Here is a 115,343-nt window from a genome sequence, read left to right on the forward strand (position 1 = left end):
TTAAAAGACTGCATTTATTCTTCGACGGCCAGCAGCTCATCGAGATCAACAGCAGTGAAGGGCAGGGGACGGCGGTGCTGTTCCGGCTACCCTTCCAGACCTCGGCCTAGAGGCACTCATCCGAAGTGAAGGGGGAAACGATAACGATGTACAAGCTGCTGATCGCAGATGATGAAGCACTGGAGCGGGAGGGGCTGGAGCTGATGATCCGGCATCTGATCCCGGACAAATTCGAATTCCTGCATGCGGGGAACGGGCGGAAGGCGATTCAGCTGGCGGAGGAGCACCGGCCGGATATGATTTTCATGGATATTAAGATGCCCGGGATTCAGGGACTGGAGGCGGTGCGGCAGATCCGGGAGAAGCTTCCGGCGGCGCAGATTGTGATGATTACGGCCCATGACTACTTCGCGTATGCCAAGGAAGGGCTGCTGCTGGGTGTGCGCGACTATCTGCTGAAGCCGGCCCGGCGGGAAGAGGTTGCGGAGGTGCTGAGGAAGCTGATGGCGGTCATAGAGGAGGCGCGGGCGCGCAGGAATGAGCAGCTGGAGCTGCAGGAAAAGCTGGCCCATCTGCTGCCGCTGGCCGAGAATGAGCTGACCCTGATGCTGATGCTGGAGCATGTGCAGGATCTGGAGCCGGAGCAGCTGGCCGGGCTGCTGGAGCTGCACTTCAGCAAGGGCTACGCGATGGTCCTGTCATTCCCCCGGCATGGGGAGACGGGCTGGGAGACATTCCGGCAGTCCAAGCGGGAGATCTATGAGGCGGTCAAGCAGTTTGCCAAAACAGGACTGGGCTGCCTCGCCGGACCGCTGATCGGGCATCAGCTGGCGCTGTTCATTCCCTTGCCGCCGGGGAGGACCGGATATTCCCAGCGTGTCAGCTCGCTGGACTGGGGAGAGCGGCTCCGCACCTATGCCCGGGAACGCTTCGGCCTGCCCCTCGGCATCGGGATCGGCTCGATCCGTGAAGGCTGGGACGGGCTTAGCCGTTCCTACCGCGAAGCCGTCCGGGTATGTGCGGACCACCAGCATTCATTGGGTGTGCACCATTACGATGATATGATCCAGAGCTCGGGGCAGACGGCGGTCTCGCTGGATGAAGAGAAGAAGCTGCTTACCGCCCTGCTCCAGCGCAGCAAGCAGGAGGCCGCCCAGCGCTTCAGCCTGCTGTATGACTCCTTCGAGCAGGGAGGGGAGCAGCCGCTGTCCGCCGTGCGCGGGGAGGTAACCGGCCTGCTGCTGTTCCTGGCCAGAGGCGTTCACTCCACGGCCGGTGCGGAGCTGCTGGCTTCGCTGAATGCAGCGGAAGATCCGCATGCTCTGCGGTTAAGCGCGGAGGCCTGGCTGGAGCGGCTGATCGATGGCCTGGAGGAGGAGCAGGAGCATCACCGGTCCCATGTGCATCAGCGGGCGCTGCTCTATATCAGCCAGAAGTACAAAGAGGATATCTCGATGGAGCAGACGGCTGAATACGTGAACCTGAGCCCGCACTATTTCAGCAAATTATTCCGGCAGCATGAAGGAGAGACCTTCATCGACTATGTCACACGGCTGCGGATGAATGAAGCGAAACGCCTGATCTCTGAGGATCAGCTGAACCTGAAGGAAATCTGCTATGAAGTAGGCTATAAGGACCCGAATTATTTCAGCCGGGTCTTCAAGAAGGCTGCGGGGATGACGCCAAGCGAATTCCGCCAGCAGCAGGAGAAGCCGGGTCCTTGCTGAGCGCAGCAAGGACTTTTTTGTGCTGTTGCCCCGGTTTATCCTATGAAAGCCGGGGCGGAGAATTACATTACAGCAGGCAAGACCAAGAATGCGGGTGGAGGGCAAATAAGTGCAGGGAATCGCTGCTCCCGGGGCGGTTTTTCCATGCTACACTTTTTTTGTAAGCGCAATCAAATATAGGGCTGACGAAAAGGGGCGTAGCAATCGTGAGAAAATACGGAAGAATAGTTTCCCTCGGGCTGGCGGCGATGGTGCTGGCGGCATCGGTGGCGGGCTGCGGTGTGGTCTCAAACGGTGACAACGAGAAGAAGGAGTCTGCGGGAGCGGCCAAGGACGGGGACAAAATTGTCATCGGCATGTCCATGGATACCTTGAAGGAGGAGCGCTGGCAGAAGGACCGGGATATTTTCACAGCAAAAGTACAGGAGCTTGGCGGTGAAGTGAAGGTGCTGGCGGCGAATGGAGATGATGCAACCCAGCTAAGCCAGGCGGAGCAACTGATCTCCCAGGGTGTGGATGTGCTCGTGGTCATTGCCCATAATGCGGAGGCTACGGCTCCCATCGTGGATAAGGCGCATAAGGAAGGCATCAAGGTCATTGCCTATGACCGGCTGATTAACAATTCTGAGGTGGATTATTACATCTCCTTCGATAATGTGCGTGTTGGTGAATTCCAGGCTCAGGCGGTCATCGACAAGGCTCCGAAGGGCAATATCGTTTACATCGGCGGCGCGGATACCGACAACAACGCCCACATGTTCAAGGAAGGTGCGATGAATATTCTGAAGCCGCTGGAAGAGAAGGGCGATATCAAAATCGTCTACGACCAGTTCTCCAAGGACTGGAAGCCCGAAGAAGCGCTGAAGAATATGGAGAATGCGCTGACCGCGAACAATAATGATGTACAGGGCGTGGTGGCTGCGAATGACGGGACAGCAGGCGGCTCCATCCAGGCATTGACGGCACAGGGCATGGCGGGCAAAATTCCGGTATCCGGCCAGGATGCTGACCTTGCCGCTGTACAGCGCATCGCCGAAGGCACACAGCTGATGACGGTCTACAAGCCGATCAACGCAATCGCCACCAAGGCGGCGGAAATGGCGGTGGCGGCTGCCAAGGGCGAGAGCATTTCGACAGATAAGACCGTTAACAACGGTAAAATTGATGTTCCATCCGTGCTGCTTGATCCGCTTGCCGTCAACAAGGATAACCTGGATGTGCTGATCAAGGACGGCTTCCACAAGCTGGAGGATGTGTACAAGAACGTTCCGAAGGACCAGTGGCCGAAACAATAAGGGCAGCCTGTACGGCAAGCAGATGCGGCGCCAGTGGCGAACCCGCATCTGCTTGCTGCTTGAGGGCAGGAAGGAGGAACGGCAGGCATGGATGTACTTGAAATGGTAGAGATCAGCAAGAGCTTCCCCGGTGTGAAGGCGCTGGACCATGTGAACTTCAAGGTGAAGCAAGGAGAGATTCACGCCTTGTGCGGAGAGAACGGCGCAGGCAAATCCACGCTGATGAAGGTGCTGAGCGGGCTGTACCCTGCGGGGACCTATGAAGGCGAAATCCGCATCGGCGGGGAGAAGAAGGCATTCCACCAAATTACCGATGCCGAGCAGGCCGGTATTGCGATTATCCATCAGGAGCTGGCGCTCGTGAAGGAGATGACCGTCGGCGAGAATATTTTCCTGGGGGCAGAGCCGGTGAAGCGCGGGGCCATCCAGTGGAATGAGCTGTACCATCAGGCTTCGCTGTGGCTGAAGAAGGTGGGGCTGAACCTGTCGCCGGATACGAAGATCGGCAATCTGGGCATCGGCCAGCAGCAGCTCGTAGAGATCGCCAAGGCGCTCTCCAAGCATACCCGGATTCTCATTCTGGATGAACCGACAGCGGCGCTGACCGAGAGCGAGGTGTCCATCCTGATGGGCATCCTGAACCAGCTGCGGCGCGAAGGGGTTACCTGTGTCTATATCTCCCACAAAATGCCCGAGGTGTTCGCGCTGGCCGATTCCATCACCGTGCTGCGGGACGGGAAGACAGTGGCGACGCTGGACCGCCAGGCGACGAACGACGACCAGGTGGTATCGCTGATGGTCGGCCGTGAGCTGACCGAGCGCTATCCGCGCGTCCCGCATTCCCCCGGGGACAAGGTGCTTGAAGTCGCAGACTATAATGTCTGGCACCCGGAGAAGCGTCAGCAGAAGGTGCTTAGAGATATTGGATTTACGCTCCGCCAGGGCGAAATTCTGGGTATTGCCGGGCTGATGGGGGCCGGACGGACAGAGCTGGTCAGCAGCCTGTTCGGCGCATATGGCGGAAGAAGCGAAGGCACGGTGCTGATCGAAGGCAAGGCCGTTAAGATCCGTTCCATTGCCGAAGCGATCAAGGCCGGGATTGCCCTGGTCACGGAAGACCGCAAGCGCCAGGGGCTGGTTATGGGAATGGATGTCAAGCGCAATACGACGCTGGCCACACTCGGCAAGGTCTCAAGGCTCGGAGTGATCAATGAGAATGAGGAGATCAAGTGGTCTGAGCAGTACGTAAAGGATCTGAAGACGAAGACAGCTTCGCTGGAGACGCTGGTAGGCACACTCTCCGGGGGGAACCAGCAGAAGGTGGTTATCGGCAAATGGCTGATGAGTGACCCCAAGATTCTGATTATGGACGAACCCACCCGGGGCATCGATGTCGGGGCAAAGTACGAAATCTATAATCTGATGAACAAGCTGGTAGAGCAGGGAGTAGCTATTATAATGATCTCCTCGGAGCTTCCGGAGGTGCTCGGGATGAGCGACCGGATTCTGGTGATGTGCGAAGGACAACTGGTACGGGAATATGACTGGCGCGAGGCAACGCAGGAGAATATTATGCTGGCCGCCACAGGAGGCAGATAGAGATGCAGCTGCAAAAAGAGCTTAAGGAACCTGAAACGGTTCCGGCCGCCGGAGGATCGCGCTTGCGTACCCTGTTCGGCAAAATGGATATGCGTGCTTATACGATGATTGGCGCATTAATTCTGATCTGGGTCCTGTTCGGCGCGTTGAATCCAACCTTCCTGACCTCGCGGAACCTGTCCAATCTGTTCACGCAGATGTCGGTGACCTCTATACTCGCCATTGGCATGGTGCTGGTTATCGTAGCGGGCCATATCGATCTGTCCGTCGGCTCCATCGTCGGCTTGACCGGCGGGATGGCGGCGATTCTCAGCAACTGGCTGGAGCTGCCCGCTATCGTGGTCATTCTTGGTACCGTGGCCGCAGGTGCGGTGTTGGGTCTGGTGCAGGGCTGGCTGGTCGCCTATAAAATGATTCCCGCCTTCATCGTCACCCTCGGCGGGATGATGGTGTTCCGCGGGGTGCTGATGGGCGTGACTGAATCAATGACCATTCCGGTATCTGATCCGGTGCTGGCGCTGCTCGGCAATGCCTATTTTGCCTCAGGCTTCGGAATCATTCTGGGCGTACTCGCAGTGGCTCTGCTGCTGTATAGCGCGTTCACGAAGCGGCGCTCCCGCAAGAAATACGGGTTCACTGTCGCCCCGCTCGGCATGGATATCGCGAGGGTAACAGGACTGTCCCTGCTCGTGGTAGTCTTCGTGGCCTTGATGAACAACTACAAAGGGATTCCGTTCCCGATCATCTTCGTCATTGTGCTGGCGGCCATCTTCTACTTCCTGTCCACCAAGACGACCTTCGGCCGCCATATCTATGCCATAGGCGGTAATATTGAGGCAGCGCGGCTCTCCGGGATCAACATCAAGCGCAAGACGATGATGGTCTTCATCCTCAGCGGCCTGCTCGGCTCCATCGCCGCCATCGTGCTGACCTCCCGCCTGGCCTCGGCGACCATTACCGCAGGCAATATGGCCGAGATGGACGCCATTGCCGCCTGTGTCATCGGCGGCACCTCCCTGATGGGCGGAGCCGGAACGGTCATCGGCGCTCTGATCGGAGCGCTGGTCATGACCTCGCTCGATAACGGCATGTCGCTGATGGGACTGGAGTCGTTCTGGCAGTATGTGGTCAAGGGCTCGATCCTGGTCATCGCCGTCTGGCTGGACATTTCAGGCCGCAGCAAGGGTGTGAAGTAAGAGCAATTAACATGAATAAGCCGGCCGGGACGATGTCCCTGCCGGTTTATTTGTTGTAGTAGAAAACTATAGTATGTGACGGACGGAAAACCGAACACAATGTACACGTGCTAGGTGAGTGAGCCGGATGTATGCGGAAAACCGAATATAATGTGCACGTGCGAGGGTGAGTGGGCCGGATGTATGCAAAAAAACTAATATAATATGCCAGTGCGTAGGTGAAAGAGCCACGTGCAGGCCAAGCGAACCCAATGAGACGCATTAGTACACCTGAATTCCTCAGATGAGGGCCGAATGAGCCCAATGAGGCGCACTAGTGCACCTGAATTCCTCGGATGAGGGCAGAACGAGCCAATGAGGTGCACTAGTACACCTGAATTCCTCAGATGAGGGCCGAACGAGCCAATGAGGTGCACTAGTACACCTGAATTCCTCAGATGAGGGCAGAACGAGCCAATGAGGTGCACTAGTGCACCTGAATTGCTCAGATGAGGGCCAGACGAGCCAATGAGGTGCACTAGTGCTGCACAATTGCCCATGAGGCCCTGGAAAGTTGGCTAAACGAGCGAATGAAGGAAATGAAAGGGATAAATCCCTCTGAATCCGCCGAAAGTGGGCGGACGGAGTAAATGAAAGGGATAAATCCCTCTGAATCCGCCGAAAGTGGGCGGACGGATCAAATAAAAGGGATAAATCCCTCTGAATCCGCCGAAAGTGGGCGGACGGATCAAACGAAAGGGATAAATCCCTCTGAATCCGCCGAATGCGGGTGGACGGATCAAATGAAAGGGATAAATCCTTCAGAGCCCGCCGGAAGCTGGGTTATTCCACTCTGTTAATCCCCCCTTTATTCCACAATAATCTTGGCGGTCATTGCGCTGTGGCCGGAGCCGCACATGATGGCACAGGTCATCTCGAAGGTTCCGGCTTCCTCGGGCAGCACCACCTGCGAGGAATTCTTGGCATCCAGCCGCAGCTTCATCTCCGGGATCAGAATGCCGTGATTGCCGCTCTCATTTTCAAAGATGATTTTGACAGGGACGCCCTTCTTCAAATGGTACTCCGGCTGGTCAAAGCTATAATTGCTGGCCGTAATGACGAGTTCTTCCTCCGCCGTCAGATTGCTCCCGGCAGCTGCGTTGTTTGCGCTATCAGAATTGCTGCTGTTCCCTCCGCAGGCCGTTAGCAGAAGCACAAAAAGAATAGAACAAAGAATAGCCGACTTCCTGATCATATGCATCCTCCTCATCTACTTGGACAGTTGACCTTAGCATAGCCTAAATCGGTCAAGTTGTCTTGATCAATCTATGAAAAATACTCTATCCACCGTTATTCAACGTATCTGCAAACTTTGTCGAAATTTGCAAAAATATGATGCAAAATAGTTTAAAATTAATTATAATTAAGCCTAATATAATTAAAGCTTCATATTATTCCACTAGAAGCAGGGGAGTCATATCATTATAGATTACGCGTTGCAAAGTGCAGAGAGATGGCACCGGAGAATATTGTATGGCTACTGGATCATCGTACTCTGTCTGCTGCTCGCCCAGTTCCTGTATATGCTGTACTCCCGTTCTGCCCAGATGCAGACGATTTTTAGTCCCGGCAAAGGCCATGTGTTCATAGTCTGCAACCTGATGATTGTCCTGACAATGGCTTCTGCCGAGGTCTGGCTGCGGCGCTCGTTCCGTTATCATAAGCAGGCGGTTGTAGTCTGCAGCTTTATGGTTTCCTATCTGATGTATTTTGTGCTTGAGCCTTATGTAGACGGTGCCCAGATGACGCTGATGATGCCGATTATGCTGGCCCTCATCTATTTCGACCAGCGGTTGCTGTATTCGCTTGGAGCGTTTAGCATTGTATTCTACGGGGGGATCTATTTCGGGCTTGAACGGCCGCTGCTTGGTAAGCCGCTGCTGGAGTTTGTGCTGGTGGAGTGTGTGTATGTTGTTTTTGCCCTGATGGCGCAGGCGGTGATCCTCCGTGGCCGCGAGACGCGCGAATATCTGGAGCAGCTCACCAAGTCGGAGCAGGAGCTGATGGTAGAGCGGGCGATTTCGGACAAGCTGCTGAAGATGGATGCGTTAACCGGCCTATATAATCACAAGACGTTCCATGAGTATCTGGATTCGCTGCTGGAGCAGTGTGAGAGCAACGGACTGAGGCTGCAGCTTGCGCTGCTGGACATCGATAATTTCAAGCAGGTCAATGACAGATACGGACACTGGGTGGGCGATCTTGTGCTGAAAGAGGTGGCGGCCAAGATGGGCAGCCTGATCGGGTTGAATGACTTCGCGGCAAGGTATGGCGGGGAAGAATTCGCAGTGATTTTTACGGATAAAAGCTTCCAGGAAGCCTACGCTGCTGTCGAACAAATGCGTATCAGCATTGCCGCCATGTGCCATCCGTATGCCGGGAACAAGCCCATTACTGTCAGTATCGGACTATGTCACTACCAGCTTGGAGACGGCAAGGAGCTGTTGTTCCGCAAGACGGACGATTCGCTCTATACAGCCAAGCGCAGCGGGAAAAATGCTGTGGTGACCTCTGCGGTTACTTCCGGTGAAGAACATAAATTTACAGAAAACCCCCAAGTTCCGATATAAACCGGGAGCTGGGGGTTTCATTGTCTGCACGGGCCTGGCGTAAGTTATTTGCCTGCTTCGAACGGAGTGGATACCGGCAGAAAGAGGTCGATGATCCCGATGACCAGTGCGGCAAGTAAGGCACCAAGCACCGAGACACTGACTCCGCTGACGACAAACTGGGCAATCCAGATAACCAGAGCGCTGACCAGGAAGCCGACGATACCGCGGCCGAAGGGCGTTGTTTTTTTGCCGAAAATGCCTTCAACGACCCAGCCGAGCAGCGCGATCACCAGAGCAAGCATGAATGCGCTCCAGAATCCCCCGACCGTGAACTGCGGAACAATCCAGCCGACCACCATCAGCACGATTGCAGCGACTATGAACCGTACTACATGAGCTAAGAATCTCAATGAACTAACCTCCTTTGGCGTTCGCTTAAGGATATGTGCGTTGTTATTGTGGCCCGAAGCCGGTTTTCTATGCCCAGAAATCATACCCAAATAGCGAAAATGGGCTAAATTAGGTATAATGGTTCCATCTATGAAGGGAGCTGTGACAGTAATTGGACGACAAAATTTTGCATACGCTTGAATATCGCAAGATTTTAAATAAATTGATGCAGTATACGCAGACGCCGATGGGACGGCTGACCGCCGAGCTCCTGAAGCCTTCCGGTGATTTCGAAGGGGTGAAGAAGCTCCTGCAGGCTACGGATGAGGCGGTAAATGTTGACCGGTTGAAGGGAATTCCCTCCTTCGGCGGCGTGACCGATATCCGTCCTGCGCTGAAGCGTGCATCAATTGGCGGGATGCTCGGCACAGCAGAGCTGCTTGCGGTAGGCAACACGATTGGCGGGGCCCGCCGGGTCAAGCGGTTCCTGAATGCCATGCATGACGATGAGAGCATTCCTGCCCTCTTCGCACAGAGTGATCTGCTGTCGGAGCAGAAGCCTGTTGAGGATGCTATCCGCATGTGTATTGACGAGAATGCCGATGTAATGGATTCGGCGAGCCCGGAGCTTGCCTCCCTCCGCCGCGAGCTGCGCGGGGGAGAGACACGCATCCGTGAGAAGCTGGATTCGATGATCCGCTCGTCTTCGGTCTCGAAGATGCTGCAGGATCAGCTCGTGACGATCCGTGGTGACCGGTTCGTCATTCCGGTCAAGGCAGAGTACCGCGCGCACTTCGGCGGAATTGTGCATGACCAGTCGGGCTCAGGAGCCACGCTGTTCATCGAGCCGGAATCCATTGTAGCGATGAACAACAAGCTGCGGGAGACGCGGCTGCGCGAAGAACGCGAGATTGAGATCATCCTGCACCGGCTGACTGCGCTGGTTGGTGATATTGCCGAGGAGATGGCGTATGATATCGACATTCTCGGCGAGCTGGACTTCATCTTCGCCAAGGCGCGGCTTGCACGCGACCTGAAGGCTACCCAGCCGCGGATGAATGACCGCGGATACCTGCGCCTGCGCAAGGGCCGCCATCCGCTAATTCCGGCGGAGCAGGTTGTGCCTCTGGATGTGGAACTGGGCAATGATTACCGCTCCATCATCGTGACTGGACCGAATACGGGCGGAAAGACGGTGACCCTGAAGACGATCGGCCTGCTCAGCCTGATGGCCATGTCCGGTCTATTCATTCCGGCCGAGGAAGGCAGCCAGCTGTGTGTCTTCGATGCGATCTACGCTGACATCGGCGATGAGCAGAGCATAGAGCAGAGCCTCAGTACCTTCTCCAGCCATATGACGAATATTATATCCATTCTGAAGCGGATGACACCGAAGAGTCTGATTCTGCTCGATGAGGTCGGGGCAGGAACAGATCCGGCTGAAGGCTCTGCGCTCGCGATAGCGATTCTGGAGAATATTCACCGGACGGAATCCCGGATGGTTGCTACTACACATTACAGTGAATTGAAGGCATATGCTTATGAACGGGCAGGGGTTATTAACGCCAGTATGGAATTCGATGTGCAGAGCCTGAGTCCTACTTACCGGCTGCTGGTTGGGGTTCCGGGACGAAGCAATGCGTTCGCCATCGCTGAACGCCTCGGGATGCCGGGTGCGATCCTTGAGCATGCGCGCGGTGAAGTGAAGGAAGAAGATATGCGCGTTGAGCATATGATTGCGTCCCTTGAGGAGAACCGCCTCACCGCAGAGAACGAACGCATACGGGCGGAAGAGATTCGCCGCGAAGCGGAGGAATTCCGCAAGCGGCAGCAGCAGGAGCTGGAGAAGCTGGAAGGCTCACGCGACAAACGCCTCGAGAAGGCAGAGAAGGATGCCAGCGATCTTCTGGCCAAGGCGCGCAAGGAAGCTGAGGAGATTATCAGTGACCTCCGCCGCCTGGCGCTGGAGGAAGGCGCGTCCGTCAAGGAGCATAAGCTGATCGAAGCGCGCCGCCGGCTGGATGAAGCAGAGCCTGCCCCGCGTAAGAAGGCTGTGCCGCGCAGCACGGTCAAGGCGCCGCGCAAGATTCAGCCAGGGGATGAAGTTAAGGTAGCGAATGTGAATCAGAAGGGCCTTGTGGTTGAGCTGAGCGGCACCAAAGAAGCTGTTGTACAATTCGGCATCATGAAGATGAAGGTCAATCTGAGTGATCTGGAGTTCCTGGCTTCCGCACCGGATGCTCCTCCGCCGGCTCTGCGCAGGGCGACAACGGTCAAGCGTACACGCGATGAGAATATCCGTAATGAGCTTGATTTGCGCGGAGCGAACCTGGAGGAGGCGATAATGGAGACCGACCGCTTCATCGACGAAGCTTTTCTCGGCAATTTGGGGCAGATCTCCATTATCCACGGCAAGGGGACGGGAGTCCTGCGGACAGGAATACAGGAATACCTCCGCAAGCACAAGCATGTCAAAAGCTATCGGCTCGGGAACTACAATGAAGGCGGCGCGGGTGTGACGGTAGCTGAACTGGAGTAGCGCCCATAGTCCGGCAGGGAAGAGGGAAAAGTGTGCAGGATAATATTGATCTTTTGCTGGAACATCCGCTGGGGGCGCTGCTAGGCTACTTCACTGTCGCCATATTGGGGCTGGTCGTATTCCTGTCCTTCTTCGAAATGGTGACGAAATACAACTGCTGGGAAGAGATCCGCAAGGGGAATGTGGCCGTAGCCATGGCAACCGGAGGCAAAATCTTCGGAATCTGCAATATCTTACGCTTCAGCATTGAAGCGGGGGCATCAATCTATGAGACGATGAAATGGTCGGTTGTAGGCTTTTTGCTGCTGCTGCTGGCTTACTTCCTGTTCGAGTTTTTTACTCCGGTCTTTTCAATTGATGAAGAGATTGCTGCGGATAACCGGGCCGTAGGACTGACAGCTATGCTGCTCTCCATATCCTTGTCCTATGTTATCGGCGCGGCCATATTCTGAATAGGGGGCAGGAATGATGAAGATTCTGGTTCGGATTTTGTTTATTTCCGCCCTGGCTTTTCTAGCGGCCGGCATTATATATTTAACGGTAAATTGAACCGAATGTGAGGAACGAAGGAGATTATACAGATGGAGACAACAGTTTGCCCATGGTGCCATACCGAGATAGTATGGGATGAGGAGTTTGGACCCGAAGATACCTGTCCGCATTGCAACAACGAGCTGAGCGGCTACCGCACAGTGACGATAGGTGCAGAGGATCTGGAGGATGAAGAGCCGGATACACAGGAAGCTTCCGGGGAGGAAGAGATCAGCGACGATAATTTGTGGGATGACGACGACAAGGATAGCGTGGTGCCTGTATGGGGTACGCTGGGTCAGTTCGGCGATGACTATGATCTGAAACGTTATGAGGACAAGGTCTCCGCTATTCTGGCTGCCCAGCTGGAAGCGCCGGAATGTCCGCAATGCCATGAGCTGATGCTTCACTCCGGTACGCAGCAGGTGGACAGGTTCACCCCGGCAACGCCGGAAGCGCTGGGCGGTGCAGCTGTGCTGAAGCCTCCTTTTGCGCTGAATCTGTACGTCTGTCCTTCCTGCTTCCATGTGCAGCACAGCCTGGCGCAGGAAGACCGCATCCAGCTTGTCCGCAATCTCAGCACCTCAGCCGAATAAAGATCGGATTCATGCTTTCCCTGCCGTCTGGACATGATATGGATAGATGAAGTGTCTAAGGACGAGCAGGGAGGGCTAAGCATGAGAGGTTCAGAACGGGGACAGGCGGCGCTGCTGCTGGCTGTAGGCGGGCTATACCTTCTGGCTACAGTGCTTGCAGGAACGTTCCTCAACGTATATCTGTGGAAAAGCCGGCAGAACTTCGCCATGATCGGCTGGTTCACCGTGGCCCAGCAGCTTGCCGTGGGTCTCAGCTTTTGGCTGGGCGGCAAGTGGGTGAAAGAGCGTAACACAATGAATGCCCTACGGCTGGGAATTGCCGTATCGGGCTTTTTTTATTTGCTGGTGCTGTGGCTGCGGGGCGACGCGATTCATTACATTTGGCCGCTGGGCGGGGTCCTCGGGCTATCCATCGGGCTGTACTGGCTGGCGTTCAATATTGTTTTCTTCGAGATTACGGATGCCAAGAACCGCGATTACTATAACGGGTGGATGGGCCTGCTGGGTTCCCTGACGGGAATAGCCGGACCCTGGGTGTCCGGCTGGATGATCTCCCGTTGGCATGGCGGGCAGGGATACCGCATGGTATTCATACTGTCGCTCTGTATTTATGGGGTTGCTGCTGTACTCAGCTTCGGCCTGCGCAAGCGGCCGCGCGGCGAAGCCTATCTCTGGCTGGAGCCCTGGCGCGAGCTTACTCGCAGACGCAGCTCTTGGCGTCCAGTGGCGGCAGCGCTAGTGTTCCAGGGCATCCGGGAAGGCGTATTCTCCTTCCTCATCGGTCTGCTCGTCTACATTGCAGCACAGGAGGAGAGCAAGCTGGGACAGTTCGCCCTGATCACCTCCGCTGTCTCTCTGATCAGCTATTATGCGGCCGGCAGATGGTTCAAACCCCGTGCCCGGCTCGGCGGTATGCTGGCAGGCAGTCTGCTGCTCATCGCCTTCCTTCTTCCGCTGATGTGGAAGGTGAACTTTACCACCCTCCTAATCATGGGAATCGGGACCTCGCTCTGCCTGCCGCTCTATATGCTGCCGATGCTGTCCACCAGCTTCGACCTGATGGGCGTGTCCGAGGAGAGCGCCGGCAAACGTGTGGAGCTGGTAGTGCTCAGGGAGCTTAGCCTGATGAGCGGCCGCCTCCTCGGCCTGCTGATCTTCATCGCCGTACTGTCGCTGGACCAGTCCCCGCAGACGATTACTCTGCTCATGTTGCTGTTGGGTGCCGCGCCGCTTGGGAGCTGGGTGGCGGTGCGGGGGTTGCTGGGGCAAAGGGGGAGGGTTTGATAGTTTTCATCAAATATCTAGGAAGCGGGTGAGAAGATGTACGAGTTTCATGGCTGGGCTACGATCCGGGAGACGTTTGAAGAAGATTCTGGAAATTTAGAATTGGTGTTCAAAAATATACAAAACTTTATCTTAGAGTTGGGTTGGAGTGCTGGACTCCTAAAAGTCTATCCCGCAAATGGGACGTATCATCTTGCTGTAGGAGGATTTTTGAATCACAAAAGTTTCGAGGCCGGGGAGATTATTGAGCTATATCAATTCATCGCAGACCAAGCACCGGGTTCTTATGGCTTACTCTATACAAGAGATGATGAGGATATCGAAGGCTACGATAACAAGTTCAAAGTATTCGTACTAGCCCGCGGAACTTTAAGGCGGCAAGAGGATACGTGGTTATCGCCGTTTGTTCCGGTCGTGGAGGATGGCATATTACAGTGACCAAACAGGAGAGGATTCAAATGTTTGCAATGAGTACATAAGAAGTTTTACTTTTTACCTAAATGCTATTCCCTTTAATTAAACACGTCGATTATGAAAAAATGAAGATCAACAAGAAATCCCAAACAAAATACAATATAACTTTATTTCGGATGTGGATTACGATAATTATCATGGAAGTATTGATGCAGAAGATTTATATTGGCCAACAAGGATTGTTAGATGCAAGGCACTGGAGTGCTTCTTAAAGAAGAGAGGGCTTAAATGAAAAACTCTTTTAGCGACATCAAGCAGGGGGATTATGGTAAGTCAGTGGGCAACAAGTAATACATAAGGAGTGTGAATGGAATTATAATTTACAGCATAGCAAATGAACCCATACAGCTAAATGTTGATTCTCTTGAACAATCAAACTTGGATAATCTAAACCTGCATAGAGCTATACTAAATAAAGAGAATTTATGCGGAGCAAGTTTAATCGGAACAAATTTACGTGGTGCTGAGTTAAGAGAGGCAAATTTAAGCAGAGCGAATCTAACAAGTGCTTTATTAATGGTGGCGATACTTGAAAATTCTAATTTGGAGTCTTCAAACCTTACAAACGCAAAGCTAACAGGAGCTATCTTAAGTAATGCTAACTTAAATAACGCTATTTTAGTCGGAACTGATGTATGGAAGACTGATTTTAAAGGTGCAAAATTAATGGGAGCTAATATGATGTGTGAAAGGATGCAAGATTGCCTTTTAGAAGGTGCGCTATTCAATGATAACACCGTATGGCCATTAGGGTTTGACCCTTTGGAATACGGAGCAATTAAGGCGCAGAATTAAACCCCAAGGCCATTGCTATAAATGATTAGTACACTTTGGTTAATACTACCTCTCAAGGTTTTCTTCAGAACAGGAGTGATCCGATGGCAAAATTCCAATGTAAATGTGGTGCTACACTTTCAAATTCACACGCACCTAATGACGTAGAGTTGATAGTTTATGATGATAGAGAATGGGATGATATTATTAATTCAGGAGACTTAATTGCCCCCTTTACCATGCCGTCTCCTCGCTACGATGTTTGGAGATGTAATGAATGTGAAAGAGTTTATGTATTTGAAGAGAACGTTGTAATAAAAACCTATGCGGTTGAAGACGATACTTAATCTCTAGTCTGATGAACTGTGAGGGGCTGCTTCTTGCAACAGCCTAAATTCATTTCTATAAAATTCAATCAAGCCGTCCCGCTTCATCCATGCCAGCTCTCTGGATAGGGCGCTGCGGTCTACGTCCAGATACTCGGCCATGGCTTCCCGGTCAAAGGGAATCTTAAAAGTCTCCGTTCCGCTTTCGCGCATCACTCTTGTTAAATAAGTTAAAACCTTATCCCGGATCGTCGGCATAATCAGACAATCATTCCGGTCATGTAGTTCTAAAGCCCGTTCTGCAATACTATCGAAAAGATTTCCAAGTAACTGTTCGTGTGCCATACATAACTTTGTGCACGGGCTCAATATGTTTTGGATAGGTATAAACAGAACCTCAAGCGGTTCTATGGCCTGTACTGACATCGGGCATCTTCTTCCACGGCTGGCTGCTGTGAGAACAGCGGTATATCCACCTGGATGATGGAGGGATACAATAATTTGTTTTCCTTTAACGTTCAATTTTGTACTTTGAGCGGTACCCTGTACTATGATGCCGACATCATCAACGAAATCGCCCTCCCGGACTACCATCTCGTCTTTTGCATATTCTTTTCGTGTGGCTGACAGACATTCTAGCATTTGGAGAATATCATCTGGAGAAATCCCTGAAAATAAACGTGATTGACACAGGGAATCTAAGTTATTCATGAGCGGCTTCGCGTTGCATGTGCAACATCCTTTTTCTTTTTACTATACTATATTAATTATACATACACACGAAGTTTAGCCACCTTGTCTAACGTCAGAACGGAGGAAGAACCATGCAAGCGAAAGAAGATTCAATCAAAGCGAGAAATAGGCTGTTAGCTACCAAGGTTATTAAGAATCTGCAAAACAGAAAGTTTGAGGCTTATTACTGTGATAACGCCATAGAAGCTGCGGACAAGGCACTATCCTTAATTCCGGAACATTCTTCGGTATCTTGGGGCGGGTCAGTCACGCTGGAGGACATCGGGCTTCTTGATCGGGTCCGCCAAGGCAGCTATACAGTCATTGATCGTGATACAGCGCAAACGATGGAGGAACGTTATGATCTCATGCGCCACTCTCTTTTGTGCGACACCTATTTAACCAGCTTCAACGCGGTTAGCGAAGATGGGATATTGGTCAATATCGACAGTGTGGGCAATCGGGCGGCAGCAATTACTTTTGGACCGAGAAGTGTGGTTGCTGTCGTGGGGATGAATAAGGTGTGCAAGACCGCTGAAGACGCAGTAATTAGAGCCAGAACCTACGCCGCCCCCATTAATGCAAGCCGTTGTTCGAGTTCGTCCAGCCCATTTTTACATTCGCCGCAAAAAACGCCCTGCCTGATCAATGGTGCTTGCGCAGATTGTAAATCAGAGGATTGTATCTGTTCTTACATCGTCGAAACAAGGATGTGTAAAACAGCGGGGAGAATAAAGGTTATCCTCATTGGTGAATCTTTGGGATTTTAATTTTTTCGGCACCGTTCGGGTAATTTCTCGAATTGGTGTCTTTTTGTTAGTTTTGATTCTATGTCTCAGCACACCTCCCTCCAAAATTCCCCGCCGCAATGTTATATTAGTTGTAGTTATAGTTGCACAAAAGACAAGGAGAACCCATGAACATTAAAGTATTAATCGTAGAGGATGACCCGATGGTGGCGAAGTTCAACCGGCATTATCTGGAGCAGGTTCCGGGCTTTGAGTATGCGGGCTGGGCGGCGACAGGGGATGAAGCGAGAACTATGCTGGAGGAGCAGCAGGTAGATCTGGTGCTGCTGGATATTTATATGCCGCGTGTCAGCGGGCTGCAGCTGCTCTCTGCGCTGCGGGAGCAGGGGAGCAAGGTGGATATCATTGTGATCTCCGCCGCCAGTGACAATGCCAGCATCCGCAAGGCGCTGCAGAACGGGGCCGTGGATTATTTGATCAAGCCGTTTGAGTTTGCCCGCTTTCAGGCGGCCTTGTCGGCGTATCGTGAGGATTATAAGCTGATGCACAAGGAGCATCTCAGCCAGGAGCAGCTTGATAAGCTGCTGCGGCATTCGCTGGGAACGGAAGAGGAGAAGTCCGCTGCCCTGCCGCTGCCCAAGGGACTTGCCGAGGGCACCCTGGAGAGCATCTGGAGCACGATTAACCGGCTGGAGAGCCCGGTGTTCTCCACGGAGGATATCAGCAGCCATGCACCCATCTCGCGGATCTCGGTCCGCAAATATCTGGCTTTTCTGACGGAGGCAGGGATTCTGGAAATGGAGCTTAGCTACGGGGCGGTAGGCAGGCCGGTGTATATGTATAAGGTGAGACCCGAAGGGCATGAACTTATCCGTAAATATCTATGAGTGTTCTCTTTAAATAAAACGGAGTCACGGTTGCCTCAAGGCTGCCCCGGGCGTTCCATGACTCCATATAGCCGTCACAGTAGCTGTGAAGGTTAATTAAGCTATTAAGCTATGCCATACATAAGCGTACGCAGCATCACTCGAAGGCCTGCTGCAGAGCCAGCGGACTGAACTCGTTAATGATTTTATAGGCTACCAGGTGCGGGTTGTTCATGTCATTGTCATAGATAATCATGTGATGCTTGCCCTTCAAAATAATGTCGAACCGCTGCTTCCGGTCGGCCTGGACAATGGTAATGTAATAGCTGTACTTGTTGTCTGTGCTCACATTGCGGGCGGATTTCATCAGGCGGACGCCGGAGAAATCATCGTAGATCTGCTTAATCGCTTCCGGCTCAGTGAGCACAACGTCCTTCTGTTCACCGGGAACAGAAGACAGGCGGGTAATTTCCAGAGCGGCGATATCTTCCAGACGGACGGTTCGGGTAACTACTCTTTTGAATGAAGTATAGCGGCTCGCGGTGTAGCTCATCAGGGAGACACCGGCTGCTGCCAGAACAGCACCGGCCAGCCAATATTTTTCGCTTTTTTCCATAGTTTCTGCTCCTCCTAGTGATACGGTTGTATAAGCTCCAATTATAAATCTATAAACACATTCAAGCAAATTCACTACCTTTATTTACTTTATCATTTCTTTAATTACTAAATATTCTTGTCAGGGCTCCTTCAGGTTATGATGATTGTGAAAATATGCACAATTACAATTGGAGGAGAACAGAATGAACAGAAAGAGATGGGGAAGCCTGCTGGGCAAGGGGCTGCTGCTGGCAAGTCTGGTGGTATTGCCTGCATGTAACAGCACCAAAGGGGAGTCTACGGACATCGTAATTATCGGCGGCGGCGGCGCGGGAATGACTGCTGCCATTGAAGCGCATAATCAGGGAGCCAAGGTGATACTAGTCGAAAAAATGCCGATGCTTGGCGGCAACACCGTCCGCGCGGAAGGCGGGTTGAATGCGGCAGGAACACCCTATCAGGCAGCGGCTGGCATCAAAGACAGTCCGGAGCTGCATTTCGAAGATACCATGAAGGGCGGCAAGAATCTCAATAACCCGGATCTGGTCAGAACGCTTACGAACGGCGCGGCGGCTTCGGTGGAGTGGCTGAAGGAGAATGGAGCCGAGCTGTCTGAGGTGGGACGCGCAGGCGGGGCAAGCGTGAACCGGATTCACCGTCCGGCAGGCGGAGAAGCGGCAGGGAATTTCATCGTAGTCGCGCTGAAGAAGAAGCTGGAGGAGTACAAAATTGATGTGCGCCTGCGGACGACTGCCGATGAGATCGTCAAGAATAAGGACGGCGTGGTTACCGGAGTGAAGGTGACGGATAAGGATGGCAAGCAGTACACGATCAGTGCGAATTCCGTTATTCTGGCGGCCGGCGGTTTTGGAGCCAATATGGACATGATCAAGGGGTACCAGCCGAAGCTGGAAGGGTTCTCCACCACTAACCATCCGGGCGCAACCGGCGATGGTACAACGATGGCAGAGAAGATCGGTGCCAAGCTGGTAGATATGAAGGAGATTCAGATTCATCCGACCACCATTCCGAATCAAGGCGTGCTGATCACAGAAGGGGTACGCGGAGACGGTGCAATTCTGGTCAATAGCGAAGGCAAGCGCTTCACGAATGAACTGCTGACCCGCGATGTTGTATCCCAGAATATTCTGGCCCAGTCCGGTAAAGTAGCTTACCTGATCTTCAATGATGAGCTGCGTGCGAACCTGAAGGCAACCGAGGTTTATTTTGGAATGGATCTGGTCAAAGAAGCGGCAACACCTGAAGAATTGGCGGCACAGATCGGTGTAGACGGCCAAGCACTGGCAGATACACTGAATACGTATAATGGCTTTGTTGCTTCCGGTAAGGATACAGAGTTTGAACGGCCGGATCTTAAGTTGTCTTTTGAAAAGGGTAAATATTACGCAATTCAGGTAACACCGGGAATCCACCATACCATGGGCGGAGTAGCGATTAACACTCAGGCTCAGGTACTGGATACCAAGGATCAGGTCATTGCCGGGCTGTATGCTGCGGGCGAAGTAACCGGCGGAGTACACGGCGCGAACCGTCTGGGCGGTAATGCTCTGGCAGACATCACTACCTTCGGGCGGATTGCAGCGGATGAAGCTGTGAAGGCACTTAAGAAATAGGAACTTTCAGAAGGAGGAATTACTCATGCACAAGTGGACAAAAACCTTGCTGTTCTCTGCCCTCGCGGCTGCAACAGTACTAACGGCGGGCTGCTCTTCATCTTCCGGCAAGTATGTGGACGGGACATATGATGGTACAGGCAAAGGGGTCAAGAGTGATATTAAAGTGGCGGTAGAGATCAAGGATGAGAAGATCGACGCTATTACCGTAGAGGAGCATAAGGAGACGCAGGCGATGATCGATGCGGCCGTGGAGAATACGATTCCTGAAATTATTGAAAAGCAAACCACAGAAGGCGTAGACGCCCTCTCCGGTGCTTCCGGCTCCAGCGGCGGAATTATTGAAGCGGTGACCCAGGCGCTGGAACAGGCCAAGAAGCAGTAAGTCATCATTCAATTGCTTATAAAAGAGTTGTGGTCATATCACCCGAGCAAGCCCAGCCCTCCTGTCTCCGGCAGAACGGCTGGGCTTGCTGCATAGTTCCATCCCCAGGAAGCGATTCCCGGGAGTAGCTTTACAAATTCAGGTTCAACTAATATAGTTCGAATGGTATAGGAACATGGGACATGAAGGGAGGTCTTCGCACCAGTGGCCAGGAAAAAAAGCTACAGTCTGCGCACAATGATTGCCGTCATGGTGTCTGCCGTTGTTCTGCTGGTATTGCTGATTTTATATTTTATTTTCCGCAATCAGATTATTCCGCAGACCCGGCAGGCACTGGAGGATAAGGCGATTACGATTGCCCGTACCATCGCCCTGATTCCGCTGGTCTCGGAGGGACTCAGTGAAGGCAACAGCAAGGAGATTCAGGACTACACCTCAAGAATCGCCCGCCGTAATGATATTATGTTCGTGGTAGTGACAGATATGAAGGGTATCCGCTATTCCCATCCGGATGCCTCGCTGGTCGGTCTGCCCTTTGCGGGAGGCGGTCAGGAGATATCGCTGCGCGGAGGGGAGAGTATCTCCGAAGGGGCCGGGCCGCTCGGCAGATCCCTGCGCGGCTTCGTGCCGGTCTATAACAACCGGGGGCATCAGGTGGGAGTGGTCATTGCCGGTCTGTCCCTGGAGCGGGTCGAGCGGCTGGTCCTGATGAATGAGTGGACGATTATTGCGATTCTGGTCTCGGGAGCCTTGCTTGGAGCGGGAGGAGCATTCATCCTCGCAGCCCGGATCAAGCGGATGGTGTTCGGGATGGAGCCGGAGGACATCTCCAAGCTGCTCCAGGAACGCAGTGCGATGCTGGAATCCACGCGCGAGGGAATTATTGCCGTAGATCAGGAGGCGCGGATCACCATCCTGAATATGGAGGCGCAGCGGCTTCTGAGGGCAGCGGGGATTGGCGGGAGCGCCATGAACCGGCAGATTGCCGAGTATTGGCCGGAGCTGGGTCTGGAGCGGGTATTGGCTGAGGGAGAAGGAATACAGGACCGGGAGCTGGAGCTGGGAGACAGCTCTCTATTGGTGAACAGCCTTCCTGTCCGTGTTAACGGTAATATTGTTGGCGCGATTGCCACCTTCCGGGATGAGACCGAGCTGGCTGTGCTGGCGGAGAAGCTGTCGGGAGTCTCGGTCTATGCAGAAGCGCTGCGCTCCGGTGCCCATGAGTTCATGAACAAGCTGCATGTGATTATGGGTATGACACATATGGGCCTGTATGATGAGCTGCAGCAATATATTCTGGGAACGGTAACCAACTACCAGAAGGAGATCGGGTCGATCACGAGACAGATCAAGGACCCGGTGATGGCCGGATTTCTGCTGGGGAAGCTGAGCCGGGCGCGCGAAGCGGGAATCGAGCTGCTGTTGACCGGGGACAGCTATCTGCCGGAGCCGGCCGATCCGCAGGTGATTCATGAGCTGATTACGATTGCCGGCAATCTGCTGGATAATGCTCTGGAGGCGCTGGGGGAGCTCCGCGAGCAATCCGTGAAGCGCGTGGAGCTTGCTTTTCAATATGAAGAGGGGCGGCTGCTATGCGAGGTTAGCGATAACGGTCCGGGAATTCCGGCAGGCCTGAAGGAGAAGATCTTCGTTCAGGGCTACTCCTCCAAGGGTGAACAGCGGGGGATCGGCCTATATCTGGTGAAGAAAAGTGTGGACAAACTCAAGGGCCATCTTGAGCTTGCCGCCGGCTGCGGGCCGGGAGCGCATTTTATCGCGGATGTGCCTTATGAGGTGAAGGAGGAGGAGGGGATGTGAACATTTAAGGTCCATATGCCCGCTTACTTTAGTTACAAAACTCTTTAATAATTTACGGAAGGTTCCACAAACCGCTTCTTTGACGCTATGATAATTGTGAAAATATGCACAAGGGGGCACAACTCACATGAATAAGAGATTAACAGCGGCACTTATCCTCATTCTCTCTGTGATGCTGGTGATTGCAGGCTGCGGAAACAACAATGCGGGCAGCAGCAAGAATGAGAGCAAGGGAACAAACAGCGCGACCACAGAGCCTGCAGCAACGGCTGCACCTAAAGAGACAGCAGAGGCCGTATCGGGGGCATCCGAAGCGAGCTATACTCCGTATGATCAGTTAAAAGATAAATATGATATCGTCATCGTCGGCGCGGGCGGTGCGGGAATGTCTGCTGCACTGGAAGCCAAAGCGGCCGGCATGAACCCGGTCATTCTGGAGAAGATGCCGGTAGCTGGCGGCAATACTACGAAATCCTCCTCGGGAATGAATGCATCGCAGACCAAGTTCCAGAAGGAGCAGGGCATCGAAGACAGCAACGAACTGTTCTATGAAGAGACCCTTAAGGGCGGACATGATACGAACAATAAGGAGCTGCTGCACTTCTTCGTGGATCAATCCGCAGGGGCCATTGACTGGCTCGATTCCATCGGAATCCGCTTGAACAATATTACGATTACCGGCGGAATGAAGGAGAAGCGTACGCACCGTCCTGAAGACGGCTCGGCAGTGGGACAATATCTTGTAGCAGGCCTCGTCCGCAATGTTCAGGAGCAGGGAATTCCGCTATTCGTCAATGCGGATGTGAAGGAGCTTACGGTACAGGACGGTAAGGTGAACGGCGTGAAGGTGCTGTTCAACCAGGCCGACGACAAAACGATCAGCGCAGCAGCAGTTATCGTAACCACCGGCGGTTTCGGTGCCAACAAGGAGCTGATCTCCAAAGTCAGACCGGACCTGGAAGGCCTGGTCACCACTAATCAGATTGGCAGCACGGGCGACGGTATCGCCATGATCGAGAAGGTCGGCGGAACTACCGTAGACCTGGATCAAATTCAGGTTCACCCGACCGTACAGCAGGAGAAATCCTACCTGATCGGTGAAGCGGTCCGGGGAGAAGGGGCTATTCTCGTATCTGCTGAGGGCAAGCGCTTCGGCAACGAGATGGACACCCGGGACAAGGTAACAGCTTCAATTAATACGCTTCCTGAGAAATCCGCTTATCTCGTGTTCGACGCCGGAGTGAAATCCCGTGTCAAAGCAGTGGATCAATACATCAAGATGGGTGTGGTCAAGACCGCAGATACCATCGAGGCACTGGCGGATCAGATGAAGGTTCCGGCTGCTGCACTTAAGACCACCGTGGATACTTGGAACGGTGCGGTGAAAAGTAAGTCGGATGCCGAGTTCGGCAGAGCTACGGGTATGGATAATGATCTGTCCGGTGCTCCGTATTATGCCATCCAGATCGGCCCTGGTATTCACTATACGATGGGCGGAGTGGTGATCAACACCAACACAGAAGTCTTGAACAAAGAGGGCAAGGCGATTACCGGCCTGTTCGCGGCTGGGGAAGTGGTTGGCGGGCTGCACGGCGAGAACCGTATCGGCGGCAACTCGGTAGCCGAGATTATTATCTTCGGACGTCAGGCCGGGATCAAGTCAGCTGAATTTGTAAAAGCGAAATAAGCTATTATTTCATATTGTTGTCATGTAAAAGGGATGCCCCGCAGCCGTCATAGACTGTTGCAGGCATCCCTTTTTGATCCTCTTGCCGCACTATACCGTTTAAGCCTCTATAGCCGGGGAGGGCGCAGGCTTCGCCGAACGGGTCAGCGAGAACAGCTCCAGCTCCGGGCGGCTTTTGCCGGACAGTGTATCTGCAAGCAGCTCGGCGGCAATCATGCTGTAGACCGTACCGTTTCCGCCATAGCCTTCAATGAAGTAGCAATGCGGGAACTCCGGGTGCGGTCCCATATAAGGCAGTCCGTCATGGGTGGAGCCGAAGACCGCTCCCCAGGAATATTCGGCCTTGATTCCTTGCAGTTCCGGGAACAGGGCCGTAAGCTCCTCGACCAGACGCTCACACTGGGAGAGGACCCTTACCTCACGCCGCTCCACGCTGGTAAGCTGCTCATCCTTGCCGCCGGCGATAATCCGGCCTTCAGGAGTAGTCCGGAAATACAGATAAGGCCGGGCCGTTTCCCAGAGCAGGCTCTGCTCATGCCATTTTGGAAGATGTGGCAGAGGTTCGGTCATAATAGCATAGGTGTTGATCAGCTCTGCCCCCCGGTCCTTCTTCATCTCCTGGGTCTCATACCCCATAGCAAACACCACCTTCTTGGCGAAGATACGGCCGTTTGCAGTATGACAGATGACTCCGTCGGCATTGTAATCATAATGAAGGGCTTCGGTCTGCTCATACACCCGGACTCCGCCGGAGTGCGCTTTATGAATCAGGCTGTGTACGGTGCGCAGCGGATTAGTCTCCGCATCTCCCTTAGCATACAGCGCACCTGGTTTGGAGAAGGCGTAATGGGCACGGATATTCTCCTCCTCCCAGAATTCCGAATCGAAGCCGTGCTTGATCAGATTCTCATTCTCCAGCTTCAGCATAGCTACATCTTCCGGCGTACTGGCATATAGCAGACTGCTGCGCTCAATAATCTGCGGATCGATATCCAGCTTGCCGGGCAGGGCAAGAATCGCACGCATGGCCTGCTGGCACAGCTTGTAGAACAACACGCCATTCTCTTCCCCGAAAGTATTCATGCAGGCTGTCAGCGACTTGTCATTGGCGATCTGCAGCAGTCCCGTATTGGCGTGGGAGCTTCCGGTGCCGATGGTTCTTTTATCGATGAGGACAGTATCTGCTCCGCTAAGAGACATGCGGTACGACATCATTGCTCCGCCCATCCCGCCGCCTACAATGAGACATTCGCAGGTTATATCTTCCTCAAGCACCGGATATGCCGGAGGCTCAGGCAGTGTGTGTTCCCAGGGCAGTTGCCCGCTGACGAGTTTCATAGATCTGTTCGCTCCTTTATGTCATTCAGAGTAGTATTATTTGCACTATTGAAGAGTCTCATGCGTCAAGACCTTAAGGATTATTCATCAAGTGTGAGCTTGCTTAATGTACCTTCCGGCACATAAACAGCCTTCCCCGGAAGCATACTAAGGAACGCTTGAACAACCAGAAGGAGGGAATACCGAACATGCAATCTAACCAAATGCAGGCACTAAGCGGAAAAGAATTGGAGTATATCGCCGATTCTATTTCCAATGAGGATTTGCTGATTAAGCAGCTCGCGGCTACAGCCGGAACCACTCAGAACTCGGCCGTGCAGGGGATCTGCATCCAGCAGATTCAGAGTCATACCCATCATATGGATATGCTGGTCCAGCTGCTCCATCAGCATCAGCAGTACGCACCATCGCAGCCGCAATAACAGGGATAACCCACAAATTCTAAAGGAGGTTTTACTGTGTACGCACAGAATGGAACGCCGTTTATGGCGGATGAAGATTTACTCTACACGATTTTGGCCGATCTGAAGCGGACAGTCCGCGAGTACACCACAGCAGCAACAGAATCGAACTGTCCCGCTGTAAGACGGGTATTCAATGATTTGACCATGGATACCCTCAGAATTCAGGGGGAATTGTACATGAAGATGTCGCAAATGAACATGTACACCGTTCCGGGCAAGGCACTGCGCCAGGATGTGGACAAGCAGATTCAGAGTGCCCAGCAGACCCAGCAGAAGCTGCAGCAGTTCGTGCGTGAGAAAACAGGCGGGGCAGGAGCCTATAACCAGGCTTCGAATGTTCAGCAGCACCAGCCGAACGTCCAGCAGCATCATAACGGTTCCTATTATATGTAACCCTGGCGATGGTCCTGTGAAGCATTAGAGCGCTTCCCCGGCCATGCAAGAGAAAATACAAAGGGAATGAAGTCATATAGCCCCGCCTCGGCGGGGTTATTTTGTTTGCAGAACGGTACTTTTCATGTCATATTAATACTAAACTCTTTTTTGCAGGAGGCCCTAAGAATGAATGAATTGAAGAGGAAAGTGCTGGAACTGCTCAAGGAGGACGCGCGAAGCTCAACGGCATTAATGGCGACCCTGCTTGGTGCGGAGGAAGAAGATGTCAAGACCGTGATCGCCGAAATGGAGCAGGATCATGTCATTGTGAAATACGCGACGGTTGTCAATTGGGACAAAGTCGATGATGAACGGGTGACTGCCCTGATCGAGGTACAGATCACCCCGGAACGGGGCCGCGGCTTCGAGGGCATCGCCGAACGCATCTATCTGTATCCGCAGGTTAAATCCGTCTATCTGATGTCCGGCGCTTACGATCTGCTGGTGGAAGTGGAAGGCCGCAATCTGCGCGAGGTTGCTAATTTTGTGTCCGAGAAGCTGTCACCGATTGATGCTGTGCTCTCTACCAAGACCAACTTTACGCTCAAAAAATACAAACAGGACGGTATCATCTTTGAAGAGCATGAGGAAGACAACCGTCTGATGATATCTCCGTGAAGGATGTAATGTCATGATCATTAATAACGCTCAGCATACAGGAGATAAAGGCAAGTCGATGAACTCTTATTTGGCCCCGCTGGTCCGGCAGATTCAGCCTTCGGGCATCCGCAAGTTTTTTGATCTGGCGGCAGGCAGCAAGGATATTATCTCGCTCGGTGTCGGCGAGCCGGACTTCAAGACACCTTGGCATGTCAGAGAGGCCTGCGTCTATTCACTCGAACGCGGCTTCACCGGTTACACCTCCAATGCCGGAATGCCTGAGCTGCGCGAGGGCATTGCCCAGTACCTGGAGACCCGCTTCGCTGTGAAGTATGATCCGGCGAACCAGATTATTGCCACGGTCGGCGGCAGCGAAGCCATTGATTTGGCCCTGCGTGCCCTGATCTCTCCGGGAGACGAGATTCTGATTCCCGAGCCTTGTTACATCTCTTATTCTCCGATTACGGCCATCGGCGGCGGTATTCCGGTGGGCATTGAGACCTTCGGGAAGAATAACTTCAAGCTGACTGCCGAAGATCTGGAAGCTAAGATTACCCCCCGTTCCAAGATTCTGATTCTCTGCTATCCAAGCAATCCGACCGGCGCAATCATGAGCCGTGAAGATTGGGAGCCGATTGCCAAGGTGGTCGAGAAGCATGATCTTATTGTCATTTCGGATGAGATATACGCCGAGCTTACGTATGGAAGCAATCATGTCAGCTTCGCTTCGCTGCCGGGGATGCTTGACCGGACGATCCTGGTCAGCGGGTTCTCCAAGGCCTTCGCCATGACCGGCTGGCGGATGGGCTATGCCTGCGGACACCCGGACCTGATCTCTGCCATGCTGAAGATTCACCAGTATACCGTCATGTGCGCGCCTTCGATGGGCCAGGTGGCTGCGCTGGAGGCACTTACCAACGGAATGGAAGAGAAGGACCGCATGACAGACTCGTATAACCAGCGCCGCCGGCTGATTGTCAAAGGATTGCGGGAGGCGGGACTTGAGTGTCATGAGCCGCAGGGTGCTTTCTATGCATTTCCGAGTATCCAGGCCACCGGCCTGACCTCCGACCAGTTCGCCCAGCGTCTGCTGCTTGAATATAAGGTCGCTGCTGTTCCGGGAAGTGTCTTCGGTCTGGGCGGGGAAGGCTATCTGCGCTGCTCCTATGCCACCTCGGTGTCCCAGTTGAATGAAGCGGTGGAGCGAATTGGGGCATTGGTCTCACAGCTGGCCCGGGAAGGGGCCTGACAAGGCTCGACAAAGAAGTAAATAGAACTATAGCCGATCACCTTCTGATATGGTATTATTTTACTCTAAGGACAAGAAACACCTGTAATACACTTACAAGGCCCTCTTATTCCGGGAATAAAGGCGCTTCATATCTGGTCGCATAGAACTGCACGGTTCTAATCCGGATGATGCGCGATACTTTTATCAGGAAGGGTGATTGTGCTGAGCGCAGATTATTACTTATCCTCCTATGGCGGGAAATGTGGTTCCGGAAGCGGGCAACCTCCTGCCAGAGGAGATGCGAATGCACGCAGGCTCTCGCTGGAAGATGAAATCCAGATGCTCCGCAGCAGAATGGAACAGCTCTTTATGCAGGAGAATTCCTTTACCTCGGATAATGTAATAGCAATCAGCAGCTTGCTGGATCTCAAGATTAATGAGTATATGAGAGGCCGCCACCGCAAGAGCAATTAATACGGCAGATGTATATGAAGCGGATGTCTTCCTTTGGGGAGGATGTCCGTTTTTTTTTGAAAATAATTATAAGCTTTACGCTATAAAATTATCGATCTATTTCTATTTGAGGGCTTACCGTGCCCCGATCAGTGTGCAAGGGGGAGGTTTATTAGGCTTAACTGCAATTTGTACAACTAAATCGCCGGATGTGCCGCCGAATCTCTGTTTAGATGTATCTCATACAATTAAAATGCCTTTATAACTGGTTTTTCGCTCATTAGGGGATTTTTAGTTGTACAGATTACAGTTAGAAGTGAAAAACCTTACGTTTCACTCTTTTTAGTTGTACAGATTACACTTATCTCTGGTGATTTACTACGAACGAAGCTTTACACCTTGCTGCATTTATGGAATGAAATCACTTGTTTAGTTCTGATAGTTTATTAAAGGGGAAGTCTGAAATGATCAAGGTATTTAAAAGCGTGTCCGGCAAAGAACAGGTACTAAGGTCCTATAACGAGCTACTTGACGCGTGGGGGACGGAATATCAGGAGCTTGATGTGGAGACTCCTTATGGGACAACCCATTGCATAACAGCGGGAGAGCCGGAGTTACCTCCGTTGCTCCTTTTCCATGGGGTAGGCGATAATTCGGCCGTGATGTGGCTGCTGAATATGAAGGAGCTGTCCCGGCACTTCTACTGCATTGCAGTAGATACGCTGGGCGGACCGGGGAAGAGTGTTCCAGGTGAGCTGTTCGATAAACGGACCTTTAACCAAGTGGATTGGATTAACAAGGTTGCTGACGGGCTGAAGCTTGAACAATTCTACGTGGCAGGTGTGTCGAACGGAGCGTATATGGCCTTCAATTACACGGTGAACGGTCCGGGACGAGTGCTTAGGGCTGTCTGTATGGAGGGAGGAATGGTCACTGCTCCAATTAAAAGCATGATACATACGCTGATGATGATGTTCCCGGAGATTCTTATCCCTACACGCAGCAATCTGCTCAGAGCAGCCCGCAAGCTCAGCTCGCCGGCCTCAGGCCTGTTCGACAAGCATCCTGAAGTCGGGGAGCATCTGGTGCTGTTAATGCAGAATCATAACCAGCAGGCGATGTTCATCCATAAGCTTCAGCCCTACGAACAAGATAGAGCGGTTACGTTCCGGGATCAGCTATACTTCCTGCTGGGAGATTATAAGCTGAAGCAGAAGCGGGAGCTCACTAATATATTGGACGCTGGCGGGTTCCGCTACACGGTTATCCCGGACGCCGGTCACGGCGTGAATCATGAGCAGCCGGAGCGGGTGAACCGGGAGCTGGTGGCTTTTTTTGAAGGGGAGTGAGGGGAGTGAATCTATATAAATAACCCCCTGTGCTGGTCCGGAGACCTATCAGGGGGTTGTTAGAACTGCCTCTCTGTTAGCTTACCTTGAACGTGGCCACTGCCTGCTGCAGCCCATCGGCCATTTTCGCCAGCTCGGTAGAGGCTGCGGCTACCTCCTCCATGGAGGCGAGCTGCTCCTCAGAGGCCGCGGCAGCGCTCTGTGAACGCTCTGCGGCCTGTTTCGCCACTTCTGCCATTTCCGCCACCGAAGAGGTCAGCTCCTCGGTTCCGGCCAGCAGCTGCTCGGAGGAAGCAGACATCTCATGAACCTGGGTGTTAATCTCGCCGATGCCGCCGAGAATATCCGTGAACAGACGTCCGGCCTCGCCTACCATCCGCGAGCCTTCCTGAACGGCGCCGGCATTCGCCAGCACCGCATCTGAGGCTGCCCGGTTGCCTTGCTGGATCTCGAGAATCAGGGTGCTGATAGACCCGGCGGCTTCGGCCGTCTGCTCGGACAGCTTCTTCACCTCACCGGCCACCACGGAGAAGCCCCGCCCGTATTCGCCTGCTCTGGCGGCCTCAATCGCCGCGTTTAAGGCCAGCATGCCGGTCTGATCGCTGATGCCTTTGATCAGACCAATGATGTTACCGATCTGCTGGGACTGTGCGCTAAGAGAGGTAATCATGCTTGAAGCATCTGCGGCGGTCCGCTCCATCTCTTCCATCCGGTCCACCGCCTCCGTAATGACGGAATACCCGTTCTGCGCCTGGCCTGCCGCCCGCCCGGCAGCTGCGGCAGTGTCCATCGAGGCCTCCGCGATCCGCTGCACACCGGCGGCCATCTCCTCCATCGCCCTTGCAGACTCGCGGGTGGACTGCATCTGCTGATCCGCTCCGGCTGAGAGATCCTGAATATTCTCCACAATGGCCTCTGTGGTGTGATTGGTCTGAGTGGCGCTAGACATTAATTCTTCTGAGGTCGAGGCGACTTGCAGGGAGTGATCGGCAATCGTCCCCAGGAGTCTGCTCAGATTGGTAATCATCTGGTTCAGATGCCCGGCCATTTTGCCGAATTCATCCTCACTGTCCACCTCCAGCTTCCCGGTGAAGTCTCCGGCGGCCATCTGCCGGGACATCTCATTGACACGATTCAGCTTACGGGTAATATAGCGGCTGTATAGATATACGGCTGCTACCGTCAGGATAAGACCCGCTAAGCTTACCAGCAGAATAGACCTTAGCAGCCCTTTAAGCGGCGCGTACAGCTCTTGCTCCGGCATGGCGAGACCAACGGTCCAGCCGGTATCCGGCAGCTTTTCATAATACATCTGAATGGTCCCGCCCGAATCGGCATAGGTGACCATGCCCTGATTCTGCTGAAGCATTTCCGCTCCTGCTGCGGCCAGGCTTGCGTTTGGTTCGTCGTTTATTTTCAGCTGCATATTCTTCTCGGCATCCGGTCCGGCAATGTAATTCCCCTGCTTGTCCAGCAGGAACGCCCAGCCTGTATTCCCCACCTTGGTCTGTTCGATCCTGCTCTGCAGCGTCTTGAGATCGATATCGCCGGCCATGACACCCAGCAAGGTATTCGTGGTATCCCGGAAAGGAACAGTAAACGTAGCCATCGTTGTCCCTGTAATTGTGTCATAGAATGGATCTGTAAACGCTGCATGCTCCCTGCCAATGGTGTACCAGCTCTGCCCGTGATAATTATAATCGGGGTCATTGTACTGCTCGGTTGTCACAATTTTGTCGCCGTCTCGGTGGGCATAGGTGGAGAAGTACTTCAGCTTGCTGTCATACCGTCCGGGTTCAAAATAAATACCCACCCCATAGGTATCCGGATTGGCCTTCAGCGCACTGGACAGCATGGTACGGTATTGATCCAGTGTGAATTCAGCAGCGTGGCTCTCCAGCGTACGTGCCAGAACCTCGGGAACCTTGCTGTGCACACTTAAGTTCGCATTAATTTCGTTAGAAATATCCGATATCTGCACATTCATTTTTTGTGTAACCTCGCGCTGGATGATGCTTTTGGAATACATGTACGATAACAGAGCGACCAGCACCAGCGTGATCAGAAAGATGGGCAGGATGAATGCAAATGTTCTCATACGTATGCTTTTGAACCGGAGCCTGGAAATTGCCTTGTGAACAACATTAGCCATGTGAATCCCCCCATTATATAGTGAAGCTATTTATACTTATATTGAATATCATCGGCTGGAGAGCTGATTTTGTTGTTACTTTTTGTCGAAAAAAATAAAAAAATGTCGTGTATCTAAGACTGCGGGGTACGACCAAAGGCGGAGACGGCGGCAGACCCGGGACTGATGTCCGCTTCCAATTGTAGGCATATAATGAATATTCACGAACATCACAAAGTATGGGCTTGAACCGTACTGCGTCAGGAGAGGAAGATATTCATGCTGCATGATCAGCTGTTGAGGGACCCGAATACATATGAAGAGCTTAAGCTGGAGGGAACGGGGGCGGTCAATCCGGCGAATGGACGGCAGTATCCGTGGAAGCACGGGTATTTGGCTTTTATGGAGGAAGCGGATGCCGCAGGCAGTAACCGGAAGTACCTGGAGCTGTACAACCGGATTGCCCGTTTCTACCGGCTGGCTAACAAGCTGTATTTCGCGCTAAAGTTCGGCGGAGAACGCAACTATAGAGCGCAGTTCCTGTCTTCGCTTGAGCTGGGCGGCGGTCAGCGTGTGCTGGAGACCTCGGTGGGCAGCGGCGATAATTTCCCGTACCTTAACCTGAAGGCCAACAACGCGCAGGCCGAGCTGTACGGGCTGGATATTTCCAGCGGAATGCTAAAGCAGGCGGTGCGCAATCTGCGGCGGTGGAAGCTGGAGGCACATCTGTTCCAGGGGACTGCTGAGAGGCTGCCTTTTCAGGACAACAGCTTTGACTGCGTGTACCATGTCGGCGGAATCAACTGTTTCAGTGATCCGCATGCTGCGGTACTGGAGATGATCCGGGTGGCGAAGCCGGGCACAAGGCTGATGATTGCCGATGAGACGCAGAAGCTGGTGAAGGGAACGTACGGGAAGGTGCCGGTGGTTAAGGGGTATTTTGCAGAGGGAGAGGACTTGCCGGAGATGCTTGGACTGATTCCGCAGGAGATGCTGGAGGTAGAGTACAAGGAGGTGTGCAAGGGCCTGATGTATTGCATTACTTTTCGTAAGCCATGAGGCAGGTTGAGCAGGGAGACAATTAAGGCTTCCTCTTAAGGGAGTTATTTACATATCGAAAATGCTGATCTTTGTTTGCCACCCTACCTAAGAACGATTACACTATTATTATGTGATTTGCAACTTAGGAGGGAAGTATCGTGGCGATCTATACGCGTACGGGGGATAAGGGCGAGACCTCGGTGATTGGAGGCCGGGTAGGCAAGGACGATGTCCGCGTCGAGGCTTACGGCACCATTGACGAGCTGAACTGCTTCGTGGGCCAGGCACGGAGCCTGATGGAGGACGAGCGGTTTCTAGATGTCCGCGAGCAGCTGCTGGAGATTCAGCATGAGCTGTTCGACTGCGGATCGGATCTGGCGTTCGTGAAGCTGAGTGAGAACCGCTATAAGGTAAAAAGCGAGATGGCCACCCGCCTGGAAGGCTGGATCGATGCGCTTCAGGCCGAGAATCCGGTGCTGGAGCGCTTCATTCTGCCGGGCGGAAGCCAGCTGTCCTCGGTGCTGCATGTCTGCCGGACAGTCTGCCGCCGGGCCGAGCGCCGGGCAGTGACGCTGGGCCGCAGTGCGGAGATTAACCCGGAGGCGGTAATCTATCTGAACCGGCTGTCCGACTATTTCTTCGCTCTGGCCCGTGCCGCCAACACCCGGCTGGAGATTGCTGAAGTAGAATATCTGCGCAGCAAAAAGGTGTTCCGGAACAAATGACCAGCTATTATCCGCCCATCTCCTATACAGTGCCGCCGCTTGAAGACGGCTGGCTGCTCAAAACCATCCTGCAGAAGCGGATGGATGTCTCCCGCAAGCTGCTCTCCCGGCTCAAAATGACGGACCTCGGCATTACACTGAACGGAGAGCGTGTCTATATCAGCGTTAAGGTTAGCACCGGCGATCTAGTGCAGATCCGGATGGAGGAGGAGACCTCAGAGGATATTTTGCCGCAGCCTATTCCCTTCGAGATTCTGTATGAGGACGGGCATCTGCTTGTGGTAAGCAAGGCCGCAGGAATGATTGTCCATCCGACCCACGGCCATTATACCGAGACCCTGGCGAACGGAGTGGTCCATTACTGGGCAGAGAAGGGCGAGCGGGTCCGCTTCCGCCCCGTCCATCGGCTGGACCAGGAGACCTCCGGGGTGCTGGTGATTGCCAAGAACCCGTACAGCCATCAGCACATCTCCGAGCAGATGATCGCCGGAACGGTGGACAAGCGGTATACCGCGTTCGTGCACGGTGTGCCTGCTCTGCCAAGCGGCGATATCGACGGCCCGATCGACCGCGACCCGCTGGAGCCGCACCGGCGGATTGTGACGCCGGACGGCTATCCCTCCTTGACCCGTTATGAGGTCAAGGAGGTCTATGGCAGCGCCGCTTCACGCGTCGAGCTGAAGCTGGAGAGCGGGCGCACCCACCAGATCCGGGTGCATATGGGGTCGGTCGGCTGCCCGCTGATCGGTGACGGGATGTACCGTCACCCGCTGTATGGGCAGGCAGCGGCTGCGCCGGGCGAAGCGGCGCATACGCGAGAGCAGGCGCTGCCGGGCGGGCCGCCGGAGGCGAACGCAGGCGGAGCAGCGCTGACGCCTGCCGAAGCCGCGCAGCTCGCGCAGGTCGCGGAGCTGGACGCGGCCATTCCGCGCCAGGCGCTGCATGCGGTGCGGCTGGCCTTCCGGCATCCGGTGACACATGCCGAGCTGGTGTTCGAGGCTCCGCTGCCGCCGGATATGGCGCTGCTGCAGGAGAAGCTCCGGCAGTCAGCGCGGTAAGTCAGCGCCGGGCATGTCCAGGGCACTGCCATCTGCAGCAGTATGCAGCTTGGCTGCTACAGCCGGAGGAATGTGCTAAGCAGCATGCAGCATTTTACATGCTCCGCCCGCTCATACAGTAACCTTCTTGACGACGCTGGAGCACAACAGCAGGCGAATAAGTGCCAGGGTGCACTTATTTTCAGCTATATGACGGCTCCGCAGCAAGCAAGTGGAAAAAGTACAACTAAAATTGCCCCATATTCCGAAAAGTAACAATTTTTCCCGATTTAAATGCCGGAAATCCAACTATTTCCGCCCGCGATGCGAATTTGGGAGGAATAGTTGTACAATTTCCACCTATTGAGGTAGGTCGTGAAGTAGGTCGTAATGTCAATCGTAATGCCGGTCGGGTATTAGCCGCTGTTATGCAGACGACCCAGTCAACAAAATAAACAGCAGTGACGATCTGTAAGACTAGCATAACTGCTGCACTTTATAATAGAAGGAGAAACCAATGAGTGACTTGAAAGTATATCAATATCCGAAATGCAGCACCTGCCGTAGCGCAGTGAAATGGCTGAAGGAAGCAGGGCATGGGCTGGAGCTGCAGCATATCGCCGAGCAGCCGCCAACTGTGGAGGAGCTGCGCGAATTGGTGAAGCACAGCGGCCTGCCGCTGAAGAAGTTTTTTAATACAAGTGGTGAGGTCTACCGGGAGCTTGGCCTGAAGGATAAGCTTGCAGACTTAAGCGAAGACGAGCAGCTTGCGCTGCTGTCCGCACATGGGATGCTGATCAAGCGTCCGGTAGTCACTGACGGCAAGAAGGTTACCGTAGGCTACAAGGAAGACCAGTACGCCGAAGCTTGGGGCAACGCCTAAATTATGGAATACAAGGAGAGGTTACACATGAGCACAGCAACAGAAATGAAGGGCCGGGTCATGATCGTCGATGGAATGGCTCTGCTGTTCCGCGCTTTTTATGCTACCTCTTATGGTGGATATATCCGCAAGACCCGCGCCGGGCTGCCGACGAATGCGGTGTATGGATTTTTGCAGTATTTTTTCGACGCGGTGAGTACGTTTGAGCCTTCACATGTGGTCTGCTGCTGGGATATGGGCAAGGGAACGTTCCGCTCCGAGAAGTACGAAGGCTACAAATCGAACCGCATGGACGCGCCGCTGGAGCTGATCCCGCAGTTCGATCTTGTGAAGGAGGTTGTGGCGGAGCTGGGCGTGCCGAATATCGGGCTGGCCGGGTACGAGGCAGATGATTGCATCGGTACACTGGCTTCATGCTACAGCGGGGAGTCGGAGGTCTATATTCTTACCGGGGACCACGACATGCTCCAGCTGGTCAATGACAGCGTCAAGGTCGTGATTATGAAAAAAGGCCGCTCCAACTATAAAGTGTATGATCCGGCAGAGCTTCTGGCAGAACGGGGCCTCACTCCTGCGCAGGTGATCGACCTGAAGGGCTTCATGGGCGACACCAGCGATAATTATCCCGGCGTGAAGGGCATCGGCGAGAAGACGGCCACCAAGCTGCTGACGGAATACGGTACTGTGGAAGGGGTAATCGAGAACCTGCATCTGCTGCCTAAGGGCGTGCGGGCTAAGATTGAAGCGGACCTCGACATGTTGCATCTCTCACGGGAGCTGGCGGAAATCCGCTGTGATGTGCCGGTGGTCTGCGAGCTGGCCGAATGTCTCTGGGAACTGCAGCGGGATAACGCCGCACGCAAGTTCAATGAGCTGGAGTTCGGCAGCCTGATGCATCTGATCGGCGGGATCGCTGAGGAACGGGATGACCGGGGAATCGTGCAGATTGAGCTGGGAGATCTGGGCTGAGGCCGGAATAGACAGCTAACCAAACAAGACAGCAAAACAAACAAGACAGTAGATACTCACCTATCGTGAGCGTGTACTGTCTTGTTTGCGTGTGAAGAGATAGACCGCATTATCCTTGGAGGGCGGTACAAGCAGGCGGGATAATTCCTCATTCAGCTCCATGCTGAAATGCTTAGCTTGATCATACGCGTCGAAGTCACCGGTGATCGCCGGATCTCTTGTGCCGATTACAATATACAACTCTACAGATTCCGTATTAAAAACATGCTTCTCGTACGGGTTGCCGGGCACCGGCCAGGAACAAAGTACAACCTTAGGAGCGTATTTGCTCAGAGCGGCTTTGGCATCGGCTTTTTCCACAAAATCCGGGTAGGTGATATAATGCGCCCAGCTATAATCATCGGTTGCCCGGCAGGCTGTGCCGTTCTCGTTAAGGAATCTCGTCAAGGTACCGTCACCGGCACCGATCTCCAGGCACGCCTTATCTCCGATCAGAGCGGACAAGCGCTTGATTAACGAACGGGAGTAGAAGCAGTAGATCCCTTGTTTATTGACAAGCGGCATCAGCACTTTGGGGCGGATAATCAGCTTCCAGCATACCCGGAACAGAGGGAGCGATACGGGCTTGCGCACAAGCTTTTCCTTGAACAGGAGCTTCTGCAGAATATAACCGTCCCAGAAATTGAACCGCACAGGCCCGGAGGCTGATTCGGCGGACACCGCTAATTGCAGCTGTTCGATCAGATAAATGGCGAAGCGGGCTTTAATAATATTAGGAAGAAAAGCGTTAATGGTAGTTTGATTAAAGCCGCTTTTGACAATTTTGCTTTTCGCTATTTTGGCGCTGCTTGTATAGCTGGCGAGCAAATTTTGGATCAGGTTGGCACGCTTGTGGCTCGATAGGGCATTGATCTCAAGCAGCACCTCTTCTTTGTACTCCGGATATTCTGAAAAAAGCGTGCGCGTATCGGTCTCATTCCTCAGAATCTGCTCGGCGGCCGTCTTGCTGAAGGTTAGCGCTCTCAGGTCCCGGCTCAAATGACAATACCCTCGCAGTGATCCACCTCATGCTGGATAACCTGCGCTGTAAATCCGGTAAAGCTATCCCGGTGCTTTTTAAAATTATAATCGAGGTATTCTACCTCAATGTAGTCGTACCGTTTCGTTGGGCGTACGCCTTCAAGCGACAGGCAGCCTTCCTCAGTGTCATAAGGACGGGCGCGCTTGACGATCACCGGATTGATCATCGAAATGGTCAGCTGCTGCTCTACACGGACGGCAATGATGCGTTTGTTGACACCAATCATGTCCGCAGCCATGCCGACGCACCGGTCGGAGTTGGCGTTCAGAGTCTCCACAAGATCCATTAACACGGGCAGATCCTTTTCCGTGGCCGGAGCAGATTTCTGGCTAAGAAGCGATATATCTTTATTGATAGGTCTAATCATCATACTCTCCAATTATGCTGTATTTGTGTGTCCATAATATCATTTTTGGCGGGGAAGTGAAATGCGGGAATACGAGAGATATGCGGTTAAGATAAAGATTGACGAACCGGAGGAAGCTTGATTATAATGTTAATATAAGTATTAAATGATTAACAAATATATTAACCTAAAGAGGAGCGTTAACTTCCCATGGCAGAACGCATTGTACTGAACACCGACATCCGCAAAGGTAAGATTGACCGCAACATCTACGGACATTTCGCTGAGCATCTTGGACGCTGTATCTATGAAGGCATCTGGGTGGGCGAAGATTCCCCTATTCCGAACACTAAGGGTATCCGCAACGACGTAGTGGAAGCGCTTAAGGAAATGAAGATTCCGGTACTGCGCTGGCCGGGCGGCTGCTTCGCCGATGAATACCACTGGAAGGACGGTATCGGCCCGAGCGAAGAGCGCAAACGGATGATCAACACACACTGGGGCGGCGCGGTAGAGAACAACCATTTCGGTACACATGAATTCATGCTCCTCTGCGAGATGCTGGGCTGCGAGCCGTACATCAACGGTAACGTAGGTAGCGGAACTGTTCAGGAGATGTCCGAGTGGGTTGAGTATTTGACCTTCAACGGAGTCTCGCCAATGGCTGAGCTGCGTCAGAAGAACGGCCAGGAAGATGCCTGGAGTGTCAAGTATTTCGGCGTGGGCAACGAGAACTGGGGCTGCGGCGGTAACATGCGTCCTGAATTTTATGCTGACCTGTACCGCCAATATCAGACGTATGTACGTAACTATGGAGACAACAAGATCCACCGGATCGCCTGCGGGGCGAATGCGGATGACTATAACTGGACGGAAGTACTGATGCGTGAAGCTACCCGCTTCATGGATTCGATTACCCTGCACTACTACACCCTGCCTACTTCGGATTGGAATCATAAAGGCGCGGCTACAGGCTTCGGAACAGACGAATACTTCACAACGTTGAAGAAGGCACTGTTCATGGATGAGCTGGTTACCCGTCATATCGCTATCATGGACAAATACGATCCTGAGAAAAGAGTGGGCCTGATCGTTGACGAGTGGGGCACCTGGTATGATGTTGAGCCGGGTACAAACCCAGGCTTCCTGTACCAGCAGAACACGATTCGCGATGCGCTGGTGGCCGGCTTGACGTTGAATATTTTCCACAAGCATAGTGACCGTGTACGGATGGCGAACATTGCCCAGACCGTGAACGTGCTGCAGGCAGTTATCCTGACTGAAGGCGAGAAAATGCTCCTGACTCCTACTTACCATGTATTCAACATGTACAAAGTGCATCAGGATGCAGAACTGCTGGAGCTCACTGTGGACAGTCCGGTATACAGCTATGATGGCGTAGAGATTCCTGAAGTATCGGCTTCGGCTTCGGTCAATGCTGAGGGCATCATTCATGTCAGCCTGTGTAACCTGAATCACGCGTCATCGGCAGTGTTGCCGCTTGCCCTGCGCGGTTTGGCTGGTCAAGCATCCGTAAGCGGAACGACGCTGGCCGGAGCTTCCATCGATGCCCACAATAGCTTTGAGCAGCCGGAAGCTGTAACACCACAGGCATTCAGCGCCTTCAAGCTTGAAGGGGATACGCTGACTGTAGAGCTGCCGCCAATGTCGGTAACGGTACTGGCTATCACTCCACAAGCCTAAGGAGAGAACCGCATGACAACCACTTCAGCCTGCAAAGGATGCCGGGAGGAGTACAAGGTCACGGAAGCACAGATTGCCCGTATTCTGGCCTCCTCCATGTTCAATCCCGGCAATTCGGCTTCCGATGAGGTCTATGCCGAGCGGCTTGCGCTTTGCGGGGCTTGCCCCAAGCTGCAGGATGGTGTGACCTGTACCGCCTGCGGCTGTATCATCCCTGTCGTGGCCCGGCTGAAGGCCCGCAGCTGTCCGCTGCCGGGCGGCGGAAAGTGGCAGCCGGTGGCGGAATGACGGCCCACGCCTAACGGCAAGGGGCCAGGCGAAATAGATAGGCTAAAAGCCGTTCTTGCCATAAGAGACGGACCGATCACCGATAGCCCCTCCAACCTGCACAATGCGGCGGTTGGAGGGGGCTTTTTTGCGTTGTGGAGGAGAGGGGTGGGAAGAGAAAAGAGAGGGATAAATCCCTCTAATGCGGCGGAAAGTGGGCTGGATGAGGAAAAGAGAGGGATAAATCCCTCTAATGCGGCGGAAAGTGGGTTGGAGGAGGAAAAGAGAGGGATAAATCCCTCTAATGCAGCGGGAAGCGGGCTGGATGAGGAAAAGAGATGTATAAATCCCTCAAATGCGGCGGAAAGTGGGTTGGGTGAGGAAAAGAGAGGGATAAATCCCTCTGGTGCGGCGGAAAGTGGGCTTGAAGAAGAAATGAGATGTATAAATCCCTCAAATGCGGCGGAAAGTGGGCAGCTGAGCGGAAATGAGGAGCATTAGTGCACCTGAGTCGGCGGAAAGTGAGCTATGAGCGGAAATGAGGAGCATTAATGCACCTGAGTCGGCGGAAAGTGGGCAGCTGAGCGGAAATGAGGAGCATTAGTGCCAATGTCATTAAGTTAAGATATAGAGCCAAAAACAAGAAAAAGGCAGGTTATCGAAAAGATAGCCTGCTCTTTTTTTGCACAAAAAATCTTGACAATCCGTAGAAAACGTGTGGCGAAGCCCCTTGAAAAAACGAGGAGGTTACGCCAATGAATGCTTATGCAAATTCGCTGAAAGACAGACTGACATCTCTCATCCGTGAGATGGCGGCTGCCCCCGCGCCTTACGTCAGAAACCCGGGAAAGGATTTTACCCGAACGAAAAAACTACCCTTTGAAATGGTTATGCAAACCCTGATCTTTATGGGCGGCAACAGCCTCTATAAGGAACTGTTGGAATCGCAGGGCTATGACGTTAACACCGCAACTTCTTCTGCTTTTGTTCAGCAAAGAAATAAAATTTTGCCGTCTGCGGTCGAATCTTTGTTTCACACCTTTACCGCGTCCCATACGGAATTCAAGGATTATCGAGGCTATCGATTATTGGCCATTGACGGTTCCGATCTGCATATTGCAACAGATCCTGCGGACCCGTTGACCTATTCTCAAAGTCAGCCCCACTCGAAAGGCTTTAACCTTCTGCACTTGAACGCTGCTTATGACCTCTGTAACCGGCTTTACGTAGACGCCATCCTTCAACCTCGAAAGCTACGCAACGAAGGAAGGGCGCTGTCCACGATGGTGGATCGGTCCCCTATTCAGGGGAACGTCATTGTGTTGGCGGATCGAGGATTGGAAAGCTACAATACGTTCGCGCATCTGGAACGGAAAGGATGGAAGTACGTCATACGGGTCAAGGATTTGCATTCGAATGGCATTCTTTCGGGCTTGCACTTGACCTTTGAAGGGGCGTTTGATCAGGAGATTCACCTGACGCTGACTAAAAAACGAACGAAAGCGTTCAGGGATCACCCCGAAATCTATAAAATTCTTCCGGCCACCTCTAGCTTTGATTTTCTGGACATGCAAAAGAACCTGTTTTACCCGATTTCCTTTCGGGTGGTTCGTTTCCTCCTGCCCAGTGGCGATTATGAAACCGTCATTACCAATCTACCGGCTGCTGAATTCTCACCGGATGAACTCCGGGAACTGTATCACCTGCGATGGGGGATTGAGACCTCTTTCCGGGCCTTAAAATACACCATCGGTCTGACCCATTTTCACGCAAAGAAGCAAGAGTCCATTACCCAAGAGATATTCGCAAGAATGATCCTCTACAATTTCGCTGAAATGATTACCTCGCACGTAGTCATTTCCCAAAAGGATAAACGGCACCTCTACCAAGTCAACTTCACGGTGGCCGTTCACGTCTGTAGACATTTCCTGCGCTCCAAGGGCGATGGACCCCCGCCTGATGTGGAAGCTTTGATTCGCAAAAATATGTTGCCGATTCGTCTCACCCGTCCTGGGCAAAGGAATACACGCAGAATACGTAGCAAATCCGCCATTAGCTTCGTCTACAGAGTAGCATAATTCGGTTCGCATGAACATTTTTTTAAGTGGATCTTCCATCCGCTTTGTTTGCTATGCGCTTTTTTCCTTCCTTACACCAAAAACAAACGGCATAGGACGTTTCCCCATACCGTTTTGGATTCTCTTTATTAATTCCAAACTTATCTTTGAACTTATCTTAATGACATTGGCATTTGTGCACCTGAGTCGGCGGAAAGTGGGCGATGAGCAGAAATGAGGAGCATTAGCTCCAAAAGTAGCTGAATCGAAAACTAACCTAATTAGTCTAACTAATCTATCTCCACTACCTACCTACCTACCTACCTACCTACCTACCTACCTACCTACCTACCTACCTACCTACCTACCTACCTACCTACCTACCTACCTACCTACCTACCTACCTACCTTCTACACACCCTAATCTGGCTTTCATATAGAACCCGGCAAATCTGCCACGCCATCTGTATAAAACAACTCAAACACAAGATCCTCGTTGTAATTGCCGAAGCCTTTGCCGAACAGGGTGAGGCCGCCGATGTGCTCGGCATCCTCCTCGACAGAGAGCCGGAAGGTCCATTGTTTGTTGCGGATGCCTACCTGATCCAGGGTGACCTCCGACAGCTTTTGCCCATCCATGAAGGTGCCTGACTGCGTAATCCGCAGCTGCTTGAGCAGGCCGTATTGATTGGTGAGTGCAGGCCACCAGGCCGGGGTGTATTTTCCCGGATTATCTCCGTAGTCACCGGGGCTGGTCCAGAAGCCGAGCGATTGTCCGTTCAGCGTGAAGGTAATATCCGACGGCCAGTTGTTGTTGACCGACGGGGCTTCGGAGGCGATCTCCATCGTGATGGCAAGCTCCTCCGGCTGCTGGCTCGACAGCAGGAAATTCGGGATTTTATACTCGACGAACCCCTTGCCGAACCAGAGAATCCCGGCGTTCACCCGCTCCTGGTCCCAGAAATAACGGGGATCGTCAAAGTGTCCGATGACCCTCTCCGTCGTAGACAGTCCACAGGTAGGCTCAATCTGGAAGTCGGAATAATGCCCCACCGGAATGTCCTTGCGGTACCCCCTGCGCGGAGTCCGGGCTTGTCCCGGAAAAACAATCTCAGCCCCGTCGGCGGCCAGTGTACAGATCTTCTGCAGACCGCTTTTGCCGGGAGCCATATGGCTGCGGATCAGCCCGGCGGCTTCGAGCTTGCGCACATGCATGGTCATAATCGCACTGCTGAGCTTGAGGGCTGCGGCCAGCTCCTTCACGTTCATGGGCTTCTCGGACAGCAGCCGCAGCATATGCAGGCGCACGGTACTGGACAGGGCCTCGTACACGGGCAGGGATTGTTCGGTTAGATCAAGTTTCATCGGATGCCTCCACGTTCAGGTTATATAGTTAATAATTATATTACTCAAATAAAATTTCTACAAGCCATGATTGGCTTCAGGACAGCTTTTCCAATTTATATCACAGACACGCTAAGCCCGGTCCGCTATGATGTGAGATGAATTAGCGATGAAACAAGGTGCTCTTGCCGGAAGCGGCAAGGGATAACAGGGAATCGGGTGCAACTCCCGAGCGGTCCCGCCACTGTATGGAAGAGCTGCACTTCATGAGGTCACTCGGGAAGCCCCGGGGAAGACGAAGTCTGCGGCGCCTGTATTCCAAGCCAGGAGACCTACCTTGTCGATGCACACCACGACTCTACGCGGATAGGAGCGGTGTACGGATAGGTTAATGAGAAGAGGCGTTCTGCCCTGATGGACCGGAGGAATCTTGGAATCTTAGAGATGACCCCCGGCTTACAGCTGCGGGATACAAGGACACGGCCCATAGTGATGGGACGATGAGAAGCACCTTGTTTCGCTTGGCTGCGTGCAGCGCGCTCTATCGAACTTGCCTGCGTACATACACTCCCACCCTTTAGGGTGGGTTTTTTGGAATATAAGGATTTTTATGCTTCACGCTATAAATCATCCTTATATTCCTCGCTGAAACGTACCGTCCTATAAAAGGACGGCAAAGATGTTTCCACTTGGGCTTTAAGATCTGTAATGGGAAAACAACAAACATGGAGGGTGACAAATGAAAAAGCACAGATGGTGGAGCTTTGCGGCACTGGTTGCCGGATTTACGGTGTACTTTATGCTGAATGAACCGGGGACGGCCCGGGCAATGCACATTATGGAAGGATTCCTGCCGGTAGGCTGGGCGGTGTTCTGGTGGACGGCGTTTATCCCGTTTTTTGTGCTCGGAATCTTCAAGCTGAAATCCATGACAAGGGAGAATCCGGAACTGAAGCTGCTGCTGGGCCTGGCCGGGGCGTTTACCTTCGTACTGTCTGCGCTCAAAATGCCTTCCGTGACCGGAAGCAGCTCCCACCCCACGGGTACCGGACTTGGTGCGGTTATGCTGGGGCCGCTGCCTATGAGCGTAATCGGCTCGATTGTCCTGCTGTTTCAAGCGCTGCTGCTGGCGCACGGAGGGATTACTACGCTCGGGGCCAATGCGTTCTCGATGGCGGTGGCGGGTCCTTTTGCCGGCTATGCAGTGTATAAGCTGATGATGAAGCGGCCGGACCGTGAGAAGCTGGCGTTGTTCTGTGCGGCTGCGGTAGCGGATCTGAGTACGTATGTAGTGACTTCCTTTCAGCTGGCGGTGGCTTTTCCGGCGGCGGATGGCGGCGTGCTGGCTTCTTTTCTCAAATTCGGGGGCATCTTTGCCGTGACGCAAATCCCGCTGGCCATCAGTGAAGGGCTGTTGACGGTACTGCTCTGGAACTGGCTGAAATCGTATAGTCCGAATGAATTGTCGCTTCTGAAACGCAAGGTGAACGGAGGAAGAGCCTAATGAGCAATAAATGGAAAAATGGGTTGATGCTGCTGGTTGTTATTCTGCTGGTTATTCTGCCGCTGCTGCTGGTCAATGGGGAATTCGGCGGGGCCGATGATGCGGCTGAAGGTGTGATTACCGAGATGAATCCTGACTATAAGCCGTGGTTCAAGCCGCTGACCGAGCTGCCGGGTGAGACGGAGAGTATGCTGTTTGCATTGCAGGCAGCGATTGGTGCCGGTGTGATCGGTTATACCTTGGGGCTGCTCAAGGGCAAGCAGGGCGGGACGAAGCAGCATAGCAGCAAGTGATTCGGCGGATTGACGTTCTCTCCTACAATAATGCTCTGCGCCAGTTATCCCCGATGTGGAAAAGCTCGTTCGCAGCCCTGATGTTCCTGCTCTCTTACACTGTACATCCGGTACTACAGGCTGCAATCACCCTATGGATGATGTCCTGGTGTGTATTGCAGGCCCGTATTCCCTTGCGTGCTTATGGCATGCTGTTCGGCACAGCGCTGCTGTTCTATGCGCTTAGCGTACCGGCGCTGCTCGTGGAATTCGGGCATCCGGCTGCGGGAGAGGCAGGGATATTCCCGCTTCCGGGACTGAATCTGCCCGTATATGTCACAGCGGCGGGACTTCAGCGGGCAGGGGAGCTGCTGGCCAGAATCTCTGCCTGTATGAGTTGTTTCTTTTTCCTGATGTTCACTACTCCGTTCAGTGAGCTTTTGCAGGTGCTGCGCAGGCTGCGGATGCCGCAGATTGTTCTGGAGCTGATGCTGATTATGTACCGCTTCTTATTCCTGCTGAGTGATGCAGCGCATGGGCTGCTGCTGGCCCGCAGGCTGCGCGGAGGCCGTAGAGGCTATAAGGCGAAGCTGCGTGAGACTGCGGCTATGGCAGGAGCGCTGTTCGGCAACACGATGCACCGGTATAACGGACTATCGCAGGGGCTGCTGGCCCGCGGATTCACCGATGAGATTATTCTGCCGCCTTATACGGCGCGTCCTGTGCCGCGGCGCTATGCTGTCCAGGCGTATTCCGGGATAGCAGTGCTGGTGCTGGCGCAGCTCTGGCTGTGGACGCGGGGGTGAAATCATGCGCAAAGTACAACAACTTCCGATCGTCCAAATCACATTAGAGGAGCAAGTGATAGATATGGAATATAGTCTGGCTTGTGACGGAGTGGTGTTCCATTACCCGGATACGAAGGAGCCTGCACTGCATGAACTGACGTTCTCCATCCCCTCAGGCAGCAAGACGGCGGTGCTCGGTCATAACGGTTCGGGCAAATCGACGCTGTTCCTGCATGCCGTCGGCATTCTGCGCCCGCAGCAGGGGACGGTTATGCAAGGAGGGAAGGCGTTATCCTACTCCAAAAAAGAGCTGGCCGCTCTGCGGCGGAAAGTGGGCCTGGTCTTCCAGGACCCCGAGCAGCAGCTGATCCTCAGCACTCCGCTGGAGGATGTGTCTTTCGGGCTGCGCGGCAGCGGCATGGCTGAACCGGCTATCGCTGCGCGCTGCCGGGAGGTCATGGAGCTGCTGAATCTGACTGATCTGGGCGATAAACCGATTCACCAGCTTAGTCTGGGCCAGAAGAAACGCACGGCACTCGCCGGTGTACTGGCTATGGAGCCGGAGCTGATTCTGCTGGATGAGCCGACCTCGTATCTGGACCCGTTATCGGAGCAGCAGATGCTGAAGGGGCTTGAAGCCATACATGATAAAGGGACAACCGTAGTTATGGCTACGCATGATATGGACCTGGCCTACCGCTGGGCGGACTGGATTATTGTGCTGGAGCATGGAAGATGCCGGGCGGCGGGGACGCCGGAGGAGATTTTTGCGGGACGGGAGGAGCTATTGTCCATCGGGCTGGGATTGCCGCTGCTGGCTGATCTATGGTTCAGCCTGCCAGCCAGCCTGACCGCAGGGCAGAGCGCTCCCCGCACCGCCGGAGAATTCCAGGTGCAGCTGCGTAAGCTGCTTGCGCTTGACCACAGCTATTCATGAACGGGGGAAGAAGAATGAAGAAACAAGGAAAGCTGCTCATTATCGGCTTCGGCCCCGGAGCGCTGGAGCATATTACCGGCCGCGCACTGGCTGCGCTGGATGAGAGTGAGGCGGTCATCGGCTATACCACTTATGTAGATCTGATCAGGCCGCTGCTGCGGCACCAGGAGATCGTCGGCACGGGGATGACCGAGGAGGTCAGCCGGGCCCAGGAGGCCGTCCGCAGAGCTGAAGAAGGACAGAGCATTGCGGTAATCTCCAGCGGCGATGCCGGTGTCTACGGAATGGCCGGGCTGGTCTACGAGGTGCTGATCGAACGCGGCTGGAGCCGCTCAGAGGGGGTACAAGTGGAGGTGATCCCGGGAATATCGGCGATCCAGTCCTGTTCCTCACTGCTGGGGGCCCCGATTATGCACGATTCCTGCACGATCAGCCTGAGCGATCATCTAACACCTTGGGAGAGCATCGCTGCGCGTGTGGATGCGGCGGGGGCGGCAGATTTCGTCATTGCGTTCTACAATCCGCGCAGCGGCAGACGGACGCGGCAGATCGAAGAAGCGCGGGGCATTCTGTTGCGTTACCGTGACCCGGCTACACCGGTAGGCATTGTCAAAAGCGCCTATCGTGACCGTCAGCAGACGATCGTAACAACGCTGCAGGATATGCTGGAGCATGAGATCGGCATGCTCTCCACCGTGGTAGTAGGCAACTCTGCTACCGTTGTCTATGAGGACCTTATGATTACGCCGCGCGGATATGAGCGCAAGTACAATCTCGGATCACAGGCGCAGACGCTGAAGCCGCACGAGCGGCTGCGCACGGCAGCAGAGCCTTGGTCGCTGGCTGCGGCGGAGTCCGGGCAGGCAGAGGGCGCAGCTGGAGCAAGAGCGGCACAAGCTGTGGCTGCGGGGAGAGAAGCTGCTATCGCAGGAAGAGAAGCGGAATCAGGGCGGGCGGAAGAAGCGGCTGTGCAGAGTCTGGCTGCTGCTCCGCAGGTGGAGCGGCTACGTAGCTTGTCCGATCGCCTGACGGCATCGACCGAGACTTCCTTCGAGTTGGAGATTGCTCCGGCAGCCGGCAGCCGCAGCTTCAGCGGTGAGCAGATGAAGCTGCTGGCTGAGCTTGCAGGCAGCGATGGGCAATTGGTCTATACGAAGGACGGGTATTTCCTGCTGCGCGGCAGCCGGAGTGAAGAGGCAGAGGCAGGAGCAGGAGCAAGGCTGCTGGAGGCCGGACTGAATGTAAGTACGCCTGGAGATTACGTGAAGGTGAAGACCTGCGGATTCTGTGAGCTGCGCAGAAGCGGAGCGTTAAGTACGGCTGTCCGCCTGCATGAGCTGTTGCACGGGCTTGCCGTGCCGAGAGAGCTGCACATCAGCGTAGCGGGCTGCGGAATGGCTTGCAGCTCGGCCGTGCTGGATGACATCGGGCTGGTATGCTCGCGCGGCAGCTATGAGCTGTATCTCGGCGGCAAGAAGTCCGGGCGGGGCGCACATGCAGGGATTTTGGTGTGTGAAGGGATGGACGAGGAGCAAGCGGTAGCCGCGGTAGCTGCGGCAGTTGAGGATTACAGGGCCCATGGCCGGGAGCAGGAGCGTTATCATGCGTTCCGGGAACGGATGGACAGCACCAAAGGTGGTGCAGCCCTTACATCCGACAACAATAACAGCATAGAAGGAGTGCAGACGATGAGAACGGTATTACTGGTGGGACACGGGAGCCGGGTTCAAGCGGGCAATGAGGAGCTGTTGGAATTCACCCGCCTGCTCGCGGCCCGGAAGCCGGAGCTGAAGGTCGAGACCTGCTTCATAGAGCTGGCCTCGCCTTCCATCGCTGGCGGAATTGCCAGATGTATCGAGGGCGGTGCGGCGGAGATATACGTTGTGCCGATTATTTTGTTCGCGGCGGGGCATTCCAAGCTCGATATTCCACTGGCCATTGATGAAGCTAAGCGGAGATATCCCGGGGTGAAGTTCATCTATGGACGTCCGCTGGGGGTGCAGGACCGTGCCATCGATATTCTGCTGGAGCGGATTCAGGCAGCAGAACGACTTCCACTCCTGCAGGTGAAGGCGGCTGGCGGAATGGACCTGGACCTGCGCGGGAACGGTGCATCCACCATAGAGGATAAGGACACCATCGTGCTGCTGATGGGACGCGGGGGCAGTGACCCGGATGCCAACAGCGATCTGTATAAAATAAGCCGGCTGCTCTGGGAGAGAACAGGCTACCGCAGCGTGGAAAGCTGCTTCATTGCCATCGCCAAGCCTTCGCTGCCGGACGGGCTTGAACGCTGCCTTGCACTGGGGGCACGCAGAATTATCGTTCTCCCGTACCTGCTGTTCACCGGAGTGCTGATGCAGCAGTTCACTGAGAGAGTTGCACAATTTGCAGCCGCACATCCAGAGCTTGAAGTGGAGATCGGCGGCACACTGGGCGCACATCCGCTGCTGGTGGATATGCTGACAGAGCGGATCGAGGAGACGCTGGAAGGCCGTGCCTTCAGCAACTGCGATAACTGCAAATACCGCGATGCAGCCTCTGTGCATCATCACCATCATCATGGTGAGGAGGGGCACGGGGAGCATGGGCATGGACATCACGGGCATGGGGAACATGGACATTGCAGCCACGGGGAACATGGGCAACACAGCCACGGGGAGCGTGGACATCACAGCCACTGCCAGCATGGACATCACAGCCATGGGGAGCGTGGACATCACAGCCATGGGGAGCATGGACATCACAGCCACTGCCAGCACGGGCATCACAGTCAAGGTGAACATGAGCACCGAAAGCATGAACATCACAGCCATGTCCATCATGGGCAGCATGGGCGGCATGATGTAACGGAGGCGGCGGCAGACGATCAGGAGCTTCGCCAGCCGCGATGATCTTCATGTTATGCGGCACCAGCGACGCCCGGGAGTTGGCACAGAGTCTGCTGCGCCAAGGCCTGCCGCTGCAGGCTAGCGTGGTGACGCCCAGCGGGGCTGAACGCCTTATGGCTGCTGGCATCCGCACCCGCACCGGCAGACTGGACCGCGCGGCGATGATCGCTTTGCTGCAAGCGGGCGGGTACCGTGCCGTGGTGGACGGCAGCCATCCTTTTGCGCTGGAGGCTCATGTCAATGCGATGGAAGCTGCTGCTGCGCTGGGATTGCCGTACTTCCGCTACGAGCGGCAGAGTCTCATCTATAACAGCCATCCCCGGCTGTTGCTTGTGCATTCTTATGAAGAGGCTGCGCGCAAGGCCAAGGAGCTGAAGGGCTCTGTGATGCTGACCACCGGCGGCAAGACGCTGGAGATTTTTGCGGAGGAGCTGCTGGGAGATCCAGATATTAGGCTGACCGTAAGGCTGCTGCCTTGTCTGGAGAATCTGGAGAAGTGCCTGGCTCTTGGGATAGAGCAGCGGAATATCATTGCGCTTCAGGGCCCTTTTAGCAGAGAGATGAATGAGGCCTTGTACCGGCAGTACGGCACCCGGGTGATGATTACCAAAGAGAGCGGGGCCGAGGGCTCGGTGGATGAGAAGCTGCATGCTGCGCTGGATATGGGATTATATGTGATTTTGATTATGCGGCCGGGGCTGTCCTTCGGGGATGGCGGAACGGTGTTTGATTCTTTTGACGAGATTACGGCTGCTGTGAAGCATGCGCTGCTAATGACCAGGGAAGAGGGATGAATGTGGATTTCGGGACAGAGTTCAAGCCGGTGACTGTACAGCCGCAGGAGATAGAGGGTCTAAGCTTTCAGATGATTACGGAGGAGCTGGGTGAACATTCGTTTAGTGCACTCGAGTACCCGATTGTACAGCGGATTATTCATGCTTCGGCTGATTTTGAGCTGGGACGCAGCCTGGTGTTCCATCCCGGGGCGATTGAGGCGGGGATTCACGCGATTCTGCAGGGCAAGCCGATTATAGCGGATGTGCGGATGGTAGAGGCGGGCATTGCCAAGGAGCGGATTCAGCGGTACGGCGGCGAGGTCCGGGTACATATTTCAGATCCTGATGTGGTGGATGAGGCGAAGGCGCTGGGAACCACAAGGGCGATTATCGCAACGCGCAAGGCTTGCGCCCAGGCACCGGGGGGCATCTATGTCATCGGCAACGCGCCGACTGCCCTGCTGGAGCTGATCCGTCTGGTAAAAGAGGGCACAGCGCAGCCGGGCCTTGTCATCGGCATGCCGGTAGGCTTCGTCTCGGCGGCGGAATCCAAGGATGAGCTGCGCAAGCTGGATATTCCCTACATCACCAATATCGGCCGCAAAGGCGGCAGTACAATCGTGGTCGCCGCAGTCAACGCGCTAAGTCTGCTGGCAGTCCGCCGGGCTGCGGGCGAGCCGGGGTAGCGGATTAGAGAAGCAGATGCTTGGAGCTTAGGGCTGTGAGTTGTCATATCCCGATTAAGTTGTAAGCGGTAAGTTTAATCGCTCTCTGTACAACTAAATGCTCTGATGTACGAGTGAATAGCCATTTAGCTGTAAAACGGAGACAATTTCATAATTCAAAACCCTTGCTATACCTGGTTTTTTTGAGCATAGAAAAAGGAGTACCTCCCCAAATTCTCGAAGTTATAGGCGACGAAACCAACACCCGAGAAGAAAAGAGGTAATCCCCATCTATTCTATTCGACAAGAAGAACTGTTTTCCTTCGAGGAATTGCTCCAAATGAGTCCAGAAGATAAATACAGCCAAATCTTTGAACACTTACATTTAGCTCCAGTTCTGTTCGCACTGGGGAAAAAGAACCATCGCGGACGGCCTGAAAAATTAAATGTACCTGCCATGATCTACTCGCTGCTGATTGCAAAAATGGAGAACATCGAGTTTGTCTCTGCCTTGGTTCGGCGACTGAATCATAGCAACGAATTTCGAGTCCAGTGCCGGTTCACCGGCTCGGATAACATTCCAAGTCAGGCCTCCTATTCCCGTTTGATTCATGCGCTGGAGCAAACGGGAATGCTGGAACAACTTCAGGATCGCCTAGTCACGTCTGCCCTAGAAGAAGGCTTTGTGAGCGGAACCCATCTGGCTGTGGATTCCTCCATGGTCGAGGCTTGGGATTGCCAATTTAGCGAATCGGCCTCCAAGCGTCGTGCGGCTCGCCGGGGGCAAAAGAAAGGCGAAGCTTCGGTGGCCGAGCAAATTCAGCTCGAACATCCCGAGCCTGAGCCTAAGGTGGCGAACGAGCCGCTGAAGAAACCCAGATATAGCAAGCCCGGCCGTCCATCCCTGGCGGAAAAGGAACGTCGGCGCGAGGAAATGGAAGCCTATGAACAAAGTCTCGGACCGTTCCAGAAAACCATTGAAGCGATGTTGCCGTACCCGTACGATGAACTACTGACCGCGTTGCCCCGGCATGCTGCGCGTTGTGACAAGAAAAATACGAAGGGCCGAATGACCAGCTATTACGGGTTCAAGGCGAATCTGCTGGTCGACACGGACAGCCAGTATATCCTCAGCGGCCTCTTTAGTTCGGCAAATCCGAATGACCAGCGTATGGCGGTCGTCCTTCTCAAAGGCCTGCTCCTGAAGTTTCCGATGCTAAAGGTCAAGCATATCTTGGGCGACAAGGGGTACGATTGCGCGGCGATCTACCAGTTGATTCATTCGCTCGGCGCCTATCCTGCGATTTCCCTGATTCACCACAAAGACTCGCCTGCGGGAATGAATCTGGATTACACGCCGGTGTGCGCTCAAGGGCATGCGTACCGTTACGACAGTTTTGATGCCAAATATGAGACCCTGAAGTACACCCGGCCTAGTGAATGCAAAGGCTGTGCGCTTTCCGGTACCGAATGCCAAAAAGTGTTTAAAATTCGAATCCAAACGGATTTGCGTTTACACACCTATCCCGCCAGAGGGAGCGAAAGTTTTACAACACTGTACAAGAAGCGTACGGCCGTGGAGCGTGTATTTGCCTATCTCAAAGAGTATTTCGGGATGAAGCGCACACGCCACCGCGGTGTCCGGGCAAGTGTCGATTTCCAGCTCAGTACGCTCGCGTACAATTTGAGTAAGTTTGCGTTAGACAAATTGAACCAGCAGTTGAGGAATTCCCAGCAAATCGCCTGATTTTTTAAAAATGTGACCTTAGATTTTGGCCTAATCTTGCTATTTAACAAATTGAATTATGAAATTGACTCAAACGTGCAATTAAACTTTTCTATAATCGGTGTTCTCCTTGATTTGGGCAGATATAGTTGTACAGATTACAGTTAGATGAGGAAATCCTCCCTTTTTGCGGGTTTTAAATGTACAGAATACAGCTATCTCAAATTATTTACTTCTTTAGTTCTAACAGTCTGGCAGTTGAAGTTTGTGGCTGGAGCATTCTCACCGATGACCGGGTTAATGTGCTTAAGGTGCGGGGTTGCGGTAGCGTGTAGGCTCACTAATTGTATTCTCTGCAACAGAATTCGTATTTTTATAGTTGAAATCCGGTTCTGTTGCAGTTCGTACACTTGATTTTTGAAAAAGGGCTCCACAACAGCTCCCTCACCAAATTCTAATGTACAAAATGCAGCAGATTCACTTTTTTGGCGGATATGGGGTTTAACTAATGTACAAAGTGCAATGGAGCTAGAAAGACTAGAAAAATTTGTATAAAAATCTCCTGATTTGCTTAGAAGCAGCAGTATAATCAGGTTATATAGAGAGTAAGACAGGTTACCTGCCAAGGACGAACGCTCAGAGGATAAGCTTCAGCTATGTGCAGATTGTGCAGATTGTGAGGATTCATTCTTAGACCATCAGCAAAAGCAAAGAGGGATTGCCATGACCAAGGAAATACCCGGTCACGCCATCAGGCAGAACCGGAGCCAAGAAAGCGGGGAGGCAGGGGCGGGGAAAGCCAAACAGCCTGCCAGACCCGCATTCGAGCGGTTACCGGAGCAGTCGGCGCAAGCGACCGGACCCGCATTCGAGCAGTTACCGGAGCAGTCGGCACAAGCGGATGGTACTGCATTCGAGCAGTTACCGGAGCAGTCGTCACAAGCGGATAGTACTGCATTCGAGCGGTTACCGGAGCAGTCGGTGCAAGCAGCCGTTCCTGCAAGGCCCGATCCCTCCGGAGAGGTAATCCCTGCTCCCCCGCTGCGCAGGGGCTACACGACAGGGGCTTGTGCCGCAGCGGCAGCCGCAGGTGCGGCCACCCTGCTCATTACAGGGGAGAGCCTGCCCGTGGTAGAGATTGATCTGCCGGCCGGCTTCCGTCATACCTTTGAGCTGACCGGCTGGCAGCGTACAGGATCACACACGGCAAGCTGTGCCACCGTCAAGGACGCCGGAGACGACCCGGATGCGACACATCTGGCGCGGATCGAGGCGGTGGTGAGCTGGCGGGATCAGCCGGGCGTGGAGATTGACGGGGGCCGCGGTGTCGGCCGGGTGACGAAGCCTGGACTGCCGGTAGGTGTGGGAGAGGCGGCAATTAACCCGGTGCCCCGGCGGATGATTCAAGAGGCGGTAACCGCCGTACTGGAGGAGCACGGTGCAGCACGGGGCCTTAGGGTAGTCATCAGCGTGCCGGAGGGCGAGAGCATCGCTCTTAAGACGCTGAATCCCCGGCTGGGTATTCTGGGCGGCATTTCGATCCTGGGCACGCGGGGCGTGGTGACGCCGTTCTCCACCGAGGCCTATAAGGCCAGCGTGGTTCAGGCCATCTCGGTGGCGGCTGCGGCGGGGAACCGGCAGATCGTGCTTACCACAGGCGGCAGCAGCGAGAAATACGCTATCGCGATGTTCGCGGAGCTTCCGGAGGAAGCTTTTGTGCAGATGGGGGAATATGTAGGCTTCTCGCTGGAGCATGCGAAGGCTTACGGGATTGGGAAGGTTACCTTCGTCGGGATGGCCGGTAAATTCTCCAAGGTAGCTCAGGGGGCCATGCTGATTCACTCCAAGAACGCGCCCGTAGATTTCGGATTTCTGGCCTCCGTTGCGGCTGGTGCGGGAGCAACCCCGGAGCAGGTGCAGGAGATTGCTGCCGCCAACACAGCCTCACAGGTCGTGGACATGATGACTGAGGCGGGGAATCACGTTTTTTTCGAGCAGCTGTGCAGGCATGCCTGTGAACAGAGTCTGGCGCATATGAACGGAGGCATGATTGTGGAGATGGTGCTCATTACAATGAAGGGCCGGGTGCTGGGAAGGGCGGAGATTCATGGATAACCTGATTTATGTGATCGGGATCGGTGAGGATGGCGCCGGCGGCCTGACACCGGATAGCTTAAGCATAGTGAACAACAGCGAGGTGCTGCTGGGCGGCGAGCGGCAATTGAATTTTTTCAGCAGGTACAGAGGGGAGAAAATCGTCCTGCAAGGCGGCCTGAAGCCTTTTACAGATAAGCTGGAGAAGGTGTGGCGTGAGCGGCGGACGGTGGTGCTGGCCTCGGGGGACCCGTTCTTTTTTGGGATTGCCGGGTATCTCGTCCGTAGGTTCGGGCCGGAGCATGTGGAGGTGATCCCCCATTATAGCAGTGTGCAGCTTGCGTTTGCACGGCTTGGGGACAGCTGGCAGGATGCGGAGCTGATCAGTCTGCACGGGCGCCCCATCCAGGGACTGGCCCAGCGTATCGACGGCAAGCATAAAATCGCCCTGCTGACAGACGAGAACAACACCCCTGCGGTCATCGCCGCTTATCTGCAGGAGTTTGGGATGATGGAATATGAGGCGTTTATCTGTGAACGGCTTGGCGGGGCGGAGGAAGTCTGCCGGTTCTGGACGCTGGAGGAGATGGTGACCAGGGAGTTCGCAGCGCTTAATGTCGTGATCCTGCGCCGTAAGCAGGAGGTCACTGCTCCTGTGCGGCGCGGCTTCGCCTATCCGGATGAGGAGTTCCGGCAGCGCAAGCCGGAGAAAGGCCTGATTACGAAGCGCGAGGTCCGCGCTCTGGTGCTGTCGGAGCTGAACCTGTCCGAGGATGCAGTCGTGTGGGACATCGGCTCCGGTTCGGGTGCGGTGGCTGCGGAATGCGCGCGGATCGCCAGACTCGGGAAGGTCTACGCGCTGGAGAAAAGTGCCGAGAACCTGCCGAACATGGCTGCGAACCGTCTGAAGTTCCGGGCGGATTTCCAGATCATTCAGGAGAAGGCGCCGCAGGGCCTGGCCGCTCTGCCTGACCCGGATGCCGTCTTCATCGGCGGCAGCGGGGGGGAGCTGGCGAACATTATTGCGCACAGCGCCGCCAGACTGCGCCCGGAGGGCCGGATTGTGGTTGGGGCGATCACGGTGGAGACGCTGCATGGCAGCATGGAGGCGCTTAAGGCCGCAGGACTGGCCTGCGAGGTGACGATGCTACAGGCGTCACGCGGCAAGCCGATTCTCGGCATGACCCGGTTCGACGGAATGAATCCCGTCTACGTGGTCAGCGGCCGGAGGCTTCATTAATCATCAGACAATAACGAAGGAGGAACCCGCAATGAAGACCAATGTAACTTCGCCGCGTGAGCAGGCTGCGGACGGACAGGAAATATCGTCAGGAGAAGCGGCCGGAACGCTGTGGACAGAAGCAGCGATGCAGGCGGCCAGTGCGTTATTTGACCCGCTGGATGCAGAAGAGCCGGAGCTGGAGGAACGGCTGACTCCCCGGGCGATCGGAACGTTATACGGCGTAGGCGTTGGCCCCGGCGACCCGGAGCTGATTACGCTTAAGGCTTGCCGTCTGCTGCGGGAATGTCCGGTGATTGCCTACCCGGCTACCAAGAAGGGCGGCAAATCCTATGCCTATGAAATCATCGAGCTGCACGTAGACCCGCAGGACAAAATCATGCTCGGACTGGTCTTTCCCATGACGAAGGACCCGGAGCTGCTGGCCAGCGGCTGGACCCGTACGGTAGAGCTGTGCTGGGGAGAGCTGAGACAGGGCCGGGATGTGGCTTTTGTGACGGAAGGCGATCCTAATCTCTACAGCACCTTCATTCATCTGGCCCGGCTGATGCAGGAGCTGCATCCCGGTGTGCCGGTCATCTCGGTTCCGGGAATATCCTCGGTGCTGGGCGCGGCGGCTGCGCTGGAGCAGCCCCTGGCGGACGGCAATCAGCGGGTGGGGATCATCCCGGCTACGGACGACAGGGAGGCGCTTAGAGAAGCGCTGCTGCATCATGATACGGTGGTGTTCCTTAAGGTGGCCAAGGTGCTGGATGTGGTGCTGGATGTGGTGGAGGAGCTGGGCTTGTCCGGCCGCGCCTCGGTGGTGACCAAGGTCACCTCCCCCTATGAGACTGTCTGGCGCGATGCACGGGACCTGCGGGGCAAGGAAGTGGAGTACCTGAGTCTGATGGTGGTGAGCAAATGACGAATAAGCTGTTGGAGCCAAAAGTATATATTGTCGGTGCCGGACCCGGCGATCCCGAGCTAATTACGGTAAAAGGCAGCCGCATCCTGCGCTCCGCTGATCTGGTGCTCTATGCGGATTCGCTGGTCAGCGAGGAGCTGATCCGCAGCGCTAAGCCCGGTGCGCAGGTGCTTCAGAGCTCGGGCATGGATCTGGAGCAGCAGGTGGAGCTGATGACGCTTGCCGTGCAGTCCGGTCAAAGCGTAGCCCGCGTCCACACCGGAGACCCCGCCATGTACGGCGCGATTCTGGAGCAGATGTCGCTGCTGAAGCTACGCGGCGTCCGCTATGAGATTGTGCCGGGCGTAAGCTCGGTTTTTGCCTCGGCGGCGGCGGTTGGCGCAGAGCTGACCGTGCCGGAGCTGACGCAGACGGTCATTCTGACCCGTGCGGAAGGGCGCACACCCGTGCCGGAGCGCGAGCAGCTGCGCAAGCTGGCGGAGCATCACTGCACGGTGGCGCTGTTTCTGAGTGCATCACTGGCCGGTCATGTGAGCAGTGAATTCCTGGCCGCAGGCTGGAGCCCGGAGACCCCGGTGGCGGTCGTGAAGCGGGCCACTTGGCCGGATCAGCAGATTCTGCGGACCACGGTTGAGAAGCTGGAGGCGGACCTGCAAGGTGCTGGCATCACCATGCATGCCATGATCCTGGCCGGCTGGGCGCTGGACCCCGGGCTGACGGACCGCGATCAGCACCGCTCCAAGCTGTATGACAAGACCTTCACCCACGGCTGCCGGGAAGGAATCGGCTCCGGTGAGTAAGCGGTATGCGGCTGTTGCCATTACGCGCAGCGGGATAGAGCTGGCTGTGAAGCTTGGCGGGCGGCTTGGCGGGACTGAGGTCTTTGTCTATGCCAAGTATAGCGGCGGGCTGGAGGCGCGGAGCGGGGAGATCACTGTTTTTGACGGACCGGTCAGAGGGTTGCTGCCCAGGCTCTTCGGGAGCTATGAGGCGGTCATTCTATTCTTCTCGCTGGGGGCGGCAGTCCGGCTGACGGCTCCGCTGCTGGGGGATAAAAGAACCGATCCTGCTGTCATCGTCATCGATGAGCGCGGGGAGCATGTCATCAGCATGCTCTCCGGCCATCTCGGCGGAGCGAATAAGCTGACACTGGAGATTGCGGAGCTGCTGGGCAGCCATCCGGTGATCACCACGGCTTCGGATGTGCAGGGCACCTTCGCTGTTGACCTGCTGGGCCGGGAGTACGGCTGGCACGCGGACAGCTTCACCCCCATGAAGGGGGTTAGTGCTGCGCTCGTTAACGGGGAGCCGGTGGCCTGGGTGCAGGAGAGCGGGGAACGTGACTGGCTGCCGCCGGGTGCTGAGGTGCCGGAGCATGTCTCTATGTTCGCAAGCAGAGCTGAGCTTCGGCATAGTGGACGCCGCTTCAGCGCAGCGATTGTGGTAAGCGACCGGCTGGCGGAGGAACCGGAGGAGGACGCACCGGCAGGTACTACTCTGGCCGAGCACACTGTAGTGTATCGCCCGCGCAGTCTGGTGCTTGGACTCGGCTGTAACCGCGGGACGTCTGCGGAAGAGCTGGAAGCCGTGGTCCTGAACACGCTGAATGAGCTTCATCTGTCGCTCCATAGTGTGCGGAATGTGGCGACGGCCGGAATCAAGGGGGATGAAGCGGGGCTCTTGGCCTTGTGCGCCAAATACAGCTGGGAGCTGGTTCTGTACACCCCGGAGCAGCTCAATACAGTAGAACTGGACCATCCGTCTGAGGTGGTATTCAGGGCAACGGGGGCTTACGGTGTCTGTGAACCTGCTGCGCTGCTGTCTTCAGGTGCGCATTCGCTTCTGCAGCCTAAGCTCAAGAGCGGTAATGTCACCATTGCTGTAGCCCGGATTGTCTATCCCGGAGAGAAGGAGGGGAAGAGCAGTGAATGAGCCGGGGAATGCAGCCGGATATGAAAAAGAGCCTGGATCAGCCCCCCGTGAGCCGCAGGCGCGTCCCCGCCTGGTCATCGCAGGCACGGGCAGCGGCTCGGGCAAAACAACGGTCACGCTGGGGCTGATGCGTGCTTTTGCCCGGCGGGGCCTCAAGGTCCAGGGCTTCAAATGCGGCCCTGACTACATCGATCCCGCCTATCACACTGCGGTTACAGGCCGTCCCTCACGAAATCTGGACTCCTGGATGACTTCAAGCGCTTATCTGCAGGAGTATTTTCTGCAGGCTTCGGCAGAGGCCGACTTGTCCGTCATTGAGGGCGTCATGGGTCTGTATGACGGCAAGGAGGATACGGCGCTGACCGGATCAACGGCGGAAATCGCCATACTGACCGCCAGCCCTGTACTCCTGGTGGTCGATGTCCGCAGCATGGGGCGCAGTGCGGCGGCGATAGTGCTGGGCTTCCGGCAGCTGGAGCCGCAGGTGCGGATTGCCGCCGTTCTGGTGAACCGCTGCGGAAGCGAGGGTCACTACCGGTTAGTTAAGGCGGCCATTGAAGCAGCCTGCGGGATTCCCGTGGTCGGCTGGCTCCCCCGCGACAGCGGGCTGGACATCCCGGAGCGGCATCTGGGCCTGCTGCCCGCTGTAGAGCGCGGGGAGCTTGCGCCCTTGTTTGACCGTGCTGCCGACCTGCTGGAGCAAGGCACGGATCTGGAACAGCTGCTGGAGCTTGCCGCGGCCGCTCCTGCTGTGAGGGCACAGCTTGTGGCGGCGGAGCCAGAAGCTGTGACTGCCTGCGAGCAGACGCCGGACCAGCAAGTTCACCCAGTTCCATATAAGGCTGAACTTTGTAAATCCGCTGCGCCGATGATACATAAGACACAGGCAGGCCCGGCGGAGCCTGCCCCGGTCATTGCCGTAGCCCGGGACGCGGCGTTCAATTTCTACTACGCCGATAATCTGGAGCTGCTTGCATGTGAAGGTGCGAGGCTGGTGTACTTCAGTCCGCTCAGCGGTGAAGGCATTCCGCCGGAAGCTGACGGCATCTATATCGGCGGCGGATTCCCTGAAGAATTCGCGGCGGTGATTGCCGCGAACCAGCTGTTCCTCGGCGGCCTGAGGACTGCCGCAGCCGCCGGAATGCCGCTGTATGCGGAGTGCGGCGGCTACATGGTGCTGGCCCGCAGTCTGACCGACCGCACCGGCACGGTGCATGAGATGGCCGGAATCATTCCGGCGCATACCGTGATGCAGGAACGCCGGGCGGCACTCGGGTATCGTGAAGTTACGGCACTTCACGACTGTCTGCTGCTGAAGCAGGGCGAGCGTCTGCGCGGCCATGAATTTCATTACTCCGTCATGAGCTATCCTGAGGGGGCAGCCCGGACCTATGCCTACGAGAGTATGGGCAGAGGGGGCTGCCAGCCTGAAGGCTACATCAGAGGCAGCATTATGGCTGCTTATGCGCATATCCATCTGGCCTCCCATCTCCCGGCAGCAGCCCGGCTTGTAGCAGCCTGCCGGGCCTATCGTGGCCGCAAACAGGCTGTGCAGCAGCATGTTCCCGGCTCCCGCAACCAACAAGTGGAATAACGTATCTTAAATTATTAATTCTAATGAAATGTGTGGCGATAAGTGGAAAAACAACATCAATTCATGTTGCTTTTAGCTACTTGGGCTAAAATGGGCAACATTAAGTGTTGTTTTTCCAACTGTTGTCCCAGCATCGGCCATTCGTTCATTAGCAGGTGTACAAATCCAACGATCTCCCGTTCCCATTCAATCCAGCCTAAGCCTCGTCAGCAAATCACTTGTTTAACCTGTATGTCAACCGCTTGTCATACATATAAGAGCCACGTATAATAGGATAAGAGAACGCTTTATCATTGCGCTGTGCCGGTCAACCGGCATATTTGTATCACGGAAATCTGTCGCTGTGCTAGAGAAATCTATCGCCGCCGTACTTAGAGAAATCTATCGTATCCGTGAGAGCGATCATCGTGTTAGGCAAATCTATTGAAGTTATGAGAAGCAACAGCATATGGATGCATCAGGAGAAGGGGGAACGCTGCAGTGAAATTGTTGGGAGCGATTGAAGCAGGGGGAACGAAGTTTGTATGCGGTATCGGGAATGAGGACGGGACGATTATCGACCGGGTGAGCTTTCCGACAGCCACTCCTCAGGAGACTATGGGCCAGGTAATGGATTATTTCAGCGGAAAATCAGTGGAGGCTATCGGGATCGGTTCCTTCGGACCGATTGATCCTGTTATCGGCAGCCCCACCTATGGATATATTACAACCACACCTAAGCCGCATTGGGGCGGGTATAATCTGGTGGGAGCCGTGGAGGAGCAATTCCAGGTTCCGATCGGCTTTGATACCGATGTGAACGGTGCAGCGCTGGGCGAGTACACCTGGGGAGCAGCGCAAGGGCTGGACAGTTGCCTCTATATCACGGTGGGCACCGGGATTGGTGCTGGTGCTGTGGTAGGCGGGAAGCTCGTTCACGGGCTGTCCCATCCGGAGATGGGCCATATTCTGGTCCGTCGTCATCCCGAGGACCACTACGAAGGCTTCTGCCCTTATCACGGCGATTGTCTGGAGGGTCTGGCGGCAGGTCCGGCTATCGGCAAGCGCTGGGGTAAGCCGGCGGGCGAGCTGCCTGCGGATCATCCGGCCTGGGCGATGGAGGCCCACTATCTGGCCCATGCTCTTATGAATTATGTGCTGATCCTCTCGCCGCAGAAGATCGTAATGGGCGGCGGTGTGATGAAGCAGAGCCAGCTCTTCCCGCTGATCCATGCCAAGCTGCAGGAGCTGCTCGGCGGATATGTGCAGCATCCGGCGCTTAATGAACAGATTGGCAGCTATATTGTGCCTCCGCAGCTTGGAGATAACGCCGGTCTGTCGGGCGCATTGGGTCTGGCCAAGCTGGCTTTGGACCGCAAGTAGGATCTTCTGTCAAAAAGACATTGACTGTTACGTAATATATGGTATTCTAGTTTCTAACAGTATAGCATTTAAGAGGAAGCACCTCTTTCACGAATGTCGTGGGAGAGGTGCTTTTTTGCGTTCAAATATGTCATGCGTACTGTAAGACGACGAAAGTAGGGATTTATATGCAAATCGTATTTATGAACCGTTTGTGCAAAAGATCAGGAGTGGACGAAGAGATTTTTGCTCAGCTATGGATTGGAGAGGAAGAGGGGCAGTGGCGTCTGGGCTGGCGCGATTTCTCCGGGGAACAGGAGACGGGCGACAGCCTGTGGTATGAAGGCGGATCATGGAATGAGATGCTGTGTGTATACCGGCACGAGCTTGCCGTGAAGATGGGGGAAGGCTACCGCCCGCTGATTGACGGGGTATTTCATGACGAGGATAACCTCAGCAGCCGCAGCCAGGAGCAGCTTAAGCTGCAGTATTTCAGTGAGCAATACGGGAATGAAGCCATCTTCGAGGAGCTGTGCTCCTGGCGCAGGGGGAAGGCCTCCAGTGAACGGAAGGCGCCTTATATCCTGGCCAGCAACCGTCTGCTGCGCATGATCAGCGCATTTCTTCCCCGTACGGAGGAGGAGCTGCTGCAGCTTCCGGGTGTGGGTGAAGGCAAAGTTTCACAGTATGGTGCAGACTGGCTTAGCATCACCGCGGCGGCTGAGCGTGAGCATGATTTTCCGCTAAGCTGGGTGAATCATGCAATAGACGAAGAGAGCTTCGTATCCTGGCACTATAAGCAGAAGGAGCTTAAGTACAAGAAGCAGCTGGAGCGGCTGAGACTGCGGCGCGTTCTGTTACAGGGGATCGAAGAGGGGCAAGGGATGGAGCAGCTCAGGGCACTTAGCGGAGTTTCCCGCCGTGAAGTGCTTGAAGTATTGGAAGAGCTGGAGAAGGACGGCTATTCGGCCGAGAAGCTCATTGCCCTGGAGCTGAGTGAAGTGAGCTCCGAAGAGCAGAACAATATTTGGACAGCCTATGAACTGATCGGCGACAACTTCCTGAAGCCTGTCCTCTACAAAGCCTACGGCGACAACTTCGTACCTGCTGACGGACTTGATCTGTATTATGAACGCCTGCGGCTGATCCGCATCCGCTTCCGGCGGGAGCATCCGGCGGCGCTTGGAATGGCTGCCCCTTTGTAAGAGGGTGACTGACGGCCTGCATCACTCCCAATCTGCGGTCCTGGTAACCGGAGCTCCTGATCGGCGCAGACGCATTACATACTGGTGACATACCAAAAAGACGAAGGCTCTCCGGGTCCCGGTAGCCGGGTATACGGTGCCTTCGTCCTTCGTATTCGTCCGCTCTGCTTCATAGCCACTCCTTTTTACGGAAGATAATGAGCATTCCGCAGCCTAGCGTCACCATGACGGCAATGACGCCATAGTAGCCGTACTCGGTGTGGATCTCCGGGATATTGTCAAAGTTCATGCCGTAGATCCCGGTAATCACGGTCAGCGGCATGAATATAGTGGTAATTGCCGTAAATACACGCATGATTTCATTGGCGCGGTTCGCAATACTGGACTGATAAGCTTCGCGCAAGTTGCCCATGAGATCGCGGTATGTTTCGAAGGTCTCAGAGATCTTGACCGCATTCTCATAGATATCGCTGAAGTACTTCTGCAGCTGATCGTCGATCAGGCGAAGATCCTTTTTGTTGAGCGTGTTGATAACTTCCTTCTGCGGGCCGAGCATTTTCTTCAGCCAGAGAATCTCACTGCGCAGACCGATGATCTCGCTCAGATGCGATTTCTTGGTATGCATGAGGATGTCTTCCTCGAGCTTCTCGATCCGCGCTTCAATCCGGTCACCGACCGAGAAGAAGTTGTCGACAACGAGGTCAATCAGCAGATACAGGAAGCGGTCAGGTGTACTGACCTCTTGCTCCCACAGTACGGGCTTCAGGACACGCAGCTCATGGATCTTCTGCTTCGTAACGGTAATAATATAATGTCTGCCAAGGAATACGTTGAGCGCACGGAGGAAGATTTCCTCATCATCGAACCGGATGCTGTTCACCACGATGAAATAATGACTCTCATAAATCTCCAGCTTCGGACGCTGATCCTCTTCACTCAGACAGTCTTCCACAGCCAGATCATGCAGGCCGTATATAGGCTGAAGCTCTACAAGGTCCTCCACATCCGCATCAATCCAGTAGAACCCCTCGGCAGGGGCGGTTAAAGTTTCTTCAATATTGTCAATAGGCGTAAAAACCCCTGCATTCACCAACCGGATTTTCATCTGATTCACTCCTTATGTCCCTGGTCTTCTCCAGGGGTATGCTAATTTCAGCACACGGAAAAAATCAGCTTGGCCGGTGGTACAATCATGGATGAAGGCCAAAAGACGGTCCGAGAGCATGAAGAAAAAGGGCTCCCGCCGCCGGCAAGCTGATGTTAATCCTGTGTGGTTGTTCATTCTGCACGCTTATTCGCGAGCCCGGGTCGCCTTCCATTGTTCTCTCACCTCTTCTTTTCGCCGTTTTTGGGTTTGAAACACTTGTCTAGTATAACGCCGGGATATGGCTCTTACAAGAGAAATTGTTTTCTGTCATAAGGCCCCTTCAGCATTGTATGGACTTGACGAAAAGGAGGTTCATGATTTAAAGTGAAATTTAAGAAAAAGCATCGTTCAGATGCTTAAGGTTATTCAACTGAATACAGCTAAATCTTATCAAGAGCAGGTGGAGGGACTAGCCCGATGAAACCCGGCAACCGGCGTGTGAACGCACGGTGCTAATTCTTGCGGAAGCTTTGCAGGGCGTTATTCGTCCGGCGGAAGTTCTCTGGCAGATGAGAGAGGCGCATATGACTGCATGATATGACCTTTCTCGCCCGGGAAAGGTCTTTTTTCGCTACCCTGCCTCAGGTTGAACCACCAAGTGGAACCCCATTTCAGTTAAGGAGTGAACAGCAATGCCTATCAAAATTCCCGACAGCCTGCCGGCCAAAGAAGTGTTATCCGGTGAGAATATTTTTGTAATGGATGAAAGCCAGGCCTTCCATCAGGATATCCGTCCTCTGCGGATCGCCATCCTGAATCTGATGCCTACCAAAGAAACTACTGAGACCCAGCTGCTGCGCCTTATCGGGAATTCCCCGCTTCAGGTGGATGTTGTTCTGCTTCATCCCAGCTCCCATACGTCGAAGAATACTTCGGCTGAGCATTTGAAGAGCTTTTACAAAACCTTTGATGAGATCAGCCACCGCCGGTTCGACGGCTTGATTGTAACAGGCGCTCCCGTAGAACAGCTGGAGTTCGAGGATGTGAACTACTGGGAGGAGCTGAAAGTGATTTTTGAGTGGAGCAAGCAGAATGTAACCTCGACCATGCACATCTGTTGGGCGGCACAGGCAGGACTGTACCATCACTTCGGCGTGCGCAAGGTGAGTCTGCCGGACAAATGCTTCGGAGTGTTTCCGCATACAATGAGCCATAATAATGTCAAGCTGCTGCGCGGCTTCGATGAAGTGTTCCATGTTCCGCATTCCCGCCATACCGACGTCTCCCGTGAAGATATTGAGCAGAACCCGGAGCTGCAGATTCTGGCAGAATCCGAGGAAGCCGGGGTGTACCTGGTGGCTACGCATGACGGGAAGCAGATTTTTGTCACCGGACATTCAGAATATGATCCCTTCTCATTGAAATGGGAGTATGACCGGGATATCGCCAAGGGGATGGAGGTTGCCTTGCCGAAGCACTATTATCCCAAGGATGATCCGACGCGTACTCCGCCGGCAGTCTGGCGCGCCCATGCCAACTTATTATTCGCTAATTGGCTCAATTACTATGTATACCAGGAGACTCCTTACGATATCGGGGCATTTATCTGAGAGGTTGACTTATTCTTAATAGAAGTAATTAATCAGGAGGCAATGGAGATGGATGAGAAACTGAGAATTGAGAGCAGACTGGCACAGATTGGTTCGATGGAGGACCCCGCCACCGGGGCCATTAATTACCCGATTTATCATGCGACGGCTTTCCGTCACCCTAGACTTGGGCAGAGTACAGGCTTTGACTACATCCGCACTAAAAATCCTACCCGCTCTGTCCTCGAAGAAGCGGCAGCGGCCCTGGAATCCGGGGATGCCGGCTTCGCCTGCGCTTCCGGTATGGCTGCACTGTCCACGGTGTTCACCTTGTTTGGACAAGGGGACCATCTCATTGTATCGCTGGACTTGTACGGCGGTACTTACCGGCTGCTGGAACGGATTCTCTCCAAATACGGCATCAGCGCCTCCTATGTAGATACGAATGATCTGGATGGACTGGAAGCGGCCCGCCAGCCGGGCACGAAGGCTGTATTCATTGAGACGCCGACCAACCCGCTGATGATGATAACGGATGTCGAAGCCGTATGTACCTGGGCCCGCCGTCACGGGCTGCTCACGATTGTAGACAATACGCTGCTGACTCCGTTCTTCCAGCGCCCGCTGGAGCTTGGAGCAGATATCGTGGTTCACAGTGCGACTAAGTACCTGGGCGGGCATAACGATGTGCTGGCGGGTCTGATCGTGACCAAGGGGGCAGAATTGTCGGCTGAAATGGCCGTCCTGCATAACTCCCTGGGAGCGGTTCTCGCGCCGAATGACAGCTACCAGCTGATGAAGGGTATGAAGACCCTCGCGCTGCGCATGGAGCGGCATGAGAGCAACGCTCTGGCTATTGCCCGTTATCTGCAGGAGCATCCGGCGATTGCCGAGGTCTTCCACCCGGGCCTGCCTGATCATCCGGGCTATGCCATCCAGAACCGCCAGTCCTCCGGCAACACGGGAATCTTCTCCTTCAAGGTAAAAGAGGCCAGCTATGTGGAGCCGCTGCTCCGCCATATCCGGCTGATCGCCTTCGCCGAGAGTCTGGGCGGTGTTGAATCGCTGATGACCTATCCGGCGATACAGACCCACGCCGATATTCCGGCTGAAATCCGCGATGCTGTAGGTGTGGATGACCGGCTGCTGCGCTTCTCTGTCGGCATAGAGCATGTAGATGATCTGATCGCTGATCTGGGACAGGCTCTGGAGGCCGCCCGGAGCGAGCTGGAATAAGGCACCGCCGGACCCGCCAGGCTGTGCAGCAACCGCAGAACGTACAAGCAGCAGTGCCTTCGGGCGCTGCTGTTTAATTTTGTATGGGACAAGGGAAATTATCCGTCCTGCGCTGCGAAACATTTCTCAAGAACAGCCGATTGTGATACGATGGGAGAACGGACTATTTTTATTTCAAATTGTATTTATCTCATAGACTTCATAGATGAAGAGGAGGCCGTCAACAGTGAGTGCAGTCGATCTTATACTGGGTAAGGCACTGAAGGGTGAACGTCTTCAGTTGGAAGATACGGTCACATTGTTCGAGAGCAATGAAATTGAGAAAATGGGCGCTGCCGCAGATATTATTATGAAGCGCTGGCACCCGGAGCCTATAACGACATTCGTTATCGGCCGCAACATTAACTACACCAATGTATGTGATGTCTATTGCCGCTTCTGCGCCTTCTACCGCAGACCCGGTTCGGAGGAAGGCTATGTGCTTCCCGATGAGACAATCTATCAGAAGATTGCTGAGACCATGAGCGTTAACGGAACTGAGATTCTGATGCAGGGCGGTACGAATCCTAATCTGCCGTTCAGCTACTATACGGATATTCTGCGCGGTATCAAGCAACGGTTCCCGGAGATTACCATGCATTCCTTCTCACCAGCTGAGATTATGAAAATGGTTGAGGTCTCCGGCCTGCCGCTGGAACAGGTCATGCGTGAGATTCATGCTGCGGGCCTCGATTCCCTGCCCGGCGGTGGCGCAGAGATTCTCGATGACCGCACCCGCCGCAAGATCAGCCGGCTCAAGGGCTCCTGGCGCGAGTGGATGGACGTCATGCAGACCGCACACCGGATCGGTATGAATACAACGGCCACGATGGTCATTGGTCTGGGTGAGACTATGGAAGAACGGGCGCTGCATCTGCTTCGTGTCCGTGAAGCCCAGGACGAATGCATTGCGAACAAATATGATTCCGAAGGCTTCCTGGCGTTCATCTCCTGGACCTTCCAGCCGGATAATACGAACCTGAAGCTGGACCGCCAGACCCCGGAGGAATACCTGAAGACTGTAGCCATCAGCCGCCTGGTGCTGGACAATATCAAGAATTTCCAGTCCTCTTGGGTAACGATGGGTCCTGAAGTAGGCAAGCTCTCCCTGCAATACGGCTGCAATGACTTCGGCAGCACGATGATTGAGGAGAACGTAGTCTCCTCGGCGGGCGCGACCTACAAGGTCAACATCGAGTCGATCACCCAGCTCATCCGCGAGGCTGGCAAGATCCCGGCGCAGCGCAACACGCGCTATGACATCCTGCGGACGTTCGAGGATGCGAATGCCAAGATTGATAATGATTTTGTGATGCAGAACTAGAATATAGCTATACATCAACAGATCAATAACGGGGCTGTGCTACCTATAGGTAGCACAGCCCCGTTATGTTTTTTGGAAACTATTGTTTCCTCCAGTTCCGAACAAGAAGTATATCAATGCTAAAACTACGCGAAAACCGAATAGCAATCGTTACAGCGTCATGTAGCTAATGTATACGAAAAACAGCATACATTGTGTTCACTTGCAGGCATATGGCCGAATGTATGCGGAAAACAACATACATTGTGCTTGCTCACAGGCATATGGCCCGAATGTATGCGGAAAACAGCATACATTGTGCTCGCACGCAGGCGCATAACCCGAATGTATATGAAAAACAGCATATATTGAGCTGTATTTCCAGATAATCCCATTGTATTGGATTTTCGTTGTTTTTGTCATAGAGTTGTAAAATTTAATCGTTATATTTTACAAAAATAGCTGAAATAATGTGAGATTTTACACAACAATTTATAAGAGTTAATGGAATTTGATAGATTCATAGGGAAGGCTATGATACAATTTTTCGGACAGTGGTAGAATAATCTAGCAATCACAGGGAGGAAATTAGATTTATGGGAGAGAGAAGATGGAACAAGCCGATAGCTTCTTTATTGGCTACCACAGTTCTGGCAGCACAGATGCTGGGCGGAGTATTCAATGTTCCTGTGCTGGCGGCAGGAAAGGCTGAGGCTTCTCCGGTGATTAATCCGGGAACCATTAATTTACGCTTGATGAGCACCACTGATGTTCATACGAATGTATATGGATGGGACTATTTCAAGGGTGCCGCCTCCGCGACTGTAGGTCTGGACCGTACTTCAACCTTGGTAAAGACTGCACGCAGTGAAGCAGAGGGCGAGTACAACCTTTTGCTGGATAATGGCGATTTAATTCAAGGAACACCGCTGGGAACGTATATGGCCCAAGTGTCTGATTTCAGGGAAAGTGAAGACCAGATTCATCCGATCATCGCAGCTATGAACCTGATGGGTTATGATGCAGCAACCTTTGGCAATCATGAATTCAATTATGGTTTGGATTATCTGGACCGGACCGTTAAAGGCAATGTAAACAGCGCAACTTATAAGGAGTCTACGGGAGCGAAGTTCCCTTATGTGAATGCAAATATTTATAATGTGTCCGATAATAATAATACATTTGAACCTTATAAAATCATCGATAAAGAGGTAAAGGACAGCAACGGCAACACCGTTACCATTAAAGTCGGCCTCCTGGGTCTGGTTACTCCTCAGATCATGGAGTGGGACAAGGTGAACCTGGAGCAAAAGGTTATTGCCAAAGATATTGTGGAAACGGCGAAGAAGTTTGTTCCTGAAATGAAGACGGCTGGTGCGGACGTTATCGTCGCCATGACTCATTCCGGGTTCGACGCTGCTGCCGCAGAAGGAACCGGAGCAGAGAATGTCATTAACCTGCTGAGCAAGGTTCCCGGCATTGATGCCATTACTTTCTCGCATACCCACAAGGTATTCCCGACGAACGGCGTTGACAGCGCGCTGGATGCGTCCTTCAAAGATCCGTCCACCAAGAAACCTTACAATAATGGTGTAGCTAAGGTAGATAACGTTAACGGACACATCAATGGGACTCCGGCAGTACAAGCAGGCTATGGCGGTGGTTACCTGGGCCTTATCGATCTGAAAATCGCCCAGAACAGCAGCGGCAAGTGGACAGTAGACAAAGCAGTCTCCAAGGCTTCTACGCGCTCTATTGCTGGCGCAGCCATTGACACTGCTATTGACGATCTTGCCGGAGCAGCACATCAAGCTACGATTGATTATGTGAATCAACCGCTTGGTGTAACAACTACGCCGATGAACAGCTACTTTGCATTGGTTCAGGATGATCCGACAGTCCAGCTCGTAACCTATGCCCAGCAGCAGTATGTATCTAACTTGATTCATACGAACGAGAATCTGGCCGACTATAGAAACCTGCCGATCCTGAGCGTTGGTGCGCCATTCAAGGCTGGACGCAACGGCCCTGAGGAGTATACAGACATTAAGAAAGGCAGTCTTACGATTGCCAGCGCAAGCGATTTGTACTTGTATGACAACACACTCAAGGCGATTGTTGTTAACGGTGAAACCGTCAAGAATTGGGTAGAGATGAGCGCAGGAGCGTTCAACCGTATCAAGCCATCCATCTCCACCCCCCAGCCGCTTTTGAATTCAGCATTTGCTGTATTCAATTTCGATGTGATTGACGGGATCAAATATACAATTGATGTTACCCGTCCTGCTAAATACATGCCTGATGGAACGCTTGTCGATAAGTCTTACAGCCGGGTAACCTCCATTACTTACAACGACCAGCCGCTGAACCTAGAGGATAAGTTCGTGGTCGTTACCAACAACTACCGTGCAAGCGGCGGCGGGAACTTCCCGGGTGTCAAAGGCGCTAACATGATCATTGATTCCCAGATGGAGAACCGCCAGGTGCTGATGGATTACATCAAGGAAGCGGGAACCGTTGATCCTACCGCAGACAACAACTGGTCGATTGCACCTATTGAAGGCAATGTTACTGTAACATTCCCGTCTTCACCCAAAGCAGCAGCAGTCGCTCCTGCAAACATTACTGCTACGGGAACTCAAGATGTCAATAAATTTGAAATCTACAACCTTGATTTGAAAAAAGCTCCTCCAGTCCCAACGGGAGATGTTGAAGTCCATCTGCTGGGCATTAATGACTTCCACGGCCAACTGGACACTACCTCGGTGGTGAACGGAGAAGCTGTAGGAACGGCGGCTACACTTGCAGCTTATTTGAAGGAAGCCCGTGCCAAATATGAGCATTCGCTGCTGTTCCATAACGGCGATTCTGTGGGCGCATCCGCTCCGGTATCTTCGCTGGAACGCGACAAGCCTACAATGGAATGGATGAACCTCATGAAGTTCGACGTCGGCACCCTGGGCAACCATGAATTTGACCAAGGTGTTGAGGCGATGAAGGCTCAAATCTATGGCGGTAAAGACCCTAAGAATGAGAAAGTCGTCCATAACGGCGCGGATTTCGATTATATCAATGCCAACGCAGTAGACAGTACTACTGGCAAACCTATTATCACTCCTTATGTAGTAAAAGAAGTTGGCGGCGTGAAAATTGGCTTCATCGGAGTGGTGACCAAAGCAACGCCAAGCAAAGTATCGCCAGCCGGTACAGCCGGTGTGAAATTCCTGAGTGCCGAGGAAGAGGTCGCGGCGATTGAGAAATATGCGGCCGAGCTGAATGCTCAAGGCGTCAAGACGATCGTAGTGCTTGCCCATGATCCGGCAACAACCAAGGTTGATCCGGTTACCAAAAAGAATGTATCCACCGGCGAAGCTGTAGATCTGGCTAATGCGCTTCCTGCCAATTCCCCGGTTGATGTCATCGTAGCCGGAGACAACCATGGCTATGCCAATGATACGGTGAACGGTAAGCTGATCGTTCAGGCTTACTCTTACGGAACGGCTTTCGAAGACATCAAGCTGGTGATTGACGGAGCTACAGGTACAGTGAAGAGTAAAACAGCTACTGTAACGAACACGGTTCAGAGTAAAATCACACCGGATGCCGAAACCAAGGCGTTGGTGGACTACTATCTGAGTCGGCACCCTGAGCTGACTCAGCCTGTAGGAACTACTGACGGTACAATTACCCGTACAGATGCCTACACTAAGGAATCAGCATTGGGTAATCTGATTGCAGATGCGATGCGCAGCGCTGATTTCGAAGACGGTTCTACGGTTCCTGCTGATTTCGCCTTCATGAACCCGGGCGGTATCCGTGCGGATCTTCCGAAGGGTAATGTAGCGTTCGGCGATCTGGCGAAGATTCAGCCATTCGGCAACACGCTGGTGAAGCTGACGCTTACCGGTCAGCAGATCAAGACTCTGCTGCAGCAGCAATGGGCGGTTAAGGCTGACGGCACCGCAGACACGAAGACACTGCAAATCTCAGGTCTGAAATATACAGCCAACATGTATCTGCCGGTTGCAGAGCGTGTGGCTAACCTGACCAAGACAGACGGAACACCTATTGAAATGTCGAAGAGCTACACGGCTGTAGTCAATAATTTCATGGCTGCGGGCGGCGATAATTACAAGGTATTGACTGAGGCGAGCGCCTCGCTGGCCGGACCGATTGACCTGAATGTATTCTATGAATATATCGTCAAAACATTCAACGGCGGTGCGATCACGGCTGCCATTGAAGGCCGGATCACTAATGTGGAGAAAGACCCTGGAACAGCTACTCCTAGTCCTAGCTCTACCCCTGGTACTGGATATAACCCGGGACCGGTTGTAACAGCAACGCCTAAGCCGACAGCTACACCATCGGCTACGCCAGCAGCCTCTGCTACACCAGCTCCTGTGGCTACACCGGCACCTACAGCAACTCCTGCTGTACCTGTTGTAGCCTTCAAGGATCTGGGCAAGGTAGCCTGGGCCGCAGATGCCATTAATGTATTGGCAGCCAAAGGCATTATCAAAGGAATGGACGGCACAAACTTTGCACCCATGAAAAGTGTAACCCGTGCAGAATTCGTAACCATGCTGGTTCGTTCACTTGATTTGAGCAATTCGGCTTCACCTGCGAAATTCAGCGATGTGAAGCAGGGAGTCTGGTACTCGGGTACGATTGCTGCGGCTGTCAATGCAGGTCTTGTAAAAGGCTCCGGCAACGGTAAATTCGAGCCGGGCCGTGAGATTACCCGCGAGGAAATGGCGATTATGATCGCGAATGCCCTTAAGGGTCAGCTGCAGCCGGTTGATGCTGCAACGTTGAACAAATTCACGGATAAGGGCAAGATTGCCCCTTACGCTCAGCAGGCAGTGGCACAGCTGACTCAGATGGGTATCGTCAACGGTGTGGATGCCAAGCAGTTCGCACCGAAGAGTATGGCTAACCGTGCCCAGGCTGCGGTCATTATCTTCCGTATGCTGGAGAACAAAGCTTCATAAGTTAAAGTTTCATGATCATGTGATCATGAAATGATTCAGAGGAAGGCCCGTGCTGAAATAGCACGGGCCCTTTTCTGGCCTGAGGACGGGCAGCTGTTTTGCGCTTGACGGAAGATAAGCTGAGATTTATAATTGCCTTAATTCATGTTATCAGCGTTGACAAAGATATGAACCGTTTGCTTTGGACCGTTTCAGAGAGAGGAAGCCTCAGGCTGCAACTTCCTCCGGTACCGGTATTGGTTTACCCCTTTGTAGCTGCGGTTATGAACTCCTGAAAGTTTCCGTACTCCGGAATCTTAATGGATAGTAAGAACCGCCGGTTCATGGCCGTTATCCCCATGCTAACGAAGGATTATATTCTGCAGTGAAGCTGAAGCATAAGCAGCAATTGCAAGGATAGATCGAATTTGGGTGGAATCACGGGTGCAATCACTCGTCCCTTTGCGGGACGGGTGTTTTTTGTGTGAAGAGTTCAGCGAAGTATAGCCCAACAAACCTTAGGAGGAAGTAATCATGTCAGTAAATATTAAGCTTCCGGACGGATCGGTCCGGGAATACGCAGACGGCAGCAGCATTGATGATGTAGCCGCCTCTATCAGCAGCGGACTGCGCAAGAACGCCGCAGCAGGCAAGCTCAACGGGATTGTCGTAGACCTGTCAACACCGCTGCAGGAAGGCGATCTGGTAGAGATCGTAACTCTGGATTCGCCGGAAGGTCTCGAAGTGATGCGCCACAGTACAGCTCACCTGATGGCGCAGGCAGTAAGACGCCTGTTCGGCACCAAGGAAGTGAAGCTTGGAGTAGGTCCTGTGATCGAAGACGGCTTCTATTATGATATGGACCTGGAGCATCCGCTCAATCCCGAGGATCTGCTGAAGATCGAGAAGGAAATGGACCGCATCGTCTCGGAGAATCTGCCGATTGTCCGCCATGAGGTCAGCCGGGGGGAAGCACTGGAGCGCTTCGGCGAGCTGGGTGATCCTTACAAGCTGGAGCTGATTGAAGCTCTGCCGGAAGACAGTGTCATCACCATCTATGAGCAGGGCGAATTCTTCGACCTTTGCCGTGGCCCGCATTTGCCGTCTACTGCCAAGATCAAGGTATTCAAGCTGATGAATGTGGCCGGGGCTTACTGGCGCGGGGACAGCAAGAACAAGATGCTGCAGCGTGTCTACGGCACAGCCTGGATCAAGAAGGCACAGCTGGATGAGCATCTGCGCCTGCTGGAGGAAGCGAAGAAGCGCGACCACCGGAAGCTGGGCAAGGAGCTGGAGATTTTCACCTTCAACCAGTTAGTTGGACAAGGCCTGCCAATCTGGCTGCCTAAGGGCGCGAAGCTGCGCAGTATTCTGGAGCGTTATATTGTGGATCTGGAAGCAAGCCTCGGATACCAGCATGTCTACACTCCTGTACTCGGGAACGTAGAGCTGTACAAGACTTCCGGCCACTGGGAGCACTACCAGGAAGATATGTTCCCTAAGATGACTATCGATAACGAAGAGTTCGTGCTCCGCCCGATGAACTGCCCGCATCATATGATGATCTACAAGAGCTCGATGCACAGCTACCGCGATCTGCCGATCCGTATTGCCGAGCTCGGGATTCAGCACCGTTATGAAATGTCGGGAGCCTTGACAGGTTTGCACCGTGTGCGTTCCATGACGCTGAATGATTCGCATATTTTCTGCCGTCTGGACCAGATCAAGAGCGAGTTCATCCGCGTGCTGGAATTAATTAAGCAGGTATACAGTGACTTCGGGATTGAAGATTACCGGTTCCGCCTCTCTTACCGTGATCCTAAGGATACTGAGAAATATTATGCCAACGACGAGATGTGGGAGACTGCACAGCGTATGCTGCGTGAGGTAGTCGAAGAAGCCGGTCTGCCGTTCTACGAAGCTGAAGGCGAAGCGGCCTTCTATGGTCCGAAGCTTGATGTGCAGATTAAGACTGTACTCGGTAAAGAAGAGACACTCTCGACCGTACAGATTGACTTCCTGCTGCCGGAGCGCTTTGAGCTGGAATATGTCGGCGACGACGGCCAGAAGCACCGCCCGGTGGTCCTGCACCGCGGGATTCTGGGAACGATGGAACGGTTCGTAGCCTTCCTGCTGGAGAACTTTGCCGGTTCACTGCCGCTGTGGCTGTCCCCGCAGCAGGTGAAGATTATCCCGGTCTCGTCAGCCTTCGACGAATATGCGAAGGAAGTAGAAGCGAAGCTGCTGAAGAGCGGCATCCGTGCGGAAGTGGACTTACGCAATGAGAAGATGGGCTACAAGATCCGTGAAGCTCAGCTTGAGAAGCTGCCATACATGTTCGTTGTCGGCGAGAACGAGATGAATGCGGGCAGCGTATCGATCCGCAAACGCGGCGAAGGCGACATCGGCGCCCGTCCGCTGCAAGAAGCCATTGATTCGCTTGCCCAGGAAATTGCCGGACGTGTAATCTAATTCATTCTGCTCACTGAACCTCTGTTATAAGCCTTATGAGACCGCTATGGCGCGGTGTCATGTATAAAGTTTTGTGAATCGGGAAACCCTCGTACTATGGGGAGGGTTTAACTAATGAACAAAATGGGCTTATACCAGAGGTTTTGGTGTCTTTTCGTCACGATCGTCCTTATGCTGACCGCTGCCGGGATCTTCCCGGACTACGCGCGGAAGTCAGTCCAGGCGAGAGGGATGGAGGACACTGCAGGGCAGCATGGAAGTAGCATACAGAAGCAGTCACCCGTTGATCGTCAGCAGGCAGGCTCAGCATCCCGTCTTGGAGGCTCTTCAAGAGCCGTACAGCCGGATGCCGCAGACAAAGCTGCTAAGCCAGAGGTACAGGCAGCTAAGCCTAAGAATGCTGTCAAAGCACCCGGCTCGGTACCGGTAGCCGCTCCGGCTCCAGAGCAGATTATCACCTCGCTGAAAGTAATGGCGACCGGCTATACAGCCGGATACGAATCCACAGGCAAGACCGCGAAGCATCCGGAGTACGGGATTACGTATTCAGGAGTGAAGGTACGGCGGGACAAGAATGCGGTATCCACGATTGCAGCGGACCCGAAGGTGCTGCCGCTGGGAAGTATTTTATATATACCGGGTTACGGATATGGCATTGTGGCCGATACCGGATCGGCAATCAAAGGGCGCAAGATCGATCTCTACTTCAGCACCACCAAGCAGGTCTACAAAGAATGGGGCAAGAAGTCAGTCGTGGTTCAAGTGATTAAGCGCGGCGACGGCAAATGCACAGAAAGTATGCTGAAGAGCCTTGGCCACGCCATTCAGACTTATAATGCGGTTCCGCAATATTTGCTGGAAGAAGCTATTTAGAGGTTGCTCACGCCGGTCAAACCGGAGTTTGAATTTATTTTCACGTGAGCATGCATAATACAGCGGTCTGCTTCCCATAATATCGACTGGAGCAAATACTTGCTTCTTCCGATACAATAGGGAGGTGATTCTCGTGGCTAATTCCAAGAAACCAAAGGTACAAGAAAATTTCAAAACACCAAATGAAAAATACAATGCAGAGTTCGCTGTTGAAAATGACGGTGCTACTAAGCAAAGCAGCAATTCTATGACCAAACCGGCTCAGAAACCGCAGCAGTAATGCTGGGTTCCCGGTAAGCTCCTGAAGCAACAAGCTGTCCTGCCATGTCCGGATTACGGGCTGGAGGGCAGCTTTTTTAATAGAATTTATATATTTTGGGTTATTTTATACAGCTATAATCTTACTTAATATTCCAGCTCTCTCGGTCTGGAGACGGAGATACGGTTCCTTCTTACGCCGCTGTTCTCCGCCGCAATCTTCCTGTAGACTAAGGTTATAAATGTTTACTGAGGAAGAGTTGTATTTACGACAAGGGGGATGACATTATGAAACGAAGGTTCACCAGCCAGGTACTCGGAGGCCTGCTCCTCATCGGTCTTGGGGGAATGTTCCTGCTCCGGCAGATGGGCTACACGGATTTCAGTCTGGGTTCACTGATCTCCACCTATTGGCCGGTTATTCTGATCGTGATGGGAATCAAACGGTTTTTGGCTCCGGATGAGGAGCACTCCAGATTCTCGGCAACACTCGGCGGGTTCATCTATTTGGCCATCGGGGTGTTTTTCCTGGGAAGGAATTTAGACTGGTTCTACTACTCGGCAAGCGATTTCTTCAAAATGCTCATTCCGCTCATGCTGATCGGCGGCGGATTGTCCGTCATCTTCAGGCCGCGGCGCAATACTCCGCCTATACCTCCGGCACCGCCTTCACCGCCGGGCTACTACCCGCCTGGACCCGGCAAGAGTCCGCTGGATACAGCACCGCCTGCTCCACTGGAATCTACGCTCGATCAGCAGTTCGAGCAAAAATTCGGCAAGCCGGCTGGCAGCGAGGACCGGAACTGGAATGATTATCTGCATAAGGATGAGGAGGACGCAGACGGTAACCCGCTGCATGCCTCGTCAGATACCCGCTGGCAGGAGAAGCAAGAGCGGCAGGGGCGCAGACGCCAGGAGCGTCAGGAACGGCAGGCCCGCCGTCACGGCGAATGGCATGAGGAGTTTCAGGATTCCGGGCATGATAAGGATGCGACGAACCGTTCGGCTTTTATCGGCGATGTGCATATGGGCAAGGAACATTTTCAACTGAAGCGGACCAACATTTCGCAGTTCATCGGGGATACGGTGCTGGATCTGACCAATGCGCAGATTCCTTACGGCGAGACCAAGATTAATATCTCTGCTTTTGTCGGCGATATTAAAGTGTACATTCCAGACGATATGGATCTGGGTGTGGCTGTGACCGGCAGCTCGTTCATCGGTGACATGCAGGTGCTGGAGCAGTCGCGCAGCGGGTTCATGAGCAATGTACAATGCAAGACACCATATTACAAGGAATCCGGCAAGAAGGTCCGTATCAATGTCAGCTGCTTCATCGGCGACGTTAAAGTGAAAACGGTGGGTTAAATGGGGATCTTCAGTAATACCAAGTGGATGCTGCTGGTGTATTTCCTGCTGAGCGGCGGGGTAACGGCGGGGCTGATGTATGCCGGGACATGTCTGGGCTATATTCAGGTGGTGGATACCCGGATGTGGATCTACCTGTGTCTGGGCATTGTATTGTTCACAGTCATCATCGGCTACATCGCCGGTCAGCGGATTCAGCGGCGGATCGATCATCTGGATCTGAATATGCTGCAGGTGGCCAAGGGGAATATGTCGGTGCGGATGCCGGAGAGCGAGGACCAGTCTTTCGCACGTGTCTACCACGAGTTCAACATCATGATGGATACGGTGGAGAAGAAGATGAAGCGGCTCCAGCAGCTCGGGGAGCAGGAAGTGATCGAGAAGGAACAGGCAGCGGAGAGCGCGGTACTGGAAGAGCGCAGGCGTATGGCCCGGGATCTGCATGATACGGTGAGCCAGCAGCTGTTCGCTATTCACATGTCAGCCTCTTCGCTGCCTAAAGTGCTTGAGCGCAGCGCAGAGCACGGGCAGACGGTGATGGATCAGCTGATCAGCATGTCCCAGATGGCACAGAAGCAGATGAGGGCGCTGATCGCACAGCTGCGTCCGGTGGAGCTGGAGGGGCGCAATCTGTTCGAGGCACTGGAGAAGTGGTTCCCGGATTACTGCCGCCAGAACGGGCTCAAAGGGGTGAAGGAGCTTGAGCTTCAGGGTGAGCTGTCCGAAGCGATTGAGCATCAGCTGTTCCTGATTATTCAGGAATCGATGGCGAATATCGTGAAGCATGCCGGTGCACGGGTGGTCAGTCTGTCCCTGCGGGAGGTGCCGCGCCAGGTGGTGCTGAGCATCAGCGATGACGGTCAGGGCTTCGAGCATGTGCAGCACAAGCAAGGCTCCTACGGGCTCACGACCATGCGTGAGCGTGCCGAGAAGCTCGGCGGTCAGGTCGAGATTATCAGCCGCAGGGGAGCGGGAACGACGATCCGTGTACATATTCCAAAGTTTGTCCAAGAGACTGAGGCCGATTCTGAAGAGGCTTGATATGCTCTTGCTGTGATGAAGCCGGGACCGAATCATGCTTACACAATGTTAGGGGGAGTACAAAATGAGTCTCATAAGAGTACTGCTTGTAGATGATCACGATATGGTGAGGATGGGCCTCAAAACCTATCTGATGCTGGAGCCGATGTTTGAAGTGATTGGAGAAGCAGCCAACGGGCATGAAGCGCTGGCGATGCTGCGTGAGCTGGGACAGGAGGCGCTGCCGGATCTGGTGCTGATGGATCTGATGATGCCGGTAATGAACGGGGCTGAGACTACCCGCGCGGTCCTGGCCGAATTCCCCGGGCTCAAAATTGTCATCCTTACCAGCTTCCTGGAGGACGATCTGGTGGTCGATGCAATTGAAGCAGGAGCTGTCAGCTATGTGCTTAAGACCGTCTCGGCGGAAGAGCTGATCTACGCGCTGCAAGGCGCCTATCGCGGCATGCCGGTGATGACCGGTGATGTGTCGCAGGCACTGACACGCGGTATCCGCCAGCGCACGGTCCAGGGCGACTCCTCCGGCTTGACCGAGCGGGAGAAGGAAGTGCTGCTGCTGATCGCTGAGGGCAAGACGAATAAGGATATCGGCGAGGAGCTGCATATCAGCATCAAGACCGTGAAGACCCATGTCAGCAACCTGCTGATGAAATGTGAGCTGGACGACCGCACCCAGCTGGCGATCTACGCCCACCGCAAGGGCTGGGCGCAGGGGTAGCATTTGCAGGCTTTTTGACTAAATCTAATGATCTATATAGATTGAACTAAAAATTTAAGTTAAAGGGAAAGTGGCGGAGGGGAATTTTGGAACTGGAGGAGCGGTAGCGACCGCCTTTGTCTACGGATTTCAACCGTTAACAACGGTATAAAATCATGAAATCTGTAGACAACAGCGGCCGGAAGTCCAAAACTTCTCTGGAGTCACGGCTAATTCCAAAACATAAAAACATTAGTTCAATTTATATAGTGAACCGATAAGGAGGCTATCCGAATAGCAAACGCTAATTTGATGAAGGAAATTAACCTGAATCATGTGCGCCAGGTGATGAAACGTATGGAGACGGCTACAAAACCCCAGCTGGCTGCACGGACCAAGCTAAGTGTAGTAACTGTGAACTCATTAGTTAAGGAGCTGTCCGAGTTAGGGGAGTTGTTTGAAGACCTGGTGGTGCCTTCCAACGGGGGCAGACCCGCACAGACCTATCGCTTTAATTACGATTTCAGCCTCGCGTTGGTGATGTACGTGACAGAAAAAGCGGGAAAGGTACTGATCTCCGCCACAGTTATCAATTTGAAGGACGATATTCTGATGAAGGATGAGCATATTATCCCGGTTTTCGAAAGAGATTTTTGCTATACAATCATTGAACATGCCCTGAGCCAGTACCCTTCCATCAAGGTCATTGGCATAGGTATTCCGGGACAGGCGGTAAACGGTGAAATTAAAGTCAGCAGTCTCCGGGAACTGACGGGCTCCCGGTTGATAGAAGAGATTGAATCCCGGTTTGGACTGCCTATCCTGGTGGAGAATGATGTGAATGCCGCGATCAGCGGATATTGCATGAAGCATAGCGAAGGCGAAGAGCAATATTTACTGGGTCTTTACTTTCCGAACGGGTACCCGCCGGGTATGGGGATCTACCTGCACGGCAGCATCCTGAAAGGAAATCAGGGGATGTCAGGAGAGGTAAAGTTCCTTCCCGATATGCCTGAGTGGAGCCTGGAGATGACCCCGGACATATTCATAGCTGCAACCTGCAGGATCTTACAGACGGTGAATGCTGTTCTGGCCCCGGATAGAATTGTCATCTATCAGGACAGAGTGGAGGATTCCGTCTGGACATCGGCCTGGACAGCCTATCAGCTTCAGCACCCCATGCCTGTTTATCCGGAAGTCGTCTTACAGCATACCTTTCAGGAAGATTTCGAGAACGGTCTGCGCAGGCTGACCCTGAAGGAGCTAGAGCCGGAGCCCGTTTAGACCTAACGTGCGAAGAACCCTTGTTAACTACAGGGGTTTTTTGTTGTTTTCTGGATAAGTAAAACCGCTTCTTGACAAAAAACAAGAGAGAGAACATACTTAGTACATATACTTTATAAAGTTTATTTATTAAGTGGTTTTAGGAGGAGAATCTTTGTCTACGTATTTTTTGATTATTATTTATCTGGCTTTTATTAGTCTGGGACTTCCCGATTCTTTACTTGGCTCTGCGTGGCCTGTGATCTGGCCAGAGATGGGTTCATCGCTTGGATCGGCGGGAATCATCTCGATGATTATTGCCGGAGGGACCATCGTGTCCAGTCTGTTCAGTAATATAATAGTCAAGCGCTTGGGGACAGGACGAATAACTCTTGTCAGTTGCCTCGTAACCGCCGCTTCATTGTTCGGATTCTCCGTGTCGCCATCCGTGTTGTGGTTTATAGTAATGGCCGTTCCGCTAGGCCTTGGGGCAGGAGCAGTGGACGCGGCACTGAATCATTATGTGGCCGAACATTACAAGGCTCATCATATGAGCTGGCTGCACTGCTTCTGGGGCGTAGGCGCGACACTGGGACCCATGATTATGGCAGTCAATCTCGTACACGCCCAGTCCTGGAGAGGGGGATATGCGGTTGTGGCCATCATTCAGTTCGGGTTCGCGTTGATTCTGTTAGTGACGCTTCCGTTATGGAACAAGGTTGCTGCCACGCGGGAGCCTCAGCTTCCTGCAGCGCTTAGCGGCAAGCTTCCAGATGAAGCAGCTGTGAACCTTAAGCCGCAGGCGAACACCATCCGCTTGCGGGGCGTTAAGCCTACCCTGGTGACGTTCTTGTTGTACTGCGGAATAGAAGCAATGGTTGGACTGTGGGGCGCCAGTTATCTGGTAGGCGCAAGGGGAGTGGCGCCAGATACAGCAGCGGCTTGGATCTCCGTATACTACGCGGGCATTACAGTTGGCAGGCTGATTACCGGCTTCATCACGTTAAAAGTCCATAACCGCCTTCTTATCCGTTACGGTCAATTGGTGACCATCGCAGGCGGGGCTGTTCTTGTATTGCCGTTCGATCCGGCCCTCTCACTTGCAGGACTGATATTGATTGGTCTGGGCCTCGCACCGATTTATCCGGGTCTCCTGCATGAGACGCCGGCCCGGTTCGGCAAGGAGAATTCAGCCCGCTTAATCGGGTATCAGATGGCGGTAGCCTACACGGGAACAACGTTAATTCCGCCGTTATTCGGGCTTTTATCCGTGCGCACCAGCATTGCCGTATTCCCCTTTGCTGTACTTGCGCTACTGATCTTCATGTTCTGCAGTGCAGAGCGGGTGAACCGGCTGCTGGGCCAATCCATTTTAGGGAGGGAATAAACTGATGGCTTATATTCTTATATGCGCAATCATCTGGCTGGCCGCCTACTTTCATATGGCAGCATTCAAAGAACCTATGGAAGTGAAGCCTATCCGTACTGTAGAAGATCTGTTTGATTAATCAACTATTTATCATCGTCTGGGTATCTTTTATCTCCGCTTAAATTGTTTTTAATGTGACCTTAAGGTTTACAGTACAAAATAAGGACATCAAAACAAATAACACTTTGCCTGACACGGCAAGGCGCGGGAGGAAAGTAAACATGGACGATAACAAAAACAACTTCAATCGTGAGAACAACTACAATCGTGATCATGAACCGGGACCGGATCGTGAATGGGACAATAATCATAATGATACTGATAACAGCACTAATTCATCCGCAGAAGGCGGCTCCTACTACTATTCTTACGGACCTTTCAAATCGATGAACAATGATGAGATGAACGGCAATGACCCGCAGCATTATAACCGCCGCGAACCCGAACGGGTAGAGGTTACGCCGCCACAGCCGGTGAAGTCCTTACCGTATAACACATCGCTCCGCACTACCGGCAATGACGGGAACGGCGGACGCGGCGGCAATCCTCCAGAGGGGGGCAACGGCTGGCAGTATAACCGTAAGCCGAAGAAGCCGGTGAAAGCGGTACTGGTATCTTTTCTCGCCGGAATGGTGGTCTTATCAGGCTCCATGTTCATGGCAGACCGGGGGAACTGGTTCACCGGAGGCCAGGAGGCAGCCACGGTTGCAACGAATCCGGCAGGGAAGACGGCTAGCGGCAATGCCAACATTACACCTTCCACTTCTGCAGCGGCGCTGGTTACCGGCTCAGGAGATGTATCCGGCGTAGTTGAAGGGGTAGGGCCGGCAGTTGTCAAAATTGAGACACTGGTGAAATCAAATAACTCGCGGAATAGAAGCAGCAGCCCGAATATGAGTGATCCGTTCTCTCAGTTCTTCTTCGGGGATCAATTCGGCGGAGGAGGTTCCGACTCGAATAATTCGGAATCCCAGCAGGGCTCGAATAATTCTTCTCCGCAGCTTACACCTTACGGTATTGGTACAGGCTTCATCTATGATTCGAACGGTTATATACTGACCAACCAGCACGTGGTAGATGGTGCCGATGTCATTCAGGTTACCGTAGACGGCACCTCCAAGACTTATGAAGCGAAGCTGCTGGGCTCCAGCAAGGATCTGGATCTCGCCGTACTGAAGATTGAAGGCTCGGACTTCCCGTCTGTGGCGCTTGGCGATTCCGACAGCATCAAGGTCGGCTCAGAGGTCGTGGCGATCGGGAACCCGCAGGGCTTCGACCATACGGTGACAACCGGAGTGCTTAGCGCCAGAGGCCGCAGCATCGATATCAACGAAGAAGACGGCAGTGGCGTGAAGACCTACAAAAATCTGCTGCAGACTGACGCCTCCATTAACCCGGGGAACTCCGGCGGACCGCTGCTCAACATGAACGGCCAGGTCATTGGTATGAACGTTGCAGTAAGCAGAGACGCTCAGGGTATCGGCTTTGCCATTCCGGTAAATACCATAAAAGGCGTAGTAGATAAGCTTGAAGCCAATCAGGAAATTCCGAAGGAACCGGTACCATTCATTGGGGCTACTCTGATGACAATTACCGATGAAGTTGCCAAGCAAATGGGAACCACGATTAAAGAAGGCTCTGTAGTAGCTGAAATTGTCTTTAAATCTCCTGCTTATACAGCGGATCTGCGTCCTTACGATATCATTACAGGAATTGACGGAAAGAGCTACGCTACCAGCCAGGATCTGATCACTTACATCCAGACGCTTAAGGTAGGCGATAAGGCGACTCTGAATGTGGTCCGTGACGGTAAGAAGCTGGATCTGCCGGTAACGATCGGCAACAAGAATGATTTCGAGACCACGCAGACTCAGAAGCAATAAGCACATCATGCGGTGGGCGTTAGAGCGGAAGGGGCAACCCTTCCGCTCTGTGCTGTTCGTGTACGGATGCGGAGAGACGGGTGCATCTGATACAATAGAGATATATGAATGAGACAATGGGGGCTGCCGGATGCGACCGAATATACTGATAATTGATGATGATGAGAAAATAACCTCTATGCTCCGCCGGGGGCTGGCTTTTGAGGGCTATGATGTCAAGACGGCGTCCAACGGGGCTGACGGGTTGCGTGCCGTTCTGAACAGTGATCCTGATGTGGTCATTCTGGACGTTATGATGCCTCAGGTGGACGGGTTCGAGGTCTGCCGCCGTCTGCGGGAAGGCGGTAGCAGCGTTCCTGTGCTGATGCTGACGGCCAAGGATGAAATCGAGCACCGGGTGAAGGGGCTGGACCTCGGCGCGGATGACTATCTGGTGAAGCCGTTTGCCCTGGAGGAGCTGCTGGCCAGAGTCCGGGCGCTGCTCCGGCGCAAAAGCGAGCAGGGCGGAAGCCCGGATCAGGCGGTCACCTATGAGGATATTACGCTGGATGTGGATTCCCGGGAAGTGACCCGCGCCGGACGGCGTCTGGAGCTGACGGCGAAGGAATTCGAGCTGCTGCATCTGTTCATGCAGAATCCGAAGCGGGTGCTCTCCCGCGATCTCATCATGGATAAGATCTGGGGCTACGATTACAGCGGGGAATCGAATGTCCTGGAGGTATATATTGCCATGCTGCGCCAGAAGACGGAGGAGCATGGCGGCAAACGACTGATTCAGACGATCCGGGGAGCCGGTTACATCCTAAGAGGTGACTAATATGTCCATACGACTGCGGCTGACTGCCTGGTACTCGGGGATTCTTGCCGTTATGCTGCTGGTCTTGTCCGGCGTGATCTACGCGTTTGTCTATATTAATACGTACGGCGATTTGAAAAGCCGGCTCCTGAGCCAGTCTCATCAGGTTGAACTGAAACAGGGATTGACCTCTGACGGTACGCTGCAGCCGATTTTAGGCGGACCTGCGGGCCAAAGCCTGTTCGCCCAGATGTACATCTATGATCTGGACAGACTGATCCCCAGTCCGAACATGACCGAGATCAGCTTGAAGTTCAAGGTTCCCGCCAAGGAGGATCTCCCCGGACAGGAGGGATTCCTGCAAGCCAGCTATGGCGGCAATCCTTTTCTGATTTATCAGAAGGGCTTTGACATTAATCTTAATAACAGCAGTTTCCCTGCTGTCCTTCAGGTTGCTGTGTATACGGGTGAGCAGGTCACCCTGCTGAACCGGCTGAAGAATATTCTGCTGGCCGGCTCCTTCGCTACATTGCTCGCAGCCTTCACCTTCGGCCTCTTCCTGGCCCGTAAGGCGATGAGTCCGATTGGCAAGGTCATTGAAGCTGCGAACGGGATACAGACGGGAACTGACCTCAGCTCGCGGATCGTATATGACGGTCCGCAGGATGAGATCGGGCGGCTGATTGAGACGGTGAACAGTATGCTTGGGCGGATGGAAGGCTTCTATACGGGGCTGGAGGAGGCCTACGCCACGCAGCGCCGCTTTGTCTCGGATGCTTCGCATGAGCTGCGGACACCGCTTACAACCATCCGCGGGAATATCGATCTGCTGCAAAAGGTCTGGGAGATGAAGCCGGATGACAGCCGGATGTCCGAGGCGGATATCCGCCAGCTCTCGCTTGAATCGGTGAAGGATATCGCTGATGAAGCGGCACGCATGAGCCGTCTGGTAGCGGATATGCTCTCCCTGGCCCGGGCGGATACCGGCCGGACCTTCGAGATCGAGCCGGTGGCGCTGGAGCCGATGATGACTGAGGTAGCCCGCCGGGCGTCCTTCCTGACGCGCGAAGCGGAGTGGTCTGTCGGTGAGATGGGCCATCTGAACGGTAAGTATATCCTGGGCAATAAGGATTATCTGCAGCAGATGATGTTCATTTTCATTGACAATGCTTTCAAATACACCCCGGCCGGTGAGGTAGCGCTGGATGCCTTGCTGTATCAGAATCAGGTGGGAATCCGCATTGCCGATACGGGAATCGGGATGGACAAAGATGAGGTGCCGCATATCTTCGACCGCTTCTACCGCGCAGATGAATCCAGAGGAATTACGGAAGGCATCGGGCTCGGACTGTCCATTGCCAAATGGATTATTGAGGAGCACGGAGGCTCTGTTGAGGTGGTTACCCGTCAGGGGGAAGGGACGACCTTTGTGATCTGGCTGCCGCTTCTCTTTGCCCCGCCGCTGGAATAGGGTATAATTGAGTGGCTCCTATTACAGCAGTCATTGACAGCAGAAAGCGGTGAATTCATGGAAGTCATCAAAATCTCTCCCCGGGGTTATTGCTATGGCGTCGTCGATGCTATGGTAATGGCACGGCAGGCTGCGCAGAATCTGGACCTGCCCCGGCCGATTTATATACTGGGCATGATTGTGCATAACAGCCATGTCACGAACTCCTTCGAGGACGACGGAATTATTACGCTGGACGGGCATAACCGTCTGGATATTCTAGATAAGGTGGACAAGGGCACAGTTATTTTCACTGCGCACGGCGTATCTCCCGAGGTACGCAAGATGGCACGGGCCAAAGGGCTGACTACGGTGGATGCCACCTGTCCGGATGTAACGAAGACGCATGACCTCATCAAGGAGAAGGTTGAAGAGGGCTGTGAGATTATTTATATCGGCAAGAAAGGCCATCCCGAGCCGGAGGGTGCGGTGGGCATTGCTCCTGAGCATGTCCATCTGATTGAGAAGGAGGAGGACATTGCCGGCCTGAGAATTCCTCCTTCACGTATTGTCATTACGAACCAGACTACTATGAGCCAGTGGGATATCAAGCATATTATGCGCAAGCTGCTGGAGACCTTCCCCGGAGCCGAGGTCCATAATGAGATTTGTATGGCGACACAGGTCCGCCAGGAGGCTGTGGCTGAGCAGGCGGGCCAGTGTGAGCTGGTGATTGTGGTCGGTGATCCGCGCAGCAATAACTCCAACCGCTTGGCGCAGGTATCAGAGGAGATCGCGGGAGTTACGGCTTACCGGATCGCTGACGTCTCCGAGTTGAATACGGAGTGGCTGAAGGGAATTACCAAGGTAGGCGTGACTTCCGGCGCTTCTACGCCGACGCCGATCACCAAGGAAGTTATTAATTATCTGGAGCAGTATGACGAAACGAAGCCGGAGACCTGGGAGATCAAGCGCACGGTCAATATGGCGAAGCTTCTGCCTCCGGTGAAGAATAAGACGGCCAGCACCAGCTGACAGGTCTGAATAATAATAACGATGAACTCATAGCGGTTACCCGGCAGTGCGGCCTGAGAGGGCTGTGCTGCTTTTTTGTAGTGTGGACTGGATACAATTTACATAAAACGGGGGAATAACGGTTGACGGAAAGGGGAATATGCGTTAAAATCACTTTAGTGCTTAAAAGCGTACACGCGTCGTAGCGAGATAGTATATCAGAGGATTAGCAGTGTGCCGGTCTATCTTACAACACTAATACGGGTCCAAAAGGGGAGCTATAATATGATCGTTATTACATCCAACCAAACACCTCAGGAACAGGTGAATGAGATTATTGCCGTGATTGAGAAGGAAGGCTTGCAGGTCCATCTCTCTGTAGGCGCTGACCATACCGTAATCGGACTGGTCGGGGGCGTCACTCCGAAGCTTGCCGAGCATCTTCGTCAGATGAAGGGCGTGGAGAATGTAGTTAAGATTACCAAATCCTATAAGCTGGCGAGCCGCGACTTCCATCCAGAAGATACGGTTATCGATATCCGCGGAGTAAAGATCGGCGGAGAGAATATGGTCATTATGGGCGGTCCGTGTGCCGTGGAATCTCCCGAGCAGATCGATGAGATTGCCCGGCTGGTTAAGGCTTCCGGCGGCCAGGTACTGCGCGGAGGTGCCTTCAAGCCGCGTACCGGACCTTACAGCTTCCAAGGGGTTGGCGTGGAAGGGCTGACAATGATGGCTGAAGCCGGCAAACGTCACGGCCTGCTGACTATTACTGAGGTCATGACGCCGGAATACGTGGATATCTGTGCCGAGCATGCGGATATTCTGCAGGTAGGTACACGCAACATGCAGAACTTTGACCTGCTGCGCAAGCTGGGGACCTGCGGCCGTCCTGTACTGCTGAAGCGCGGGTTCAGTGCGACCTATGATGAGCTGCTGAATGCGGCAGAATACATTCTCGCCGGGGGCAACCGGGATGTCATGCTGTGCGAGCGCGGCATCCGTACCTTCGAGACTTACACGCGCAACACGCTGGATCTGTCGGCCATTCCTGTGCTGCAGAATCTCAGCCATCTGCCTGTGATCTCTGACCCGAGCCACGGTACCGGACGCCGTGAACTGGTAGCCCCTATGGCCAAGGCCTCGGTTGCTGCAGGCGCTAACGGTCTGATCATCGAGATGCATACCGACCCCGATAACTCCATGACTGGTGACGGCGTTCAGTCCCTGTTCCCTGAGCAATTCGACAGCCTGCTGCGGGATCTGGAGAAGCTGGCACCGCTGGTGGGCCGCAAGTTCTCTCCGTCTCTGGAGGCTGCGCCTGTAGTATGAGTGTGAACGTATAAATGACTATTGAACAGCTCTCTTCTCCCGTTTCAGGATGGGGGATGAGGGCTGTTTTTGCTGCATTTTTGTTGCATAGGGGACAAAGGTGACATGGAATCCGGATGATTTTGGTATTTTCACCAAAGCGTCAGAATATCTTACATTGTCGCAAGAAATACCTGACATAAGCATTGACGATGTTAGGTATGCGATTTATAATGACGACAGCAAAAAAATAAAAACAAGAACATTTGATACGATGAGCGGCCTAATGTTCGGAATCTGGGGAGGAATTAAGCATGTCGGTTGAAAAAGTATTGCAGACGATCAAGGAAAACAATATCGAGTGGGTGGATTTCCGGTTTGTAGATTTGGGTGGACGTGCTCACCATATCTCTTTGCCAGCATCCGCAGTTGAAGAAGAAACATTTGTAAATGGAGTAGCATTCGATGGTTCTTCCATTACAGGCTTCCGGGGGATTGAAGAGTCGGATATGGTAATGATGCCTGATCCAAGCACCACTTACATTGACCCGTTCACTGCTCACCCGACACTGAACATTATGTGCGACATTTTCACACCTGATGGCGAACGTTATGAGCGCGACCCGCGCGGGATCGCAGTGAAGGCTGAAGAATTCCTGCAATCCAGCGGTGTAGGTACAGCAGCATTCTTCGCACCTGAATCCGAGTTCTTCATCTTCGACGATGTACGTTACGAGAGCGGAATGAATACTTCCTCCTTCTATGTGGATTCCGAAGAAGCAGCATGGAACACAGGCCGCAAGGAAGAAGGCGGCAACATGGCATTCAAGGTTGGCGTGAAGGGCGGATACGTGCCTGTAGCTCCAGTGGATTCCCAGCAGGATATCCGCAGTGAAATGTGCCGTTTGCTTGGTGAAGCCGGACTCGAAATCGAGCGTCATCACCATGAAGTAGCAACAGCAGGCCAAGCGGAAATCAACTTCCGTTTCGACACCTTGAAGAAAACAGCTGATAATCTCCTCACTTACAAATACATTGTGCAGAACACTGCACGCCAATACGGCAAGGTAGCCACCTTCATGCCAAAACCGCTGTTCGGCGATAACGGTAGCGGAATGCACGTTCACCAATCGATTTTCAACGGCGATGCCCCATTGTTCTACGAAAAAGGCGCATATGCCAACCTGAGTGAAATGGCGCTGCACTACATCGGCGGTATCCTGTATCATGCTCCTGCATTGATCGCGCTGACGAACCCAAGCACCAACTCGTTCAAACGTCTGGTTCCTGGCTATGAAGCACCGGTCAACCTGGTATATTCTAAGGGTAACCGTTCCGCTGCAGTCCGTATCCCGGTAGCTGCTGTGACACCTAAGGGCTGTCGTATTGAATTCCGTACACCGGACTCCACGGCTAACCCATACCTGGCCTTCTCCGCTATGCTGATGGCTGGTCTGGACGGAATCAAGAAGAAGATCAACCCTGAAGAGATGGGCTACGGTCCGCTGGACAAGAACATCTACGAATTGTCTGATGCAGACAAAGAGAAGATCCGCAGCGTTCCGGGTACCCTGGACGAAGCTCTGGATGCACTGGAAGCTGACTTCGAATTCCTGACAGAGGGCGGCGTATTCACTAAGGACTTCATCGATAACTATATCGCCCTGAAGCGTTCCGAAGCTCAAGCCGTTGCCATCCGCGTTCATCCGCATGAATACTCCCTGTACTTCGACGTATAAGCTTTTAAGATAAGCTAGTGTAAAACTAGCTGGATAGAGAGGCCCCTGGAATCATTGATTCCGGGGGCTTTTTGCATTTATCGTGTAAACAAACATCGGTGGCGGCTGATCGTGCTGGAGGGCGAGGTGAATGGTGGAAGGTGAAGGGATAAATCCCTCTGATTTAGCGGGGAGTTGGCTGGAAGGTGAGATGAAGGGGATAAATCCCTCAGAATTAGCTGGAAGTTGGCAAATGAGTGAAATAAAAGGGATAAATCCCTCAGATTCAGCGAAAAGTTGGCTGGAAGCTAAAATGAAAGGGATAATTCCCTCTGTTGGTGCTGCTGATGATTAAAGCTGAGGGAGAGTAATGATGAAGAGCACTAGTGCACCTGAATTCAGCAATAGTGGGCAAATGAGCTAAATGAAGAGCACTAGTGCACCTTAATTCGGCCAAAGTGGGCAAATGAGCTAAATGAAGAGCAGTAGTGCACCTGAATTCAGCAGATGTGGGCAAATAAACTAAATGAGGAGCAGTAGTGCACCTGAATTCGGCCAAAGTGGGCAAATAAGCTAAATGAGGAGCACTAGTACACCTGAATTCGGAAAAGTGGGCAAATGAGCTAAATTGGGAGCACTAGTGCACCTGAATTCGGGGAAGTTGGGTGCTAGTTGGGCAAATGTGGAGCCCTGTTCTCATTTGTCTAAAATAGCTTAATATTGTGTTTTCGTAAAGTTTCGTTACTAAAATAGTATTAATGTAATAAAATTACAATAATATGTGGTGATCTGAGTTTTGGAGTATTAATTGTGCACATTAATCTCTGCTCATAAGTCACAATTAACGCTTTACAAAGGGAATTAACGGTGTGATAATGAAACCGAAACCGATTTCGGAAAGCGGTATCGGGTATTGCGATTAAGTGTTCATGCAACTAAGCGGTTATGCAATTATGTATTAATCAATTATGTGGTTATCCAATTATGTATTTATGCAATTATGTGGTCATCGCAAACAAGAAGATATCTACTGTTAGGGAACAGGGAGGATGAATGCATTGAAAGAACAAACCAATGGATCAAAAGCAGGCTGGAGCTTCACCGGAAATAACGGGGACTTTCGGCTGGAGCAGCCGGACCGGAGCAGCTTTTTATATTTTCCGCTAGTGAATGAAGGGGGCATGATGTCCTCGGTCAGTCCCAAGCTGCATGGTCAGGCCACTTCGGGCCATAATACCTTTCTGACACCGCCAATCTCCGTGGAGGATCTGCATAATTCCCGCGCATCGCGCAATTTCTGGGTGTACATTGAAGGCAAGGGCGCCTGGTCAGCTGCGGGTAATTCTGCACGGCAGAATGCGGCGTTCTATGGCGAAGCAGCAGATGAATCCTTGCTGGAGGCAGGACTTCTGTGGCATCGGGTGACGCGGGAGAGTAAGGAGCTGGGGCTGAGAGCGGAGATCACAAGCTTCGTACCCTGCGGCAACGACAAGGTTGAGCTGATGAAGGTGGTACTTACGAACAGCGGTACAGAAGCACTGACGCTGACATCTACTGCGGCTATTCCGTTATATGCGCGTTCTGCGGATGATCTGCGCGATCACCGGCATGTCACCTCGCTGCTGAACCGGATCTATACTTCGGCGTATGGCGTAGAGGTGCAGCCTGCGTTGTCCTTCGACGAACGCGGCCACCGGGTGAATCATACTTCGTACGGGGTATTCGGGGCTGGTGAGGGCGGAGCGCTGCCAACCGGATTATTCCCGGTGCAGGAGGAATTCATCGGTGAGGGCGGGAGTCTGGACTGGCCGGAATCGGTTGTGAACAATCTGGCCCCGCCGATTGGGAAAGATGGCGGAGTGCCTTGGGAAGGGTATGAGGCACTGGGAGGCCTGCGGTTCGCCGCAATCACTTTGGAGCCGGGTCAGAGTCATTCTTATGTCGTAGTCATGGCGATTGACAATGATAGAATCGATGTGCAGGCGCTGATGGCCAAATATGGCTCGGCTGCGGCTTTTGACGCGTTGCTTGATGAGAATAAACGCTTCTGGGCGGATAAAGTCAATACGGTAGAATTCCATACCGGAGATCATGCCGCCGACGAATGGATGAAATGGGTCACGCTGCAGCCAGTGCTGCGCAGACTATACGGCAACTCGTTCCTGCCTTACCACGATTATGGCAGAGGGGGACGCGGCTGGCGCGATCTTTGGCAGGATTGCCTGGCTCTATTGATTATGGAGCCTGCGGATGTGCGCAGCCTGCTGCTGAACAACTATGCCGGAGTGCGAATTGACGGCAGCAATGCGACGATCATCGGGCAGCAGCCGGGCGAATTCATTGCCGACCGCAACAATATTCCCCGGGTCTGGATGGACCATGGAGCGTGGCCGTTCCTGACCACCATGCTATACCTGGATCAGAGCGGGGATCTGGACTTCCTGCTGCAGGAGCAGACCTACTTCCGTGATACCTTCATGAACCGCTGTAAGGACCGCGATGCCTCCTGGGAGCCGGGTGCAGGAAGCAGTCTGCGGACGAATGCGGGCGAAGTCTATACAGGTACTATTCTGGAGCATATTCTGCTGCAGAATCTGGTTCCTTTCTTCAATGTGGGTGAGCATAACAACATCCTGCTGGAAGGAGCGGACTGGAACGATGGCCTCGATATGGCAGCACAGCGGGGCGAAAGTGTCACCTTCACAGCCTTCTATGCCAGCAATCTGCTGGATCTGTCCAAGCTGCTGATTACCCTGAAGGAACGGACTGGCGGAGATACACTGGAGCTGGCAGAAGAGATGGTGCTGCTGCTTGACTCGCTCAGCCAAGCTGTCGATTATGAATCGGTTACGGCCAAGCATGAGCTCCTCAGCCGCTTCTATGCTGCCGCACCGAATAAGGTGAGCGGGGTAAGAGCCGTTCTGAAGCTTGAAGAGGTTGCAGCAGATCTTGCCCGTAAGGCGGAATGGATATTCAATCACCTGCGCCGCAATGAATGGGTAGAGAGCGGACACGGCGACGGCTGGTTCAACGGCTATTATAATAATGACGGTGAGCGCGTAGAAGGGGAATGGGCTGAGAGTACACGGATGACGCTTACCGGACAGGTCTTCCCGCTCCTGGGACACGCGGCTGCTCCAGAGCAGATTCCTGCGATCATCTCTGCGGTAGAGCGCAATCTGTACGATGAGAAGATCGGCTACCGTCTGAACAGCAACTTCGGCGGCATTCAGCAGAATCTGGGCCGGGCGTTCGGCTTCGCCTTCGGACACAAGGAGAACGGGGCCATGTTCAGCCACATGACCGTTATGTACGGCAATGCGCTGTATAAGCGCGGATACGTCAAAGAAGGCCGCAAAGTGCTGGATTCACTGTATCGCCTGAGTGCGAACTTCGAGGTGAGCCGGATGTATCCCGGAATTCCGGAATATATCAATGAGCAGGGCAGAGGAATGTACACGTATCTGACAGGCTCGGCAAGCTGGCTGCTCCTGACGATGGTAACTGAAGTATTTGGCGTCAAAGGCAAGCTCGGCGACCTGCTGCTGCAGCCGAAGCTGGTGAATGAACAGTTTGACGGCGATAAGAGCGCCTCAATCAAGACTATCTTTGCCGGACGTGAGCTGAAAGTCGTCTATATGGCCTCTGGAAGCACGGAATACGGAGAGTATCAAATACACGCAGCCCGCTTGAACGGAGCTGAGGTAACGCTTCAGCGCGTCTCAGAGGGTGCTGTGATCCCGCGCAGCCTCTTGACAGACCTGCCTGAAGGAGAAATTCATCTGCTGGAGGTAGAACTGGCCTAAAGCCGGAGCTGTTGAATTCTATCGCCTGCTCTGCCGGTCCGCGCGGAGCAGGCATTTTAATATCCAAATATCCGGTATAGAATGGCCCAGGAAATGCTATGATAGGATGTGCTGCGTCCAACCAGGACAGAAAGGAAAGAGATCAATGACACGTATATTATCCAACGGAGTACTGACCGTAGAGATTGCAGATGTGGGAGCCTATGGAGGCACCCGTTTTGACTGGACGGGATTTATTACAGGAGTGAAGCTGGAGCAGGGAGGACATACCTTTTGCGTTCCGGAAAGTCTGGTGCCTGGGCAGGGTACGGGAGGGATAGGCCTCTGCAATGAGTTTGGCATTTCCCGGGCAATTGGCTATGAAGATGCTGCTCCTGGGGAATGGTTCCCCAAGCCCGGCATCGGGCTGCTGCAGAAGCAAAGTGATGAGCCTTATTCATTCGTCGGGGAGTATCCGCTTAAGCCATTCCCGATCACAGAAGAGTGGAGCGGAGACTCGGTTACATACACTGTGCAGCCGCTGGAATGCCGGGGCTACAGCATGCGGCTGGTCAAGACATTGAAGCTTGAAAATAACCGGCTGGATATTTCCTACATGATAGAGAATACAGGGACCGAAGCGCTGCGGATTGAAGAGTATATTCATAATTTTGTCGGCATTGATGGGGCGCTCGTAGGGACGGATTATGAGCTTAAGCTGCCGGGAACGCCGCAGATCGTGGCCCCGGAATCGGCGTATACGGAGAATTTGCTCAGCATAGACGGGAATAGCCTGACATGGGCCGGGGAAACGGACCGCCAATTCTATTGCAGACTCGAAGGCTGGGAGCAGGCGGAGGCGGACTATTACTGGGAGCTGATCCATAAGCCTACTGGAGCCTGCATCAGAGAGAGCGGAGATTTCGCTGCTGAGCGGATTGCGCTGTGGGGAGACAAGCATGTGATTTCACCTGAAGTTTTTGCTGACATCACTATTTTACCGCGTCACAGCAAGGGGTGGAGCCGCAGTTACCTGTTTTCAGCCTTCTGATTGCGGTCTAGCTTACCTCATATGTGAATAATTATACTTGCTGGTGTTTATCGTTATCTGCTATCATAGCGATATCCATATTAATAGGAGAGAAAGGGTGGGAGTTATTTTGAGCAAGAGAGCATACAATTTTAATGCCGGTCCGGCAGCATTGCCGCTGGCAGTATTGGAACGTGCACAGGCGGAGTTCGTTGAATTCCGGGAGAGCGGAATGTCCATTATGGAGATGTCGCACCGCGGGGCGATATACGAATCCGTGCATAATGAAGCTCAGGAACGCCTGCTTTCGCTCCTCGGCAATCCGCAGGGCTACAAGGTATTGTTCATCCAGGGCGGAGCAAGCACACAGTTCGCCATGGTTCCGATGAACCTTATCGCTGAAGGCCAGGTCGGCAGCTATGTCATGACAGGAAGCTGGGCGGACAAAGCCCTGAAGGAAGCCAAGCTGACAGGCGGCGGCCATGTAGCCGCATCCTCCGCAGACAAGAAATTCCTGGCTATTCCCGAGCTTAGCAGCATCAAGGCTGCGGACAATGCGGCTTACCTGCATATCACCTCGAATGAGACGATTGAAGGCACACAGTATGCACAGTATCCTGATGCCGGTAACATTCCGCTGGTTGCCGATATGTCCAGTGATATTCTGAGCCGCGACTTCGATGTGAACCAATTCGGCCTGATCTATGCCGGTGCACAGAAGAATCTCGGACCGTCGGGCGTTACCGTAGTGATTGCCAAGGAAGAGCTGATCGCAAGTTCTCCGGCGAATATTCCGACGATTCTGCGGTATGATACTCATTACAAGAACAACTCTCTCTACAATACGCCGCCATCCTTCTCTGTATATATGGTTAACGAAGTGTTAAAATGGATTGAGGAACAGGGCGGGCTTGCCGGCACTGAAGCCAAGAACCGTGACAAAGCAGGTCTCCTGTATGATTATATCGACGGCAGCGACGGCTTCTACCGCGGAGTTGCGGAAGAAGGCAGCCGTTCCATCATGAATGTAACGTTCCGGATGCAATCGGAGGAGCTGGAGAAGCAGTTCATCAAAGCTTCCGAAGCCGAAGGCTTTGTCGGCCTCAAGGGACACCGCAGCGTAGGCGGCTTACGGGCTTCGATCTACAACGCCGTTCCGCATGAGAGCGTGAAGGCACTGGCTGATTTCATGAAGCATTTCCGGCAAACTCAAGGGTAATCTAAGAACGTTCCTGACCTTCCGCCTGGCAGCGGAAGGTTTATATGTTTTGGGGTCCCCCAAAGTACCTGAGTCATCATCGAAGCTAAAGCCCCACTTTGTGGGGTTATTTTGCCCATAGCCAGGATCACCTAAGCCCGGCCTGTAACTGCAAGCAGCATCAAGAATACATCACAGGGCCATGGAAGGCACTGCGGATACTTACGCCGCCGCACTCCTTAAGACCCTACAGAGGGGAAGCATCAGACTTATGGCATTACACATTGTGCTGGTGGAACCGGAAATACCGGCGAATACCGGCAATATCGCCCGTACCTGTGCGGCCACAGGAACCCATCTCCATCTCGTACACCCGCTGGGCTTCCGCACAGACGATGCTACACTGAAGCGTGCCGGACTCGATTATTGGCATGCAGTGAATATTGAATATCATAATTCCTTCAGTGAAGTATTGGAGAAGTATCAGGAAGGGCGGTTCTTCTACGCGACTACCAAGGCCAAGAAGCGCTATAGCGATTTCGCCTTCCGGGATGGAGACTTCTTCGTGTTCGGGAAAGAAACCAAGGGGTTGCCGGCAGAGATCCTGGAGGCTGGTCAGGAAACGGCGATGCGGATGCCGATGAGCGAGGCGGTCAGATCGCTTAATTTATCCAATTCGGCAGCGATTGTGGTCTATGAAGCGCTCCGGCAGCTCGATTTCCCACAACTTTTCTAAAAGTTGACATCATTTTTTATTTTTTTCAGCAGGATTCGACATTTTAGTAACGAAATAGTTGATTAGTGCCGAAGAAAGTAATAGGGTACGTGAACTTGGATGTCAGAAATGGCACTACTAATCATAAGTTGAACAGGAGAGTGTAAGTTAGATATGAAACCTGCTGGCGTTGTACGTAAAGTAGATCAGCTGGGTAGAATTGTTCTGCCTAAGTCTCTGCGTAAAAGGTATCAAATGAATGAAGGGGATCCTGTAGAAATTCTTGTTCAGGGCGACCACATTATTCTGGAGCGTTACCGTCCGAAGTGTGTCTTCTGCGGATCGATGGAAGGCGTAAGTGAATATAAAGACCGTTACATTTGTTCAAGCTGCCTTACCGAGATGACCCAACTGCCAAAACACGCGTAAGCGTAGAGCGCATCAATTATCTACATAGGGTAAAACGCGTAAGCGCGTCTTATAACATGGATGCTGGTTGGACTCGGCTTCAGTGAATAGTGAAGAACACAAAAAGAGCGCCGCACACATCAGTGCGGTGCTCCTTTTTGTGGTATACGTCCATCAGATTGTTCGCGGAGGGCGTGTCACAGCCCCTTAGTCTTGTCGTCGTTGTAGGAAGAAGTAAGAATACCAGCCAGAAACAGTACAAATACCAGGGTCACGATCCAAAAAGTCAGGGAGAACGACATGCAGGCACCTCCATTATTGACGATCTTCGTTACCCTGAGTATACCCTTTTAATCTGTAAAAATAAATGAAAATGTGATATTTAGCATTGACGGTTATACTCGGAATTACTTGAAGAACAAGAAATTGGTTGGGACGCGGCGCAAATTGCCGTCGGAAGGTCTGTTTATGACCTTGCCGCGGAAAATCATGGACGATGAGCCGCCGCCGTCCAGGTTATAAGCATCGATGACGCCGAGATTGTACAGCTTATCCTGCAGCTCAGCCAGTGTAGCTCCCGAGTTACCGTTCTCGTTATATCCGTCAGCGACCAGAATCAGCAGCTGATTATCCTTGTAGTTACCGATGATGGTCCGCGGTGCCCGCTTCGGGGCCAGCTGCCATTTCAGCGGAATGGCTGTCTTGCTCTGATTCTTCAGCAGCACAGGGACAAAGGTTGCTCCGAATACCGGCTCCAGCTGATCGAGCTGGTCACGGCTGGTGAATTTGCCGCCGATCAGCTGGCCGGATTTGTTCAGGCCGACGAAGCTGAGATCCTTGTAGCTGGGCTCGAAGCCGTACAGATATTCTCCGCCGACGATGGTGGTCGAGAGCGGATAACGCTTGCCGTTCTGATCAGCGAAGCCGCCGGCATTAATACCGGCCGAGGCACCGTAGCGGTTCACGGCCTGCAGTGTGGTCTCGGAAGCGCCCGTGCCGTCACCGGCCAGGCTCATCTTCATGGCTGAGGAATCCTTCAGCTTAATCTTCATTGCGTATGCTGTATAGTTGCCGGGGTTCAGCCGGTATAATTCAATGGTAATCCGGTCGCTGCTGATCACATCGGCAGGAATGCCGAGCCGGGAACTAATCCGGCGGTTGTAGATCCGCTCAGGACGGGAGGTCTGGGCCGTTGCTGTGCTGACCAGTGCGTTCATAGCGTTCGTGGTCTGCTTGTAGAGCTGTGCGCTGGTACCGATAGAGTCTATGGTGTAAGCGGCATAGCTCTTGGCCACAGCCAGGTCCTGCTTCAATTGCGCGGTTTCATTCACGGGTCCGGGGTCAGCTGCGAAGGGGGCGGTATTCAGCTTAAGCTCAAGCGGAGGCTGGTACAGCCACAGACAGAGCAGCAGTCCGAACAATGGAGCGGTCAGGAGCATGAAGAACCGGTTCACTCTTTTGACAGGAGTCATCATTTCAGCAGATCCATCTCTTTCTTGAGCGTATCAAGCTGTTTCTTGACCTCGCTTAATTGCGTGTACAGCTTGTTGCTGTTGTCCGTCTTGTTACTGGCATTATCCTTGGTGAAGGTCAGCAGCTCGTTGAATGTCTGCACGGTGCTCTGAAGCTCCTTCACTTGTTCTGACAGGACGGCGATCTTCGACTCGTAGTCGGTCTTCAAAACGGTAAGCTGCTGCTGGCTTTGAGAGCCAAGCTCGCTCAGCACCTGATCCTTCAGATGATTGGTGTAGCTGTACACGGCGTATACGCCGGCTGTGATCATCAGAATCCAGAACAGTAGAAACCATTTGACGGACGAGCCGCTTCTCTCTGCACTCCGGCGAGAGTGTACCCGGGTCGATTCCGCTAGCGGTTGCATTTCATCACCTCAAGCCATATTTTTCAAGATAAGAATTTACATGTTTCGGGGTCCCCGCAAAGTATCTGAGTAAACATTGAAGCCAAAGCCTCACTTTGTGGGGTTATTTTTCAAGTCCTCATTCTATCAGACTTTCAGGTTTTTCGCAAAAGTGAAAGAGCCGCGCAGAAACGACAAAAAGTAATTGCATCCTGTTAAACTACTGCGATACAATTTCTATAGATTGGAATATCTGATGGACGTATTCAAGGTAAAAGTAGGAAGAATAGACTTATGACAGCATAGATCCTTGCTTGCGTGTTGACGGGAAACGCTTACAGCGCTTTCCATTCTGGAAAATTATATAGATAGCAGGAGGTCTGGGCATTAATGACGAAGGTCTGGCAGGTGGTCATCGTGGGATGTCATCCCACAAGTATGCTGGGAACAAAATTAATTCTGGAAGATGAGGAGGGACTGACGGTAGACGGCATGTTCGCTACCTGGGAAGAATGTCTCGCGGGCATGGAGGAATTAAGGCCTGATCTGGTGCTGAGTGATTATCAGATGCACGATGGAACCGTAGAACAGGTGCTGCCGGATATGAAAAAAAGCTCACCTTGCTCCCACATTATTATCATGACGGAGGAGAACGATAAGGAGATATTCCTGCCCCTGATTGAACTGGGAGCGAGCGGGGTATTGTCGAAGGGAGCCACTCCGGGTCAGCTTCTGCAGATGATCCGCGGCATCCGTGAAGGGTTCCTCTCCATTCCGCTGGAATGGATTGAAAAGGGCTTCCGTCCGGTAGCCTCCTCCAGAGGACTGGAAGGCGTCTTGCAGCTGACACAGACGGAGATGTTCATCATGGAACGCATTGTGCAAGGAATTACATACGACAAAATCGCACTTGAAATTGAAGTCAGCCGCCGTTCGATTGATAACTACCTGCGCAAGATTTATGTGAAGCTGGAAGTATCGACAAGAGCGCAGGCGATTGAGAAGTTCGCGCTTTTCTCAAGACAGAACAAGCAAATCTACGCATAATCCCTGTATTACGACATAATAGCATCAGGACTGGAATATTCTTAAACCAGATAAAGGGGGGAAGCGTATGAAGTATGAGTTTTCATCGCGCGCACATACATTGTTATCTTCACCGCTGCTGAGTATCCGTAAGGAGACACGCCGGGGTACGCTGATCTCGCTGGCCGAGGAGCTCCCGGCTGAAGAATTATTTCCGCTGTCACTGCTGTCTGAGGCGGCATCCACCGTAATCTCCACAGATGCAAGTGCGCTGCAGTACGGGGAGCCTGAAGGGTATGGCCCGCTCCGCGAATGGCTGACCGGAGACTGGCTCCGCAGCAAAGGAGTGGCGGTAGCCGATGGCGGAGTGCTGCTGACAACGGGCAGCCAGCAGGCCATTGACCTGCTGTGCAGGGTATACATTGATCCCGGGGATCATGTGCTGGTTGAGAATCCGACTTCACCCGGTATTCTGCAGGCGCTGCGCATGCAGGGAGCCGTCATTATTCCGGTCCAGGGGGATGGAGACGGCCTGCTGCCGGATCATCTGCGCCGAACGATCCGCAGCTATAGGCCCAAGATGCTGTTCGCTGCGCCAAGCTTCACCAATCCCAGCGGAGTGCTCTGGAGTCTTGCCCGGCGGCAAGAGATTCTGGAGCTGTGCATCTCACATAATGTGCTGATCGTAGAGGATGATTCCTATGGCGATCTGCACTTCCAGCGGAGTGAGGGGCATCCCTCCAAGAAATATCCTACTCTATACGCGTTGGAGAATGTCAGCGAAGGCGGGCATGTGCTATACATCGGCTCCTTCAGCAAGACGGTCGCGCCGGCGCTGCGGACGGGCTGGGCGGCGGGAAGCCGCGAGCTAATCGGCATGATGGCTGCCGCCAAGCAGATGGCGGACTGGCAGTCCAGCTCGCTGAACCAGCGGCTGCTGCATCATCTGCTCAGTGTGTCGGCCTTTGATCTGCGGGAGCATATCGCTCTGCTGAACCGCGAATACAATACCCGCCTGAAGCTGATGGCGGAGCTGCTGAAGCGTCCGGCCTGGAAGAACAGCGTCTACGACATGCCGGCCGGCGGCATGTTCCTCTGGGTATCGCTGCCTGAAGGCCTGGACGCGATGGCTCTGCTGCGTGCTTCGCTAACCAAGGGGGTAGCCTTCCTGCCTGGTCCGCTCTGCAGTGTAAGCGGAGGCTCGGACCGCATCCGGCTCAACTTCAGCCATCCCGGCCGTGATGAGCTGCTGCTGGGAATGAACCTGATGAGTGAAGCGGTGACCGAGTTCACGGCGCGCAGCTAGGTGAGAAGGAACGGGCGCAAATATGGCTTCACGGAAATTGAGCGGATTTTCATTTGAATTTTACCGGATGCTATGTTAGGCTGGAGTCAATTAAATCTTCCATAAACATATCGTTTACTGGATTGTTACTGGCCGTGCCAGGCAAAACCTAAACTGATGGTGACTGATTTGAACCCGTTCACCGGGCTCGATGATCTTGCCATAGGTTTAGGTTTTTCTGTTATATAGGCCATGCAGAAAGATCATAATGAAAAGGGGTAAGGACTATGGCTACAGTACTTAACGGATTTCCTGAGCATTTCTTATGGGGCGGCGCAACCGCTGCCAATCAGCTGGAGGGCGCTTTTGATCAGGGGGGCAAAGGGCTGTCTACGGCAGATATGATCGCCTTCGTGCCCAAGGATAAGCGCACAGGGGATCATTCCATGGAGATCTCTTCGGAGCGTATCGCCCGGATTCTTGCCGGAGAGACGGATGACTGGTTCCCGAAACGCGAAGGCGTTGACTTCTATCACCGCTACAAGGAGGACATTGCTCTATTCGCCGAAATGGGCTTCAAGGTGTTCCGGTTGTCGATTAACTGGGCACGGATTTTCCCGAACGGCGATGATGCCGAGCCTAACGAGCAGGGGCTGCAATTCTACGACGATGTATTTGATGAACTGTTGAAATACGGCATTGAGCCGCTGGTTACTCTCTCGCACTATGAGACTCCGCTCGGTCTTACACAGAAGTATAACGGCTGGGCCAGCCGTGAAGTGATTGGCTTCTATGTGAAGTATGCTGAGACTGTATTTACACGTTACCGGAAAAAAGTGAAGTACTGGCTGACCTTCAACGAGATCAATGTCATGCTGTTTAGCCCGTATACCGGAGGCGGTATTCTTACAGACCGCGTGGAGAACAAGCTGCAAGCGGTCTTTCAGGGGCTGCACCATCAGTTTGTAGCAAGCGCCTTGGTCACCAGACTGGGACATGAGATTATTCCAGGCTCGCAGATCGGCTGTATGCTGGCCCGTATGGAGAGCTACGCGAATACCTGCAATCCGGCGGATGTGCGTAAGAGACAGCAGGAGGACCAGCTGAATCTGTTCTTCACGGATGTGCATGCGCGCGGTAAGTACCCGCGTTATATGAACCGTTATTTTGCCGAGAACCAGATTGAGATTATCCGTGAGCCGGGGGATGATGAGCTGCTTGCTGCGAATACAGTAGATTTCATCTCGTTCAGCTATTATATGACGCTTACGGTGTCTGCAGGTCCGGAGGGTGAGGCGACTGAAGGAAATCTGCTGGGCGGTATCAAGAACCCGTATCTGAAAGCCTCTGATTGGGGCTGGCAGATTGATCCTGTGGGTCTGCGCATTACCCTGAACAACCTGTACGACCGTTACCAGAAGCCGTTGTTCATCGTAGAGAACGGGCTGGGTGCCTATGACAAGGTGGAGGAAGACGGATCGATCCATGACCATTACCGGATTGATTATTTGCGGGAACACATCAAGGAGATGAAGGAAGCGGTTAAGGACGGCGTGGAGCTGATGGGCTATACGGCCTGGGGCCCGATTGACCTGGTGAGCATGTCGACCTCGGAAATGTCCAAGCGCTACGGCTTCATCTACGTAGACCTGGACGACACGGGAAGCGGCACGCTGAACCGCAGCAAGAAGGATTCGTTTGAGTGGTACAAGCAGGTGATTTCGTCGAACGGTGAAATATTGTAGGTGAAATGGGGCAAGCTTAAGAAGCACAGGCCTTAATAAAACGTTTTCATAAAAGTGTTGTCATATTTACAATGATATGCTAAGATGCTGCTACAGGTAGAATAACTGGATTGTTACTGTTCATTCAGGCAAAACCAGAAACGGGCACTCTTTTGATGCCGTTTTGGTTTTGCCTTTTTTAACACAATAATGTTGTATCCCCGCGCCTGCGGGAGATTATATTACTCTGACGGTGTAAGGTGATGGAATGAAAATTGCTAAGGTGCTCAACAACAATGTGGTCACCGTACTCGATGCCAGCGGGAAGGAACGGGTCGTAATGGGCCGTGGTATCGCCTTCAAGAAGCAGGCAGGGGATGCTGTTGAGGATGCTCAGGTCGAGAAGGTATTCGCCCTGGAGAATAAAGAAGGTTCACAGAAGCTGATGTCGCTTCTCTCGGAGATCCCGCTGGAATATGTGGAATGCACCGATGAAGTGATCCGTTATGCCGAGACGGTGCTCGGGGAGAAGCTGCATGACAGCATCTATATCTCACTGACGGACCATATCCATTTCGCCATCGACCGCCACCGTCAGGGGCTTCAAATCAAGAATGCACTGCTGTGGGAAATCAAGCGGATGTACCGCAAGGAGTTCTCCATTGGACTCAAGGCGCTGCAAATTATCGAGGAACGGCTTGGGGTTCTGCTGCCGGAGGACGAGTGCGCTTTCATCGCGATGCATCTGGTTAATGCGCAGATGAACGGTGAGATGCGGGAGACGGTAAGTATCACGAATATCGTGAAGGACATCTTGAATATTGTCCGGCGGAGCTTCCTGATTGAGCTGGATGAAGAATCACTCGGGTATTACCGCTTCCTGACCCATCTGAAGTTCTTTGCGCAGCGGGTGGTTCAGGGCACTCCGATGGAGGAGCGGGACCAGGATCATGCGCTGCATGATCTGGTCATGAAGCAGTACCCGGCTGCCCATGCGGTTGCGGTGAAGATAGCGGACTATTCCCGCAAGATATACAAACGGGTCTTGTCCAAGGAAGAAATATTGTATCTGACCATTCATATTGAACGGATTATCCGTAGTGGGGATATAACAGAATAATGTGGTGCAGGATTGCTACTCGATACAGAGGCAAAACCTAAACCCGGACAGTGCTGGAGGCAGAAGACTGCCTTTCCCCGCTGATCGGCGTTTAGGTTTTTTTAAATATAAAAATTTATATGTTTCACGCTATAAATTATCCTTCTATTTCTCGCTGAAACGGTACCGTCCTTTAAAAGGACGGCGAAGCCGTTTCTGCTTGTGCGGAAAACATACTACATCTAAGGAGCAACATCTTATGAATACAAAAGAGCTGTCCAAAGAAATATTGAAGCTTGTTGGCGGAGAAGACAATATCGATCAGGTAACCCACTGTATGACCCGTCTGCGCTTCAACCTGAATGACAACAACCGTGCGGACAAAGCGGCCCTGCAGAAGACGGACGGGGTAATGGGCGTGATGATTAACGGCGGGCAATTCCAGGTCATTATCGGCAATGATGTCCCGGTGGTCTACAATGAGCTGATTGGCAATATGTCCGTTTCTCCTGAGAAGAAGGCTTCCGCTGACAAGGTGGAGAAAAAGAAGCAGAATCCGCTGAGCAAGCTGTTTGACTTCATCTCGGGCATCTTCACACCGATCCTGCCGGCCATTACCGGTGCGGGGATGATCAAGGGGATTGTCGCCCTGCTTGTCGCAGTAGGCTGGATGGGAACGGAGAACTCCACGTATATCATACTATCGGCAATCGGGGACGGCGCCTTCTACTTCCTGCCGATTGTTCTGGCCATCAGCGCTGCCCGTAAGCTGGGAAGCAATATGTACATCGCTGCTGCGATAGGGGCGGCCATTCTGCATCCGACTGTCACCACACTGCTGGGGTCCGGAGAGCCTGTTACCTTCGCTTCACTGCCGGTGGTAGCTGCAACCTACGCTTCGTCCGTCATTCCGATTGTGATTGCCGTATGGCTGGCCTCCTATGTGGAAAAAGCCGTTGATAAAGTAACCCATGCTTCCCTGAAGCTGATTATCGTTCCGACGGTTACGCTGCTGGTCATTGTGCCGCTTACCCTGATTGCCGTAGGCCCGCTGGGAGTAATTATCGGGGATGGCCTGACTGGAGGGATCAGCTGGCTGTTCGAGAATACGGGATTGTTCGCAGGCCTGCTGCTGGGCGGAACCATGTCGCTGCTGATCATTACCGGGATGCACTATGCCCTGATTCCAATCATGATCGCATCCATTGCACAGCTTGGCTATGACTATATGATTCCGATTATGATGGTAGCGAACTTCGCCCAGGCGGGCAGTGCGCTTGGTGTCTCGCTGAGAACGAAGAACAGCAAGCTGAAGTCCCTCTCCCTGTCCACAAGTATCACGGCCTTCATGGGAATTACAGAACCGGCTATGTACGGTGTAAATATGCGTCTTAAGAAACCGTTCATCTCTGCCCTGATCGGCGGAGCCGCCGGTGGTGCGTTCCTCAGCTTGTTCAAGGTAAAAGCGTATGTCATCGGCGGACTCGCCGGACTCTCCGGCATTCCGATGGTTCTCGGTGCGACCTTTGTCTATTCGGTCATCGGCTTCGCCATCGGGGCGGCAGTTGCTGCGATTGTCACTTATATTCTCGGTTTCGAGGATGAGCCGGAAGCTGCTGCTGCGCCTGCGGTGACTCCTGCCGAGCCTGTAGTATCTGCCGCTAACACTACTGTAATGGGCGCTGCTGCTGAGTCTACGATGGTGAATCAAGAGGTATTCAGTCCGATTGCCGGAGCGGTGAAGCCGCTCAGCGAAGTGAGCGACCCGGCCTTCTCGGAGGAGATCATGGGTAAGGGGTATGCGATTCAGCCGTCCGAAGGCCGCGTAGTCTCGCCGGTTCAGGGAACGGTGTTCTCGCTCTCGAAGAGCGGACATGCCATTGGTCTGGTCAGCGACAGCGGAGCGGAAATGCTGATCCATATCGGCATCGACACGGTGAAGCTAAAGGGCCTGCATTTCTCGCCCAAGGTAACCGCCGGAACCCGGGTGGCTGTCGGCGATCTCCTGATGGAATTCGATCTGGCCCAGATCGAGAAGGCGGGCTATAGTACGATTACGCCGGTTATTATTACGAACATCCAGCAGTACCAGTCCATCCAGTCTGCTGGCGCCACCTCGGTTAAGGAGAAGGAGCTGCTGTATACGGTGCTTGCTTAGGGCGAGCCATGAGCAAATAAGCGAAGGGCTGGGGGCTTGGAGTGAATGAGCGAAGAGCAAGGTATAGAACAGTAGGATGTTCTAGAGTATAGATCAGGTAAGTGGATAGAGAAGGTACAAAGGAGTTGTCGCTCGCAGCAGGTCTGCGTGCGGACAACTCCTTTTTGGCTTGTATAGTTGCCGGAAGGGAAGGGAAGTAGGCCGGATGGGTGTGGAAAACTGTGTACAATGGTTGGGCAGTCGAGCGTGAACGCCTCATGGTTGCGTGAATGCCTATGTAAGGCGCGCGGGCCTACAGCTTGCCCGCGCTGATCTCCGCGATCGCCGAATACTCGATCAGCGCCGCTTGTCCGGCGGCCGTGAGCGTGTAGCGGCCACGCTGCACCCGGAAGAACCACGCATAGTAGTTCTTCTGCAGGATCGCAGCGGCGCCGGGCACGCCGCTGCGCTTCCGCAGCGCGGCGGGCGTGACGCCGCGCGCGCTCTCCGCCCGGCTGCGCGCAGCAGCCGGGCCCGCACCCGCAGCAGCGTCCTCCGCTGCTGCTGCGGTACCCGCGGCCGCCGTCTCCCCGGCGGCCAGGGCAGTGCCCGGCGCGCCGCTTAGCGCCGCGCGCCCTCCGCCGAGGCCGGCCGCTCCGGCGGCTTCGGCCTCCAGGGCCTGCAGCGCGAGTGCTACGCGCAGCGCCTTCTCGCGGTAGGCCGTCACGAGCTTGACGCGCGTGCTGCCGCCGGTGTTGTAGTCTCCGCTGCGCTCGCGGAACTCGTAGAGCAGTCGCTCGCGGCGGCGGACGGCGCTGCGGGCCTGCGGCGGCGCCTCGCCCGGCTCCGCGAGCACCTCGACGAGCGGGGCCTTCGTCTTGTAGAAGACGACGGTGATCAGCCCCAGGCCGAGCCGGCGGCACAGTCCGGTGAGCTCGCCCCAGCGCTGGTTGACTGCGCCCTTCTTCTCCCTGACGCGTTCTACCGCGAGGTAGACGTTAGGGCTGAGGCGCAACCGTTCAATCCCCTGCAGCAGCAGGGCGAGATTGAACGATTTTTTCATCTCCACAATGAGCGGCTGCTCCTCGTCCTCCCGGATGCCCACCAGATCACAGGTCCGCACCTCACCCTTGATGTCATAGCCTTGCCGCTCAAAAAAACTCTTCAAAGGAGCATACAGCTCCGTCTCCTGCTTGATCGCCATTCTGTATTCACTCCTGCCCTGAATTGCAGCGTAATTATTCTATAGAAATCATGATTCTCTATTATAGCACAGCAAAAAAGAGGTCAACTATTCCGGGCTCGCCGCATAGGTATGTAATACACTTTCTAAGCTTGGTGGAGCAAGTAGGAGCGCAAGAGGAGGCAGCGAGCCATGGATATTTTTGAGCGTATAGCAACGCATCGGGCTGAGAACAACCGTTTGGCGTGGAGCGGCACTTTCAAGGACTATATAGAACTGCTTAAAGTAGACCCTTCTCCCGCCAAAACGGCTCATTCCCGCGTATACGACATGATCAAGTCACACGGCGTCGAGGACATTAACGGACGTAAACGGTATAAGTTTTTTGAACAGGAGATCTTTGGACTGGATCGTGCGGTGGAAAAGCTGGTGGAGGAATACTTCCATTCCGCAGCCCGGAGGCTGGATGTACGTAAACGGATTCTGCTGCTGATGGGACCGGTCAGTGGAGGAAAGTCCACCCTGGTCACGCTGCTGAAGCGCGGCCTGGAGCAATATTCGCGCACGGATGCGGGTGCGGTGTATGCCATTGAGGGCTGCCCGATGCATGAGGACCCGCTGCATCTGATTCCGCTGGAGCTGCGGCCTGAGATCGAACGCGAGCTGGATGTACGGATTGAAGGCAATCTCTGCCCGTCCTGCCAGATGCGGCTGAAGAATGACTACCAAGGGGATATTGAACGTGTGGCGGTTACCCGGGTGCTGTTGTCCGAAGAGGAGCGGGTAGGGATTGGTACATTCAGCCCTTCCGATCCGAAGTCGCAGGATATCGCGGATCTGACCGGCAGCATCGACTTCTCCACCATTACCGAATTCGGCTCGGAATCCGATCCGCGGGCCTACCGCTTCGACGGGGAGCTGAACAAGGCCAACCGCGGGATCATGGAATTCCAGGAAATGCTGAAATGTGACGAGAAGTTCCTGTGGAATCTGCTGTCGCTGACTCAGGAGGGCAACTTCAAGGCCGGACGGTTTGCGTTAATTTCGGCGGATGAGATGATTATTGCCCACACGAATGAGACTGAATATAAATCCTTCATCTCCAATAAAAAGAACGAAGCGCTCCAGTCCCGCATGATCGTCATGCCGGTTCCCTATAATCTGCGCGTCTCTGAAGAGGAAAAGATCTACGCCAAGCTGATCGGCCAGAGCGATATGAAGCATGTTCATATTGCCCCTCACGCGCTGCGCGCGGCGGCGATCTTCTCGATCCTGACCCGGCTCAAGGAGAGCAAGAAGCAGGGGATGGATCTGATCAAGAAGCTGCGCATGTACGACGGCGAAGAGGTCGAGGGCTACAAGGAAGCGGATCTGAAGGAGATGCAGACCGAATACTTAGATGAAGGCATGTCCGGCATCGACCCGCGTTATGTCATTAACCGCATCTCCAGCGCCCTGATCAAAGGCGATCTGCAGTGCATGAACGCGCTGGATGTGCTGCGGGCAATCAAGGACGGTCTGGATCAGCATCCCTCGATTACGAAGGAGGAGCGTGAGCGTTATCTGAACTTTATTTCCATTGCCCGCAAGGAATACGATATTCTTGCCAAAAGTGAAGTGCAGAAGGCCTTCGTTTACTCTTTTGAAGAATCCGCCAAAACGCTGTTCGAGAATTATCTCGACAATATCGAAGCCTTCTGCAACTGGTCCAAAATCCGCGACCCGCTCACCGATGAGGAGATGGAACCGGATGAGCGGCTGATGCGCTCCATTGAAGAGCAGATCGGCATCTCGGAGAATGCGAAGAAGGCCTTCCGCGAGGAGATCCTGATCCGTATTTCCTCCTACTCCCGCAAGGGCAAGAAGTTCGAGTACAACAATCACGACCGGCTGCGGGAAGCCATCGAGAAGAAGCTGTTCACGGATCTCAAGGATATCGTCAAAATCACCACTTCCTCCAAGACACCGGATGAAAGCCAGCTCAAACGGATCAACGAGGTCAGCCGCCGCCTGATCGACGAGCATAACTACTGCCCGATCTGTGCCAATGAGCTGCTGAAATATGTCGGAAGCCTGCTGAACCGCTGACGGAGGCGGCTTCACGGATACTGGGGACCAGGGACTGCCATCAGGCAGTCCTCTTGTCTGTCCCGGAGTTAATTAAGACTTGTACGCTCAGCCAAAAGGGAATATCCCAGGCCATGGTGATGGCTTAGGGATATTCCCTTTAGTCTAGCGAAGTGCCTGATTGGCGAATCCGTGCGGACTGGATAACCGGCAGTGTCAGGGGATTCTTTATCATCCTGAAGAACGCTAATTCTCCTAATCCTCCTGGGAGTCCTTAGGCTCCTGCTCCTTACCGCCAATCTTGAAGCTGAATTGGCCTTTATATTTGCCGAGCTGCCCGCCCACGCCGATGCCTGCGCCTTCGCCGCCGCCGAACTGGGCCTTGGCCTCAGCCCCGACCCCCTTGTTGCCGCCTAGCTGAACATGGGAGTCAAAACCGGCGCCTTGACTGAGACCCAGATGAGCACCCGCATCTGCATCTAGCCCGTGGTCACCGCCGGCCTGCGCGCCCATGTGAACATCGGCTCCCTGCCCGCCGCCGAGCTGGGCCTTGCCCTGCGCGGCGACGCCGTATTTGCCGAAGGCTTGGGCTCCGGCGCTCACTCCGAGGCCCTGCCCGTTACCTAAATGGGAATCACCTTGCGCTTCAATGCCATAGGAGGGGCTGCCAATATGGCCGCCTGCCTGAAGATCAGCGCCGCTGTAGGCCAGATTCCCGCCGGCGTGTAAGCCAATGCCGTGTTTGCCCCCGATTTCGCCTCCCGTATCGATATGAATTCCATTTCCTTCAGTCTGACTTGGTCCGGGATGGCCGTCCACCGCCTTGTTCGCGGCAGCCGGATGTCCGCTTTCCACCACCTTTTGCGGCTTGCTGGCACTCTGAAGCTGCTGCCAGCCGTCCATTTGGTCCTCCGCAGGGTCATTCTCAAGCTTACTTGGAGCGGCCGGGGGTTCGGAAGCCCTGACAGCCTGAGTATTCCCGGCAGCTGCAGACTTCTGAGCAATTCTCTGAGCGGTCTCCTCAGCGGTCTCTGAATGTACCAGGTAGTGGTAATGCGAATAAGGATAGGGCTGCGGCAGATGCCGATAGCCTGACGAATGGGCTGAACTGCTTGAATCTTCGTTCCTGTAATTCATGCGGGAACCCTCCATTCTTGATTTCATTACAATAGCCTATTCGTCGAAATGGGAAGTGATTCGTATCAGACCAATATAAAAGTACATTGTAATGGCTGCATGGCTGTGCTACATTGTGTGAATGAATTGAAAACGATTCACTCAGGCATGGAGGGCTTATAGATGGAAGATAAGAAGGCAGAGATTTTCAGATGCGGTACCGAGCTGTTCAGCTCCAAGGGCTTCAAGGACACTAATGTGTCCGACATCACCAAGCTGTGCGGATATGCCGTAGGCACGTTCTATAATTATTACGCCTCCAAAGAGAAGCTGTTCATAGAGATCTACCTGCGGGAGAATGAGGAGCTGAAGCGGAGCATGATGGCTAAGGTCGATGTGGATGATGAGCCAGCCAAGGTGCTTAAGCAGATGATGGAGCTTAATTACAGGGGGATGAATGAGCACCCTATCCTGAAGGAATGGTACAATAAAGCACTCTTCAGCAAGCTGGAGAAGGAATTCTATGCCCATGGCGGGATAGAGGGGATTCATGAGATGATGAACAGCGGCATGCTGGAGCTAATCCGGCTCTGGAAGTCCAAGGGGAAAATCAGAACGGATCTTGCGGACGGGATGATTCTCGCTTTGTTCAACTCTATTCCGTATATCGACATTCACAAGGAAGAGATCGGGGCAAGCCATTTTCCGCAGCTTCTGGATTATATAGTGGAATTCATCATGAAAGGCTTGACGGATACGCAGCGCTGATAATATAGCAAGACTGGAACGGTGCCGCATGCCGCTGTCTGCTATAATGTTTTCACCTATGTGGACCTGAAAGGCCGGTGGAGCAACTGAATTACAGCAGAGAGATCGGGCAGACGATTGATTATATTGAGGAGCATCTCATGGACCCGCTGACAGCGGAGCAGATTGCGGCGTATGCGGGTTATTCGCTGTACCATTTCTGCCGGATGTTCAGCCAGTCGCAGGATATGCCGGTCATGGAATATGTGCGCACCCGGAGATTGTCGCGGGCTGCCGTTGAATTGTTTAACGGGCGGAGAATTACGGAGATTGCGCTGGAATATGGCTTCGAGACACCCGGGGGCTTCGCCAAAGCCTTCCGCAAGACCTACGGCTACAGTCCCTCCCAGTATGCGGCGCGGATGAGCGGGTATCTGCGGGACAGGTTGGAGTATGAGATTAAGGCGTATATGGCAGAGCCGGTGAGGGTGGAGCGGCCTGCTTTTAACGTAGCGGGTTACGGGATTGAGACGAATGTGGAGGCGGGGAATGCTACGCAGGATGTCGCTTCTTTCTGGTATAACTATGAGGGCGATAATCTGGAGGATCAAATGTATGCGAAGCTGAATCCGCCGAAGCATGGGGAGGTCGGCTTATGTATACCGTCAGACGCTGGCGGTAATGCTGTGTATCTGCTGGGGGTTATAGTGGAGGACTTCAGTAAGGCCACTCCTGACATGCTTACGGCTGTTGTGCCTGCGGCACAGTATGCGGTATTTACGACACCACCGGTAGACGCTACCGATGAGGCGGGACCGGAGACTTTTGCCGAGGTGGTCAAGAGTACCTGGAGATATATCTTCGAGGACTGGTTCCCAGGCAGCGGCTACATGCATGACGAAGATAAACTGAACTTTGAGTTCTACGACGAACGCTGTCACGCCCGCGTGGATTCCGTGATGGAGATTTATGTCCCTGTACGGGAGCGGGTATCATGAAATCACTAACCGTTTAATTGTAATATGTGGAAAAATAGTATGAAGGAGCTAACCATGGTCAAACAACGCAAGATTCTACTAACAGTAACCGTATTGTACACGCTGCTTGTGCTTTATTTTATGTTCTTTGCTTTTGGCAGAGGAGAGGCTTCGGATCATACCGTTTACACCTTTATTTTCATGCCTGAAAACTTCCTTTTGCTGCCGTCTCCGTCTGATCTTTTTCCTCCCACCCTGATGGATTTGGTGGGCTTCGGGAACACACTTGCGTTTGTTCCTTTCGGTATATTGATTCCATGGCTGTACCGGGTCAGCTTCGTCCGGTTCATCACCTTGTTCTTCATCGCGATTCTTGTGCTTGAAACGCTTCAGGCCCTTACCTTCCTGGGCAGCTTCGATATCAATGATGCTCTTCAGAATTCGGTTGGTGCAGCCCTCGGTTTCGGGGCGTACAAGCTTGGCTTCCGTTACCGGAGCCTCGGGTGCAATCTGGCGGCAACGGCTATAGCGGGGTTGGTCCTTTTTATAGCTTTATGGGGACTAGGCGCAGCGGTAAACAAAATAATAACTAAAGTAGAGGGTCCGTTCACAGCGATCACGGAATGGACCGACACCTCGGGCAATTCATCCGCAGATAAACCGGACAGCATTCAAATCAACGGACAGAAGATGCCGCTCCGCTATAACCTGTATGGCGCTGAAGACGGAGATTCCAGAACATTCACGTACAAGTCTGAGGGTCAGACGACTTTCTGCTTCACTTTCGGAAACCCCGAACCCACAGATTATTCCGGTGAGATCAGTATTACCCGGGATGGCCAGGAATTCTTGAATTATACTGGAGATTTTCAGCGTACTAATCCTGAACAGTACCCTGTAGTATACGAGATGCCAGTTGAGCCGGGGCAAGAGCTGAAGATCACGATTAAGGACGAATTGAAAATATGGGATGTCGGGTATAAAAAGATGCAGTATATTTGGAACTGAGTGCTTAATCTTCCATTAGGAGAGGATAGGTGACGGTTATGAAAATGGCATTTGTTCTGTTCGACGGCATGACCAGCATGGATTTTGTGGGGTTCTATGAAGCGGTGAGCTGGGTGGCGATCCTGAAGGCGAAGGAGAACGTATCCTGGACCTTCTGCGCGAGCAAGGCGGAGGTGACGGATGACCGGGGACTGACGATGAAAGCCAATGAGGTATTGCCTGATCTGGGGACATTCGATCTGGTCTTCCTCCCGGGCGGCCATGTGACCCGGACGCTCCGCTACAATGAGGACTTCATAAGCTGGATACGGACGGCAGAAGGCGCACGTTATAAGGTGGCGGTCTGCACGGGTGCATTGTTGTTAGGTGCGGCAGGATTCTTAGAGGGGAAAAAAGCGACCACGAACTCGTCTGCCTACGATTTGCTCGCCCCTTACTGCGGGGAAGTCATTAAAGCCCGGGTGGTCCGGGACGGTGATACCTTCACCGGAGGCGGAGTGACGGCTTCAATCGACCTTGGCCTGTACCTGATCGAGTGCTTAGTAAATACAGACACTGCGCGACAGGTGCAACAAAAACTGGAGTACCCCTATTATCAGGCAGGTAACCTGAGCGATATTTACTATCCGTATGAAGAGGAATAATGAGGGTTCAGCAAAAAAGGCAAGCCCCGTAGCAGGGGGTTGCCTTTTTTGCTGTCCGTTATTGCCCGGCTGCAGCGTCCAATTGAACCGCTACGTAGCTTCCCAGCTCAACCATGCCTGCACTATCCAGCTTGGCGGCATCGTGTTGCTTGATGACTTCGGCGGTTTTTTGCATCAGCTCCGAGCTGTCGGTATTGCCCAGAACGCGCAGAACTACCAGCGTCTCGCCTTTCTTCAGCTGTTCGGCCAGCTTGGTCTTGTAGGCTTCCAGGGAATCTACTTCAAGTCCTTGCGTCACGTAATAATCATAGGCATTGCTGGTGGCCTTGAACAGAGGCAGCTCATGGTCCAGCCAGTAGGCCTTGTCCATCACATACTCTACATCGGAGGCTGTAGCGTCATTGGAGTTATAGAGCAGA

99 protein-coding genes, 2 pseudogenes and 2 riboswitches (2 of these 103 only partly in view) are annotated in these 115,343 nt (G+C 53.5%); of the genes and pseudogenes, 86 read left to right on the top strand and 15 right to left on the bottom strand.

Translation table 11 applies throughout. The features are described 5' to 3' along the window. The 5 genes from MKX51_RS07330 to MKX51_RS07350 all read left to right on the top strand — a co-directional run. Positions 1-110, top strand: partial view of a sensor histidine kinase gene (locus MKX51_RS07330; RefSeq protein WP_340991847.1) — the final stretch only. Its footprint begins 1,324 nt before the window's first position; only the last 110 of its 1,434 coding nucleotides appear in the window; its start codon lies off the left edge, out of view; its stop codon occupies positions 108-110. Between the two features lie 36 nt (positions 111-146). Beyond that, positions 147-1,727: a helix-turn-helix domain-containing protein gene (locus MKX51_RS07335; RefSeq protein WP_340991850.1), complete on the top strand. Its 1,581-nt coding sequence runs from the start codon at positions 147-149 to the stop codon at positions 1,725-1,727. 248 nt (positions 1,728-1,975) lie between these two features. Beyond that, complete coding sequence (gene xylF / locus MKX51_RS07340; protein ID WP_340995550.1) at positions 1,976-3,022, top strand: D-xylose ABC transporter substrate-binding protein; 1,047 nt, start codon at positions 1,976-1,978, stop codon at positions 3,020-3,022. Between the two features lie 87 nt (positions 3,023-3,109). Continuing rightward, a complete protein-coding gene (locus MKX51_RS07345; protein WP_340991851.1) occupies positions 3,110-4,621 on the top strand; it encodes a xylose ABC transporter ATP-binding protein in 1,512 nt (503 codons plus the stop codon). Between the two features lie 2 nt (positions 4,622-4,623). Further along, positions 4,624-5,817, top strand: coding sequence for a sugar ABC transporter permease (locus tag MKX51_RS07350; protein ID WP_340942657.1), 1,194 nt, complete (start codon positions 4,624-4,626; stop codon positions 5,815-5,817). 847 nt (positions 5,818-6,664) lie between these two features. Here MKX51_RS07350 and MKX51_RS07355 read toward each other — a convergent pair. Then, entirely contained in the window at positions 6,665-7,051 is a 387-nt protein-coding gene (locus MKX51_RS07355; RefSeq protein ID WP_340991853.1) for a cytochrome C oxidase subunit II, read from the bottom strand. Positions 7,052-7,325: 274 nt separating this feature from the next. Here MKX51_RS07355 and MKX51_RS07360 point away from each other — a divergent pair, with 274 nt between their 5' ends. Beyond that, complete coding sequence (locus MKX51_RS07360; protein ID WP_340991855.1) at positions 7,326-8,426, top strand: GGDEF domain-containing protein; 1,101 nt, start codon at positions 7,326-7,328, stop codon at positions 8,424-8,426. A gap of 44 nt (positions 8,427-8,470) precedes the next feature. On the opposite strand, the gene MKX51_RS07365 is transcribed toward MKX51_RS07360, so the two are convergent. Beyond that, positions 8,471-8,818 (bottom strand): phage holin family protein, encoded by a 348-nt coding sequence (locus tag MKX51_RS07365; RefSeq protein WP_076083650.1) that lies wholly within the window; start codon positions 8,816-8,818, stop codon positions 8,471-8,473. Between the two features lie 152 nt (positions 8,819-8,970). On the opposite strand from MKX51_RS07365, the gene MKX51_RS07370 reads away from it, so the two are divergent. The 7 genes from MKX51_RS07370 to MKX51_RS07400 all read left to right on the top strand — a co-directional run bounded on the left by MKX51_RS07370 (position 8,971) and on the right by MKX51_RS07400 (position 15,343). Continuing rightward, positions 8,971-11,337 (top strand): endonuclease MutS2, encoded by a 2,367-nt coding sequence (locus MKX51_RS07370; protein WP_340991857.1) that lies wholly within the window; start codon positions 8,971-8,973, stop codon positions 11,335-11,337. A 32-nt stretch (positions 11,338-11,369) separates the two neighbouring features. Further along, on the top strand, positions 11,370-11,789 hold the full coding sequence (locus MKX51_RS07375; protein WP_036696710.1) for a DUF350 domain-containing protein: 420 nt from the start codon (positions 11,370-11,372) through the stop codon (positions 11,787-11,789). A 129-nt stretch (positions 11,790-11,918) separates the two neighbouring features. Further along, positions 11,919-12,464, top strand: a complete 546-nt coding sequence (locus MKX51_RS07380; protein ID WP_340991859.1) for a hypothetical protein — start codon at positions 11,919-11,921, stop codon at positions 12,462-12,464. An 81-nt stretch (positions 12,465-12,545) separates the two neighbouring features. Continuing rightward, a complete protein-coding gene (locus MKX51_RS07385) occupies positions 12,546-13,748 on the top strand; it encodes an MFS transporter (RefSeq protein WP_340991861.1) in 1,203 nt (400 codons plus the stop codon). A gap of 36 nt (positions 13,749-13,784) precedes the next feature. Next, complete coding sequence (locus MKX51_RS07390) at positions 13,785-14,186, top strand: Imm7 family immunity protein (protein ID WP_340991862.1); 402 nt, start codon at positions 13,785-13,787, stop codon at positions 14,184-14,186. Between the two features lie 339 nt (positions 14,187-14,525). After that, positions 14,526-15,017, top strand: coding sequence for a pentapeptide repeat-containing protein (locus tag MKX51_RS07395; protein WP_340991864.1), 492 nt, complete (start codon positions 14,526-14,528; stop codon positions 15,015-15,017). Positions 15,018-15,100: 83 nt separating this feature from the next. Next, on the top strand, positions 15,101-15,343 hold the full coding sequence (locus MKX51_RS07400) for a hypothetical protein (protein ID WP_340991865.1): 243 nt from the start codon (positions 15,101-15,103) through the stop codon (positions 15,341-15,343). 3 nt (positions 15,344-15,346) lie between these two features. On the opposite strand, the gene MKX51_RS07405 is transcribed toward MKX51_RS07400, so the two are convergent. Further along, the gene (locus tag MKX51_RS07405; RefSeq protein WP_340991866.1) at positions 15,347-16,033 is read right to left on the bottom strand and encodes a Crp/Fnr family transcriptional regulator; all 687 of its coding nucleotides are present in this window, start codon (positions 16,031-16,033) and stop codon (positions 15,347-15,349) included. 113 nt (positions 16,034-16,146) lie between these two features. Between MKX51_RS07405 and MKX51_RS07410 the strand changes: the two genes are divergently transcribed. Further along, positions 16,147-16,824 (top strand): lactate utilization protein, encoded by a 678-nt coding sequence (locus MKX51_RS07410; protein WP_340991867.1) that lies wholly within the window; start codon positions 16,147-16,149, stop codon positions 16,822-16,824. 146 nt (positions 16,825-16,970) lie between these two features. Continuing rightward, complete coding sequence (locus tag MKX51_RS07415) at positions 16,971-17,690, top strand: response regulator (protein ID WP_340942622.1); 720 nt, start codon at positions 16,971-16,973, stop codon at positions 17,688-17,690. 136 nt (positions 17,691-17,826) lie between these two features. Here the strand turns inward: MKX51_RS07415 and MKX51_RS07420 are convergent, their stop codons facing one another. Next, positions 17,827-18,285 carry a hypothetical protein gene (locus MKX51_RS07420; protein ID WP_340942621.1) on the bottom strand — a complete coding sequence of 153 codons (459 nt, stop codon included), beginning with the start codon at positions 18,283-18,285 and terminating at the stop codon, positions 17,827-17,829. A 184-nt stretch (positions 18,286-18,469) separates the two neighbouring features. Here MKX51_RS07420 and MKX51_RS07425 point away from each other — a divergent pair, with 184 nt between their 5' ends. The 4 genes from MKX51_RS07425 (at position 18,470) to MKX51_RS07440 (ending at position 23,790) form a co-directional block, all read left to right on the top strand. Then, positions 18,470-19,900 carry a flavocytochrome c gene (locus MKX51_RS07425; protein WP_340991869.1) on the top strand — a complete coding sequence of 477 codons (1,431 nt, stop codon included), beginning with the start codon at positions 18,470-18,472 and terminating at the stop codon, positions 19,898-19,900. Between the two features lie 25 nt (positions 19,901-19,925). Further along, positions 19,926-20,285 (top strand): FMN-binding protein, encoded by a 360-nt coding sequence (locus tag MKX51_RS07430; RefSeq protein ID WP_036696731.1) that lies wholly within the window; start codon positions 19,926-19,928, stop codon positions 20,283-20,285. A gap of 204 nt (positions 20,286-20,489) precedes the next feature. After that, complete coding sequence (gene dcuS / locus MKX51_RS07435; protein WP_340991871.1) at positions 20,490-22,103, top strand: DcuS/MalK family sensor histidine kinase; 1,614 nt, start codon at positions 20,490-20,492, stop codon at positions 22,101-22,103. Positions 22,104-22,230: 127 nt separating this feature from the next. Continuing rightward, positions 22,231-23,790 carry a flavocytochrome c gene (locus tag MKX51_RS07440; protein ID WP_340991872.1) on the top strand — a complete coding sequence of 520 codons (1,560 nt, stop codon included), beginning with the start codon at positions 22,231-22,233 and terminating at the stop codon, positions 23,788-23,790. Positions 23,791-23,889: 99 nt separating this feature from the next. On the opposite strand, the gene MKX51_RS07445 is transcribed toward MKX51_RS07440, so the two are convergent. Next, positions 23,890-25,128, bottom strand: coding sequence for an NAD(P)/FAD-dependent oxidoreductase (locus MKX51_RS07445; protein WP_340991873.1), 1,239 nt, complete (start codon positions 25,126-25,128; stop codon positions 23,890-23,892). 188 nt (positions 25,129-25,316) lie between these two features. Between MKX51_RS07445 and MKX51_RS07450 the strand changes: the two genes are divergently transcribed. The 6 genes from MKX51_RS07450 to MKX51_RS07475 all read left to right on the top strand — a co-directional run bounded on the left by MKX51_RS07450 (position 25,317) and on the right by MKX51_RS07475 (position 29,660). Then, positions 25,317-25,550 carry a hypothetical protein gene (locus MKX51_RS07450; RefSeq protein ID WP_036696741.1) on the top strand — a complete coding sequence of 78 codons (234 nt, stop codon included), beginning with the start codon at positions 25,317-25,319 and terminating at the stop codon, positions 25,548-25,550. 36 nt (positions 25,551-25,586) lie between these two features. Beyond that, positions 25,587-25,985: a spore coat protein gene (locus MKX51_RS07455; RefSeq protein WP_076083710.1), complete on the top strand. Its 399-nt coding sequence runs from the start codon at positions 25,587-25,589 to the stop codon at positions 25,983-25,985. A gap of 168 nt (positions 25,986-26,153) precedes the next feature. Continuing rightward, the gene (locus MKX51_RS07460) at positions 26,154-26,645 is read left to right on the top strand and encodes an Lrp/AsnC family transcriptional regulator (RefSeq protein ID WP_036696743.1); all 492 of its coding nucleotides are present in this window, start codon (positions 26,154-26,156) and stop codon (positions 26,643-26,645) included. Positions 26,646-26,658: 13 nt separating this feature from the next. Then, entirely contained in the window at positions 26,659-27,876 is a 1,218-nt protein-coding gene (locus MKX51_RS07465; RefSeq protein ID WP_340942610.1) for an aminotransferase class I/II-fold pyridoxal phosphate-dependent enzyme, read from the top strand. A 201-nt stretch (positions 27,877-28,077) separates the two neighbouring features. Continuing rightward, entirely contained in the window at positions 28,078-28,332 is a 255-nt protein-coding gene (locus MKX51_RS07470; RefSeq protein ID WP_340991874.1) for an aspartyl-phosphate phosphatase Spo0E family protein, read from the top strand. Positions 28,333-28,775: 443 nt separating this feature from the next. Further along, on the top strand, positions 28,776-29,660 hold the full coding sequence (locus tag MKX51_RS07475) for an alpha/beta fold hydrolase (protein ID WP_340991876.1): 885 nt from the start codon (positions 28,776-28,778) through the stop codon (positions 29,658-29,660). A gap of 76 nt (positions 29,661-29,736) precedes the next feature. Here the strand turns inward: MKX51_RS07475 and MKX51_RS07480 are convergent, their stop codons facing one another. Then, positions 29,737-31,758, bottom strand: coding sequence for a methyl-accepting chemotaxis protein (locus tag MKX51_RS07480; protein WP_340991878.1), 2,022 nt, complete (start codon positions 31,756-31,758; stop codon positions 29,737-29,739). Positions 31,759-32,070: 312 nt separating this feature from the next. On the opposite strand from MKX51_RS07480, the gene MKX51_RS07485 reads away from it, so the two are divergent. From MKX51_RS07485 to MKX51_RS07505, 5 genes are all read left to right on the top strand, one after another. Then, positions 32,071-32,850, top strand: coding sequence for a class I SAM-dependent methyltransferase (locus MKX51_RS07485; RefSeq protein WP_340991879.1), 780 nt, complete (start codon positions 32,071-32,073; stop codon positions 32,848-32,850). A 140-nt stretch (positions 32,851-32,990) separates the two neighbouring features. Beyond that, positions 32,991-33,557 (top strand): cob(I)yrinic acid a,c-diamide adenosyltransferase, encoded by a 567-nt coding sequence (locus MKX51_RS07490; protein WP_036696754.1) that lies wholly within the window; start codon positions 32,991-32,993, stop codon positions 33,555-33,557. Continuing rightward, a complete protein-coding gene (locus MKX51_RS07495; RefSeq protein ID WP_340991881.1) occupies positions 33,554-34,615 on the top strand; it encodes an RluA family pseudouridine synthase in 1,062 nt (353 codons plus the stop codon). The genes MKX51_RS07490 and MKX51_RS07495 overlap by 4 nt, the downstream gene beginning before the upstream one ends. Before the next feature lie 496 nt (positions 34,616-35,111). Further along, entirely contained in the window at positions 35,112-35,477 is a 366-nt protein-coding gene (locus tag MKX51_RS07500; RefSeq protein WP_340991882.1) for an arsenate reductase family protein, read from the top strand. A 27-nt stretch (positions 35,478-35,504) separates the two neighbouring features. Further along, positions 35,505-36,446, top strand: coding sequence for a 5'-3' exonuclease (locus MKX51_RS07505; RefSeq protein ID WP_340991884.1), 942 nt, complete (start codon positions 35,505-35,507; stop codon positions 36,444-36,446). Between the two features lie 60 nt (positions 36,447-36,506). Here MKX51_RS07505 and MKX51_RS07510 read toward each other — a convergent pair whose 3' ends face one another. Both MKX51_RS07510 and MKX51_RS07515 read right to left on the bottom strand, forming a co-directional pair. Next, a complete protein-coding gene (locus MKX51_RS07510; protein ID WP_340991886.1) occupies positions 36,507-37,484 on the bottom strand; it encodes a hypothetical protein in 978 nt (325 codons plus the stop codon). Continuing rightward, positions 37,481-37,894: a peptide deformylase gene (locus MKX51_RS07515; RefSeq protein WP_340991887.1), complete on the bottom strand. Its 414-nt coding sequence runs from the start codon at positions 37,892-37,894 to the stop codon at positions 37,481-37,483. The genes MKX51_RS07510 and MKX51_RS07515 overlap by 4 nt, the downstream gene beginning before the upstream one ends. 189 nt (positions 37,895-38,083) lie before the next feature. Between MKX51_RS07515 and MKX51_RS07520 the strand changes: the two genes are divergently transcribed. The 4 genes from MKX51_RS07520 (at position 38,084) to MKX51_RS07535 (ending at position 41,922) form a co-directional block, all read left to right on the top strand. Further along, complete coding sequence (locus MKX51_RS07520) at positions 38,084-39,577, top strand: alpha-N-arabinofuranosidase (RefSeq protein WP_340991889.1); 1,494 nt, start codon at positions 38,084-38,086, stop codon at positions 39,575-39,577. Positions 39,578-39,589: 12 nt separating this feature from the next. Continuing rightward, positions 39,590-39,865, top strand: a complete 276-nt coding sequence (locus MKX51_RS07525; protein WP_340991890.1) for a DUF6171 family protein — start codon at positions 39,590-39,592, stop codon at positions 39,863-39,865. A 147-nt stretch (positions 39,866-40,012) separates the two neighbouring features. Then, positions 40,013-40,345 (top strand): hypothetical protein, encoded by a 333-nt coding sequence (locus MKX51_RS07530; RefSeq protein WP_340991891.1) that lies wholly within the window; start codon positions 40,013-40,015, stop codon positions 40,343-40,345. Positions 40,346-40,599: 254 nt separating this feature from the next. Further along, a complete protein-coding gene (locus tag MKX51_RS07535) occupies positions 40,600-41,922 on the top strand; it encodes an IS4 family transposase (protein ID WP_340991681.1) in 1,323 nt (440 codons plus the stop codon). A 411-nt stretch (positions 41,923-42,333) separates the two neighbouring features. Here MKX51_RS07535 and MKX51_RS07540 read toward each other — a convergent pair whose 3' ends face one another. After that, the gene (locus tag MKX51_RS07540; protein WP_340991893.1) at positions 42,334-43,266 is read right to left on the bottom strand and encodes an ArsR/SmtB family transcription factor; all 933 of its coding nucleotides are present in this window, start codon (positions 43,264-43,266) and stop codon (positions 42,334-42,336) included. A gap of 139 nt (positions 43,267-43,405) precedes the next feature. Further along, positions 43,406-43,599, top strand: a riboswitch (cobalamin riboswitch). A gap of 385 nt (positions 43,600-43,984) precedes the next feature. On the opposite strand from MKX51_RS07540, the gene MKX51_RS07545 reads away from it, so the two are divergent. The 17 genes and pseudogenes from MKX51_RS07545 (at position 43,985) to MKX51_RS07620 (ending at position 63,117) form a co-directional block, all read left to right on the top strand. Next, positions 43,985-44,749: an energy-coupling factor ABC transporter permease gene (locus tag MKX51_RS07545; RefSeq protein WP_340991895.1), complete on the top strand. Its 765-nt coding sequence runs from the start codon at positions 43,985-43,987 to the stop codon at positions 44,747-44,749. Next, complete coding sequence (locus MKX51_RS07550) at positions 44,749-45,042, top strand: energy-coupling factor ABC transporter substrate-binding protein (RefSeq protein ID WP_036722466.1); 294 nt, start codon at positions 44,749-44,751, stop codon at positions 45,040-45,042. The genes MKX51_RS07545 and MKX51_RS07550 overlap by 1 nt, the downstream gene beginning before the upstream one ends. Further along, positions 45,039-45,827 (top strand): cobalt ECF transporter T component CbiQ, encoded by a 789-nt coding sequence (gene cbiQ, locus MKX51_RS07555; protein WP_340991897.1) that lies wholly within the window; start codon positions 45,039-45,041, stop codon positions 45,825-45,827. Before MKX51_RS07550 ends, cbiQ begins: the two co-directional genes overlap by 4 nt. 64 nt (positions 45,828-45,891) lie before the next feature. Beyond that, complete coding sequence (locus MKX51_RS07560) at positions 45,892-46,746, top strand: energy-coupling factor ABC transporter ATP-binding protein (RefSeq protein WP_445322062.1); 855 nt, start codon at positions 45,892-45,894, stop codon at positions 46,744-46,746. Between the two features lie 14 nt (positions 46,747-46,760). Next, positions 46,761-48,389, top strand: a pseudogene (cobJ, locus tag MKX51_RS33160) (precorrin-3B C(17)-methyltransferase); the annotation flags it as partial. 81 nt (positions 48,390-48,470) lie between these two features. Further along, a pseudogene (locus MKX51_RS33165) lies at positions 48,471-49,640 on the top strand (sirohydrochlorin chelatase); the annotation flags it as partial. Beyond that, on the top strand, positions 49,637-50,431 hold the full coding sequence (cobK, locus tag MKX51_RS07570) for a precorrin-6A reductase (RefSeq protein WP_340991901.1): 795 nt from the start codon (positions 49,637-49,639) through the stop codon (positions 50,429-50,431). The pseudogene MKX51_RS33165 and the gene cobK, both read left to right, overlap by 4 nt. A 2-nt stretch (positions 50,432-50,433) precedes the next feature. Beyond that, a complete protein-coding gene (locus MKX51_RS07575; protein ID WP_340991903.1) occupies positions 50,434-51,099 on the top strand; it encodes a precorrin-8X methylmutase in 666 nt (221 codons plus the stop codon). A gap of 319 nt (positions 51,100-51,418) precedes the next feature. Continuing rightward, entirely contained in the window at positions 51,419-52,825 is a 1,407-nt protein-coding gene (locus tag MKX51_RS07580) for a transposase (protein ID WP_340991904.1), read from the top strand. Positions 52,826-53,785: 960 nt separating this feature from the next. After that, positions 53,786-54,919: a cobalt-precorrin-5B (C(1))-methyltransferase gene (locus MKX51_RS07585; protein WP_340995551.1), complete on the top strand. Its 1,134-nt coding sequence runs from the start codon at positions 53,786-53,788 to the stop codon at positions 54,917-54,919. After that, positions 54,912-56,138, top strand: coding sequence for a precorrin-6y C5,15-methyltransferase (decarboxylating) subunit CbiE (gene cbiE, locus MKX51_RS07590; protein WP_340991905.1), 1,227 nt, complete (start codon positions 54,912-54,914; stop codon positions 56,136-56,138). Before MKX51_RS07585 ends, cbiE begins: the two co-directional genes overlap by 8 nt. Before the next feature lie 31 nt (positions 56,139-56,169). After that, positions 56,170-57,045, top strand: a complete 876-nt coding sequence (gene cobI / locus MKX51_RS07595) for a precorrin-2 C(20)-methyltransferase (protein WP_340991907.1) — start codon at positions 56,170-56,172, stop codon at positions 57,043-57,045. Continuing rightward, on the top strand, positions 57,042-57,845 hold the full coding sequence (cobM, locus tag MKX51_RS07600) for a precorrin-4 C(11)-methyltransferase (RefSeq protein ID WP_340991909.1): 804 nt from the start codon (positions 57,042-57,044) through the stop codon (positions 57,843-57,845). The genes cobI and cobM overlap by 4 nt, the downstream gene beginning before the upstream one ends. After that, positions 57,838-58,977, top strand: coding sequence for a cobalt-precorrin 5A hydrolase (locus tag MKX51_RS07605; RefSeq protein ID WP_340991911.1), 1,140 nt, complete (start codon positions 57,838-57,840; stop codon positions 58,975-58,977). Before cobM ends, MKX51_RS07605 begins: the two co-directional genes overlap by 8 nt. Positions 58,978-59,047: 70 nt before the next feature. Further along, positions 59,048-60,571 (top strand): cobyrinate a,c-diamide synthase, encoded by a 1,524-nt coding sequence (locus MKX51_RS07610; RefSeq protein WP_340995552.1) that lies wholly within the window; start codon positions 59,048-59,050, stop codon positions 60,569-60,571. Between the two features lie 480 nt (positions 60,572-61,051). Beyond that, positions 61,052-61,933, top strand: a complete 882-nt coding sequence (locus MKX51_RS07615; protein WP_340991913.1) for an ROK family protein — start codon at positions 61,052-61,054, stop codon at positions 61,931-61,933. 167 nt (positions 61,934-62,100) lie between these two features. Next, on the top strand, positions 62,101-63,117 hold the full coding sequence (locus tag MKX51_RS07620) for an HRDC domain-containing protein (RefSeq protein WP_340991915.1): 1,017 nt from the start codon (positions 62,101-62,103) through the stop codon (positions 63,115-63,117). Between the two features lie 169 nt (positions 63,118-63,286). Here the strand turns inward: MKX51_RS07620 and corA are convergent, their stop codons facing one another. Beyond that, positions 63,287-64,222 (bottom strand): magnesium/cobalt transporter CorA, encoded by a 936-nt coding sequence (gene corA, locus MKX51_RS07625; RefSeq protein ID WP_036696789.1) that lies wholly within the window; start codon positions 64,220-64,222, stop codon positions 63,287-63,289. Between the two features lie 426 nt (positions 64,223-64,648). Then, positions 64,649-64,780, top strand: a riboswitch (SAM riboswitch). A gap of 116 nt (positions 64,781-64,896) precedes the next feature. On the opposite strand from corA, the gene metA reads away from it, so the two are divergent. The 25 genes from metA (at position 64,897) to MKX51_RS07750 (ending at position 98,074) form a co-directional block, all read left to right on the top strand. Beyond that, entirely contained in the window at positions 64,897-65,814 is a 918-nt protein-coding gene (gene metA / locus MKX51_RS07630; RefSeq protein WP_340942568.1) for a homoserine O-acetyltransferase MetA, read from the top strand. 48 nt (positions 65,815-65,862) lie between these two features. Continuing rightward, complete coding sequence (locus tag MKX51_RS07635; protein WP_340991916.1) at positions 65,863-67,029, top strand: aminotransferase class I/II-fold pyridoxal phosphate-dependent enzyme; 1,167 nt, start codon at positions 65,863-65,865, stop codon at positions 67,027-67,029. Positions 67,030-67,255: 226 nt separating this feature from the next. Further along, a complete protein-coding gene (gene mqnC / locus MKX51_RS07640; RefSeq protein ID WP_340991918.1) occupies positions 67,256-68,392 on the top strand; it encodes a cyclic dehypoxanthinyl futalosine synthase in 1,137 nt (378 codons plus the stop codon). 575 nt (positions 68,393-68,967) lie between these two features. Then, a complete protein-coding gene (locus MKX51_RS07645) occupies positions 68,968-73,365 on the top strand; it encodes a bifunctional 2',3'-cyclic-nucleotide 2'-phosphodiesterase/3'-nucleotidase (RefSeq protein WP_340991919.1) in 4,398 nt (1,465 codons plus the stop codon). A 513-nt stretch (positions 73,366-73,878) separates the two neighbouring features. After that, a complete protein-coding gene (thrS, locus tag MKX51_RS07650; protein WP_340991921.1) occupies positions 73,879-75,816 on the top strand; it encodes a threonine--tRNA ligase in 1,938 nt (645 codons plus the stop codon). Positions 75,817-75,987: 171 nt separating this feature from the next. Beyond that, entirely contained in the window at positions 75,988-76,689 is a 702-nt protein-coding gene (locus MKX51_RS07655) for a 3D domain-containing protein (RefSeq protein WP_445253484.1), read from the top strand. A 133-nt stretch (positions 76,690-76,822) separates the two neighbouring features. Next, positions 76,823-76,969 (top strand): hypothetical protein, encoded by a 147-nt coding sequence (locus MKX51_RS07660; protein WP_156949683.1) that lies wholly within the window; start codon positions 76,823-76,825, stop codon positions 76,967-76,969. Positions 76,970-77,235: 266 nt separating this feature from the next. Next, positions 77,236-78,315: a cell wall-active antibiotics response protein LiaF gene (gene liaF / locus MKX51_RS07665; protein WP_340991923.1), complete on the top strand. Its 1,080-nt coding sequence runs from the start codon at positions 77,236-77,238 to the stop codon at positions 78,313-78,315. Beyond that, entirely contained in the window at positions 78,316-79,356 is a 1,041-nt protein-coding gene (locus MKX51_RS07670) for a sensor histidine kinase (RefSeq protein ID WP_340991925.1), read from the top strand. It abuts the gene before it with no gap. Positions 79,357-79,420: 64 nt separating this feature from the next. After that, on the top strand, positions 79,421-80,074 hold the full coding sequence (locus tag MKX51_RS07675; RefSeq protein ID WP_340942555.1) for a response regulator transcription factor: 654 nt from the start codon (positions 79,421-79,423) through the stop codon (positions 80,072-80,074). Between the two features lie 267 nt (positions 80,075-80,341). After that, the gene (locus tag MKX51_RS07680; protein ID WP_340944649.1) at positions 80,342-81,337 is read left to right on the top strand and encodes an ROK family protein; all 996 of its coding nucleotides are present in this window, start codon (positions 80,342-80,344) and stop codon (positions 81,335-81,337) included. 154 nt (positions 81,338-81,491) lie between these two features. Further along, positions 81,492-82,703, top strand: a complete 1,212-nt coding sequence (locus MKX51_RS07685) for an MFS transporter (RefSeq protein ID WP_340991927.1) — start codon at positions 81,492-81,494, stop codon at positions 82,701-82,703. Between the two features lie 263 nt (positions 82,704-82,966). Continuing rightward, entirely contained in the window at positions 82,967-84,628 is a 1,662-nt protein-coding gene (locus MKX51_RS07690) for a S1C family serine protease (protein WP_340991930.1), read from the top strand. A 130-nt stretch (positions 84,629-84,758) separates the two neighbouring features. Then, complete coding sequence (locus MKX51_RS07695; RefSeq protein WP_036722376.1) at positions 84,759-85,445, top strand: response regulator transcription factor; 687 nt, start codon at positions 84,759-84,761, stop codon at positions 85,443-85,445. 1 nt (position 85,446) lies between these two features. Continuing rightward, complete coding sequence (locus MKX51_RS07700) at positions 85,447-86,895, top strand: sensor histidine kinase (protein WP_340942551.1); 1,449 nt, start codon at positions 85,447-85,449, stop codon at positions 86,893-86,895. A 57-nt stretch (positions 86,896-86,952) separates the two neighbouring features. Continuing rightward, a complete protein-coding gene (locus MKX51_RS07705) occupies positions 86,953-87,909 on the top strand; it encodes a 4-hydroxy-3-methylbut-2-enyl diphosphate reductase (protein WP_340991932.1) in 957 nt (318 codons plus the stop codon). A gap of 264 nt (positions 87,910-88,173) precedes the next feature. Beyond that, positions 88,174-89,220, top strand: coding sequence for a 3-deoxy-7-phosphoheptulonate synthase (gene aroF, locus MKX51_RS07710; RefSeq protein ID WP_209991419.1), 1,047 nt, complete (start codon positions 88,174-88,176; stop codon positions 89,218-89,220). A 100-nt stretch (positions 89,221-89,320) separates the two neighbouring features. Next, positions 89,321-89,524 carry a hypothetical protein gene (locus MKX51_RS07715; RefSeq protein ID WP_340991934.1) on the top strand — a complete coding sequence of 68 codons (204 nt, stop codon included), beginning with the start codon at positions 89,321-89,323 and terminating at the stop codon, positions 89,522-89,524. Continuing rightward, complete coding sequence (gene glnA, locus MKX51_RS07720; protein ID WP_340942542.1) at positions 89,514-90,938, top strand: type I glutamate--ammonia ligase; 1,425 nt, start codon at positions 89,514-89,516, stop codon at positions 90,936-90,938. The genes MKX51_RS07715 and glnA overlap by 11 nt, the downstream gene beginning before the upstream one ends. 130 nt (positions 90,939-91,068) lie before the next feature. Then, positions 91,069-91,272 carry a hypothetical protein gene (locus tag MKX51_RS07725; protein ID WP_340991935.1) on the top strand — a complete coding sequence of 68 codons (204 nt, stop codon included), beginning with the start codon at positions 91,069-91,071 and terminating at the stop codon, positions 91,270-91,272. 703 nt (positions 91,273-91,975) lie between these two features. After that, positions 91,976-94,723, top strand: coding sequence for a GH36-type glycosyl hydrolase domain-containing protein (locus tag MKX51_RS07730; protein ID WP_340991937.1), 2,748 nt, complete (start codon positions 91,976-91,978; stop codon positions 94,721-94,723). A gap of 145 nt (positions 94,724-94,868) precedes the next feature. After that, a complete protein-coding gene (locus tag MKX51_RS07735; RefSeq protein WP_340991938.1) occupies positions 94,869-95,753 on the top strand; it encodes a hypothetical protein in 885 nt (294 codons plus the stop codon). Between the two features lie 106 nt (positions 95,754-95,859). Further along, positions 95,860-96,951: a 3-phosphoserine/phosphohydroxythreonine transaminase gene (gene serC / locus MKX51_RS07740; protein ID WP_036722639.1), complete on the top strand. Its 1,092-nt coding sequence runs from the start codon at positions 95,860-95,862 to the stop codon at positions 96,949-96,951. Between the two features lie 250 nt (positions 96,952-97,201). Beyond that, positions 97,202-97,666, top strand: a complete 465-nt coding sequence (gene trmL / locus MKX51_RS07745; RefSeq protein ID WP_036697752.1) for a tRNA (uridine(34)/cytosine(34)/5-carboxymethylaminomethyluridine(34)-2'-O)-methyltransferase TrmL — start codon at positions 97,202-97,204, stop codon at positions 97,664-97,666. A 153-nt stretch (positions 97,667-97,819) separates the two neighbouring features. Next, on the top strand, positions 97,820-98,074 hold the full coding sequence (locus tag MKX51_RS07750; RefSeq protein WP_036697751.1) for an AbrB/MazE/SpoVT family DNA-binding domain-containing protein: 255 nt from the start codon (positions 97,820-97,822) through the stop codon (positions 98,072-98,074). A 386-nt stretch (positions 98,075-98,460) separates the two neighbouring features. On the opposite strand, the gene MKX51_RS07755 is transcribed toward MKX51_RS07750, so the two are convergent. Further along, positions 98,461-99,528 carry a phosphodiester glycosidase family protein gene (locus tag MKX51_RS07755; RefSeq protein ID WP_340991940.1) on the bottom strand — a complete coding sequence of 356 codons (1,068 nt, stop codon included), beginning with the start codon at positions 99,526-99,528 and terminating at the stop codon, positions 98,461-98,463. Next, the gene (locus tag MKX51_RS07760; RefSeq protein ID WP_036722356.1) at positions 99,525-99,932 is read right to left on the bottom strand and encodes a hypothetical protein; all 408 of its coding nucleotides are present in this window, start codon (positions 99,930-99,932) and stop codon (positions 99,525-99,527) included. The genes MKX51_RS07755 and MKX51_RS07760 overlap by 4 nt, the downstream gene beginning before the upstream one ends. Before the next feature lie 369 nt (positions 99,933-100,301). On the opposite strand from MKX51_RS07760, the gene MKX51_RS07765 reads away from it, so the two are divergent. The 5 genes from MKX51_RS07765 to MKX51_RS07785 all read left to right on the top strand — a co-directional run bounded on the left by MKX51_RS07765 (position 100,302) and on the right by MKX51_RS07785 (position 107,203). Further along, positions 100,302-100,958 carry a response regulator transcription factor gene (locus tag MKX51_RS07765; protein WP_340991942.1) on the top strand — a complete coding sequence of 219 codons (657 nt, stop codon included), beginning with the start codon at positions 100,302-100,304 and terminating at the stop codon, positions 100,956-100,958. A 67-nt stretch (positions 100,959-101,025) separates the two neighbouring features. Next, positions 101,026-102,243 carry an aminotransferase-like domain-containing protein gene (locus tag MKX51_RS07770; protein ID WP_340991944.1) on the top strand — a complete coding sequence of 406 codons (1,218 nt, stop codon included), beginning with the start codon at positions 101,026-101,028 and terminating at the stop codon, positions 102,241-102,243. Between the two features lie 266 nt (positions 102,244-102,509). Next, positions 102,510-103,967, top strand: a complete 1,458-nt coding sequence (locus MKX51_RS07775; protein WP_340942527.1) for a glycoside hydrolase family 1 protein — start codon at positions 102,510-102,512, stop codon at positions 103,965-103,967. Positions 103,968-104,214: 247 nt separating this feature from the next. After that, a complete protein-coding gene (gene licT / locus MKX51_RS07780; protein ID WP_340942525.1) occupies positions 104,215-105,066 on the top strand; it encodes a BglG family transcription antiterminator LicT in 852 nt (283 codons plus the stop codon). Between the two features lie 238 nt (positions 105,067-105,304). Continuing rightward, the gene (locus tag MKX51_RS07785) at positions 105,305-107,203 is read left to right on the top strand and encodes a beta-glucoside-specific PTS transporter subunit IIABC (RefSeq protein WP_340942523.1); all 1,899 of its coding nucleotides are present in this window, start codon (positions 105,305-105,307) and stop codon (positions 107,201-107,203) included. Positions 107,204-107,495: 292 nt separating this feature from the next. On the opposite strand, the gene MKX51_RS07790 is transcribed toward MKX51_RS07785, so the two are convergent. Further along, the gene (locus MKX51_RS07790; protein ID WP_340991947.1) at positions 107,496-108,386 is read right to left on the bottom strand and encodes a DUF2161 family putative PD-(D/E)XK-type phosphodiesterase; all 891 of its coding nucleotides are present in this window, start codon (positions 108,384-108,386) and stop codon (positions 107,496-107,498) included. Positions 108,387-108,557: 171 nt separating this feature from the next. Between MKX51_RS07790 and MKX51_RS07795 the strand changes: the two genes are divergently transcribed. After that, the gene (locus MKX51_RS07795) at positions 108,558-110,453 is read left to right on the top strand and encodes a PrkA family serine protein kinase (protein ID WP_340942520.1); all 1,896 of its coding nucleotides are present in this window, start codon (positions 108,558-108,560) and stop codon (positions 110,451-110,453) included. Positions 110,454-110,687: 234 nt separating this feature from the next. Here the strand turns inward: MKX51_RS07795 and MKX51_RS07800 are convergent, their stop codons facing one another. Beyond that, positions 110,688-111,569, bottom strand: coding sequence for a hypothetical protein (locus MKX51_RS07800; protein WP_340942518.1), 882 nt, complete (start codon positions 111,567-111,569; stop codon positions 110,688-110,690). A gap of 162 nt (positions 111,570-111,731) precedes the next feature. Here MKX51_RS07800 and MKX51_RS07805 point away from each other — a divergent pair, with 162 nt between their 5' ends. The 4 genes from MKX51_RS07805 to MKX51_RS07820 all read left to right on the top strand — a co-directional run bounded on the left by MKX51_RS07805 (position 111,732) and on the right by MKX51_RS07820 (position 114,924). After that, positions 111,732-112,316 (top strand): TetR/AcrR family transcriptional regulator, encoded by a 585-nt coding sequence (locus MKX51_RS07805; RefSeq protein WP_340942516.1) that lies wholly within the window; start codon positions 111,732-111,734, stop codon positions 112,314-112,316. Positions 112,317-112,393: 77 nt separating this feature from the next. Then, positions 112,394-113,293, top strand: a complete 900-nt coding sequence (locus MKX51_RS07810; RefSeq protein WP_340991949.1) for an AraC family transcriptional regulator — start codon at positions 112,394-112,396, stop codon at positions 113,291-113,293. A 54-nt stretch (positions 113,294-113,347) separates the two neighbouring features. After that, complete coding sequence (locus MKX51_RS07815; RefSeq protein WP_340991951.1) at positions 113,348-114,280, top strand: VanZ family protein; 933 nt, start codon at positions 113,348-113,350, stop codon at positions 114,278-114,280. A gap of 38 nt (positions 114,281-114,318) precedes the next feature. Beyond that, positions 114,319-114,924: a DJ-1/PfpI family protein gene (locus MKX51_RS07820; RefSeq protein WP_340995554.1), complete on the top strand. Its 606-nt coding sequence runs from the start codon at positions 114,319-114,321 to the stop codon at positions 114,922-114,924. Between the two features lie 58 nt (positions 114,925-114,982). On the opposite strand, the gene MKX51_RS07825 is transcribed toward MKX51_RS07820, so the two are convergent. After that, positions 114,983-115,343, bottom strand: partial view of a transglutaminase domain-containing protein gene (locus tag MKX51_RS07825; protein ID WP_340991952.1) — the final stretch only. The gene runs 2,054 nt beyond the window's last position; only the last 361 of its 2,415 coding nucleotides appear in the window; its start codon lies off the right edge, out of view; it ends in the stop codon at positions 114,983-114,985.

Source organism: Paenibacillus sp. FSL M7-0420, assembly GCF_038002345.1.
In the GTDB taxonomy this organism is placed as follows: Bacteria; Bacillota; Bacilli; order Paenibacillales; family Paenibacillaceae; genus Paenibacillus_AQ.

Excerpts from the sequence above, each read along its gene's own strand:
- MKX51_RS07335 (WP_340991850.1), top strand. The coding sequence starts at position 147 with ATGTACAAGCTGCTGATCGCAGATGATGAAGCACTGGAGCGGGAGGGG.
- xylF (WP_340995550.1), top strand. The coding sequence starts at position 1,976 with ATGGTGCTGGCGGCATCGGTGGCGGGCTGCGGTGTGGTCTCAAACGGT.
- MKX51_RS07345 (WP_340991851.1), top strand. The coding sequence starts at position 3,110 with ATGGATGTACTTGAAATGGTAGAGATCAGCAAGAGCTTCCCCGGTGTG.
- MKX51_RS07350 (WP_340942657.1), top strand. The coding sequence starts at position 4,624 with ATGCAGCTGCAAAAAGAGCTTAAGGAACCTGAAACGGTTCCGGCCGCC.
- MKX51_RS07355 (WP_340991853.1), bottom strand. The coding sequence starts at position 7,051 with ATGATCAGGAAGTCGGCTATTCTTTGTTCTATTCTTTTTGTGCTTCTG.
- MKX51_RS07380 (WP_340991859.1), top strand. The coding sequence starts at position 11,919 with ATGGAGACAACAGTTTGCCCATGGTGCCATACCGAGATAGTATGGGAT.
- MKX51_RS07385 (WP_340991861.1), top strand. The coding sequence starts at position 12,546 with ATGAGAGGTTCAGAACGGGGACAGGCGGCGCTGCTGCTGGCTGTAGGC.
- MKX51_RS07390 (WP_340991862.1), top strand. The coding sequence starts at position 13,785 with ATGTACGAGTTTCATGGCTGGGCTACGATCCGGGAGACGTTTGAAGAA.
- MKX51_RS07400 (WP_340991865.1), top strand. The coding sequence starts at position 15,101 with ATGGCAAAATTCCAATGTAAATGTGGTGCTACACTTTCAAATTCACAC.
- MKX51_RS07405 (WP_340991866.1), bottom strand. The coding sequence starts at position 16,033 with ATGAATAACTTAGATTCCCTGTGTCAATCACGTTTATTTTCAGGGATT.
- MKX51_RS07410 (WP_340991867.1), top strand. The coding sequence starts at position 16,147 with ATGCAAGCGAAAGAAGATTCAATCAAAGCGAGAAATAGGCTGTTAGCT.
- MKX51_RS07415 (WP_340942622.1), top strand. The coding sequence starts at position 16,971 with ATGAACATTAAAGTATTAATCGTAGAGGATGACCCGATGGTGGCGAAG.
- MKX51_RS07420 (WP_340942621.1), bottom strand. The coding sequence starts at position 18,285 with ATGGAAAAAAGCGAAAAATATTGGCTGGCCGGTGCTGTTCTGGCAGCA.
- MKX51_RS07425 (WP_340991869.1), top strand. The coding sequence starts at position 18,470 with ATGAACAGAAAGAGATGGGGAAGCCTGCTGGGCAAGGGGCTGCTGCTG.
- MKX51_RS07430 (WP_036696731.1), top strand. The coding sequence starts at position 19,926 with ATGCACAAGTGGACAAAAACCTTGCTGTTCTCTGCCCTCGCGGCTGCA.
- MKX51_RS07440 (WP_340991872.1), top strand. The coding sequence starts at position 22,231 with ATGAATAAGAGATTAACAGCGGCACTTATCCTCATTCTCTCTGTGATG.
- MKX51_RS07445 (WP_340991873.1), bottom strand. The coding sequence starts at position 25,128 with ATGAAACTCGTCAGCGGGCAACTGCCCTGGGAACACACACTGCCTGAG.
- MKX51_RS07450 (WP_036696741.1), top strand. The coding sequence starts at position 25,317 with ATGCAATCTAACCAAATGCAGGCACTAAGCGGAAAAGAATTGGAGTAT.
- MKX51_RS07460 (WP_036696743.1), top strand. The coding sequence starts at position 26,154 with ATGAATGAATTGAAGAGGAAAGTGCTGGAACTGCTCAAGGAGGACGCG.
- MKX51_RS07465 (WP_340942610.1), top strand. The coding sequence starts at position 26,659 with ATGATCATTAATAACGCTCAGCATACAGGAGATAAAGGCAAGTCGATG.
- MKX51_RS07475 (WP_340991876.1), top strand. The coding sequence starts at position 28,776 with ATGATCAAGGTATTTAAAAGCGTGTCCGGCAAAGAACAGGTACTAAGG.
- MKX51_RS07480 (WP_340991878.1), bottom strand. The coding sequence starts at position 31,758 with ATGAGAACATTTGCATTCATCCTGCCCATCTTTCTGATCACGCTGGTG.
- MKX51_RS07485 (WP_340991879.1), top strand. The coding sequence starts at position 32,071 with ATGCTGCATGATCAGCTGTTGAGGGACCCGAATACATATGAAGAGCTT.
- MKX51_RS07495 (WP_340991881.1), top strand. The coding sequence starts at position 33,554 with ATGACCAGCTATTATCCGCCCATCTCCTATACAGTGCCGCCGCTTGAA.
- MKX51_RS07500 (WP_340991882.1), top strand. The coding sequence starts at position 35,112 with ATGAGTGACTTGAAAGTATATCAATATCCGAAATGCAGCACCTGCCGT.
- MKX51_RS07505 (WP_340991884.1), top strand. The coding sequence starts at position 35,505 with ATGAGCACAGCAACAGAAATGAAGGGCCGGGTCATGATCGTCGATGGA.
- MKX51_RS07515 (WP_340991887.1), bottom strand. The coding sequence starts at position 37,894 with ATGATTAGACCTATCAATAAAGATATATCGCTTCTTAGCCAGAAATCT.
- MKX51_RS07520 (WP_340991889.1), top strand. The coding sequence starts at position 38,084 with ATGGCAGAACGCATTGTACTGAACACCGACATCCGCAAAGGTAAGATT.
- MKX51_RS07525 (WP_340991890.1), top strand. The coding sequence starts at position 39,590 with ATGACAACCACTTCAGCCTGCAAAGGATGCCGGGAGGAGTACAAGGTC.
- MKX51_RS07535 (WP_340991681.1), top strand. The coding sequence starts at position 40,600 with ATGAATGCTTATGCAAATTCGCTGAAAGACAGACTGACATCTCTCATC.
- MKX51_RS07540 (WP_340991893.1), bottom strand. The coding sequence starts at position 43,266 with ATGAAACTTGATCTAACCGAACAATCCCTGCCCGTGTACGAGGCCCTG.
- MKX51_RS07545 (WP_340991895.1), top strand. The coding sequence starts at position 43,985 with ATGAAAAAGCACAGATGGTGGAGCTTTGCGGCACTGGTTGCCGGATTT.
- MKX51_RS07550 (WP_036722466.1), top strand. The coding sequence starts at position 44,749 with ATGAGCAATAAATGGAAAAATGGGTTGATGCTGCTGGTTGTTATTCTG.
- MKX51_RS07560 (WP_445322062.1), top strand. The coding sequence starts at position 45,892 with ATGGAATATAGTCTGGCTTGTGACGGAGTGGTGTTCCATTACCCGGAT.
- cobK (WP_340991901.1), top strand. The coding sequence starts at position 49,637 with ATGATCTTCATGTTATGCGGCACCAGCGACGCCCGGGAGTTGGCACAG.
- MKX51_RS07580 (WP_340991904.1), top strand. The coding sequence starts at position 51,419 with ATGAGTCCAGAAGATAAATACAGCCAAATCTTTGAACACTTACATTTA.
- cbiE (WP_340991905.1), top strand. The coding sequence starts at position 54,912 with ATGGATAACCTGATTTATGTGATCGGGATCGGTGAGGATGGCGCCGGC.
- cobI (WP_340991907.1), top strand. The coding sequence starts at position 56,170 with ATGAAGACCAATGTAACTTCGCCGCGTGAGCAGGCTGCGGACGGACAG.
- cobM (WP_340991909.1), top strand. The coding sequence starts at position 57,042 with ATGACGAATAAGCTGTTGGAGCCAAAAGTATATATTGTCGGTGCCGGA.
- MKX51_RS07620 (WP_340991915.1), top strand. The coding sequence starts at position 62,101 with ATGCAAATCGTATTTATGAACCGTTTGTGCAAAAGATCAGGAGTGGAC.
- corA (WP_036696789.1), bottom strand. The coding sequence starts at position 64,222 with ATGAAAATCCGGTTGGTGAATGCAGGGGTTTTTACGCCTATTGACAAT.
- metA (WP_340942568.1), top strand. The coding sequence starts at position 64,897 with ATGCCTATCAAAATTCCCGACAGCCTGCCGGCCAAAGAAGTGTTATCC.
- MKX51_RS07635 (WP_340991916.1), top strand. The coding sequence starts at position 65,863 with ATGGATGAGAAACTGAGAATTGAGAGCAGACTGGCACAGATTGGTTCG.
- MKX51_RS07645 (WP_340991919.1), top strand. The coding sequence starts at position 68,968 with ATGGGAGAGAGAAGATGGAACAAGCCGATAGCTTCTTTATTGGCTACC.
- thrS (WP_340991921.1), top strand. The coding sequence starts at position 73,879 with ATGTCAGTAAATATTAAGCTTCCGGACGGATCGGTCCGGGAATACGCA.
- MKX51_RS07655 (WP_445253484.1), top strand. The coding sequence starts at position 75,988 with ATGCTGACCGCTGCCGGGATCTTCCCGGACTACGCGCGGAAGTCAGTC.
- liaF (WP_340991923.1), top strand. The coding sequence starts at position 77,236 with ATGAAACGAAGGTTCACCAGCCAGGTACTCGGAGGCCTGCTCCTCATC.
- MKX51_RS07670 (WP_340991925.1), top strand. The coding sequence starts at position 78,316 with ATGGGGATCTTCAGTAATACCAAGTGGATGCTGCTGGTGTATTTCCTG.
- MKX51_RS07675 (WP_340942555.1), top strand. The coding sequence starts at position 79,421 with ATGAGTCTCATAAGAGTACTGCTTGTAGATGATCACGATATGGTGAGG.
- MKX51_RS07690 (WP_340991930.1), top strand. The coding sequence starts at position 82,967 with ATGGACGATAACAAAAACAACTTCAATCGTGAGAACAACTACAATCGT.
- MKX51_RS07695 (WP_036722376.1), top strand. The coding sequence starts at position 84,759 with ATGCGACCGAATATACTGATAATTGATGATGATGAGAAAATAACCTCT.
- MKX51_RS07700 (WP_340942551.1), top strand. The coding sequence starts at position 85,447 with ATGTCCATACGACTGCGGCTGACTGCCTGGTACTCGGGGATTCTTGCC.
- MKX51_RS07705 (WP_340991932.1), top strand. The coding sequence starts at position 86,953 with ATGGAAGTCATCAAAATCTCTCCCCGGGGTTATTGCTATGGCGTCGTC.
- aroF (WP_209991419.1), top strand. The coding sequence starts at position 88,174 with ATGATCGTTATTACATCCAACCAAACACCTCAGGAACAGGTGAATGAG.
- glnA (WP_340942542.1), top strand. The coding sequence starts at position 89,514 with ATGTCGGTTGAAAAAGTATTGCAGACGATCAAGGAAAACAATATCGAG.
- MKX51_RS07725 (WP_340991935.1), top strand. The coding sequence starts at position 91,069 with ATGGTGGAAGGTGAAGGGATAAATCCCTCTGATTTAGCGGGGAGTTGG.
- MKX51_RS07735 (WP_340991938.1), top strand. The coding sequence starts at position 94,869 with ATGACACGTATATTATCCAACGGAGTACTGACCGTAGAGATTGCAGAT.
- trmL (WP_036697752.1), top strand. The coding sequence starts at position 97,202 with ATGGCATTACACATTGTGCTGGTGGAACCGGAAATACCGGCGAATACC.
- MKX51_RS07750 (WP_036697751.1), top strand. The coding sequence starts at position 97,820 with ATGAAACCTGCTGGCGTTGTACGTAAAGTAGATCAGCTGGGTAGAATT.
- MKX51_RS07755 (WP_340991940.1), bottom strand. The coding sequence starts at position 99,528 with ATGATGACTCCTGTCAAAAGAGTGAACCGGTTCTTCATGCTCCTGACC.
- MKX51_RS07760 (WP_036722356.1), bottom strand. The coding sequence starts at position 99,932 with ATGCAACCGCTAGCGGAATCGACCCGGGTACACTCTCGCCGGAGTGCA.
- MKX51_RS07765 (WP_340991942.1), top strand. The coding sequence starts at position 100,302 with ATGACGAAGGTCTGGCAGGTGGTCATCGTGGGATGTCATCCCACAAGT.
- MKX51_RS07770 (WP_340991944.1), top strand. The coding sequence starts at position 101,026 with ATGAAGTATGAGTTTTCATCGCGCGCACATACATTGTTATCTTCACCG.
- MKX51_RS07775 (WP_340942527.1), top strand. The coding sequence starts at position 102,510 with ATGGCTACAGTACTTAACGGATTTCCTGAGCATTTCTTATGGGGCGGC.
- licT (WP_340942525.1), top strand. The coding sequence starts at position 104,215 with ATGAAAATTGCTAAGGTGCTCAACAACAATGTGGTCACCGTACTCGAT.
- MKX51_RS07785 (WP_340942523.1), top strand. The coding sequence starts at position 105,305 with ATGAATACAAAAGAGCTGTCCAAAGAAATATTGAAGCTTGTTGGCGGA.
- MKX51_RS07790 (WP_340991947.1), bottom strand. The coding sequence starts at position 108,386 with ATGGCGATCAAGCAGGAGACGGAGCTGTATGCTCCTTTGAAGAGTTTT.
- MKX51_RS07795 (WP_340942520.1), top strand. The coding sequence starts at position 108,558 with ATGGATATTTTTGAGCGTATAGCAACGCATCGGGCTGAGAACAACCGT.
- MKX51_RS07800 (WP_340942518.1), bottom strand. The coding sequence starts at position 111,569 with ATGAATTACAGGAACGAAGATTCAAGCAGTTCAGCCCATTCGTCAGGC.
- MKX51_RS07805 (WP_340942516.1), top strand. The coding sequence starts at position 111,732 with ATGGAAGATAAGAAGGCAGAGATTTTCAGATGCGGTACCGAGCTGTTC.
- MKX51_RS07815 (WP_340991951.1), top strand. The coding sequence starts at position 113,348 with ATGGTCAAACAACGCAAGATTCTACTAACAGTAACCGTATTGTACACG.
- MKX51_RS07820 (WP_340995554.1), top strand. The coding sequence starts at position 114,319 with ATGAAAATGGCATTTGTTCTGTTCGACGGCATGACCAGCATGGATTTT.